The following is a 115343-nucleotide window of genomic DNA, read 5'->3' as shown; positions in this document are numbered from 1 at the left end:
GGCCGTACTATGGGAGCAGTTTCACTTTCGTCTGACCCTGAGTACAAACGAGGATTCGGACCATTGCTTCCTGGTATTAAATTAATTCCGTACGGTGATTTAGAAGCATTAAAAGCTGCAATTACACCAAATACAGCTGCTTTCTTAATCGAACCGATTCAAGGGGAAGCTGGAATTATTATTCCTCCTGCTGGTTTCATGAAAGCTGCACGTGAATTATGTCGTGAGAATAATGTGTTATTTATCGCAGACGAAATCCAAGCTGGTTTATGCCGTACTGGTAAAATGTTTGCATGTGAGTGGGAAGAAGTAGACCCAGACATGTATATTTTAGGAAAAGCATTAGGTGGTGGAGTATTCCCAATCTCATGTATCGTTGCAAATAAAGAAATTTTAAGTGTATTTAACCCTGGCTCTCATGGATCTACATTTGGTGGTAACCCTATGGCATGCGCTGTTTCTTTAGCAGCTTTAGATGTCCTAGTGGATGAAAAATTAGCTGATCGTTCTCTTGAATTAGGTAATTATTTTATGGATGCATTGAGAGATATTAAACATCCTTCTATTAAAGACGTTCGTGGTCGCGGTTTATTTATCGGAATGGAATTAACAGTTGAAGCACGTTCATTCTGTGAGGAGTTAAAAGAACTAGGATTATTATGTAAAGAAACTCATGATACAGTAATTCGTTTTGCTCCACCTCTAATCATTTCAAAAGAAGAGTTAGATTGGGCTATCGAAAGAATTCAAAAAGTATTCAATAAATAATAATTCTTAGACAAATTTCAACAATTCTATGTTACAATTATTCCGAAGAAATAATATTAAATTAAAGAGGCGAAAAATTAAAATGGCTGAAAATTTAAACCTGTTCACATCAACCCAGGCTGTCATTAAAGAGGCTCTGAACAAACTTGGTTATGACGAAGCAATGTATGACTTATTAAAAGAACCACTACGTATGTTAGAAGTTCGAATTCCTGTACGTATGGATGACAACACAGTGAAAGTATTTACTGGATACCGTTCACAACATAATGATGCTGTTGGACCTACAAAAGGAGGAGTTCGTTTTCATCCGGGTGTAACACCAGATGAAATGAAAGCCCTATCTATGTGGATGACTTTAAAAGCTGGTATTGTTGATCTTCCTTATGGTGGAGGTAAAGGTGGAGTTGTTTGTGATCCACGTGAGATGTCAATGGGAGAAATCGAACGTCTAAGCCGTGGATATGTACGTGCAGTTGGACAAATCGTTGGACCGACAAAAGATATCCCTGCTCCAGACGTATTTACAAATGCTCAAATCATGGCATGGATGATGGATGAATATAGCCGTATGGACCAATTCAATTCACCTGGCTTCATCACTGGGAAACCACTTGTACTTGGTGGTTCGCAAGGTCGTGACCGTGCAACTGCTCAGGGTGTTACTATTGTTATCAATGAAGCAGCGAAAAGACGCAACATTGACATGCAAGGTGCACGTGTTGTAATCCAAGGTTTTGGTAATGCAGGTAGCTTCCTAGCTAAGTTTTTGAGTGATCAAGGTGCAAAGGTAATTGCTATTTCTGATGCATACGGAGCTTTACATGATCCAAATGGTTTAGACATTGACTATCTATTAGATCGTCGTGATAGCTTTGGAACCGTAACAACTCTGTTTGAAAATACGATTTCTAACCAAGAGTTATTAGAATTAGATTGTGATATTTTAGTTCCTGCTGCTATTGAAAACCAAATTACTGCAGAGAACGCTCATAATATTAAAGCTAATATCGTAGTAGAGGCAGCAAATGGGCCAACTACAACTGAAGGTACTAAAATTCTTTATGATAGAGGAATTCTATTAGTCCCTGACGTTTTAGCTAGTGCTGGTGGAGTAACTGTTTCTTACTTTGAGTGGGTTCAGAATAACCAAGGTTACTACTGGACTGAAGATGAAGTAGACGAAAAACTAGTAAAGAAAATGGTTGAAGCATTCCAAAACATTTACGAAGTTGCAACGACTCGTAATATTGATATGCGTTTAGCTGCTTATATGGTTGGAGTACGTAAAACTGCAGAAGCATCCCGTTTCCGTGGTTGGGTTTAAACATAATAGTAAGGTGATCCGCTTGTATTTTACAAGCGGTTTTTTTATTATTAAGAAAGTATGGAAAAAGGAGGATGTTAGATGAACGCTTTTTCATTTTATAACCCTGTGAAATTGATTTTTGGTAAAAATCAAATAAGCAAGCTTAAAGTGGAGTTATCTCCCTACGGAAAGAAAGTTCTTGTTGTTTACGGTGGAGGTAGTATAAAGAAAAATGGATTATACGACCAGGTAATGGTCGAATTAAAAGAAGCAGGTATGGAAATATTTGAATTAGCGGGTGTGGAACCAAATCCTAGATTGGCAACTGCAAAACGGGGTGCTGATATTTGTAAAAAGGAAGGTATTGATGTAATACTCGCAGTTGGTGGGGGCTCAGTGATAGATTGTACTAAGCTTATTGCTGCTGCGGCTAAATATGACGGAGATCCTTGGGATTTTGTTACACGCAAAGCGATTCCACAAGAAGCACTGCCTTTTGGTACAATATTAACTCTTGCAGCAACTGGTTCAGAGATGAATTCTGGGTCTGTTATTACTAATGAAGATACATTAGAAAAGTATGGCTGGGGAAGCCCTTTAGTTTATCCTAAATTTTCTATTTTAGATCCTGTAAACACGTTCACAGTTCCTCTTGATCAAACAGTTTACGGAATAGTAGATATGATGTCCCATATGTTTGAGCAATACTACAACAACGCAACAAATACTCCTGTTCAAGACGAAATGATAGAAGGAACTCTACGTTCAGTTATAGAAGTAGGGCCAAAACTTATCAATGACCTTACAAACTATGAGTATAGGGAAACTATATTGTTTGCAGGCACAATAGGTTTAAATGGCTTCTTGCAAATGGGTTATAACGGTGACTGGGCAAGTCATAATCTAGAACATGCAATCTCAGCTGTTTATGATATTCCACATGGCGGTGGATTGGCTATCGTTTTTCCTAGATGGATGCGTCATAACGTAAAAGTAAATCCACAACGTTTTGCTAAGCTTGCAACAAATGTTTTTAAAGTGAATCCTGAAGGTAAATCTGTAGAAGAAGTAGCATTTGAAGGAATCGATCGCTTAGAGGAATTTTGGAATTCTTTAAACGCGCCATCTACATTAGCTGATTATAATATAGATGATAGCAAAATTGACCTTATGGTTGAAAAAGCAATGGTTTATGGTGAGTATGGTAATTTCCAAAAGCTTAATGCAGAAGACACTAAAACAATTTTAACAGCTTGTCTTTAAAAGTATGAATCCAAAAACCACATGACAACTCGTCATGTGGTTTTTTGTTACTATTTGTAAATGCTCTCCAAACTTTAATCACGTGTTTTTAAAACAGTACGTTCATCCTTATGTTGAGTCCATGTTCTGATTCCATCGTCCTCATCAAATGAGATTGTAATATCCGTTACTCCTTGTTGAGTTAATATCAATTCTTTTATAGTGTCGCTAATATCGTCTACCTCTGCAAATGTATATTTAGGATCTATCTCTATAATTATTTCAACATGGAGATATTCACCTTCTTTAATAACCTCAAGCTTTTGTATATCTTTTACATGTTCATTTTCAGATACTATATGAGCAATATGAACAAGCATTTGCTCATCGGTTTCCCCTAGTGCACCTCTAGCGTTATCTAGGAATACTTTTCCTACTACATAGAACATCATTATACCGATCATAATAGATGCAATACCTTCTGCTTGTAAGAATCCAGTGAAGTGGGAAATTAGCACAGCCACAAATGCTAAGATACCTCCTGATGTTGCAACTAAATCCTCCATAAAAACAAGCTTTGTTGCAGGTTTAGCTCTGCTTAAGTTAGCAAAACTTGTTGTTAGTGGCGAAAGGAGTGTACCTTTTACACCTACTTCGTGCAATATTTCTTTCCCTGCTTTGTAAAGAACTACAAACTCTAACACAATGGCAATTGCAAGTACGCTGAGGGTTATTGCTACACCTGTAGATTCGGTTGGATGTTGAATATGATGCCAACCCTCAATAATAGTCTCATAAGATAATATTCCAACAATAATTACAGCGCCTAAACAAACTAGGTTTACTAAACGTCCAAAACCATTTGGAAATCTTGGCGTGGGTGCTTTTTTAGACAATGATGAACCGATGTAAACAAAGAATTGGTTTGCTGCATCTCCAATGGAGTGCATCATTTCCGCAAACATTGCTACATTTCCAGTAAAGAAAAATGCCCCACCTTTTAATAAAGCAATAATAGTATTTACAATTGCTGCTAATAAAGAAGGCTTGTTCCCATCTTTTAATAACTTGAATAATTCTCCCATATGATAGCTCCTTTTAAATCGATTCTACGTCTACCGTTTCAATAAATTTTTGTTTTTTTATTGTTGCGTAGAATTCAGCCGTATTTTTATTAGTAATTATGGACAATCGCATATCCATTTCATGTTTAACAGTATTATTGTCTAAAGTAACGTCTTTAATGCGGATGCTTTCTATATAAACACCGCTTCCTTGCAAAAAGTCATATACTTTAGGAATACTTTCTGGATTTCCTACTAAAACTGTTAGTGATAACTCCTTCGATCTTAATCGTTTTGGACCAATTTTAGTAAGAAGGGGTGGTATCAATTCAATACCCACTATTACAATAATTACACTAATAGCCGATTCAACATAAAATCCTGCACCAACAGCTATTCCAATTCCCCCGGCTCCCCATATCATTGCGGCAGTAGTTAAGCCAGTTATACTATCATTGCCTTTGCGCAATATAACCCCTGCTCCGAGAAAACCTATACCACTTACTATTTGTGCTGCTAAACGCAAAGGATCCATCGTAATATTTATTGTGTCATTGGGAATGGCTTTATAAGCTGCTTCAATGGATATGTAGGTTAGAAGACAGCTAAATGTAGCGATTACTATACTCGTCTTTAAACCAATCGGTTTCTTTTTTAGTTCCCTCTCTATACCAATGATTAAACTTAATAATGCAGCAAAAATTAATTTAAATATAATTTCATTATAATTACTAAGGTGGTTTAGCCATTCCATCAATAATTCCCCCCTTGATTTCATTATAGAGTTTGAGGATTTTTATGTACTTTCTACTATTAACTGCTATTATTTTGGAAAGGATATATTGGTAGATTTCTTGTTTCTTTATTATAAGTATAGAATGAGTTAAAATAAAGCGCTGTAGTTCTTCGGTATATGATTCAGCCCTCAATTCATTTTATTGATTCAGGAGTTTTCTATTACTCAAACTAATATTTATTAAAGTATAGAATATATTCATATTTTAGTTAGACAAGTTATAGAAGAGCTATAAGTAGGGAAAAACCCGTAATTAATTACAATGAGTAATCTAGTTTTGATATATGTAGAGGGGCAGGAGTGCAATAGTTTATAAGTTATTTAAGGTTTTTTTATAAAAAGGGTTGCTTTTTATTTCTATACGATGTATATTAATACTTGTCCTTCGGAACGAGATACAAACAACTTGAAAAACTCCAAAAAAATGTTTGACATCAAATCTGAAATAAGTTATACTAATAAAGTCGCTAAAACGACTTGAACAATATGAACATTGAAAACTGAACATGCAAAACGTTAAGACATACAGCTTATCAACTAACTTAGTTAGTATGATAGCAAAACAATTTTGACATCATTTAATGATGATGCCAGCAAAACAAAATGAGCTTTTGAACTAGTTCTATTTGTTGGGTTTCGAGATGCAAGTAGTTCAAGGAAACAAGTGAGTGAAAGAGGGAGCGTACTAACGTACGTGACCGACTGAACGAACGAAGTTGACGAAGAAATGCGCCGCATATCGAAAGCCAACTATTATGGAGAGTTTGATCCTGGCTCAGGACGAACGCTGGCGGCATGCCTAATACATGCAAGTCGAGCGAATGATGAAGAAGCTTGCTTCTTCTGATTTAGCGGCGGACGGGTGAGTAACACGTGGGCAACCTGCCCTGTAGATTGGGATAACTCCGGGAAACCGGGGCTAATACCGAATAATCCATTTCCTCACATGGGGAGATGTTAAAAGACGGCATCTCGCTGTCACTACAGGATGGGCCCGCGGCGCATTAGCTAGTTGGTGAGGTAACGGCTCACCAAGGCGACGATGCGTAGCCGACCTGAGAGGGTGATCGGCCACACTGGGACTGAGACACGGCCCAGACTCCTACGGGAGGCAGCAGTAGGGAATCTTCCACAATGGACGAAAGTCTGATGGAGCAATGCCGCGTGAGTGAAGAAGGTTTTCGGATCGTAAAACTCTGTTGTGAGGGAAGAACAAGTACGAGAGTAACTGCTCGTACCTTGACGGTACCTCATTAGAAAGCCACGGCTAACTACGTGCCAGCAGCCGCGGTAATACGTAGGTGGCAAGCGTTGTCCGGAATTATTGGGCGTAAAGCGCGCGCAGGCGGTCCTTTAAGTCTGATGTGAAATCCCACGGCTCAACCGTGGAAGGTCATTGGAAACTGGGGGACTTGAGTACAGAAGAGGAAAGCGGAATTCCAAGTGTAGCGGTGAAATGCGTAGAGATTTGGAGGAACACCAGTGGCGAAGGCGGCTTTCTGGTCTGTAACTGACGCTGAGGCGCGAAAGCGTGGGGAGCAAACAGGATTAGATACCCTGGTAGTCCACGCCGTAAACGATGAGTGCTAAGTGTTAGGGGGTTTCCGCCCCTTAGTGCTGCAGCTAACGCATTAAGCACTCCGCCTGGGGAGTACGGTCGCAAGACTGAAACTCAAAGGAATTGACGGGGGCCCGCACAAGCGGTGGAGCATGTGGTTTAATTCGAAGCAACGCGAAGAACCTTACCAGGTCTTGACATCCCGCTGACCGGCCTAGAGATAGGCTTTTCCCTTCGGGGACAGCGGTGACAGGTGGTGCATGGTTGTCGTCAGCTCGTGTCGTGAGATGTTGGGTTAAGTCCCGCAACGAGCGCAACCCTTGATCTTAGTTGCCAGCATTCAGTTGGGCACTCTAAGGTGACTGCCGGTGATAAACCGGAGGAAGGTGGGGATGACGTCAAATCATCATGCCCCTTATGACCTGGGCTACACACGTGCTACAATGGACGGTACAGAGGGTCGCAACCCCGCGAGGGTGAGCAAATCCCATAAAACCGTTCTCAGTTCGGATTGTAGGCTGCAACTCGCCTACATGAAGCCGGAATCGCTAGTAATCGTGGATCAGCATGCCACGGTGAATACGTTCCCGGGCCTTGTACACACCGCCCGTCACACCACGAGAGTTTGTAACACCCGAAGTCGGTGGGGTAACCCTTACGGGAGCCAGCCGCCGAAGGTGGGACAGATGATTGGGGTGAAGTCGTAACAAGGTAGCCGTATCGGAAGGTGCGGCTGGATCACCTCCTTTCTAAGGATAATATCGGAATACGAATCTTTATTCGTATCTTAACGTTTTGCAGTTCAGTTTTGAATGTTCATTTTTATATGAAGATTCAACTCTTGCTCCTGCGATTACTCGTCGCAAAGTGAGCAAACCTTTGTTCTTTGAAAACTGGATAAAACGACATTGAAACAATAAACAACAAGAAATTCTGTTGTGATTATTTACGTAATCACAACGTGTAAGACTTTTTAACTTTTAGGTTAAGTTAATAAGGGCGCACGGTGAATGCCTTGGCACTAGGAGTCGACGAAGGACGGCACTAACACCGATATGCTTCGGGGAGCTGTAAGTGAGCTTTGATCCGGAGATTTCCGAATGGGGAAACCCACTGTTCGTAATGGAGCAGTACATTTGCGTGAATACATAGCGCATCTGAGACACACCCAGGGAACTGAAACATCTAAGTACCTGGAGGAAGAGAAAGAAAAATCGATTCCCTGAGTAGCGGCGAGCGAAACGGGAATAGCCCAAACCAAGAGGCTTGCCTCTTGGGGTTGTAGGACACTCTACATAGAGTTACAAAGGAATGAGTTAGACGAAGCGATCTGGAAAGGTCCGCAGGATAGGGTAAAAGCCCCGTAGTCCAAAATTCATTCTCTCTTGAGTGTATCCTGAGTACGGCGGAACACGTGAAATTCCGTCGGAATCCGGGAGGACCATCTCCCAAGGCTAAATACTACCTAGTGACCGATAGTGAACCAGTACCGTGAGGGAAAGGTGAAAAGCACCCCGGAAGGGGAGTGAAATAGATCCTGAAACCGTGTGCCTACAAGTAGTTAGAGCCCGTTAATGGGTGATAGCGTGCCTTTTGTAGAATGAACCGGCGAGTTACGATTACATGCAAGGTTAAGTTGAGAAGACGGAGCCGCAGCGAAAGCGAGTCTGAATAGGGCGAATGAGTATGTGGTCGTAGACCCGAAACCAGGTGATCTACCCATGTCCAGGATGAAGGTAAGGTAACACTTACTGGAGGTCCGAACCCACGCACGTTGAAAAGTGCGGGGATGAGGTGTGGGTAGCGGAGAAATTCCAATCGAACCTGGAGATAGCTGGTTCTCTCCGAAATAGCTTTAGGGCTAGCCTCAAACGTTAGAATCTTGGAGGTAGAGCACTGTTTGGACTAGGGGCCCATCCCGGGTTACCGAATTCAGACAAACTCCGAATGCCAATGATTTATGTTTGGGAGTCAGACTGCGAGTGATAAGATCCGTAGTCAAGAGGGAAACAGCCCAGACCACCAGCTAAGGTCCCAAAGTATTTGTTAAGTGGAAAAGGATGTGGCGTTGCTTAGACAACCAGGATGTTGGCTTAGAAGCAGCCATCATTTAAAGAGTGCGTAATAGCTCACTGGTCGAGTGACGCTGCGCCGAAAATGTATCGGGGCTAAACAAATCACCGAAGCTGTGGATTGATACCTTTGGTATCAGTGGTAGGAGAGCGTTCTAAGGGCGTTGAAGTCAGACCGGAAGGACTGGTGGAGCGCTTAGAAGTGAGAATGCCGGTATGAGTAGCGAAAGACGGGTGAGAATCCCGTCCACCGTATGACTAAGGTTTCCTGAGGAAGGCTCGTCCGCTCAGGGTTAGTCGGGACCTAAGCCGAGGCCGATAGGCGTAGGCGATGGATAACAGGTTGATATTCCTGTACCACCAAACCACCGTTTGAGTAATGGGGGGACGCAGAAGGATAGGGTAAGCATGCTGTTGGTTATGCATGTCCAAGCAGTAAGGTGTGAATGTAGGCAAATCCGCATTCTATAACATTGAGCTGTGATGGCGAGGACGTATGTCCGGAGTTCCTGATTTCACACTGCCAAGAAAAGCCTCTAGCGAGGTGATAGGTGCCCGTACCGCAAACCGACACAGGTAGTCGAGGAGAGAATCCTAAGGTGAGCGAGAGAACTCTCGTTAAGGAACTCGGCAAAATGACCCCGTAACTTCGGGAGAAGGGGTGCTCTTTTGGGTGCATAGCCTAGAAGAGCCGCAGTGAATAGGCCCAGGCGACTGTTTAGCAAAAACACAGGTCTCTGCAAAACCGTAAGGTGAAGTATAGGGGCTGACGCCTGCCCGGTGCTGGAAGGTTAAGAGGAGTGCTTAGCGCAAGCGAAGGTGCGAATTGAAGCCCCAGTAAACGGCGGCCGTAACTATAACGGTCCTAAGGTAGCGAAATTCCTTGTCGGGTAAGTTCCGACCCGCACGAAAGGCGTAACGATCTGGGCACTGTCTCAACGAGAGACTCGGTGAAATTATAGTACCTGTGAAGATGCAGGTTACCCGCGACAGGACGGAAAGACCCCGTGGAGCTTTACTATAGCTTGATATTGAATTTTGGTGCAACTTGTACAGGATAGGCAGGAGCCTTAGAGCCCGGAGCGCCAGCTTCGGAGGAGGCGTCGGTGGGATACTGCCCTGGTTGTATTGAAATTCTAACCCATACCCGTAACCCGGGTAGGAGACAGTGTCAGGCGGGTAGTTTGACTGGGGCGGTCGCCTCCTAAAGTGTAACGGAGGCGCCCAAAGGTTCCCTCAGAATGGTTGGAAATCATTCGAAGAGTGTAAAGGCAGAAGGGAGCTTGACTGCGAGACCTACAAGTCGAGCAGGGTCGAAAGACGGGCTTAGTGATCCGGTGGTTCCGCATGGAAGGGCCATCGCTCAACGGATAAAAGCTACCCCGGGGATAACAGGCTTATCTCCCCCAAGAGTCCACATCGACGGGGAGGTTTGGCACCTCGATGTCGGCTCATCGCATCCTGGGGCTGTAGTCGGTCCCAAGGGTTGGGCTGTTCGCCCATTAAAGCGGTACGCGAGCTGGGTTCAGAACGTCGTGAGACAGTTCGGTCCCTATCCGTCGTGGGCGTAGGAAATTTGAGAGGAGCTGTCCTTAGTACGAGAGGACCGGGATGGACACACCGCTGGTGTACCAGTTGTTCTGCCAAGAGCATCGCTGGGTAGCTATGTGTGGACGGGATAAGTGCTGAAAGCATCTAAGCACGAAGCCCCCCTCAAGATGAGATTTCCCATTACGCAAGTAAGTAAGATCCCTCAAAGACGATGAGGTAGATAGGTTCGGGGTGGAAGCGTGGCGACACGTGCAGCTGACGAATACTAATCGATCGAGGACTTAACCAAATTTTGTTTAACGTAACAATGTCGTTTATCCAGTTTTGAAAGAATAAATTTTTTATTAAATAACCCTTGAAAAATTCTACAGAGTTGTTATAATAAAGCATGTCTTTCAAAAGTATTCAAGTCTAGTGATGATGGCGAAGAGGTCACACCCGTTCCCATACCGAACACGGAAGTTAAGCTCTTCAGCGCCGATGGTAGTTGGGGGTCTCCCCCTGTGAGAGTAGGACGTCGCTGGGCTTGCAATAAATACATAATTTACCCAGGAGGATTAGCTCAGCTGGGAGAGCATCTGCCTTACAAGCAGAGGGTCGGCGGTTCGAGCCCGTCATCCTCCACCATATATTTACTCCTGCCGGAGTAGCTCAACTGGTAGAGCAACTGACTTGTAATCAGTAGGTTGAGGGTTCAAGTCCTTTCTCCGGCACCATTTTTAGAGCCATTAGCTCAGTTGGTAGAGCATCTGACTTTTAATCAGAGGGTCGTAGGTTCGAATCCTACATGGCTCATCACTTTATAGTGAATAATGTATGCGGGTGTGGCGGAACTGGCAGACGCACTAGACTTAGGATCTAGCGCCGCAAGGCGTGGGGGTTCGACTCCCTTCACCCGCACCATTTAATTTAATAACCGAGCGGAAGTAGTTCAGTGGTAGAACACCACCTTGCCAAGGTGGGGGTCGCGAGTTCGAACCTCGTCTTCCGCTCCAAAGATTCACTAAAGTGCCGGGGTGGCGGAACTGGCAGACGCACAGGACTTAAAATCCTGCGGTAGGTGACTACCGTACCGGTTCGATTCCGGTCCTCGGCACCACTTTTATGAAAAACATATGCGCTCGTAGCTCAATTGGATAGAGCACTTGACTACGAATCAAGAGGTTGCAGGTTCGAGTCCTGCCGAGCGCACCATATTTGACGGGAAGTAGCTCAGCTTGGTAGAGCACTTGGTTTGGGACCAAGGGGTCGCAGGTTCGAATCCTGTCTTCCCGACCAGTTATTATTTTCGGGGCCTTAGCTCAGCTGGGAGAGCGCCTGCCTTGCACGCAGGAGGTCAGCGGTTCGATCCCGCTAGGCTCCACCATTTTAAAAAAAGTTGAAATCTTGGCGGTGTAGCTCAGTTGGCTAGAGCACTCGGTTCATACCCGAAAGGTCGTGGGTTCGACTCCCTCTGCCGCCATCTTAAGGACCTTTAGCTCAGTTGGTTAGAGCAGACGGCTCATAACCGTCCGGTCGCAGGTTCGAGTCCTGCAAGGTCCACCATCAATATCTTGGAGGAATACCCAAGTCTGGCTGAAGGGATCGGTCTTGAAAACCGACAGGCGGGTCATACCGCGCGGGGGTTCGAATCCCTCTTCCTCCTCCATTTTAATCTAATTGATGCAGGTGTAAGCCGAAGAATGTGTCTCACTATTTTTAAGCAATGTACCATCGATTTTGTAAATATATAACGTCGCGGGGTGGAGCAGTGGTAGCTCGTCGGGCTCATAACCCGAAGGTCGCAGGTTCAAATCCTGTCCCCGCAACCAAATGGTCCCGTGGTGTAGCGGTTAACATGCCTGCCTGTCACGCAGGAGATCGCCGGTTCGATCCCGGTCGGGACCGCCATTTATATATGAATGTTAATACATATCAATTGGAAATTTGGCTTGAATAATTAGCTTAATTTAAAATTGAAGAGGCTCAGTAGCTCAGTCGGTAGAGCAAAGGACTGAAAATCCTTGTGTCGGCGGTTCGATTCCGTCCTGAGCCACCATTTAATGCGGGTGTAGTTTAGTGGTAAAACCTCAGCCTTCCAAGCTGATGATGAGAGTTCGATTCTCTTCACCCGCTCCAAAATAATGGGCCTATAGCTCAGCTGGTTAGAGCGCACGCCTGATAAGCGTGAGGTCGATGGTTCGAGTCCATTTAGGCCCACCATTATTCCGAAGTAGCTCAGTGGTAGAGCAATCGACTGTTAATCGATCGGTCGTAGGTTCGAGTCCTACCTTCGGAGCCATATATGGGGAAGTACTCAAGTGGCTGAAGAGGCGCCCCTGCTAAGGGTGTAGGTCGGGCAACCGGCGCGAGGGTTCAAATCCCTCCTTCTCCGCCATATATTGGCCCCTTGGTCAAGCGGTTAAGACACCGCCCTTTCACGGCGGTAACACGGGTTCGAATCCCGTAGGGGTCATACTCAAAAAAAGGTAACCAATCATTGGTTACCTTTTTTTATTTTTAACTTTTATTTTATTCCTTTCTCTTTTTCTATGTCGATGTATGGAACGGTCATTCAATAGAATGCATACAACATAATGACCAGTGATAACGCATAAATAATGAACCCTAGGTTATATATAGAGTGAATTTAAAATATGATATCATTTCTATTGAAGGGAGAGGTTATAGTTGTTTCAAAAATTTAGTAAAGTTATGCTCATACTTGTACTAGCGTTAGGCTTCACAAGCTTAGGTCACATGCAAGCAGACGCAGCTACAAACAAAGTTATGTGGGGAAAAACAGAGTTAAAACAAGGGCAAATAGGTAAAGTAACAATTCTTGCAGACACGAATTTAGTTAAAGTTGGCTCCAATGGATCACTTAATAAAGTACGCACACTAAAAAAAGGTGATGAATATAGAGTCTATACGTATAAGGGAACAAATGGTGGCTTATATGGAGTAGGGGCAAGTAGTTTCATACAAAAAGGTTCTAAAGTGAAATATGAAACTCCATCTAAAAGTAAGCTAGCTTTGCTTAATAAAGAAGTAATAGGTGGGCTAACACCAAAAGCAGGGATGAAGCTTGTTTATTCTCCTAGCTTTACTGAAAATACACAAAATGAATTTACTGTTAGTGATTCCTATAATTCTGAATACGATATGACGGAAGCTTTTTTAAAGAAGAAAGGTGATATCCTAAATAATTTTACTTATATTGAACGTAAAGATCGTTTAATATTTGGGGTAAGTCATACAGATTGGGCCATACTTGATCTCGCTTTTCCATTGATTGAAGGAAAAACAACGAGAGAATATTATCTAACAGAGGACAACAATCAAGCTTTTTATAATGTATTTGTGGAAAGTACTACTAGTACGGTTAAAGTAAAAGCCGGAACATTCCAAAACGTGGTAGTTGTTCGTACAAACTATGGCTACACGTTCTATATCGCACCCGGAATCGGAATTATCAAGCTTGTCGATAAAAAAGGTGTACTTAAAGCAGAGTTATTATCATATAAATAAGAAAAAAACCAGAGTGCTAGCTTTTTAATAGCATTCTGGTTTTTTAAAATATTATACATAATAGCCAATCAATAGACCTAAGCCTAAAAGGAATACAAAAATCGTATTCGTAAGTGCGGTGTCTTTCATAGCAGGCGCAACCTGAACTGGATTTTCTGTTTGTTTAAATAGTTTTATCGCATGTATAGGTTTTTTCATACTTAACAAAACCAATAAACTCCATGGAGTGATTATTTGCAAAACAACTAAAGCAATAATCCAAAGATAAGACAAAATAAAATAAGAAGCTAAAATAGTAATGGCGTTCTTCCTACCAACTAATATAGCCATCGTTTTTCGTCCACCTATGGTGTCTTCGACTAAATCGCGAATATTATTAGAAAGCATTATTGCAGCAACTAACAGGGCACTTGGTACAGATAACCAAACAGCAAATAGTGGTACTGAACCAACTTGAATATATACTGCAATTAAAACAATGAGCATTCCCATGAACAATCCACTGAATAACTCTCCAAATGGAGTACTAGAAATAGGGTAAGGTCCACCAGTATAGAAGTATCCAACGGCCATAGAAATTGCACCAACTACTAATAATAGCCAAGAGCTTTCATAACAAATATAAATTCCTAAAATAGCTGCTATTAAATATAGTAATAGAGCTAGTTGCATAACGGTTTTGGGTTTTACACCATTACGTACTATTGCTCCTCCTATACCAACCGATTCCTCACTATCAAGTCCTCGTACAAAATCATAATACTCGTTAAACATATTTGTAGCAGCTTGTATTAGAAGACAAGCTAATAACATAGCAATAAATAATAGCCAGTCAATATTTGCCTCGTATAGGGCAATCATTGTACCTAAAAAAACAGGTGCAAATGAAGCAGTAAGAGTATGTGGCCTTGTTAATTTCCACCAAACACGCCAACCTTTGTCTGCTTGAAATTCATGTGACATAATTTTTCTCTCCTTTAAAAGAATCCAATCTCAATTTTAGCATAAATTTATGGCTAAATGTGTGCTGAAATGTGTAGAAAGATGTATGATTAAGGGTAGAGTAATTTAATTAACCTAGATAAAAGAGTAGTTATTAAACGGAGGTCATATTTATGCCGAAAACCACCGGTACCATTGATACAAAATACCGTTTTTATACGGAAACAATAGAAGTCTCAAGATTGTCTGCCCAGGCATTCTTTGAAGCAGGGGATGAATTATATAGAGGGAAACGTTATTTTTGGCAAAACAAAGAGAAGACGTTAACTTTAGTAGGATTGGGACATGCTCATATTATTGCAAATAATTTAGAAGATAATAGATACAAGGATATTGATGCGAAGTGGAAGAAACTATGTCAGTCTTCATTAAAGGAAAAGGCAGATGTATCTCCAATTCTATTTGGTGGATTTTCATTTGATCCTAAAAACAAGGTTTCATCGGAATGGGATACGTTCCCTTCTGCCTTCTTTGTCGTATCTAAATTTCAGTTAGTTATTCAGCATGACCAAGCATTCGTTAATATTCATTATATAACGGATGAAGTGAAAAGCATGGAACCTTTTGAACAACTACGTATAGAAAGAGATGCGTTAATACACACTGCTCAGGTAAAAGAGTTAAAGGTACATGCTAAACCAACACTAATCAAACGAGAAGATCGCTTGAAAGATGAATATTTGCACGCTGTAGAGGATGTAACGAAGAGAATCCGAGAAGATGAGATACAAAAAGTAGTAATTGCCCGATCTCTAAAACTAACATTTAACGATACTTTTTCTCCTGCAACGGCAATATATAATGCATCGATGGAGCAACCAGAAAGTTATTTATTTGGTTTAGAGAATGATGAAAAAATCTTCTTTGGCGCAACTCCTGAGCGACTTGTAAAAGTGGAGAATAATAAAGCTCAATCTGCAGGGCTTGCGGGTTCCATTAGAAGAGGGAAGAATTCTCTCGAGGACAAAGAGTTAGGAGATTCATTATTAACAGATCCCAAAAACTTAGGTGAGCATAAATATGTTGTAGAAATGATTAAGAAGGTATTTATGCAATATTGTGAGGATATTAAAGTACCAACTAGACCAAAGCTTATGAAGATTAGAGATATCCAACATCTATATTCTCCAATTGAAGGAGACCTTAAAAAGGAGTCTTCATTATTTGAATTAGTACAAGCTTTACACCCAACACCAGCATTAGGAGGAGAGCCTCGTCAGGATGCGATTAAAATTATTCGTGAATCCGAACAGATGAATCGTGGATATTATGCTGCTCCAATCGGTTGGATAAATGCTGAAGGAGACGGGGAGTTCGCAGTTGGGATACGTTCTGCTTTAGTGGAAAATGAACATGCCTACTTATATGCAGGTGGCGGAATTGTTGCTGAATCATCCTCTTTAGAAGAATTTGAAGAAACACGAGTGAAGTTCCGTCCGATGCTTCGAACTCTTGGAGGAAACATGAATGACTAACATCGAGTATTTAACTTCTTATGTAAATCACTTAGTAGAAACGATTAAACAGGCAGGAGTTCAGGATATAGTAATGTGTCCTGGCTCAAGGTCTACTCCACTTGCGTATGCATTTGCTAAACATGAAGGATTTCAATTTTATCGACAAATAGATGAGCGCTCGGCTGGTTACTTTGCGCTTGGTATTGCGAAAGCTAAAAAAAATCCTGTTGTTCTTTTATGTACTTCAGGAACAGCAGCAGCAAATTTTTTCCCAGCGATAGTGGAAGCATATTACGCACGTGTACCTTTGTTGGTCATTACAGCTGATCGGCCTCATGAACTCAGAGAGGTAGGAGCTCCACAAGCAATCGATCAACTTCATTTGTACGGAAAGCATGTGAAGTGGAGTGTAGATTTCCCACTACCCGAACAAAATGAAGAGAGCCTTGCTTTTGTAGAGCGTCATATTCAGCGCGCAGTGTCTACATCTAGAGTTTTTCCGATGGGACCAGTCCATATAAATGTACCATTCCGTGAACCGTTATTACTTGATATGGAACAAACAACATCAAATGTGAACATGCAAGTTTCGGAAATAGGAAAGTTAGTGCCAAGTGCAGAGTTTCTAGAATGGTATAAAGATATACTACAAAATGAGGAGAGAGGATTATTTATAGTAGGAGATTCACTTCAAACTACTGATGGTTTTTGGGAATTTGCAAAACAAGTACGGTGGCCAGTTCTAGTGGACCCTTTATCTAATTTACGGGCATCCATACCTGACGAATGTATGGATTTATGTATAGATCAATATGATGCAATTCTAAAAAATGATGCTTTTAAAAAAGTGGCTGTTCCTAATGTAGTCGTTCGTTTTGGGGCACAGCCTGTTTCCAAGCCATTAATGCTGTTTTTAAAGTCTTGTAAGCCTTCAGTATTTATCGTTGTAGATGAAAGTCCTATTTTTCGTGATTCACTTCATATCGCTACACATCATGTTCAGGTTGAGGCAGGGGCGTTATGGATAAAAACACTTGAAAAAGCTTCCTCTAAATATGCCGATTCCTGGTCTCAAGCAAATGAAATTGCTACTAATCATGTGAACAGCTATATTCAAAATGAAACAGATGAAGGTGCATTGGCAGGCATGTTGTTTGAAACACTACAAGATAATTCCTATTTATTTGCTAGTAGCAGTATGCCAATACGAGACCTTGATACTTTTTTCAATAAAACGTCCAAAGATATTCAGCTCTATGCAAACAGAGGAACTAATGGAATCGACGGAGTAGTTTCTACAGCAATCGGAGCTCAAGCAGCTTTAAATCGTCCAGGGTATTTGCTAATAGGGGACTTAGCGTTCTTACATGATTTGAATGGTTTGATTGTGACTCGATTCCACCGTACCGATATGACAATTATCGTTATGAATAATGATGGCGGTGGTATTTTCTCTTATTTACCTCAGTCTACAGAAACCAATTATTTTGAGCATTTATTTGGTACTCCGACAGGATTAGAGTTTTCACATATAGCAGCTATGTATAATGCACAATACTCTGCCGTTCATTCGAAGGAAGATTTTAAAGCAGCCCTTACTGGGGAGAAGTTAAAGGATATTCGTATTATTGAGGTATTTACGAATAGACAAGTTAATACAGAAACACATCGCAAATTATGGGATGAAATTTCGAAGGAGCTGGACTCGGTTTGGAAAGTACAACTGTAAATGTCCGTGGGATTGATATCCATTTCAACAGATATAATAATGGGGCTAAGGAAAGAATAGTGTTATTGCATGGTTTTACAGGTTCTACAAATACATGGAATGAAGTAATTTCTTTTCTACCCAATACATTTGATATTTTAACCATTGATCTTATCGGTCACGGAGTAACTTCGAAGCCTATGAATTCAACCCGTTACGCTGTAGAGGAGCAGATAGCAGACTTACATGCATTGTTTCATCAGCTTAAGTGGAGTAACTTTACGCTAGTTGGTTATTCAATGGGTGGTCGATTAGCTCTATCCTATGCAAGCCGATATCCTGTTGATAGGTTAATCCTTGAAAGTAGTTCCCCTGGTATTACTGAGATAGAACAACGTTTAAATAGAAAACAATCAGATGAGCTCCTTGCTGATCGAATATTGAATAAAGGGCTCACATCCTTTGTGCATTTTTGGGAAGGGATTCCTTTATTTCATACTCAACGCCAATTGTCTTTGGAGACACAGCAGCAGATACGAGAGGAACGACTTGCGGGTTCTGAAATTGGCCTAGCTAATAGCTTACGTGGATTTGGTACAGGGGTGCAACCTTCCTATTGGCACAAGCTCGAAGAAATTAACACACCGACATTTTTGTTAACAGGAGAGCTAGATGAAAAATTTAGCAAGCTTGCGAAAAAGATGAAAAAATACCTTCCAGATGTTGCACATATAGAAATAAGAGATGTAGGACATGCAATTCATGTGGAAAATCCTGAATTGTTTGCTACAATAGTAAAGGATATTATTTTAAAGGAGGATGTAAAATGACTCGCGAATGGACAACATTACATACATATGAAGACATTAAGTATGAGTTCTACAACGGGATTGCTAAGGTAACAATTAACCGTCCGGAGGTGCGTAACGCATTTCGCCCTAAAACAGTAATGGAAATGATAGATGCATTTTCTCGTGCTCGTGACGATCAAAATGTAGGTGTCATTATTTTAACTGGTGAAGGTGAGCATGCATTCTGTTCAGGTGGAGACCAAAAAGTACGTGGCCATGGTGGATATGTAGGAGAAGATGAAATTCCACGTTTAAACGTACTAGATTTACAACGTCTTATACGTGTAATCCCTAAACCAGTAGTAGCAATGGTAGCTGGTTATGCAATTGGAGGCGGACATGTTTTACATGTAGTATGTGATTTAACAATTGCTGCTGATAATGCGAGATTTGGACAAACTGGACCTAAGGTTGGATCGTTTGATGCCGGCTACGGTTCTGGTTATTTAGCACGTATTATCGGACATAAAAAAGCGCGTGAAATTTGGTACTTATGCCGTCAATATGATGCACAGCAAGCACTTGATATGGGATTAGTCAATACGGTAGTTCCATACGCGCAATTAGAGGATGAAACTGTTCAATGGTGTGAGGAAATGCTAGAAATGAGTCCAACAGCACTACGTTTCTTAAAAGCTGCGATGAATGCAGATACGGATGGTTTAGCAGGTCTTCAACAATTAGCAGGTGACGCAACTCTGCTTTACTATACAACGGATGAGGCAAAAGAAGGCCGCGATTCTTTTAAAGAAAAACGCAAACCAGATTTTGGTCAATTCCCACGTTTTCCGTGATGCATAGCATCCTGCAAGTAAAAAGCTGTCCTTTATAGGATGGCTTTTTTACATAGGAAATCGACATATGTAAATTATAATAAAAGGAGTACAAAATGTTTCCTAATTTACTATTAAAACGTGCCCATTTAACACCAGATCGCATTGCGTTACGCTTTATGGGAGAGGTGTGGACATTCGGGCAACTTTATAACGAAGCAAATGAATTTGCAGAGAGACTTCATGCTAAAGGAATTCAACCTGGCATGAGAATAGCTATTTTATCAAGCTCTAATGCAGAACTAGTAATTGCCATACATGGTTGCCTTCAACTTAGCTGTGAATTAGTTATGCTAAATGAACGTTTAAGTGAAGTAGAATTAAATTATCAGCTCCATGATAGTAAACCAGATATTTTACTTTTAGATAATCATGAAAGAATAATTAGCTATAGTCAAAGGTTTTCATTTAATGATATTTATAGTCATAAAAGAAAAGCTTATCCTATAGACAGGGATTGGCCTAAAGAACGAACTATTTCCATTATGTATACATCAGGTACTACAGGAAGACCAAAAGGAGTACGCCAATCGCTAGAAAATCATGTGATGAATGCAACTGGTTCAGCACTCCATTTAGGTATTCATCCAGACGATTGCTGGCTATGTATAGTACCATTGTTTCATATAAGTGGATTTTCTATTCTTATGCGATCTGTGTTATATGGAATGAAGGTAAGTCTACATACTAAATTTGATCCAGAAAAAGTAGTAGATGAAATATTAGATGGAGCAGCTACTAGAATGTCTTTAGTTTCGGTTATGCTTCAACGCATTGTATCCGTTCTAGAAAATAGAAATCAGCATTTTCCTGATTCATTTCAATCGATGTTAGTTGGTGGGGGTCCCGTTCCTTTATCTTATTTAGAACGAGCGATTGAACGAAATATTCCAGTACTGCAAACGTATGGAATGACCGAAACCTCCTCACAAACGACGACCTTATCGAGTGAGGATGCTATTCGTAAACTAGGATCAGCCGGAAAGCCACTTTTCTTTGCAGATGTTCGCATAGATGGGGAAGAAAAAATGGGAGAAATTTGTATTAAGGGACCCCATGTGACAACAGGATATATTGGAGCAGCTGAGTCCAAAAAACCACTAATAGACAGCTGGCTTCATACCGGAGATATTGGTTATTTGGATGAGGAAGGATATTTGTTCGTTGTTGATCGACGCTCAGATTTAATCATATCTGGTGGTGAAAATATTTATCCGGCAGAATTGGAGCAAGCTCTAGTAAAACATCCATCAGTTGTTGAAGCAGGGGTTACAGGTCGACAGGATGACAAATGGGGACATGTTCCAATAGCATTTGTTGTAGTAACCGAGCAAGTTACAATAGATGAGTTAAAGAATTTTATGGAGACTCAGATTGCATCATACAAGCTTCCAAAGGAATATCACTTTATAGATGCGCTGCCTCGCAATGGGGCAAATAAATTAGTGAGAAGAGAATTATTAAAGTTAATATGATAGTAAATATATACCATGAATACTGGGTTCATTGGACTTGAAAGATTGACTAATACTACTGATTTCCTTTTCAGGTAGATGCTTTTCATGGGGTGAGAGATGAGCTATCACCGTCGCTAGCGTGGTCTCACTCATCCCACTGGAGTCGCGACCTGTAACGAAGATCAATATATCCAACTATAAGATTCTGAATTAGAGAAGCTATAATTTAATGATAATTGTGTAATGTAGATGATTTATATATAAGTGGAATTTTAAAGAAATAGTAAGTATATACTCAATAAAGTAGCAAGATAGCGAACGAAATTGCATCTTCGTGAGCTTCTTCTATGTATAGGGAAGTAGCTTTTCACTAGTTATCCAAAAACGTATTTGCCTGTTTCTAGAAGTTGTAGAAGGGCGATGGACAGGCAAACGCGAAAAAATTACCGAAAAAAAGGGATGCTTGTTGGTTGTGAAGGAAGTCACATCCAACAAGCATCCTTAAAAAATTCACCCGGTAATCAATAAAGCATTACGTCTGTCCAAAGCACTTCGAAAACGATAGTAACAAGTATTGCTCAAAAGGAACGGTTATTGATTTATATGCTTTTTACACTATTAGTTCAAAACGGTTTTCAATGTCTCTAAGTTTTTGTTCATCAATGTAAAATAATTTTCTTTGTTATTGATATCTTCTTTTGATAATACTCCTAAGTTGTGTAGAACCAAGCTTTCTGCGCCAATTTCCTTTTGAATCACTTCTGTTAGTTTGGATGAAACATTTTGCTCAAATAAAATATAGTTTATATTTTTTTCTTCTGCCAAATCGATTAACTTAGTCAGTTCTTTTTGGGATGGTTCATCTTGTGAATTCAGTCCAGCCACTGCTAATTGTTCTAAACCGTATGTGTTCGCTATATAACCAAATGCAGCGTGAGATACAAAGAAGGTTTTATTTGCTGCTGTATGAGCCATTTCTTCAAAATCTGCATCTAGTTTCTGAAGTTCATTAACAAGTTCCTCATAGTTTTTTTCAAAAGTCTCTTGATGTTCAGGTGAAATTTCCACTAAAGAGTCCTTAATAGAAAGTGCAAGGCTTTGACTAATTTTAGGTGAGATCCAAACATGTGGATCTATATCCCCATGATCATGTCCTTCATGGCTGCCATGCTCTTCAGCCGCTACATCCTCATCATCGTGATCATGTGCTTCCTCAGTAGTAGCTTCCTCGTGCTCGTGATCATGTGCTTCCTCAGTAGTAGCTTCCTCGTGCTCGTGATCGTGTGCTTCCTCAGTAGTAGCTTCCTCGTGCTCGTGATCATGTGCTTCCTCAGTAGTAGCTTCTTCGTGCTCGTGATCGTGTGCTTCCTCAGTAGTAGCTTCCTCGTGCTCGTGATCATGTGCTTCTTCAGTAGTAGCTTCTTCATGAACGTGATGTGATTCTTCAAGTTGTTCATCTGATACTGCATCCACAGTAGCTACCATTTTCACATGTTCCTCTGCTAAAGTCTTCTTAGCATTATCGACAAAACCTTCTAAGCCAAGTCCTATGTAAAAAAACAAGTCAGCATCTGCAAGTGCCATCATATCCTTTTGGGTTGGTTCAAATGTATGTTCATTTGCTCCTGCTGGGTAAATAGATGAGACGTTTACAGATTCTCCTCCAATACGTTCAGCAAAGTATTGTAGTGGATACACCGTTGTATATATTTGTACTTGCTGATCTTTAGTTGCAACATTCTCTTCATTGTTTCCACAAGCTGCAAGTAACAATAAAAGAAAAAGAATACTTCCTAAACAAATTCGTTTCAATTTATTCACTCTCCTAAATAGTAATGATTACGTTTTGAAAAAAGATAACTTCATTAGATTACAGCACTTTCGAAAAAAATGCAAGAAAAAATAGCCTTTGTATTATTATTTTTTCAAAGGCCATTCATCAGGAACGGGATCAATGCCACCTTCATGAAAGGGATGGCATTTAGATATTCTTTTTACAGTTAAAATACTTCCTTTAATTGCCCCGTGTTTTTGAACTGCTTCTACTCCGTAATGGGAGCATGTTGGATAGAAACGGCAACTAGGTGGGGAAAGTGGTGAGATAAACTTTTGATAAAAGCGAAAAATAGATATAATTATATGCTTCATGGATTATTCAGCATCCTTAGGTTTTGGATCAATTTTCGAAGGCTTGTCATTCATAGCTAGCTTGTACAAAAAAGAAAAGCCAAAAATACTTAGTATTATTGCTGCACCCAATATCCAAAATACCATTATTGCTCACTCCAATTAACTTATCGTTATGTTTATTGTATGAAAATTAGAGGTATATTGAAAGAGAAAGCAACTAAAATTAAAGGGAGAGTGACAAATTTATGTCAGCAGCACTTAATAAAGAATTAAATAAACAAGTAGCAACATGGTCGGTTATGTACACTAAATTACATAATTTCCATTGGTATGTAAAGGGACCGTCATTTTTTACTTTACATGCCAAATTCGAAGAGTTATATAACGAAGCTACACTTAATATGGATGAAATTGCAGAGCGTTTATTAACACTAGGTGGCAAACCAGCGGCAACATTAACAGAACACTTGGAGTTATCAGTAGTAAAAGAAGCATCCAGCAAAGAAACAGCTGACCAGATGGTACAATCTGTTGTAGATGACTTTGATAAAATTATGAAATCTCTTAAAAAAGGGATGGAAGAAGCTGCAAAAGATGAAGATGATATGACGGAAGATGTACTAAACGCAATTTACCAAAAAACAGAAAAACATCAATGGATGTTAAATGCATTTTTAGGAGATACCAATTCGACCAAAAAATAATATTCGCTTCATAATAATCTAGGTTAACCGATATAAAGAATGTTATGAAGGAGGAATCTCTGTGGACATAAACTCCATTATGTCATCTAATTTACTTCAGTTGCAACAAACTGTTCAAATGAGTGTTTTGCAAAATGCTATGAACATGGAAACTGTTGCTGCGGTAAAATTGTTAGAAGACATGCCTCAAACAGCTGCTCCACATCCTTATAAAGGGTCGGCTGTAGATATTCAAGGGTAATAAGAACAGCGGTAGCGCCTAGCGTTAGCCCTAAAAGTATTAAAAGAGTGACAGTAGGGGTTTCATTGTCTTGGTCTGTCCATTCTAAAACGACTCGAGGGGCTAGGCGTTAGAGCTTAGACAGAAGCTGATTAAAAGGTATATTATTTATAACCCAAATACATGCGCTATTTGTGCATGTTTTTTTATTTTTTGCTCAAACTCTTATAAAAGGATGTGTGAAAATGACCTTGTACAAAGTGTATATCTCCGTAAAAAGTCAGCAAGTATATGCTTATCCCGATGAATCTCAGTGGGAATTTGAAGTAACTGCAACTAGGAATGAAATAAAAGTATTTGAAAGACTTTTTTATCAATTGAAAAATGTGCAAAGCAGAAATTTTCTACGAGCACATGAACCAATGTCTGTAAAGCCGTATCATGTGGACGGAGAAAATGATCAATATGATAGAAGGCTAAAAAAAGTGTATGCATGGATTCATGAATTCACTTCGGAAGAGAGTAAACGATTTATAGAACAGCTACCTTATTTTCAAAGAAGAATGGAGGTTCAACTATGAGCAAGAATTTAAATAGAAAAGGTAATGAAAACCCTGTAACTTATCGAAATGTTAGCTCACTTCTCAATCAGTCTCCACAAGATAAATCAAAGCAGAATATTGCACAAAATAGAGAAGAAGGTAATGAAGATTACAAAATGGGACCTCCCAAAGAATAGTTATGATTGGTTCTTCGTGAGCTTTCTTTATGAATAGGAGATTAGCATTTGTCTGGTTATCCAAAAACGCAATAACCTGTTTCAAAAAGTTGTGGTAGGGCTACGGACGTACAAACACCATGAGATTACCGCTTTTTGGTTGTAGAGTCCGTCACAACCAACCAGCATCTCTAAAAATTCACAAGGTAATAAATATTCCAACAAGACCTGCTCAAAACGATAGGAACAGGTTTTGAATGTAAGGAACCAGGTGTCTAGTTGCCTGGTTTTTCTTATGTATATGGTAATATTTAAAGAAAACAAGGGGGAATCAGAAAATGTTTTCTTTCGAAGATTTAAATGGATTTCAAGTACAGCTATCCTTTCAGCAAGGAAGCTTTTCTATTGAATCTAAGCATGTATTAGTTTTAGCAAAGCATAATGGAAAATGGTTGTTAACGAAGCATCCAAAAAGAGGATTGGAGTTTCCGGGTGGTAAATTAGAGAAAGGAGAAACTTTAGTTGAAGCAGCGATTAGAGAAACAAAAGAAGAAACAAATGTACATATAGTAAATCTAGAATGGCTAGCTGAATATATGGTATTAGATAATATCCCTTTTTGTAAAACTGTTTATATAGCAAAAGTTGGGTATATTAATATGGAGCAGACAAGCTTTGAGACAGAAGGAGCTTTCTGGTTATCCTCAGAAGAACTTACTCGTAGTGAATATTTAAGCTTCCATATGAAAGATGATGGAATGAAAGCCATTTTAAAGAAGGTGAAAGAAATTGAAAATAAATGGAACGATTGAAAAGGTTCTCACTTATCCATCTCCAAACCCTAATATCATAATGAGCGAAATTACATATTGGTCCTGTGGTCTTCGAGTAAAAGGAATGTTAGCAGTACCAAAAAAGCCAGGAAACTATGATGGAATTTTATATTGTCGAGGTGGCATGCAAAGTATCGGTATGGTTCGACCTGCACGAATTGCACAAATCGCCTCTGAGGGATTTGTAATATTTGCGCCATATTATCGAGGTAATCGTGGTGGTGAAGGAAGGGATGAATTTGCTGGAGAGGATCGCTGGGATGCTGTTTACGGAGTAGAAGTATTAAAGCGATATTGCATTCCAGGGCGGATTCACTTATTTGCATTTTCTCGGGGTGGTATCATGGGCTTATGGATTGCTATTCTACGCAATGATATTACATCCTTAGTTACATGGGCTGGTGTTTCTGATATTTATTTAACATATGAAGAAAGACTAGATATGAGAAAAATGATGAAACGTGTAATCGGAGGTACTCCTACTAAATTCCCATTAGGATATGAGCAGCGAGATGTATTACCTCGTATAGAGGAGACGAACGTGCCCACTCTTATAATACATGGTGAACGAGATAATAATGTATCTTTTGAGCATGCAAAGGTTTTAGAGCAAGCATTAATAGGGAATAGTATACCAGTTGAAACCTGGTATTATCCAGAATTCACACATTTTTTTCCAAGCAAAATAAATAGACGTGTAGTAAAAGATGCATGTCAATGGATGAAAAATCAGAGAGGGGTTTAAAAATGGGCAATGTTGTAGTAACAACTGAGGCAATGAGTGTAGAAGGGAAATCTTCGTTTCCTGTAGATACTAGTTTTTGGGAGGATTTGTGGGATCAATACACAAATGAATTCGAAGAAGTGGTGATCCATTGTTGGATGGAGGAACTAGACATTTTAGAAGAATTAAACTCTCGAGCAGTTTCCGTTCAAACGGAAGGACTAATGAAAGTGTTTACTATTAATCTCACGGATGAAAATAGGCTCTATTTTAGAAATTATTCGGTTGATCCAAAAGGTGGTTTAAAGTGGTTTACGATGTTCTTCCAACAGGATGGAGTTGAACAAATGGAAGTAGGTCACTATGGTTCAGAAATTATTCTATATAAGGTCAATGAAGAGGAAGCAGAGAAGTTTGTAGAAATATTTCCGAAAATAGCTGATAGTGAATATCATGCGACTAATGGTGACTAATGCTAATTATAGGTTACAATTATCTATCTAGAACAATTCCGGTTGAGAGTCAATTCCCCGGTAGTTAACGTAAGTTTATATGTAAGTGGAAAACAGAAACTTTATTGTTTCTGATTTTTTTGTTATAAGTGAGTCAATTTCATAATTAGTTGTTTTATTTAAAAATACAAATACTTAATATCGTAATATTTATTCGTTTTTTTAAAGCGATCCCGTTGATTGGAGTGGCAGGCGACGACTCCAGTGGGAACAGCGCGAGCTGAAAGCCCCGCAGGAAAGAAAATGGTCGAACTTTGTTTGACCAATGTCTTTGCGACGAGTAACCGCAGGCATATGTTTTCGTAGTGACGCTGAGATTGAAGCCATGCCCGCGGAAAGCGTCCGCCTAAAGAGTAAATCAGCTTTGTTCGGATTTAACTATATAATTTTCTTTATTAAATTGATTCAAGTAACAATTAATTTTATAAGGTGAAAATAATGAAGTCGATGAATATCTATGATAAGAAGAGATGCTTTTAAAAAGTGGACTAGATCAGTTCAAAAAATGAATCTTTTTAGTTTGGAAATCCGTATTAGAATTAATTAATCAGAAAAATCTTAAAGTTCTAATAGGGGGTAAGTTTAATGAATAAAGTTTATATTATTGCAGTTACAGTAGCTATTGAAACACTTTCACTTTGGTTAGTTTCACTTTTCTTTGGATGGAGTTTCATAGATACGATATTTTTAGGGGGACTTGCTATATTTGGGTGTGTTTGGTTATTTCAATTAAATAACAATCAAACAAATAACGAATATAATGCTTTTGCAAAAGGACAGAATGGTCTAGACACCGGGGTTATAACGCCATTTCGATTTAAGATGACCCCTATTACCTTGGGGCTTCTGGCTTTTATAGCGGGTAGTTTTTTGGTGACGGTTGTTAAATATTATCCTTATTTTTTAAATTAACAAATTTTAGTAAATGTAAAATACTCAAAATAAAGAGCCCAAAATTTTCATTTTGGGCTCTTTTATATTTTAAATTTATTAAGCTAATGGTCCGCCTTTAACGGAAATATCTTCAGATACTGTACCAAACTTTTTAAAGTTTTCACGGAATGACTGAGCTAGCTCAGCTGCTTTTTGATCATATGCAGCTTTATCTGCCCAAGCATTACGAGGTATAAGTACCTCGGAAGGAACACCTTCCACTTGCATAGGAATAGCTAAGCCGAATACTGTATCTGTTTCTGTATCAGCATTGTTTAGCTTGCCATCAATTGCAGCACGAACCATAGTACGAGTGTATGAAAGCTTCATGCGGTTACCTACACCGTATTCTCCACCAGTCCAACCAGTGTTTACTAAGAATACTTGTGCACCGTGCTCGTCAATTTTCTTACCAAGCATTTCTGCATATACCGTTGCATGTAATGGTAAGAATGGTGAACCGAAGCAAGTAGAGAATACTGGTTGTGGCGATGTAACTCCACGTTCAGTTCCAGCAAGTTTAGAAGTAAATCCACTTAAGAAGTGGTACATTGCTTGTTCTTTTGTAAGTTTACTGATTGGAGGCAATACGCCAAATGCATCAGCGGTTAAGAAAATAATTGTATTTGGGTGACCAGCAACAGAAGGCTCTACAATATTTTCGATATATTGAATTGGATAAGCAGCACGAGTATTTTCTGTTAATGAATTATCAGCATAGTTAGCAACGCGTGTTTCCGCATCTACCACTACGTTTTCTAATACAGTTCCAAATGAAATGGCATCCCAAATTTGAGGTTCATTTTCACGAGTTAGGTCGATACATTTTGCATAACAACCACCCTCAATATTAAATACGCCATTATCAGACCAGCCGTGCTCGTCATCACCGATTAATTTACGGCCAGCATCTGCAGAAAGGGTAGTTTTACCTGTACCTGATAAACCAAAGAATAATGCAACGTCTCCGTCATCTCCAACATTTGCAGAGCAGTGCATTGGTAAGATGTCTTGTTCTGGGAGCAAATAGTTCATAATAGAGAATATTGATTTTTTCATCTCACCAGCATATTCAGTACCACCGATTAACACAGTGCGTTTTTCCATGGATACAATGATAAACGTTTCTGTACGGGTACCATCTACAGCAGGATCCGCTTTGAAATTAGGAGCAGAAAGAATAGTGAAGTCTGTTGTATGTGTAGTAAGATCTTCCTGTGTTGGACGGATAAATAACTGATGAGCGAAAAGATTATGCCAAGCGTATTCGTTAATTACTTGAATACCTAGACGTGATTCTTTATCTGCCCCTGCATATCCTTTAAACTCGAAGATTTCGTCTTGTTTGTTTAAGAAGTTAATCATTTTTTTATATAGAGCATCAAAAACGTCAGAAGAAATTGGTTGGTTTACTGAGCCCCAATCGATTTTGTCTTTTGAAATAGCTTCATCTACTATATACTTATCTTGTGGGGAGCGGCCAGTATATTTCCCTGTTTCGGCTTTTACTGCACCAGTAGAAGTTAAAACAGCTTCTCCTCTTGTTGTAGCTTTTTCCACAAGTTGTGGCACTGACAATTGGCTGCTAACGTTATTTCCTGCTAACAATTCTTTCAGTTCACTCACAGTATCGATTGAATTCATCTTGAATATACCATCCTTTTTTTATATTTCCTCTAAAAAAGAGGAAGTTTTTCTAGATATGTGAAATAGTATAACACATTAAAGTAATTAGTCTATACTAATGAAGCTAATATTTTTCTTTTGTGAATAAAATGCAAACAAAAAAATAGTTGACTTCTGCTACTTATTTACGTATGATGATGAATTGAACGGATACTCTTATCCCGAGCTGGTGGAGGGGTCAGGCCCTATGAAACCCGGCAACCTGTAATTGTTTTATTATTACAAAGGTGCCAAACCTGAGACAAGGTGAAATTCCTTGATTTGATAAGAGTGAAAGGTGCTTATGATATTAATACCTTTCCTCATGTGTATTTACGTGAGTGAGAGGTTTTTTTATTTAACATCGCCCTTTATCCTTGTGTGCCAAGTCCGAAACGGCTTCAAGTTAACTTCAATTCACAGCAATTACATTTACTCTTATGTGATGAAAATGCATGAAACATTTTGAATGGCTTGACATGGGAATGAGTACCGTATCAATTCTTGAGAGAAATCTCGCGGGATATAGGAGGAATAATCTATGACGCAACGTCGATTATTTACATCAGAATCAGTAACAGAGGGCCATCCAGATAAAATCTGTGATCAAATCTCTGATGCAATTCTAGATGCAATTTTAGCAGAAGACCCAAATGCTCGTGTAGCTTGCGAAACGAGTGTGACGACAGGACTAGTATTAGTTGCTGGAGAAATTACTACATCTACATACGTAGATATCCCTAAAGTAGTTCGTTCTACTATTAAAGAAATTGGCTATACACGTGCTAAGTATGGCTTTGATGCAGAAACTTCTGCTGTGCTTACTTCAATTGACGAACAATCAGCTGATATCGCGCAAGGTGTGGACCAAGCTTTAGAAGCAAGAGAAGGCTCTATGAGTGATTCTGACATTGATGCAATTGGAGCAGGAGACCAAGGTTTAATGTTCGGCTATGCTTGTAATGAAACACCAGAGCTTATGCCGCTACCTATTAGTTTAGCGCATAAACTATCTCACCGATTAGCATCAGTTCGTAAAGACGAAACTTTAGACTATCTTCGTCCAGACGGAAAAACTCAAGTAACAGTAGAATATGACGAAAACAATAATCCTGTTCATATCGATACTATTGTTATTTCAACACAACATCATCCAGAAATAACTTTAGAACAAATTCAAAAAGATATTAAAGAAGTAGTAATTAATCCAATTGTTCCTACAAATTTAATAGATGAAAATACAAAATACTTTATCAATCCGACTGGACGCTTTGTAATTGGTGGACCACAGGGTGATGCTGGCTTAACAGGACGTAAAATTATTGTAGATACTTACGGTGGTTATGCTCGTCATGGTGGGGGAGCATTCTCTGGTAAAGATCCAACAAAAGTTGACCGTTCTGCTGCTTACGCTGCACGTTATGTTGCTAAAAACATTGTTGCTGCTGGCCTTGCAGATCGTTGTGAAGTACAACTTGCTTATGCAATTGGTGTAGCTAAACCAGTTTCAATTGCTGTAGAAACTTTTGGTACTGGAAAGGTAGAGGAAGTTGAATTAGTTTCATATATTCGTGAACTATTTGATCTTCGTCCAGCAGGAATTATTAAAATGCTAGATCTTCGCCGTCCAATATACAAACAAACAGCTGCATATGGTCACTTTGGTCGTACAGACATTGATGTTCCATGGGAGAAAACAGATAAAGCTGCAGCGTTAAAAGAAAAGGCTGGATTATAAGTAGTATGAACAAAAAAGGCTTTCCTATAATGGAAAGCCTTTTTTCATACAAATAATAACTTTCCAATAATACAGCTGATTTTCGTTTCAGGAGGAATTGAACAGCATATATAGTTTTCTTTTACCAGAAAGATCATTAACAAATTTTATTTTTGAAGGGATTTATAGTATTGACCTTTTTCTACATATTCCCGGATAATTCTTTGTACATCAGCTTTATCGTCTTCATTTAGCTCACGCACCACTTTTGCTGGGCTGCCTAATGCTAATGAATTTGGAGGTATTTTTTTGCCAGGCGGTACGAGACTTCCAGCTCCGATAAATGCACCATCTCCAATTTCAGCACCATCTAAAATAATCGATCCCATTCCTATTAAAGCTCCTTTACGTATAGTACAACTATGTAAAGTCACCTGGTGTCCGATAGTTACTTCATCTTCAATAATAAGTGGCTTATTTGGACTCTGATGTAAACAGCTTAAATCTTGTATACTTACTTTACTTCCAATAATAGTAGGAGCAACATCCCCTCTAATTACCGTATTAAACCAAATTGTAGTCTCTGGACCGATTGTCACATCACCTGTTATTGTGACATAATCAGCTATAAAAGCAGAGTCGTCAATAGTCGGTGTTTTACCTTTATATGGATAAATCATTTCGCATACACTCCTTTTGAAATTAGATTATAATTAATCGTATCAGACATAAAGATTGAAAGAAACCTAATACCATGAAATTGCAAGGAAAGAAAAGAGGTTTGTTTATATGTGGAAATGGGAAACAGAAGGAAAGCCTAAAGCAGTAATAGTTATTGTTCATAGTGCTTATGAGCATCACAGAAGATATGCTTGGTTAATTGAAAAGTTAAGAAGTTCTAACTATCATATTGTAATGGGTGACCTGCCAGGTCATGGAGAATTAAAGAAATCAAAAACTATTCATGATGAATCCTTTGAACAGTATAAGAACTACATTAAACAAGCGTTGCAAGTTGCAGTTACGTATGATCTTCCAATATTTTTAATGGGACATGGCTTTGGAGCCACTTTACTTATAAAAGTTTTGCGTAAACTAGATATTGAATACGCTGGCGTAATACTAACATCTCCATGGTTACAGCTTCAAAAGCTCCCTTCGAAATGGACCAACACACTAGCAAAGTTATCAGTACCACAGAAAATCAATCATGATATTCACTTAAATGAATTAACGAGAAATTATGAAGTGTTCCAACAATTCGCATCAGATCCCACCTATAGAACCTTCATTTCGACAGAATGGTACAAGGAACTCCAAGCACTAATAAAATCTGTGAATCAATTGAACATCTCCATACCAAATAAACCGATTCTTGTTATGACTGGAGAGCGGGATAAGATTACAGATACAAATGCTGCAGCTAGTTGGTTAAGAAAACAAGAACTTTCTGAATATCAATTCAAAGAATGGAAAAATTGCTTCCATGATCTCTACCAAGAACCGGAGCGTGAAGAAATCTTTACATATTCTCAGTCATTTATCAATAATGTACTCACAGACATTGGCTATATTGTTTGAAATTAAAACCCTATCTACTAACTATAGATGGGGTTTTTGTTTTTTGGAGCTTAACAAAAGAATGAGTATATACTAAAAGTTGACATAACACCTTTTGGTTATATATAATATAACACCTAAGGGTTACATAACGAAGTTGAAAAAGGAGTTTTTTTCATGAAAGAAAATTTACCTGATATTAAGCAAACAGTTTTAGTAGAGGCACCAATACAAAAAGTATGGAATTATGTTTCAACTGCGGAAGGAATCTCTGCTTGGTTTATGCCAAATGATTTTCAAGCTATGGAAGGATACGAGTTTACTATACAGTCGCCATTTGGACCATCACCATGTAAGGTGCTTGAGATTGACGAACCACATAAACTATCATTTCAATGGGACACAGATGGTTGGTTTGTTACATTTCTATTGAAAGAGATTGGTACTCAAACTGAATTCACATTGATTCATGGTGGTTGGAAAGATGGAGAAGCTCTAGTTCCAAAAGCTAAAATGTCCGGTGCAGCTGTCCGTGGCACGATGGAACAAGGTTGGGTTGGAATTGTACAAAACAAATTTAAGCAAGTTGTTGAAGTTTAATGGAAGAAGTTGTTAAAAAGGTGGATGTTTTTCAAGCGATTGCTGATCCGACAAGAAGAGATGTCCTTAGACTCTTAGCAAACAAAGAGAGGTCTATTGCCGAAATTTCTTCCCATTACGATATGAGCAGAACAGCGATTGTTAAACATCTTAATGTATTAGCTGATGCAGGTTTAGTGAATGGTCAAAAGTCAGGTAGAGAAAAAGTGTATCATTTACAACCGGAGCCATTGACGGAAGTAAAGCAGTGGCTAGACTACTATGAACAATTCTGGAATAACAAGCTTTATAGATTAAAGTTCCTAGTAGAAAATGAAGAGTAGAAATTTAATAGTTAAAATAACCCCGTCAGCGCTACTGATGGGGTTATTTTAACTTGGTCAGAGAAGTTCCTTAACTTCTAAAAGAGCAGTGGTAATTTTCAGTATGTTTAGTTCAGGGGAGCCAGAGTCCTATTTAATTCTATTTCGGGCTCTAATAGGTGCCATAAATTTTTGATATCCCCCCCAAAAAAAGTACATTGGTATTTAAATTAGTTGTAAATAAAAGAGCTTTATTATATAATATTAGTGTAATATATAACTAGTACACGAATACACTATGCTGATGGAGATAACAAAAAAAGGAGATGAAAAATTGAAAGGGTTGTTGTTGAGGGAATGGACTCTTTATAAGTCATGGCTTTTCGGTTCAGCAGTATTTAGTATTGGAGTTATTTTAATTCTTCCAATACTATTGCAAAGGTATTTAATAACAGAGGCAGCCATTCAAGAGATAAGGATGGTTTTAATGTTTTTAATGCTTAGTTTTAGTGTTGTTAATCACTTTGCTCAGTTTAATAAATCATTAAATACCGACAATGGAAAAAAAGATATGTGGCTACATAATCCTCATTCTATGCATACATTGATTGGTGCCAAATTATTATTTAGCTTAGGTATTTATTTTGTTAGTAATATATTCATCACTACAGCAGGGATATATTTCATGTCAGATGTAATTTTAGGTAGCTTCGCGCAATTTCTTATTCTACAGCTTCTAATATTAGTTGTTATGCTATTTGTCGGTATCTCCGTAAGTATTATATGGTTATTCTTCTGGACAATTTATTTGGAAGGCAAATATTGGATCGGAAAATTATCACTTATTGCTACAGTAGTAATATTCTTTTTAATAGCTAGTTTATTACCGAAACTATTTAGTTTTCTTTCACTTAATAAGGTACTGAACCAAGGTGAAATATCTTTAAAATTCATAGAAGGTTATTTACCTACTATTGCATTAAGCAATTTTATCTTTGATATGGGTTCTATTTATATTGTAGAGGAATTATTTAGCTGGATAATCTTTGTTTTGTTATTTTGGAGTGTTTGTAAGTGGTTGGAGAGGGTGGTTACGAGATGACGCAGGATTTCACTCGTGATAAGCCTATTTATAGTCAACTAGTTGACCTAATTTGTGGAGATATCTTAAAAGGAAACTTACAACCAGGAGGCAAAATGCAATCAGTTCGAGAATATTCATTGGAGGTTGGTGTTAATGTCAACACTGTACAACGTGTATATAGGGAGCTTGAATCGATGGGGCTGACAGATACAAAGCGTGGTCAAGGAACATTCATCACAACAGACAAAGCACGTATTTCGCAGTTACGTGAGGATATGAAAATCGAATTGATCAATCAGTTTCTTCAATCTATTTCAGCATTTGGATTTTCAAAGGAAGAGATTGTACAAAGTTTGCTGAGAAAGGATGGGACTAAATGATTCACTTACAAAATGTCTCATTTAATTATCAGAGGCAGGAGGTTATCCAGGATTTAACACTGACGTTTCCTATTGGACAGATAATAGGTATAGCTGGAGAAAATGGGAGTGGTAAGTCAACGCTGTTGAAAATGATAGCGGGTATACAAAGACCTCGAAAAGGAACTATTACAATTCATAAAGCGTCATTGTCTAGATTAAATGCAGTGGACGTTGCGTATTTACCTGATATGGATTTGTTTTATAGCTTTTATACAGCGAAGGAACTTTTCGCATTCTACGCATCTCAATTCCCTGATTTCTCTGTAGAAAAGTCAATGGAAGTAGCGGAATATTTAGAGGTTAATGTAAATGTGAAGTTGAAAAAGCTTTCAAAAGGCAATCGTGGTCGAGCGAAGATGGCAGCCACCCTTGGTAGAAATACTCCTTACTATGTGATGGATGAACCTTTTTCTGGTTTAGATCCAATTGTACGTGAGTCGTTAATAAAGGGGCTCATTCGGTATACGAATGTAGAGACGCAATCGATTATTTTATCGACCCACGAATTACATGAAGTCGAACCAATACTTGATCAGCTAATAGTTTTAAAAGATGGGAAAGTAATTGCCCAGGATGAATTAGAAGCAATCCGCTTTAACACAAATCAGGATGCAGTGAGCTGGATGAAAAATGTAACGAAAGAGAAGGTGACAGTAAATGAGTAAGCCAATTGTTCAATTAAAGAATATTACCAAAATTATCAGAGGAAAAACACTTATCGATAATATGTCCCTAGAGTTATTTCCTGGTCAAATAACTGGATTTTTAGGGCCAAATGGTGCCGGTAAAACTACTACTATCCGTTTAATGACAGGTCTAATGCATCTTACAAGTGGGACTATTACTATTGAAGGTGCATCTATTGCAGATGATTATGAAAAGGCAATTGCTAATGTAGGGGTTATCGTTGAAAATCCGGAAATGTATAAGTATATGTCTGGCTATAAGAACTTGCTTCATTTTTCCAGAATGCATAATGGTGTAACAAAGGCAAGGATAGATGAGGTGATTAACCAGGTAGGGTTAACTAAGCGAATCCATGAAAAGGTGTCGACATATTCCTTGGGTATGCGTCAACGATTGGGATTAGCTCAAGCATTGCTACATGATCCGAAGTTTTTAATATTAGATGAACCAACGAATGGTTTGGATCCAGCTGGAATTCGTGAGTTCCGGACGTATCTTCGCAAAATAGCACAGGAGAATAATGTTTCTATTTTTGTCTCTAGTCATCTTCTATCAGAAATAGAGTTAATGTGTGACCGTGTTGTTGTTATTCAAAATGGTAAGCTGATTGATGAACGGATGATTCAAAGTGATGAAAAGACACGTATGCAACTTAAGGCAGAGCCATCTGGAGTAGTAGAAAACTATCTGAGTTCAAATGGCTATGTATTTACATTGCACGAAGGAGTATTTTTACTTGATTTGAAAGAAGAGAAGGTACCAGTACTGATCAACGAACTTGTTGCCCAACAGGTTCAAATTTTCGCTATTTCAGCAGTGCATGAAACGCTTGAAGAACAGTTCCTTCAAATGACAGGAGGCGGTCAAATTGTTTAGTTTGATACAAAATGAATGGATGAAGTTATGGCATAAAAAAGGTACATGGGCCATTTTAGGTATTCTGCTATTAGTAATTATTGGTGTTGGTGTGTTGGATAAGGTGACTATGGAGGAAGTAGATACTTCCAATTGGAAACAGGAACAACAAGTTCAAATTGATGATGCTAATGCGCAGCTTAAAACTCCTGACTTAGATGAATGGTCTATTCAGATGTATGAGGAGCAGAAGGCGATGGCACAGTATCGCTTAGATAATAATGCAGCACCTCAAGTGAATCAAAGTATGGAAGGAAATATGGCATTTGGTGCTTCAATCATGGTGCTAATTACATTGTTAACTGTTATTCCGGGAGCATCCATTGTCTCGCAGGAATTTACAGATGGTACTATTAAGATGCTTTTAACACGACCGGTTTCCCGTTTCAAAATATTAACCTCTAAACTAATAACGATTTTCCTATTCGGTCTCTCATTAATAGTATTAACGATTATTCTCACTACAGCAATTGGATTTATCTTATTTGGAACTGCTACTGGAATTGATTTGACTATTGTTGATGGTGTTGTACAGCAAACAAACACGATATCGGATGTATTCTTAACGTATGTGTACTCCCTAGGGGATTTCACTATGTCTATACTTTTTGCATTCTTTATTGGAACGGTATTTAGTTCACCTTCCATTGCTATAGCTTTATCCATGCTATTTTTAATGATGGGACCAATGATTATACTACTCTTACAAAAGTATATACCTGTGGAATATATCTGGTTAACACATTCAGACTTAACACAGCATCTTACAAAAGAATTTTTTGTTGAAGAAACTACTCTCTCCATGTCTCTAACAGTTCTTGTGATTTATGCCATAGTATTTTTGGCATTAAGCTTTATGACTTTTATAAAAAGAGATGTGAAAGCATAAGTAGGCATTTTATGTTATAATTTGTTGGTTGAAATAGAGAATAGAGTTAGGAGATTTGACATGCAAAACCAACATATAATTCGTAACATCATCGTAGAAACACCTTCAAAACCTGGTAATTTTGCTAAAGTTGCAACTGCAATTGGTATGGCAGAAGGCGACATTGGCGACATTACCACACTTAAAAGTGGAGCGTTAACAACTATTCGAGACATTACAATCACTTGTAAATCGAAAAATCAATTGGATCAAGTGATTTCCAATATTGAGGCGATTGATAATGGTGTGAAAATTCATGCCGTTACTGATGATGTATTAAAGGCGCATGAAGGCGGTAAAATTGCTATGAAGAGCAGACTAGATGTTCGCTCATTACGCGATCTTCAACGTATTTATACACCAGGTGTTGCATCTGTTTGTATGGATATTTTACATAATCCTGAAAAAGCTAACTATTTTACTTCCATTGGTACATCTGTAGCTATCGTAACTGATGGAACGGCTATTTTAGGTCTTGGTAACATTGGACCTGTTGCAGGGATGCCTGTAATGGAAGGAAAAGCAGTGTTGTTAGATCAATTTGTAGGATTAAGTGGAATTCCAATTTTATTAAATACAAGTGATCCTGATGAAATTGTTGAGACAGTCAAGCATATTCATAAAGGATTCGGAGCGATATTACTAGAGGATATCGGATCTCCTCATTGCTTCGAAATTGAAGAAAGACTGAAAGCAGAATTACCAATTCCGGTTATGCATGATGACCAGCACGGTACAGCAGTTGTAGCATTAGCTGCTATATTATCCGCTTGTAAAGCTACAAATGTGGATATTAAAAAAGCAAAAATTGGTCAAATCGGATTGGGTGCAGCAGGTCTAGCTATTTGTCGTATGTTAATGGCATATGGCGTGGAAGAAGTTTATGGTTTAGATCGTCAAGAGGCTGCTCAAGAGCGTTTGCATAATTATGGCGGTCAAACTTTAGAATCATTGGAAGCAGTAATGGAAAAATGTGATATTATTGTTGCTACAACGGGAGTTTCTGGTCTTATTAAAGCTGAAATGGTTCGTAAAGGACAAATAATATTAGCATTGTCTAACCCAAACCCAGAGATTCTACCATCTGAGGCAATCGCAGCAGGTGCAGCTTTTGCAGCTGATGGACGTTCCGTAAACAATGTTATCGGGTTCCCAGGTATCTTCAAGGGTGCTTTAGATGCAGGAGCAAAAGAGATTACATATCCTATGTTAATCGCTGCGTCTTTAGCAATTGTTAATCACACTAAACCGGGCGAACTCATCCCTAATCCATTGGATCCAACATTGCATCACATAGTAGCTAGAGCAGTAGAAGAATCTGCCAATCAAGGAATTCAGTAGTTAAGAAAAGAACAAGCGCCCTTTAAGGTCAAAACCTGTTTTTATCTTTTTCGAAGGGCTTAAACAGGCTTGGTGCTTACTATTACCGGGTTATTTTTTGAGAGATGCTGGTCGTGACTGAGGTCACGACTAGCATCTCTTTTTTCGGTAATTTACTTGATTTACAGCAGTATTATATACTTCGTAAATAAAAAGAAGATTTCGGTCAAGATGCCGAAATCTTCTTTTTGAATTTGTCTTCATAATTAGTAGCTTCTATTAATGCTTTTTCTTCCGTAGGAATTCGAACGGAAAGCATTGCAAGATTTAAAAGGGTAAAGGCAATACCTGTAAAATATGCTTGAAACATAAATGGTAATAATAATATCTCTAAACAAACAACTACATAGTTTGGATGCCTCATTAAGGTATAAGGGCCGCTTTTAACGACATTTGCATCAGGTAAAATGATGATTTTAGTATTCCAAAATGAACCTAAAGACGCTAAACACCAAACACGCAATAATTGAACAAATATAAAGAGTAAGAGAAAGAGAGGGAATAAAGGTGAAATCGCGCGATCAAAAATAAATACTTCTACAATAAGACTTATAAAAAAACAAACATGCATCGTTACCATATAGGGATAGTGAGATGCACCAACTTCATAAGCGCCTTGCGCAAGCATCCTTTTTTCATTGTGTTTAGCGATAGCTACCTCGATAAGTCTCTGAATAATCACTAGTGAGATAAGAACGAAGAACAACAAACTAATCCCTCCAATTTAATAAAATAGCTTCTCCACAAAATCCAGGACCTAATGCTACTAGTAATCCTAATTCTTCGTTTTTATGTTGTACCTTCATAAACTCCTCCAATACAAAAAGTACAGTAGGGGAGGACATATTCCCATGATTTTTTAGTACATCTCGTGAAATATGTGTATGTTCTTCCGTTAATTCCAAAGTTTCTTCATAGGCTTTTAATACTTTTTTTCCTCCTGGATGAGCAACAAAGTTTGCTAATTGCTTTTTGTCCACATGCTGTTCACCTAAGAATTCATCTACAAACGGTCCTAACCAAGTAGAAATAATAGAAGGAATACTCTTGGAAAATACAACATGCAATCCATTGTTTTTGATATCCCACCCCATCACATCTTCTGAATCTGGCATCCACTTAGAAGCTGTTGAGATTATGTGGGGAACAGATTTTGTTGTTGCTAGGTTTACATCATCTCCACAAACTAATGCACATGCAGCCCCATCAGCAAATAACGATGCACCGATTAAATTACTCTTCGAAAAGTCATTTGGTTGAAAGGTCAAACTACAGAGTTCTACACAAACTACTAATACTTTTGAGGTTGGATGTGCCTTGCAATAATCGTAGGCTCTACTAATCCCAGATGCACCTCCGGCACAGCCTAACCCCCATAATGGAATACGTTTTGTCCGATCAGAAAAAGGTAAATGATTCATCACCCTCGCATCTATACTTGGAGTGGAAATTCCGGTACTACTAACAAATATTATTGCATCAATCTCACTAGGATGCAGGGGAGATTCTAAAAAAAAATGGCTATTTAAACATTGTTGGATTACTTCGACACTATATTGTGTAGCCAACTCAATATATAAATTATTACGTTCTTCAAAGCTATGTTCACTTTGGTGCCATTCTAAAGGGATACAAAAATGGCGAGTTTGTATATCTCCATTTTCAAACACTTTTAATAATCTATTTAATTGAGGGATTTTATCTTGAAATAGCTCTTTTGTTAGTTTTTCAATGTTTGATTGTTCTAAAGAATATGGAGGGGTATATGTACTTATGGAAGCGATTTTCGGCATAGTGTCACTCCTTTTTAAAAAGAAAGTATATAAAATGTCCTGTGAAGAATGGATTAACGGGCTAAAGAACGGATAATCCTATGATTTCCGTTACATGTGGACGCTTTCCACGGGCGAGGTCGAGCCTTCTCATATGTTACCTGAAGGGGCTCGACTTTTCTCGCTTATCCCGCTGGAGTCGCTACATTCCACTGCAATTAACTAGTGTGTTGTCTTCTATTTTAAGATTTGGTAAAACTTATCTCATAGATGATAGGATTGGTCCAATTTTATTTTGCGAACACACTATTTGTGATTGCTTTTGAATTAGAAATGCTGTTATTCAAGTGATGGATGCAGGCAGTAAAAACTCTTTGTACTAGAGTTCAGTTCAACATTACCTTAATGATGAAATAGTAAGTACTATTGACTTTATTTATCCGTTTACTTCAAGTTGATATGAGTGTTTTTTTCCAGTTTTTCTTATACTTATATTTCCCTTATTCATACTAAATATACAGTTATTTTTGCTCTTTCATCTTTTCGATAGCGATGATGAAGGGCGGGTCATTTTGTTGGTTAAGAAACTGATAGCTTAATACGTGGACAAAGGATTGTGATAAATTCTGCACATAATGGAGAATTGAATCCTTTTCTTCTTTACCACCTTGATGTCCATGGTAAACTACTAAAACTATTATTCCACCAACTTTAAGTAATTGAAGTAATGATTCAATTGCCCGCTGAGTGGAATCTCCTCTAGTAATAATTTCATGATCACTTCCAGGCAAGTAACCCAAGTTAAATATCGCAGCTGAAACTTCCTGCTGGATATAAAAATGTAAATTCTCATGCCCATCTAGAATTATAGTTGCTTTGTCTAACTTGTTTGCCTCTTCTAATCTTTTGGTAGTTGCTACGATAGCTTCCTCTTGAACGTCAAATGCATACACATGGCCGTGCTCTCCAACAAGCTCTGTTAAAAACAACGTATCATGTCCATTTCCTGCTGTTGCATCTACAACTATATCTCCTGGTTCAACTGTGGACATTATCAATTGTTTTGCGAAAGGTAAGATTCGTTTTAGTTTCATCTTGAAACACCACTGTTTTCATAATATTTTCCTTGGTAACTCTCTCTTGAAGCAAGCTCTGCATCTATTCCATTTAATACATCCCATTTGTTGACGCTCCACATTGGTCCTATCATTAACTCTATTGGACCATCTCCCGTTATTCGCTGCACGACCATCTCAGGGGGTAAAACTTCTAGTTGATCTGCTACAAGCTGGATATAAGAATCACGGTCCATGAACTCAAGCATTCCTTTTTCATACTGTTTAACCATAGGTGTTCCTTTTAATAAATGAAGTAAATGTATTTTTATCCCCTGGACATCAAGCTTGGCCACTTCTCTTGCGGTTTCCATCATCATTTCCCGGTTTTCTAAAGGTAGACCATTTATAATATGCGTACATATAGGGATTCCATGCTTTCTTAATTTGGTTACCCCTTCTATATAGGAAGGAAAATCGTGAGCACGGTTCACCAAATTGGCAGTTCGCTCGTGAATAGTTTGAAGTCCAAGCTCTATCCATAAAAATGTTCGTTTGTTAAGCTCCGCCAAATATTCAACCACATCATCAGGTAAACAATCGGGTCTTGTCGCAATAGAAAGTCCTATAACTCCTTCTAAAGCCAGTGCTGCTTCAAATTTCTCTTTCAAAACAGGAAGGGGGGCATGCGTATTCGTATAAGCTTGGAAATATGCTATGTATTTTCCGTTTTTCCATTTTTCATGCATATTTGTTTTGATTTTTTCGAACTGGACTGGAATGGGGTCTACTTTATCGCCAGCAAAGTCTCCGCTTCCGGCTACACTACAAAAAGTACAACCGCCAAATGCTACTGTCCCATCTCTGTTAGGACAATCAAAACCAGCATCTAAAGCTACTTTAAAAATTTTCATACCGAATATATCTCGTAAATAACGATTCCATGTAAAATATCGTTTCCCATCAGAAGGGAATGGAAATTTATTATCGTTCATATAATTCACTCCTTAACAGGATTATTTTAACACGACTTTGTAAAGTTTTGTCTAATCTTCTTGAAGTGCCATTTGAAAAGGAATACAATATTCTGAGTGCAATAGAAATGAGGTGTTTAAATTGCCAAAAGCAGTGTGGTTTTTAATAATCGGAATGTTTATCAATACAATGGGAAATTCTTTTTTATGGCCGTTACATACAATATATATGCATGAGCATCTAGGTCAAACGCTCACAATGGCGGGATTCGTGCTTATGATTAATGCGGGAACAGGAGTTATTGGTAATTTACTTGGAGGTTATTTGTTTGACAGAATTGGTGGATATAAATCCATTATGTTCGGAATTATATTATCAATGGCATCACTATTGATGTTAACTTTTTGGCATGGATGGCCAGAATACATATGGTTCGTAGCTATTCTAGGTTTTAGTGGTGGAATAATATTCCCAAGCATGTATGCTTTAGTAGGAAGCGTCTGGCCAGAAGGCGGAAGAAAAGCTTTTAATGCAATTTATCTGGCTCAAAACCTAGGGGTGGCTATTGGTCCTGCCGTTGCAGGCTTAGTTGCTGATCATAATATCAATAATATCTTTCTAGCAAATCTATTAACCTATGTACTATTTCTAATTGTTGCAGGAGTTTATTACCGTAAAATGTCAGTGGCTCCAAATGTAAATGCTTCTGTATTGAAAAATACTAAAAAAATTAAACAAAAAGCACCATTTTATGCAATGATGATTGTATCAATTGGTTACATGCTTACGTGGATAGCTTATGTACAATGGACTTCCACCATTTCTACACATGTGTTGGATTTAGGTATTACTTTAAAAGAATATAGCTTGCTGTGGACGATAAATGGTGCTCTGATACTAGTAACTCAGCCACTTATTAAGCCAATTATTAACAGGCTAGAGCATCGAATAAAAACACAGATGATCATTGGTATAGTAATATTCATGGCTTCCTTTGTTGTTGTCTCTTACGCTGAAGATTACACAATGTTTATCGTTGCAATGGTTGTCCTAACACTTGGAGAGGTATTCATCTGGCCAGCTGTACCGACGTTAGCTGGGCAGTTAGCACCGAAAGGAAGAGAAGGATTTTATCAGGGTATTGTGAACAGTATGGCTACGATAGGAAGAATGATTGGTCCATTTGCTGGAGGTATTTTAGTTGATGTTTATGGAATCCAGGCCATGTTCTTTGTATTTACTTTACTTATAGCATTAGCGATAGTTCCTACCCTTCTATATGATCGACCGCTTAAGAAAGTAGAGCTTGAGAAGGATGTGATTTGATTTTGGACAATTTTCAAAAAAACTTACCAACTTCTGTTCTTGCTGAAATTTTAGAAAATGCTTTTCAATGGTTTGTTGTGGTAGATGCAGATTCGAAAATTCTATATATTAATGAAGATTATTGTCGTTTTCTTGAAGTAAAGAGAGAGGAAGCTATAGGTAAACCTGTAGCTGACATTATTGAAAACACGAAAATGCATGAGGTGATTAAATCAGGGATTCCTGATAATGCCTCCCCGCATTATATAAAAGGAACATATATGCTTGCCAATCGTGTACCTCTTTTTGTTGATGGTAAGATTGTAGGAGCTTTCGGTAGTGTCATCTTTCGAGATATGTCCGATTGGAAAAAGCTAAGTTCTCATGTTCAGACTACAATGGAAAGAATTCAGTTGAATCTAGAGGATAATAGTTATAGTGAGTATAGGTTAGGAGACATAAAAGGAAGTTCTCCAGCCATACGGAAGACAAAGGAAACAATTGAAATAATAGCTCCTAGTGATCTTCCGGTATTAATCGAGGGGGAAAGTGGAACAGGGAAGGATATGTTTGCACACAGTATTCATCAGCTATCCGAACGTTCAGACTTTCCATTTGTAAAAGTAAATTGTGCAGCAATTCCTGCAGATTTATTGGAGAAAGAGTTGTTTGGTGTATATAATCCGCTTACTGGTTTAGTGCAAAATGGACGAGTTAAACAAGCCGATAATGGAACTCTATATATAGATGAAATTAGTACACTCCCTCTTACACTCCAAGCAAAACTGTTAAGGGCTATGCAGGATGAAGAAATTTTGCCACTGAATTCGGAGAACAGTGAAAAAGTAAATGTTCGTATAGTTGCTTCATCCAATATATCCCTCTCTCAATTAATAGAGGAAAAGAAATTCCGTGAAGATTTGTTTTATCGTTTACAAGCAATTACCTTAAGAATTCCCCCTCTAAGAGAAAGAATGGAAGACTTCGTAGATTTACTCAACTATTTTCTGCAAAAGTTTATGCTCAAGGCTGGGCGAAGACATGTCACGTTAGCAACAAAAACGAGAGAGATACTCCAATCCTATCACTGGCCAGGGAATGTAAGAGAATTACAAAACATACTGCAGGCTGCAGTTTATTTGGCTGAAAACGATATTATTTTACCATCAGCACTTCCTGCTCAGGTGAAGCTTAGGAATGTACCATCTTTCCAAACTACTGGAACACTCGAAGACATTTTAGCAGCAGTAGAAAAGAAAGTTCTTCAATCATACCTAGAAGAAGAATCCGATAAAATACAAATTGCAAAACAACTTGGTCTAAGCAGATCCACATTATATGAAAAAATCAAAAAACACAACTTATGAACTAAATCCGATTTTTTGGACATCAATCCAAAAAATCGGATTTTCTATTTTTTGAATTAAACCGTTGTTTATTAGTTTTAATATTATAATAATCCGAAATGTCGGATTATTATCTTTTGAAATGCAAAGGGTACCGTCACAAACTCTATTGATTGAAAATTTCGATTATGATTTAATTACCTATGAAAGCGCTTTTATTTAAGAATTGAAGTTTGATAGATTATTCAATAAAGCCGATTCAACTGCAGAGAAACGGCGGAAGATTTAACTATAAAAATTAAGGGGGATTTGTTTATGGATGGTAGTATTCTAATGAGTATGATTGGTTTAATAGGGGGACTTGCGTTATTAATCGGTCTAACTTTGAAAGGTGTAAATATTATTATAGTTGGTCCAGTATCTGCATTATTCGTGGCATTAATGAGCGGTATGCCACTATTTCCACAATTAGTGGAAGATGGTGTACCAAACTTTGTGACAAATTATATGCAAGGATTTACAGGATTTATCATGTCATGGTATTTAATGTTTTTATTAGGTGCTGTATTTGGAAAGGTTATGGAGGATAGCGGTGCTGCAGATGCAGTTGCAAAAATGATAGTGGACAAATTAGGGATGAAATTTGCTGTTTTAGCTATTGTTATTGCATGTGCTATCTTGACATACGGGGGAGTAAGTTTGTTTGTTGTAGCTTTTGCTGTGTATCCAATGGCTATATCTTTGTTTAAACAAGCTGATTTGCCACGTCGCTTTATACCTGCAACACTTGCTTTAGGTTCCGTAACATTTACCATGACTTCCGCTGGATCTCCGGAAATTCAAAACTGGATTCCGATGGATTATCTAGAGACAACACCTTATGCAGGTGCAGAAGTAAGTATTATCGTAGCAGCCTTTATGGCGGTATTTGGTTACTGGTGGCTGAAGAAAATTATTTCGAAAGCCGTAAAGAATGGTGAACGCTTTGAAGATAGAAAAACAGATCCTACTTTTGATACATCTCGTGCATTACCAAATCCGTTTCTAGCATTTATCCCACTAATAGTAGTATTAGTTATTTCTTATATTTTCCACGATGAACTAAAGCAATCGGCACTAATCTTGGCGTTACTTGGTGGAATTATTGCAACATTTATTGTGAGTTGGAAATACTTTAAAAGTCCATGGGAAGCAGTTTCTGCTGGAACCATAGGGGCTATAATAGCAATTGGAAATACAGCTGCTGTAGTCGGTTTCGGAGGTGTAGCAAAAGCTGTTCCTGCTTTTGGTGTAGCAGTGGATGCTATGGCTAGTATACCGGGATCTCCATTGATAGGTGCTGGTGTCGCGGTATCGGTGATCGCAGGTATGACCGGATCTGCTTCTGGTGGTCAAACTATTGCATTGCCATTATTAGCTCCGGGTTACATTGAAGCAGGGGTCAATCAAGAAGCTTTGCATCGAGTTGTAGCAATATCATCAGGGGCACTTGATTCCCTACCACATAATGGTTATGTGGTAACGACAATTCAATCGATCTGTGGTGAAAAACATAGTGCAGCCTATTGGGCTGTAGCTGCAACAACAGTTGTAACACCATTAATAGGATTAGCAATTGCGATAATTCTTTTTTCTATTGGATTAGGTATTTGATTATATTAAGCGAATCTTATGGTAAGTTGGGGGTAATATAAGTGGTTAAAGATAGAGTTCTTCTTATTACTGGAGCAGCACAGGGCATAGGCTTTGAGATTGCTCAGGAATTTTATAAAGCTGGTGCGAAAGTTGTTTTAACTGATATAAATGAAGAGAAGGTAAAGGATGCTGCCATAGATTTAGGAAATGAAGTACTTGGTATTAAATGTGACGTGACAAAAGAGGAAGACATAGTCAATTCTATAAATGCTACTATTAAAGAATTTGGAAGGATTGATATCCTTATAAATAACGCAGGTATGCAGCATGTTTCAATGCTAGAAGATTTTCCGACAGAACGTTTTGAGCTATTGATAAAAATAATGCTAACCGCTCCGTTTATTGCAACTAAACACGTTCTTCCGCATATGCGGGAGAACGGATTCGGGAGAATTATTAATATGGCCTCTATAAATGGTTTAGTTGGTTTTGCTGGTAAAGCAGCTTATAACTCAGCCAAACACGGCGTAATTGGTCTTACAAAAGTTGCAGCTCTTGAGACAGCGGCAGATGGAATCACAGTGAATGCCGTATGCCCAGGATATGTGGACACACCGCTTGTACGGAACCAATTTAAGGATTTAGCGAAAGTACGAAATGTTCCAGTTGAAGCCGTTTTAGAGGAAGTATTATATCCTTTAGTTCCACAAAAACGATTGTTAGACGTAAAAGAGATAGCTGATTTAACTATGTTTTTAGCAAGTGAAGCTGCAAAAGGTATGACTGGGCAAGCAGTTGTTTTAGACGGTGGTTACACGAGTCAATAATTATAATTATTGACTTTAAGCGATTGTTTTTTAAATGTCCGATTTAATAATCGCTGTGTTTTATTAAATATCACTAGATAGGGAGAAAGAATTCATCTATTCAAATATTCAGGAATATAGTTTGCTAAGTTATCGGATATTTGAGAAAATAATAATGTGTCAAGCTTACTTGAAAGGGGATTGGAAGCATGAAACCTATTTACAATTCAGCTAAAGAGGCTGTTGCAGGGGTGCAAGATGGAATGACTCTAATGGTTGGAGGATTTGGACTTGTCGGAATTCCGGAACAGCTAATATTAGCGTTAGTTGAAAAAGGTGTGAAGGACTTAACGGTTATCTCCAACAATTGTGGTGTGGATGAGTGGGGTCTAGGGCTGCTACTTAAAAATAAACAGATAAAGAAAATGATAGGTTCATATGTTGGGGAAAATAAAGAGTTTGAAAGACAGGTAATATCTGGTGAGATTGAGGTGGAATTGACACCACAAGGAACGTTGGCAGAAAAAATTCGCGCTGGTGGTGCTGGAATTCCTGCTTTTTATACTCCTGCAGGTGTAGGAACCATTGTAGCGGAAGGAAAGGAAGTACGTGTATACGACGGTAAGGAATATGTATTAGAAGAAGCACTTCGAGCTGATTATGCTTTCATACGGGCAGCTAAGGCAGATAAATTTGGGAATCTTATTTATAATATGACAGCGCAAAACTTCAATCCAATGATGGCAGCAGCAGGTAAAATTACCATAGCAGAAGTGGAAGAGATTGTGGAAACAGGCGACCTAAATCCTGCCCAAATACATACACCGAGTATTTATGTTCAAGGTCTGTTCCAAGCAAAACAGGAAAAAAGAATCGAGCGTTTAACGACACGTTCTTAAGGAGGAGTTTCGATTGAATACACGTGAAAAAATTGCAAGAAGAGCAGAAAAGGAAATCGAAAATGGAAACTACGTTAATCTAGGAATTGGGATTCCGACTTTAGTAGCGAATTTCATCTCTCCAGATAAAACTGTCGTTTTACAATCTGAAAATGGTTTGCTTGGCATAGGTCCATATCCAACTGAGCAAGAAGTAGACCCAGATCTTATAAATGCCGGTAAGGAAACAGTGACTACTATTCCAGGTTCTGCTTTTTTTAATAGTGCAGAGTCATTTGCGATGATACGTGGAGGACATGTCGATGTAGCCATTTTAGGAGCGATGGAGGTTTCTGAAAAAGGAGATCTTGCAAACTGGATGATTCCAGGGAAGATGATAAAAGGCATGGGCGGAGCAATGGACTTAGTGCATGGTGCTAAGAAAATTATTGTCATTATGGACCATTGTGCAAAAGACGGTTCTGCTAAAATTAAAAAACAATGTGAATTACCTTTAACAGGTAAAGCAGTTGTGAATAAAATAATAACAGAACGGGCAATGATAGAGGTAACCGAGGACGGACTTGAATTGAAGGAAGTTTTCGAGGGTTATTCTGTTCAAGATATTATCGACGCTACAGAAGCGGAGCTTATTATTAAAGATGTTAGAGAAAATGTAGCGATTTAAATTAAAACAGCGAAAGTATTGCTGATTTAAGTCAACCCTCTGGACGCCAATTATCACAAAGAGTAATTGATTAAAGTGTAGCTTGTATTTTAATACAGAATCCATTATCATAAAAACTAATAGAAGTTGACTGAGATAAGGAATAGTAGATAAATATCGTTTCTTTAGAGAGCTAGCGATTGGTGTAAGTTAGCGTTACGAATTATTGAACTCGCCTTTGAGTCAGAATAAGTGAACGATTAGTAGCTTATTCCGTTTTCCGCGTTAAGGAATCAAGTTGAGTGAAGTTTTCACTAATTTGGGTGGTACCGCGTGAGTATATCTCTCGTCCCTTAGTTTTTTAAGGGGCGAGTTTTTTTATGTCTAGCTTTAGCGCCTAGCCCCTCAAGTTGCTTCAGGGTTTCAAGAAAAGGCAGAGGATGCCTGTCCGTGAAACCTTTCCAGCACTTGTCGAGACTTGCATAGGCGCTAACGCTTTTCTAAATTTAAGGAGGAGTTACGATGAGCTTTAATCATGAAGCGATTGAAAAAAAGTGGCAAAAGTATTGGCAAGAAAATAAAACCTATAAAATGACAGATGATCCATCCAAACCAAAATTTTATGCATTGGATATGTTCCCTTATCCTTCAGGAGTTGGCCTACATGTAGGGCATCCACTTGGGTATATTGCAACGGATATATTAAGTGCGTTTAAACGTAAGCAAGGCTATAACGTTCTTCACCCAATGGGTTGGGACGCTTTTGGTCTTCCAGCAGAGCAATATGCAATTGATACTGGGAATGATCCCGCAGAATTTACTGCGAAGAATATTGCTACATTTAAACGTCAAATGACCGATTTAGGATTTTCATTTGACTGGGATAGAGAAGTCAATACGACGGATCCTTCTTATTATAAATGGACACAATGGATTTTCATTCAACTGTACAAAAAAGGCCTAGCATATGTAGATGAAGTGCCAGTAAACTGGTGCCCAGCATTAGGTACTGTTTTGGCTAATGAAGAAGTAATCGATGGTGTATCCGAGCGTGGGGGACATCCAGTAGAACGCCGTCCGATGCGTCAATGGGTGCTTCGTATAACTGCTTATGCAGACAGACTTTTAGAGGATTTAGATGATCTTGACTGGCCGGATAGCTTGAAAGAAATGCAACGTAATTGGATTGGGCGTTCAGAAGGTGCAGAGCTTACATTTGAGGTAGCTGAAACTAACGAATCATTCCGAGCATTTACAACTAGACCAGACACTATTTTTGGTGCAACGTATGCAGTATTAGCACCTGAGCATAAGCTTGTGGATGTCATCACAACTGCTGACCAATCAGAAGCAGTGCAAGCTTATAAAGATCAAGTGAAACTAAAAAGTGACTTAGAACGTACAGATTTAGCAAAACATAAAACAGGTGTATTTACAGGTGCTTATGCGGTTAACCCTGTAAGTGGGGAGAAAATGCCGATTTGGATTGCAGATTATGTGTTAGCTACCTATGGAACAGGTGCAATTATGGCAGTTCCTGCACATGATGAGCGCGACTATGAGTTTGCGAAACAATTTGACTTGCCAATAGTGGAAGTAGTTTCTGGTGGAGACATCGAAAAAGAAGCTTACACAGCAGATGGTACACTTGTTAACTCAGAGTTCTTGAATGGCTTAAATAAACAAGAAGCAATAGCAAAAGCAATTCAATGGTTTGAAGCGAATGGTAAAGGTGAGAAGAAAATTACGTATCGTCTACGTGATTGGTTATTCAGCCGTCAACGATATTGGGGCGAGCCAATTCCAATTATCCATTGGGAGGATGGTACTTCGACACCTGTAGATGAGTCTGAATTACCATTAATGCTTCCGGTAACAACAGATATTAAACCGAGTGGAACAGGTGAATCACCATTAGCTAATATTACCGAATGGGTAAATGTTGTAGATCCAGTAACAGGTAAAAAAGGTCGTCGTGAGACTAATACTATGCCACAGTGGGCGGGTAGCTGTTGGTATTACCTTCGTTATATTGATCCAAATAATAACGAGGCACTTGTCGATCCAGAACTAGCGAAACGTTGGCTTCCAGTTGACATTTATGTAGGTGGCGCAGAGCATGCAGTACTTCATTTATTGTACGCACGTTTCTGGCATAAGTTTCTTTATGATATTGGTGTTGTTACTACGAAAGAGCCATTCCAAAAACTATTTAATCAAGGAATGATTCTTGGTGAAGGTAATGAGAAAATGTCTAAATCAAAAGGGAATGTAGTAAACCCTGATGATATTGTAAAAAGTCATGGTGCCGATTCACTTCGTCTATACGAAATGTTCATGGGTCCACTGGACTCTTCGAAGCCATGGTCAACAAACGGTTTAGATGGATCAAGAAGATTCCTTGATCGTATATGGCGTTTACTTGTCGATGAAGAAGGTAAGTTGAGTTCTAAAGTTACGGACATTTCTTCTGATAATATGGAAAAAGCGTATCACCAAACTGTTAAAAAAGTAACTGAAGACTTTGAAGCAATGCATTATAATACTGCCATTTCGCAAATGATGGTATTTATCAATGAAGGCTATAAAGCAGAGCAAATTTCTAAAGAGTATGTAGAAGGATTTGTGAAGCTTATTTCTCCAATCGTTCCACATATTGCGGAAGAGCTTTGGAGCATTCTTGGACATGATGATACAATCGTTTATGAATCTTGGCCAACTTTCGACGAATCTAAGTTGGTAGACAATGAAGTAGAAATTCCTGTTCAAATTAAAGGAAAAGTCCGTGCGAAATTACATGTTGCTAAAGATGCGACAAAAGAAGAGCTGGAAGCATTAGCTCTTGCTTCTGAACAAGTGCAACAATGGTTGGAAGGTCAAGAAGTGAAGAAAATAATTGCGATCCCAGGTAAAATGGTCAATATCGTAATCTAATGTAGATTTTAAAAGAAGTTATAATAAGAATAACTAAAACATCTCACCTCTATAAGTTTCTTAGAGGTGAGATGTTTTTTCGATTATCCAAATTACACTGTGAATTTTTTGGGAAAAATATCCGTTTAGCAAGTAAAAAGCGTTAGAGCGCAAGTAAATATAGACAAAGAGCAAGTAAACCCTTTACGATCACAAGTAAGCTACAGGTAGAAGCAAGTAAACAAAAGGTGAAAGCAAGTAAACATATAAAAGGATCAAAACGATCGAAAAGACAAGAAAGCATATGTAACTTGAGTGCACAAAGTCAGTCTTTCTGGTACTTTGAATGCTCAAGAACCAATTTGATCAGTTCTTGTAAATTTGAAGTCATTATACTTTTGCTTCCATATAATTTAAACTAATCTAAAACCTGTTCTATTTTTGGGAACTCTGGATTCTCCAAGAGGTCTTTGCCCACATGCATGAGATACAAATAAAGGTTTCCGTCAGGAACGATCGTTCCTTTTAATAGCTGACCAGTCTCCTTTGAATAGAAATAGCGATCGTTATTGTCTTCACTAGAAGAAGTAATAAATTTATATCCATCATAATCATCAAATAATTTGTCAAAGTAAATTTTATCTACTTTCATCAATAGTATGCTATCTAATTTGTCTTGATAAAAATAGAATCTCACAATACCATCATAATCCAATATGAAGTCTGCACCACTACCATCCTCATGATCATCTATTGTATAATTTTCACCTAAGGCTTTAATTACTTTTGATTGTGAGTCACCTAGCGTTACCCCATGAAGATAGAGTAAATCTTGATTTTCGGAGAATGTAGGTTTAGTTATATCTAGCATTCCGTTTGCTGATTGTTGTTCATTTTTCATAAATATTTCGGAGAAGACAAAGAGCATTACACTTACTGCTAAAAAAGTGGATAGAACAACATATAGCCATTTACGTTTTGGATTTCTCTGGTTATTTTCTATCTCGTTTATTACGTTTTGTATAACTCGTTGTTTACTCGCAGTTAAATCTTTCACTTTAGAAGGTATATAGTTATTCATTTAAAAGCACCTCCCATTCTATTCCTTTCAGTTTTCCCCTTAATAAATCTTTGCTACGCCTTAATCTGGTTTTTACAGTACCTTCTGGAACAGATAAAATATGTGAAACCTCAGCAATAGTCATTTCGTTGAAATAAAAATAAATCAGAACTTCTCGCTGCTTTAGGGGCAATTCTAGTATTGCTTCTCCAATTATTGCTCGCTCGTCTTTTTTTACTAATTCGTCTTTATTCCTTGTGTTGGCTGATGGAAATATTTTGTTTTGTAGTTGTACTTTTTTATATGTCCAACTCTTTAAATAATCTTTGCTTTTATTGACAGTCATTGTTGTTAAAAATGCCTTTAACTCTCCACGTTCTTCATACCCGTTCTCATTATGGTAAAATTTTATGAATACTTCTTGTACGATATCCTCCGCTGCTTGGAGATCTTTCACATAGTAATAAGCCAAACGTATTAAGGGTTCTGTATAATGAAGCATTAATTCTTTTAGATTATTAATATTAAACAAAACAACCACTCCTCCGTTATACATTAAACGATTCCCAGACCTTCAAAGTTTGGATTTATCTAAAATTTTTACAGTTTTAAGGAACTATATCCTTTCATGTATTTAATCATGTCTTGAAAGACCTCAAAAATGATATGATAGAAATAGATATGGAATTGTAATTTACTATAAGCCTTATAATAATAAGAGGGGAGTTTAAGAAATGAATAACTTTATTAAAAGAGTGGGGACTACATACATTCCTGTTGTAGATCCAGAGAAATCATCGAAGTGGTATCAGGAAATGCTAGGCGCAGTTGAGAACTTTAGAAATGATGATAAAGCAATCTTAGAATTTGCTGATCAAAGCTTTTTTCTTGTTAAGGCTCAAGTAGGGGAACGATCTAGTTTTTTTGATAGTTATCAACAGGAACATTTTACAATGACTTTTGAAGTGGATGGTATAGAGCAATTATCAGAATTTCATGAATTTCTTAAGAAAAAGGAAGTAAATGTCGGGGAAATTGAGGATCGGGGCCATCCAGGTAACAATTTTGTTTTCCGCGATCTAGATGGAAATGTGTTCGATGTATGGAGTGAATTGAGTCCTACTTTCAAAGTGAAATATGATTAGAAAGATATAGTGGTGTTTGAGCGATTATGGAAATTTTTTATAGAAGGAAGTGCTAAACGATGAATTTGGAAATGGTAATGCAGGAGCTTGAAGCACTTGGTAAGGATAGAACTAAAAAAATGTATATATCTAATGGTGCGCATGAACCGCTATTTGGTGTTGCTACAGGCGCTATGAAGCCAATCGTAAAGAAAATAAAAATAAATCAACATTTAGCTGAAGAGTTATATGCTACCGGGAACTATGATGCAATGTACTTTGCTGGAATTATTGCAGACCCTAAAGCTATGACTGAGTCGGATTATAATCGTTGGATGGATTCGGCATATTTTTATATGCTATCCGATTATGTAGTCGCTGTAACTTTATCAGAGTCAGATATTGCCCAAGAAGTTGCAGATAAATGGATTCAAAGTGGAGAAGAACTGAGAATGTCTGCGGGTTGGAGTTGTTACTGTTGGCTTCTAGGAAACCGTAAAGACGTGGAATTCTCAGAAAGCAAGATCTTAGATATGCTTGGCATGGTAAAAAGTAGCATTCAGGAATCACCTGAACGAGCGAAATCTTCTATGAATAATTTTTTGTACACAGTGGGGACTTCTTATTTGCCTCTACACGAAAAAGCTCTTGAGACCGCAAAGGAGATAGGTATAGTAGAACTCAAGAAAGAAGATAAAAAAAGTAGTTTCCTAAATGCTTATGAAAACATACAAAAAGAAGTCGATAGAGGAAGAATTGGCTTTAAGCGCAGGCATGTAAGATGTTAAAAAAGTGATTTAGAAAGTATAAAAAGCATTCTACAATGGATGCTTTCAGCTTGGACCACCACGAAGACTCCTGTGGGAACAACTTGAGCAGAAGCCCCCGCAGGAAAGACATTGGTCGAACTTTGTTTGACCAATGTCTTTGCGAAGAGTAATGGCAGGAGCATATGTTTTCGCAGTGACGAGGAGGCTGAAGCCAAGCCCACGGAAAGCGAAGTGGTGGTCCTTGCCGATTTTAGTATATAACTCTATGCTCCAAAAATTACAGTTTGTCTACAGTCTGAAAGCATTCCACAATGAATGCTTTTTATTTTTATCAATTTTTGGTGTTGTACAAGAATTCAGAAGTATTTGTATTGATCTGTGCACTAGAATCGGTACAAAATTTGTCGGCAAATATGTCTCAGTTCCTTATACAAAAACTTTTCTTTATTATTTTTGTTGCAAATACAACGATATTAAGTTAAATTTAATTTATGTTTTTTGTTGCAGTTGCAACAAAGTGGATAGGAGGCTTATAGTATGAAGGATATTTTACGAGAAATTGGAATGATTGCTAGAGCGCTAGATTCTATAAGCAATATAGAATTTAAAGAATATCATCTTACAAAAGGACAGTATTTATACCTTGTGAGAATATGTGAAAATCCAGGGATAATTCAAGAAAAGTTAGCTGAAATGATAAAAGTAGACCGAACCACAGCTTCTCGTGCTATAGGAAAACTTGAAATCAATGGCTTTATTGAAAAGAGAGATGATCAACATAACCAAAAAATAAAAAAACTATATCCCACAGAGAAAGGTGAAAATATTTATCCTTTCATAATAAAGGAAAATGATTATTCAAATATGAAAGCATTAGTTGGATTTTCCGAAAGCGAAACAGAAATCATTAGTACTCTTCTCAAGAGAGTTAGAAAAAATATAGAAATAGATTGGGAATATGTAAAAAAGGGAAACAAGAGAAATTATTAATAATTTTAAGGAGTGACAAATTTAAAGTGATAAAAACAAAACAGTGTAGCCTTGGAGATCTACATATACTTCAAAAAATTAGTTGTGAAACATTTAACGATACATTTGAGCATCAGAATTCGCCGGAAAATATGAATGCCTATATGGGAAGAGCATTTAACTTAAAACAACTTGAGAAAGAATTAACCAATATATCTTCTAAATTCTTTTTTGTTTATTTTGAGAACGAAGTTGCTGGATATTTAAAAGTCAATATCAATGATGCTCAATCTGAAGAAATGGGTGATGAATCACTAGAGATAGAGAGGATTTATATAAAGAAAAAATATCAGAAACATGGACTTGGAAAATATCTTCTAAACAAATCACTGGATATTGCTCTTGAGTGTCATAAAAAGAAAGTCTGGTTAGGTGTTTGGGAAAAAAATGGAAATGCTATTGATTTTTATATAAAAATGGGATTTGTTCAAACTGTAGCCCACTCTTTTTATATGGGTGATGAAGAGCAAATAGACTTTATAATGGTCAAAACACTTATATAATTATTTTCGAAAGGGTGATTATTATGTATACTCCGAAATACTTTAAGGTCACAAATGTTGAGGGAATTTGGAATTTTGTTCAAGAGAATTCTTTTGGAACGCTTATCACCACAGTGCAAGAGAAACCGATTGCCACTCATTTGCCAATGCAGATAATTAAAGAAGGAGATGATTATTATATAACTGGGCATATGGCTTATGGTAACCCTCAATGGAGAACGTTAGAAATCTGTGAAAATATATTGGTTATGTTCCAAGGACCACACGCTTATATTTCTTCTTCTTGGTATGAAAAAGAAAATGTCCCAACATGGAATTATCAAGCTGTTCATGTATATGGTAAAGCGAGCATCTTAAGCGAAGAAGAGTTAAAGCAGGATCTAACAAAGTTGCTTCAAAAATACGAAAAGCACCGTAAAAATCCAGTGTTGTGGGAAGGGCTATCACCACAGTTATTAAACAAAGAACTAAAAGGTATTGTTGGATTTAAGATCAAAGTACAAGAAATTCAAGCAGCATATAAACTTAGTCAAAATCGTAATGAAGAAGACTATCATAATATCATTAATAAACTTTATGAAGAAAAGGATTTGAATTCTCATAAAATGGCAGAAGTGATGAATAGGAAGTTAAGAAATGAAAAATAAGGATTATGTTCCTTTTAAAAGAAGTATCTTTTCATTTGGTATCCAAATACGCACTTTCCTGGTTATAGCAGGATGACGGACAGACAAACCCTATTAGATTACTGATAAAAAAAGAGGCTGATCAGACGTTAGTCACGATCAACCTCTCTAAAAATTATTCTATAAAAAATAGGACAACAAACTGCCAGAGCCTAATGAAGACGATAGAAACAGGTTTCGAACTTAAAGGGGAGGCCTTCCTTTTATCCGGTTTTTCTTAAGGTTTTTATTTCCTAGATTAAATTTCCCAAGAAGTCCAAATGGTCCTATTTTCCATAAGTGAGGATGAACCCTACACTTATGGAACTTAAGCGTTATTTATCTCATTTTTCGTTGCTTATTTCAAGACTTCGATAAATGACTGCATCATTCGACTACCTTGCTTTGTTCCAATGGATTCTGGATGAAATTGAAGTCCATAAAGAGGGTAAATGACATGTTTGATAGCCATTATTTCATTGTCATCTTCTGCTCGAGCAATTACTTCCAATTGGTTTGTTAAAGACTTTTCTTCAATTACAAGAGAATGATATCGCATGACCGAAATTGGTTCATTAAAAGACTCGAACAAAGCATGATTTTTATACGAAAGGGTGGATATTTTTCCGTGCATAATTGTTTTTGCTTGCACTATTTTTGCTCCGAAAGCTGCCCCAATCGACTGATGCCCAAGACAAATACCTAAAATGGGGTACTGTTTGTATAGCTTCCGAATTATTTCGATAGAAATACCTGCTTCAGCAGGAGTACCTGGACCGGGAGAGATAATAATTGCCATCGGATTCAGTTCAACTATCTCACTTATAGTAATGGCATCATTGCGAATGACTTTAACCTCTTTGCCAAGCATACTAATTTGCTGGTATAAATTATAGGTGAAGGAATCGTAGTTATCGATTAATAAAATCATCGTTGAACCTCCAAAAGAGCCTTTGCTTTATTAATCGTTTCCTCGTATTCACTTTTTGGAATAGAATCATAGACAATACCTGCTCCAGCTTGGACATGGGCGTGATGGTCCTTAACTACCATAGTTCGAATGGCGAGCGCTAAATCCATGTTACCAGTAACCGAAATATAGCCAACCGCTCCCGCGTAAACACCACGTTTCATAGGCTCTAAATAATTGATAATTTGCATAGCTCTAATTTTCGGTGCTCCAGATACAGTACCTGCTGGTAGACAAGTTGTTAATACATCTAGAACATGAGAATCTTTTTTTAATCTGCCTGTCACTTCGGATACAATATGCATGACATATTTATAGTACTCAACTTTCATATATTTCTCGACTTGAACTGTTCCGACTTCAGCAATCCGACCGATATCATTGCGACCTAGATCAACGAGCATCCGATGCTCTGCAACTTCTTTTTCATCTGTTAATAACTCATTTGTTATGAGAGCATCTTCCTCAACGGTTTTTCCGCGGTGTTTCGTCCCAGCAATAGGGTTCGTTGTCACTAATCCATCTTTCACTTTTACTAAGCTCTCAGGAGATGTTCCTAAAATGATATAAGTTTCAAAATCCATATAAAACATATAAGGAGATGGATTGGAAGTGCGAAGCTGTCGATACAATGAGAAAGGGTCTCCATTAAGAGGAGTAGTAAAGCGCTGAGATAATACTACTTGAAAAATGTCACCCTTAATAATGTGATTTTTCGCTTTTTCCACCATCTCCGTAAATTCCTTTTCTTGCATCTGCGGCTTAAAAGAGAGCTTTGGCTCCATACTTTCAGGAATTAGTGGTCCCTGCTGAAGCTCAGAGAAAATCTTTTCAATGGCATTAGTCATTGCATTTTCAGATCGTCCATTTTTGAATAGATCAATGGCCGCAATAGTAACAGTTTGTTTCAAATGATCGAAAATAATAAAGGTATCATAAAACATGACATGTACATCTGGCATTTCTAGATCGTCGTTTAATAGAACTCCAATTTTCTCAGAGTAGAATGCAGTTTCATAGCTAAAATACCCAATAGCTCCCCCAAAGAAAGTAAATGGATAAGAATCTCGATGTATTGGCAATATCTTTTTAAGCTTTTCTATTACAGATTTTTGTTCTTCTTCTATTTTTCCATTTTCATAGGACAATGAATATCCATGCTGGTTACCTGTTAATTCCCTGATGGGATCCACTGCGATAAAGGAATATCTTCCACTTTCCTCATGCTTTGCGGAGGATTCAAATAACATTTTTTTCTTTCCAAGCAATGAATGATAAATGGAAATAGGAGTCATCATGTCCCCTTGAATTTCTTTCATTTGGTAGCGTCTCGTCTCAACTGTCATAACTTTTCTCTCCTTTTCTCAACTAATCTCAGCTCAACTAAACACAAAAAGGCCCTCCATCAAAGGACGGAGAGCCGTGGTGCCACCTTTATTGATCACTATTGTAATCCACTTATTGCAACCAAACAGTTGCTAGTCCTATAACGTAGACGAACGCCAAAACCTACTGAAACTAATTGTTCAGCCTTGGAGCTAAGAAGCCCATTCACTTTATAGCTTGCACTGACTTGCACCACCGTCAGCTCTCTGAAGCAATTCATAAAGCTACTATTCTTCCTCATCGCTTGTTATAGTCTATTGTATTATAAGTTATTTTAAAATTCAATCGATTTTGCGGCACTCATCCCGGCAATTTTTCCGGTAACAAGTGCAGAGGTGATATTGTAGCCACCTGTGTAGCCATGGATATCCAATATTTCACCACAAAAATATAGTCCTGCTTTTTTCTTTGAAGCCATAGTTTTAGGTTCTATTTCTTTAATGGAGACACCTCCACCAGTAACAAAAGCTTTTTCTAAAGGTTGTGTACCGTACACAAAGACAATAAATTGTTTTAACTCATGAGCAAGTGCACGAATCTTTTCGTGTGCAAGATTTTGGCCATCTTCACTCTCTTGAATAGCGGTGCGCTGTAGTAAAAATAAAAGCCATCGTTCAGGTACAATACCTTTCCAAACATTTTTCACTGCTTTTTTTGGATCTTCTTTAATAGCGGACAGCAACATTTGGAAAGTTTCTTCCTCATTTTGTTCCGGAAGACTGTCAATTCGAACTGCAACAGGCTGTCCGCCATTTTTCTTTTGTTCCTTTACAACGAATTGACTGCATCTTAAGACTGCAGGGCCACTTAAGCCAAAATGGGTAAATAACATATCCATTTCGTGTGTGATAATTGCTTTTCCTTTTTTATTTAACACTGAAACACCCGCACCACGAAGCGCTAGACCTTGAAGTTCTTTTGACTTGATAAAAGCCTCATTGGACAATAAAGGTACCTCTGTTGGATATAAGTCCGTCACAGTATGTCCAGCTTTTTCGGCCCATGGATAACCGTCCCCGGTTGATCCGGTTTGAGGAACTGCTTTACCCCCGACCGCTACTACGATTGCATTAGAAGTAATTTCTTCACCTGAAGCAAGTCTTACGCCAATTACTTTTTCATCATTCATCAATAACTTAGAAACTACTGAATTTAATTTAATTTCTACCTGTAATCTTTTTAATTCATCTAAAAGAGCATTTACAACATCCATAGCTTTATTGGACACTGGGAACATTCTACCGTGATCTTCTTCTTTTAAGGGCACTCCAAGATTTTCAAAAAAATCAATGATATCTTCATTATTAAAAACAGAAAACGGGCTGAATAAGAATCGACCATTTCCAGGGATATTTTTTACGATTTCTTCCTGAGGTAGCCTATTAGTAACATTACAACGACCGCCACCAGATATAGCAAGCTTTTTCCCAAGCTTATTTCCTTTTTCAATAAGAAGCACTTTCCTTTTTTCTGCACCAGCTGCCGCAGCAGCCATTAATCCTGAGGGACCCCCGCCAATTACAATAACGTCATACATAATAAATTCACACTTTCGGTTTTTTCTTTATTATACATGATTGTGGTTTTGTTTAGACAGTTGTAAACTGTAAGATAGACATTTTAACTTCATTAAGCTAATGTTTTTTGCGACGAGTTAGCTCAGGAGCGGAAGTATCCCACTTCTATAAGAGGTGCGGTGAATATAAATATGTATTCAACTAAGTGGTGTCTACAAAGCCCTGCTTAATAAGGTTAAGGCCTCTGGCGGATGCTGCAGATTCTCAAGCAAGGTCGAGATAAATCTGGGAGCACTGTTTTCTGCGACGAGCTTGTGCAGGAGTATATTCGTCGAGGCGAATATGATAAGATTGGACGGGTTCGATGGCATCAAATTTATTGAAAGGGACAATGATCCTAACGGTCGGTCTCTTATTATCAAGAATACTAGGTGTTCTTTATGTAATACCTTTTTATCAAATAGTAGGAGAAGAGTATATAGCGCTTTATCAATATGCCTATACACCATACTCTATCATGCTGGCAATTGCAGTTTCTGGAGTTCCAGTTGCAGTTTCAAAATTTGTATCTAAATATAACGCTCTAGGAGACTACGCTACTGGTAGAAAGCTAGTAAAATCGAGCATGCTACTTATGGCAGTAACAGGATTCTTAGGCTTTTTAATTCTTTTTTTCCTTGCTGATCCTATAGCTCATCTAATTATTAAAGATGATGAGGCAGTGTTTTCAGTAGGTGATGTAGCTTCTGTGATTAAATTTGTGAGTTTTGCTGTAATTGTAGTTCCACTAATGAGCTTAGTAAGAGGTTTTTTCCAAGGCTATCAACATATGACACCTACTGCAGTTTCTCAATTGTGGGAACAAATTGTTCGAATACTTTTTGTACTAGTCGGTGGCTTTTTTGTTGTTTACATATTTAAGGGTACTGAGAAAACGGCGGTTTCGTTTGCAGTATTTGCAGCATTTTTAGGGGCAATTGCAAGCTTGGTCGTGTTATTTTGGTATTGGAAAAAACTTAAGCCAGAATTTAATAATCTGCTCACGGGCTCGGGTAAACCAAGTTCAGATATTTCTTTATCGAATATTTATAAAGAAATGCTGATTTATACAGTACCTTTTGCACTTGTGGGAGTAATAAATCCTTTATTTCAATTTATCGATATGATTACATTTAATAACGCAATGTCTACGATTGGAATAGGTGGTGATGTATCTAATACTTTGTTAGGTATGTTGAATTTTAGTACTCACAAGCTTGTAATGATTCCAGTTATGCTAGCAACAGGTTTTAGTATGACGTTGATTCCCTTGATTACTAGCTATTACGCCAAACAAGACTTTGTGCAGGTTCGTAAATCATTGGACCAGTCTTTTCAAATTTTATTGTTTTTGACGGTTCCTGCAGCAATGGGGATTTCCGTATTAGCAGATGAATTTTACTTTGTGTTTTATGAGGAGAGTGAAAGAGGGGCCGCAGTGCTTGCGCATTATGCACCAGTTGCTATTTTGTTTGCATTATATCCAGTAACAACTTCTATACTTCAAGGAATTGATCGACAAAAGCTAATTATTTTAAATTTACTACTTGGAATTCTAACAAAGCTAGTGCTCAATACGCCACTTATTAAAGTGTTTGAAACAGATGGAGCTATTATGGCAACTGCATGTGGATATATGGTCGCGATTGGGTTAAATCTATTTGCTATACACAAAACTTTACATTACAGATCGACTATGGTCATTCGTAGGGTAATGCTAATCTTAATAGTGAACCTAGCCATGTTGACTCTTGTGTTTTTATCAAAATGGACACTAGGACAGCTAATGACGATTGATACTAAGCTAGAAGGGCTGTTATCAATTATTGTTTGTGCAGGTATAGGAGCTGCTTTTTATGCGTTTGTTACTTTACGATTGGGACTTGCTCAAAAACTATTTGGTGATAGACTCACCCGTTTTACGAAAAAAATTGGTTTCTAGGAGAATTAAATGCGATTAGATAAATTTCTATCTCATATGGGATATGGTACGAGAAAAGAAGTAAAAATATTGGTCAAATCGAAAGCTATTCAAGTAAATGAAGCTGTTGTTAAAGACAGCTCCATGCATGTAAATGAATTTAAGGATAAAGTAACAGTTTACGGAGAAGTAGTTGAATATAGGGAGTTCATCTATTTAATGATGAATAAACCACCTGGAGTAGTCTCTGCGACAGAAGATTCTAGGGATCAAACAGTTATTGATCTTTTAGATGATGATGTTCGTCATTTTGAACCATATCCGGTGGGAAGATTAGATAAGGATACAGTTGGACTTCTTTTATTGACAAATGACGGAGCTTTAACACATCGACTTCTATCCCCAAATAAGGATGTACCAAAAGTGTATTATGCCAAAGTGGAAGGTGTAGTAGACGAATCGGATATTATGGCCTTTTCCAATGGTGTAATATTGGATGATGGCTATCATACAAAGCCAGGCATATTAAATATCTTAAAGAGTGGTCCTACTTCGGAAATAGAATTATCTATTACGGAAGGGAAATTCCATCAAGTGAAAAGAATGTTTGAATCGGTGGGAAAAAAAGTAGTTTATTTAAAAAGGTTATCAATGGGGATGTTACTATTAGATAGCTCTCTTGAAGAAGGAACGTATAGAGAATTGACTGAAGAAGAATTAGAACAAATACAGCAAAAGAATGACCTCGCTTAACTATTGAGCTTGGTCATTCTTTTCATATTGTTACTATCTAAGATGTCAATTTAACTCGTTTGTTCGTCGTGGTCCATTTGCCTCTTGTCGGACTAATGACTAAGTCATTAAAAGCAAGCACATTCAAATCTCGTTGAATCGTGCGAGGAGTGATGCCAAATTCATCGACTAAGTCTTGTGTTGTAACTGTTCCGTTATCTCGGATGAACATATACATGTCTTTAATTCGAATTAACATCCGATCAGTAGTTGGTTTCAAAAGTAACCACTCCTTCATCATGATATCTCTTGGCTAGACTAGCGGACGACTTGGGTGAAAAGCAACTGAGTAATTGCAATTTACAGCCCCTTTACTAAATTGTAGTCAAAATATTTACTTTCTGACAATTCCATTATAGTAGATTTCTATTGAAATTTCTATAGAAATTATGATATTTACAAATAATTCACATTTCTTTTTAGTTTTGGAACAGGCTATTAAAACATTAAAATCAGCGTTATCTAAGTATTTTAAGAGCACCAAATACTGTCTAGGAATAAAAAGGATGATATTTTCCTTTCGCAAATAAAACCCTTTTGGAAGTAAGTAAAAAATATTGAGAGCAATTAGACTAGCGTGTAAAGAAACAAAATTCCAAATTAAAGTAAATAATTGATAAGCCAAAGTAATAAATCCTCTTCAGGACGTTGATCAAAGTTTAAAACAGGCCATTAATTACCTTCTTTTTTTGTGTCTTAAGCTATAAAAAGTGTAAAATGGAATATAAGTATTATTTAGGAGGAAGCAAATATGAACTGGTTAGAACTAGCAGAATCGAAAAAAGCAGATATCATAGCAGAATTGCAAAGATTAATACAAATTCCAAGTGTGATGGATGAAAAAGCTGGTAATGATGAAATGCCTTTTGGTCCTAAACCATTAGAAGCTCTTTTACACATGTTGAACGAGGGTGATCAAGAAGGATTTGTAACTAAGAATGTTGATAACGTAGCTGGACATATTGAAATGGGTATTGGAGAGGATATTTTAGGAATCCTTTGTCATGTAGATGTTGTCCCAGAGGGTAAAAACTGGACATATCCAGCATTTGAAGGTGTAGTGGCTAATGGTAAAGTGTATGGTCGCGGTGCTATAGACGATAAAGGGCCAACGATAGCTGCCTGGATGGCGATGAAACTAGTGAAAGAAGCTGGGATTGAACTTTCAAAAAAAGTACGTCTCATTATTGGAACAGACGAAGAAAGTGGATTCCGATGTATGGATAGATATTTTGAAAAAGAGGCAATGCCCGAAATGGGGTTCGCTCCAGATGCAGATTTCCCGATTATTAATGCAGAAAAAGGAATCGCAAGTTTAATTTTTACTCAAACTGGCTCAGCTGAGACAGAAACGATTCAATTTTTCCAAGCAGGAAAACGTACAAATATGGTACCAGATGAAGCATTTGCAGTATTGTTTGGTGGCCTACATATGATAAAAGAAAAATTCCAAGAGTTTGCAGCTGAACATAATGTAGAAGGAGAAGTCACACAAGAAGGTCCTATGGTTAAAGTACTTGTCTATGGTAAATCAGCTCACGCAATGGAACCGGACGATGGCGTTAATGCGGGGGTTGTATTAGCGAAATTCTTGCAAAATATTAATTTGACTCCTCATTCTAAAGCATTCGTTAACTTTTTAGTGAATTCATTTGGGGAAGATAGTAGAGGACATTCACTGGCACTCAATTTTACAGATGAAATTTCAGGGGAAACGACTTTAAATCCAGGGGTCATTCACTATGCGCCTGCACAGGGATCTTGTACACAAGTGAGTATGCGTTATTCTGTCAGCTATCCCTTCGATGAACAATTAAGTGCGTGTAGAGATGCACTTGATGGTACAGGTATTACATTGGATCTGGGTACTAATTCTAAGCCGCATTATGTCGATAAAGAAGATATACTTATTAAATCATTACAGAAAGTATACGAAAGACATACTGGAGAAAAAGCAGAGCTATTATCTATCGGTGGTGGCACATATGCGAGGGTACTAGAAAAAGGGGTAGCGTTTGGTATGGTTTTCCCTGGTAGAAAAGATGTAGCGCATCAAGTGGATGAATATGTAGATATCGAGGATTTAGTTAAAGCAACTGCTATTTATGCAGATGCTATAGTTGAGCTTGCAGGAATTTCAAATTCGGAGGGGAAATGAGTATGGTAAAAATATTATGGAATGATCAATTTGTAAATGAAGAAGATGTGAAAATTGGATTCGAAGATCGTGGATATCAATTTGGAGATGGAATTTATGAAGTGATTAAAATATATAACGGAGATATGTTCACTGCTACAGAACATATTGATCGCTTATATGCGAGTGCTGATAAAATTCAACTAGTAATTCCATATACAAAAGATGTCATGCACAAAATGTTATATGATTTAATCGAAATGAATGAGCTTAAAGATGGGCAGATTTATCTTCAAGTTACACGCGGTACTAGCATGCGTCAACATAATTTCCCTGTACCGGCGGTTGAATCTGTATTAACAGCGTATACAAAGGAGACTGTACGTCCTCTTTCGCAATTAGAAAATGGAGTGAAAGCTTGTTTTGTGGAAGATGTTCGCTGGCTTCGCTGTGATATTAAATCGTTAAATTTATTAGGAAATGTTCTTGCGAAACAGGAAGCGATTAGTAAAGATTGCTATGAGGCGGTATTACATCGTGGAGAAACGATTACAGAAGGTTCATCGTCTAATATGTACGGCATTAAAGATGGAGTTTTATACACCCATCCGGTTAGCAATTTAATACTTAATGGTATTACTCGCCAAGTTATTTTAAGTTGCTGTGAAGAAATAGGGTTATCGGTAGTTGAAGAGGCATTCACAAAATCACTAGCACTAGAAATGGATGAAATGATTATGTCTTCTACGAATGCGGAAGTAATGCCAGTAATTTCAATTGACGGTCAATTAATTGGCAACGGCAAACGTGGCGAATGGACTGAAAAAATTCAAGTGGCTTTTGAAAAAAGAATTCCTTCGTCCGTTAAAATATGAACAAACATTATTTTATCGCTATAAAGATTCCTGAGCCGGTTGCAACTGCAATTATTCGGGAACGTGATAAAACAAATTTACTACAGACACATAAAGTACTACCCGTAGTTGAGGATCTTCATATAACGCTCTATTATTTAGGTGAAGTTGAGGAAAATACATTAGAACAAATAATTGATTCTCTTCGCCTGTTAGAGTGGGATTCATTTGAACTGAAAACACGTGGTGTGGCACATTTTGGAAACAAATCCACTCCACGCGTTGTGTATACTGCGATAGAAAAAAGTAATCCTTTGCAATTCTTACAGCAACAAATTGTACAACTTTTAGCGGATTTTATTGAAGTACAGAAAAAAAACGAATTTACTGCCCATATTACAATTGCAAAAAAATGGGGTTCTAAAGAATCGCTAAATTTATCAGAATTTGCACTACCTGATTTAGCCTTTGAAGTTCAAAGTTTCTCTATTTTTACGATTAATACGAATCGTTCTCCGCGTTATGAAGAAATAAGTATAGTTAAGTGGAGGAGGGGTGGAAATGGCACAACTAGTTAAACTGCAAGATTATATCTCGCGTTATGAAATTGATTTAAAAAGGTACCCAACTCAATTTGTGCGATTAAAGAAACAACAGTGGGATCGAACAAAGGAAGAGTGGGAACGAGGATCTTTTAATTCTGATTGGATCGAAAAAGAACAGGAAGTTGTTGTAGAATACGAGAAAAAGTCACTTTTCTCTATTCTTTTTCCAAAGCATAAAAAAGAAATAGTAGAAGATATAGAATGGCAAAATGATGAATTGACTCAAGGGATACCAATACCAGAAGAATCTACTACGTTACTTTTTGAACCAAAGCTAGTATATAAACCTCAAACAAAAGAAGAGTTAAAGCGGATGTATTTGGATCAGTTATTTCATTTTCAATTAAAATGGGCAAGCTCCACTTTACGTGAAAAGTCTTATGTTGATCCAAAGTATATGCGTGATTCCATGTTGAGGGATTTAACTCAGAAACTACCAGATAATTATTTTTTATTTTATTATCCTATTTTAAAGCTTAAGAAAGCACCAATTGAGTTAGATATTATACTTATACTTCCTACTGAAGTTGTATGCATTGTAGTTCTTGAGGACAAAACTTCCGATGCGTTTATAGGAAGTGGGGATCGGTTCTGGCTAAAGAAAAGTGGAAAAGAAGAGAAAAAAATATTAAATCCAACGATTAATCTAAATCGAATGGAATCTATATTAGGGCAGATCTTCCAAAAGCAAGAAGTAGAGTTACCGATAAAAAAAGTAATTCTTTCAAGAAATGGCTATATTGATTATCCTGGAAACTCGTATCAAACCGAATTTATCGATACTAGAAAATTTCCAGAATGGTTTTTATCATTGAAATCTTCCCATTCTCCGATGAAGCATATGCAATTTAAAGCAGCACAAGCAATATTGGACCTAGTACAAACCACTTCGTATTCAAGATCTAGCTCTGATTTAGGTAGTGCGGAACAAAATGAGTAATATAGTTTTTATCGTAAATGAGCATGCAGGGAATGGGTTAGGTAAAAAGGTGTGGAGAAAATGGAAAAAGGCTATCGATTTTCCCCACACCGTATTTATAACAGAAAGAAAAGGTCACGCAACTGAAATTGCAAAGAATTGTGCAGAATCTATGAATGATTTGCTAATTGTTGGTGTTGGCGGTGATGGAACTATCCATGAAATTATCGTTGGCGTATTGAGTTTTGAACATGTTCGAATTGGTATAATTGCTGCAGGTAGTGGGAATGACTTTAGCCGAACTTTCTCCGTTTTTCATACTCCAAAGGACATTCAGGAGTTTGTATTTAGAAAGCTTCCTACAAAAATGGATATTGGTACCGTACAAACTTCTGATACAACCTACCAATTTGTTAACAATGCAGGTTTTGGATTTGATGCAAAAGTGGCTTATCTTGCTAATTATTCTGTGTGGAAAAGCAGGCTAAACCTATTGCGACTCGGTAAACTTGCATACATAATATATCTCATTAAAGAATTATTTACATTTAAAAAATTTTCTTTTACCTTACATAATAAAGATGAAGTTCTCCGATTTGATGATGTGTGGTTTTTTGTTGTTTGCAATCAGCCGTATTTTGGAGGTGGAATGAAAATTTCACCAACGTCTATACCCAATGATCAATTACTTGAAATGACGGTTGTAAACAAATTATCAAGATGGAAATTATTATTTATTTTTGGTACAGTATTCTTTGGAAAACATACTAAATTTAATGAAGTTACACAGTTTCAAGCATCAGATTTTAATATGGAGATCCATGATGAGGTGTTTGGTCATGTAGATGGTGAGTTTACTTGTGTAACCGATAAAGATACAGTTTATACATGTTCAGTACTAGCTAACGCGTGGAATATAGCAAACCGTTAAAGAAAAAGGAGTTTTAAAAATGAGGTTAAGAAATAAACCATGGGCAGAGGATTTTATCAATGCTCATCCAGAAATAGTCATACCAAACCCAGAAGAAATCAAAGGGAAATGGAATGTAGAGTTTAAGAATGATTATCCATTACACATCGAAGTAGGTTCAGGAAAAGGACAATTTATAACAGGAATGGCTAAGCAAAATCCAGAAATCAATTACATTGGTATCGAGCTATATGATAGTGTAATTGTGTCTGCATTGGAAAATGCCATTGCTGCACAGCCATTACCGAATTTACGATTATTGAAAGTTAACGGTTCAGATCTTGCGAAGTATTTTGAAAAAAATGACGTAGACCGTGTCTATCTTAATTTCTCAGATCCATGGCCAAAAACTAGACATGCTAAACGGCGCTTAACGCATGCAGAGTTTTTAGAGTTATACAAATCTATTTTGGTTGACCATGCTGAAATTCATTTCAAAACTGATAACCGAGGTCTATTTGAATATTCCTTAACTAGTATGTCAGCCTTTGGAATGCTTATCAAAGATGTTTCACTAGATTTACATGTTAATATGCCTGAGGATAATATTATGACAGAATATGAAGAAAAGTTTTCCGCAAAAGGACAACCGATATACCGTGTGGAAGCAAAATACGTATAACTTCATTCAGCAAATGAATGATTCAACTCAGTTGGGGTCCAAAATCCCTGCTGAATAAAGTTAAAGCCTCCGGTAGATGCCACAGAGAAATTTATCGAGCTCGATAAAATCTGTGCGCACTGTTTTCTGCGATGAGCTTGCGTTGGAGCATTTCCTGCGGAGCTGCCGAGGCATATTTGATTAGGGGGTCAGAGGATGGACACGTTTAAATTTCATGAAATGTCATTCACATGGTTAAAGGGAGGAACAACTTTTATGGACGGGGGTGCCATGTTTGGAGTTGTTCCAAAACCATTATGGGAAAAGAAATATCCTGTCAATGAGAAAAATCAAATTGAACTACCTTCAGATCCACTACTAGTCCAATATAAAGGGCAGAATATTTTACTGGAATCAGGTCTTGGTTACCGAAAAATGACTGAGAAACAATTACGAAACTATGGTGTTACGGATCAATCTCAAGTGGAAGATAATCTTGTAGAATTAGGATTATTACCTGAAGACATCCATCTTATCATGATGACTCATCTCCATTTTGATCACGCTTGTGGCCTGACAAAATGGGGAGGAGACCAAATAGTATCTACATTTCCAAATGCCAAAATATATGTTTCTGATGTTGAATGGAATGAGATGAAAAATCCCAATATTCGTTCTAAAAATACGTACTGGAAAGAAAACTGGGAGGCAATTGAGAGTCAAGTTATACCATTCACTAATTCTTTCGAGGTAATAGAAGGTATCGAAATGATTCATACTGGAGGTCATAGTGACGGACATAGTATTGTTGTATTTAAGCAAGCAGAAGATACTATCATACATATGGCAGATCTAATGCCCACACATGCACACCAAAACCCACTATGGGTGCTTGCATACGATGATTATCCAATGACATCTATATATGCAAAAGAAAAATGGGTCAAACAAGCACTTCAACATAATTACTGGTTCAGCTTCTACCATGATGCTTTCTATCGAATGATCAAATGGTCTGAAGATGGAAAAGAAATAATGGATATAGTGGAGAGAAGTCGGTAAATAAAAAACGAGCAGTGACATTTAGTCATAGCTCGTTTTTTATTTTTGTGAATAATTAGCCAATCAAAAGTTCGAATGGATTAGAAAAAGAAGTGGATAAATTTACCTTTTTGCAAGTAAATCACCTTGGAGTGCAAGTAAACACACGATGACCACAAGTAACTTATAAAGGAAAGCAAGGAAATTTCTCGTTAGAGCAAGTATTTGGCGGTTTTACGCAAGTAAATAGCCTTAGAGATATAGATTTAATCAGAGAGAGTTTTTCTAATTAGCTAAATTGCAAGGATGTTTTAACTGCAATTTTCAAACGACACAAAAAATGGTTTATCATGATGAACCACTCTTTTCCAAAGCTTAGATTTTCACTAAGTCCACAACGGATCCTGTTTTTGCATCTGCAGCAAACTCAAATTGCTCAAGTTCACCGTTTTTTACACGAGAAATTCCACCTTTATAAACTTCCATCCTAATAGCTGCTTTTTGAAATTTCTCAGGCGTCATATATATCCATGATCCATCAATTGGACCCTCTTGTTTAAAAGAATTTTTAATTTCGTTTAATACTAACTCTGCTGAACGATTGAAATCCATCTTATTTGTAGCTTTGCTGGCAATAACACCAATAACAATTCCAGTTCCAAGGCCCATCATATAATCCTTTAATTTCATTAGTATTCCTCCCTAACCTATTTTTTTTAGTGTATCATACATCTTCGTTACGATTAAATTTTTCGGTTTACGAAGTTTTATTGTAGTAAACCAAACAATATTTTATTACAATAGAAGGTGAAGATAATTATCTATATAGCTTTAGGAGGCTTTTTTATATGAATGAAGAAACGCGCTCACTATTTAAAACGTTGACAGAACTACCAGGAGCTCCTGGAAACGAATATGCTGTTCGTGCATTTATGCGCAACGAACTAACTAAATATTCAGATGAAATTGTACAAGATAATTTAGGGGGGATATTCGGGCTAAAAAAAGGGGATGAAAATGGTCCGAAAATTTTAGTTGCAGGTCATATGGATGAAGTCGGATTCATGGTATCTGGTATCACTGATAATGGAATGATTCGTTTTCAACCATTAGGTGGTTGGTGGAGCCAGGTTTTACTTGCACAACGGGTAGAAGTTGTCACTAAAAATCAAACGATTCCTGGTGTAATTGGTTCTATTCCTCCACACTTGTTAAGTGATGAGCTTCGAAACAAACCGATGGATATAAAAAATATGCTGATTGATGTTGGAGCAGATGATAAAGAGGATGCTCTACGAATGGGTATTAAACCGGGGGACCAAATCTTGCCTGTTTGTCCTTTTACACCAATGGCAAATGATAAAAAAATTATGGCAAAGGCTTGGGACAATCGTTATGGCTGTGGATTAGCAATTGAACTTTTAAAAGAAGTACAAAACGAGCAATTACCGAATATGCTTTATTCTGGTGCAAATGTTATGGAAGAAGTTGGTCTTAGAGGTGCACAAGCATCAGCAAATATGATAAACCCAGACTTATTCTTTGCCCTAGATGCAAGTCCTGCTAATGATGCTTCTGGTAACAAGAATGAATTTGGACAGCTAGGAAAAGGAACACTTCTTCGAATTTTCGACCGTACAATGGTGACTCACCGTGGTATGCGTGAATTCGTCTTAGATACTGCAGAAACAAATAAAATTCCATATCAGTATTTCATCTCACAGGGTGGTACAGATGCTGGACGTGTTCATACATCAAATGAAGGTATTCCAAGTGCTGTAATTGGTATTTGCTCTCGCTATATTCATACTTCGGCATCTATTATTCATACAGATGATTACGCTGCAGCAAAAGAACTTATTGTTAAACTAGTTAAAACATGCGATCGTACAACTTTAGAGACAATTAAAGCGAACGTATAAAAAAGGATGCCTCTTGAGGCATCTTTTTCTCTAGAAAGAAGGGTTAATGTATGAAAATATTAATAGGTACAAATAATAGAGCTAAAACAAAAGCTGTTAAATCGATTTCTAGTATTTATTATCCAAATGCTATATTTGAGAATATAGAAGTTCCATCTCTAGTTTCCGATCAACCGATGAGTCAAGAAGAGACTAGGCAAGGTGCTATTAACCGAGCTAAGCATCTGATGGTAGGTTCTGATGCATTGTTTGGGATCGGTTTAGAAGGTGGTGTTCAAGAAATAGATGGCCAGCTGTACATTTGTAATTGGGGGGCACTGGTGACGCAAAACGGAGATGTTTTTACGGCAACTGGAGCCGGTATTCCATTGCCTAACGAAATAGCGGAACAATTACTGGCTGGTGCGGAACTTGGACCTGTAATGGACGTCTTTACTAATAAGAACGAGATACGGCATGATGAGGGAGCAGTTGGTGTATTTTCAAATGGACTTGTTAATAGAAGTGCTATGTTTGAGCATATAATGTTATTATTGATTGGGCAATTTGAATTTTCCTATAAGCCCTTGTAGTTGAAATCGTACGTGATCACCGTTAAAATATATAGCAGTTATGCACTGAATGGAGGAAAGAGAATGACTCGAAAATGGATGCGATTATTTATCGCGTCAATAGCTGTCATTTTATTAGCTGGATGTTCTTCTTTAGAGGAACAAACTGCAGATGGACTTGAAAATGCAAAAGTAGCATTTCAGGGTGATGCAGAAAAACCAAATGAAAAAGTGAACGAAATGAATATATTTATACCTAGTGGTTTTTCAATAGAGGAAGAATCGGATGAGACGAATATAATTCTTTCGAAAGGAAAAGATTCATTTATTCTCTTCATTAATCCGAATGAATTACCGAGCAGTAAACTATACTATGATTTGATGTCGTCAGATAATAATCTAAAGGTTTTAGAAGAAAAAACATTTGAGCAAAACGGACGTTTTGGATTTGCTGCGGTTATTGAAAACAGTGAAGAAAAGTATGAGCTTATAACTAGTATTGGTGGTATTAAGCTAACAACTATTTCAGAGCAACAAGATATTGCAAATAATTTAGAGAAAATGATGTTAATTGTTCGCTCAATTCCAACAAACTAGAGGAGTGGTACATATGCAAAATCTAGCTTCAGTAAATCAATTCAGAGAACTAAAGCAACAAGGAAAAGTCGTATTTAAATTTACAGCTGACTGGTGTCCAGATTGTCATTTCATCGATCCTTTCATGGGAGAGATTGAGGAGAAATTTGGGGATATTACTTTTATTTCTGTAGACCGTGATCAGTTCATCGATTTATGTATCGAGCTTGATATATTTGGTATTCCTAGTTTCCTAGCATATGAAAATGGCGAAGAAAAAGGTCGATTTGTTAGTAAAGACCGTAAAACTAGAGAGGAAATTGAATCATTTCTTCAATCGATTTAATCCATCAAACGGTTCACCTAGTGGACCGTTTTGTTTATGAAAGGAAAAGATAATAGATGAAAGCACTTGAACTTGTAAGACTATTAAAAACTCAGCTTTCCGAAGATATATACACTTATGATTATAATAGAGAAACAAATAAGCTTAGATTGACTCATAAAGCAACAGGGAAAGGAATTGAAATTTCAATCCCTCCAATTTTAGCCAAATATGAAACGAAAAAAGAAGTGGCGATTAATGAAGTCGTATATACGATAAACGAGACTTTTCAAGCAATGGAAAAAGAAATGGCGGGAGAAATAGATCCATCATTATCTGTATATCCAGTTATTCGATCAACTTCTTTCCCACTTAAGTCTAATGAAGGTAATCGTTTTATCATAAAAGATCATACAGCAGAAACACGTATTTACTATGCAGTCGATCTAGGAAGCACTTACCGGTTACTAGATGAAAAAATGTTAGCAGATTGGAAAGTAAGGGAGACGGAAGTCCGTGAACGAGCACTCTTCCAAGTTAGGAATTTAGAGAACCGCTTTAAAACCGACGAGGTTGCAGGTAATATTTTTTATTTCTTTAATAACAACGATGGATATGATGCAAGCCGTATACTGAACGAATCGCTATTAAAGGACATGAAAAAGAAAATAACTGGTGATATGACTATTTCTTTACCCCATCAAGATGTTATGATAATTGGTGATATTAGAAATGAAACAGGTTACGATGTTCTGGCGCAGATGACGATGCATTTCTTCACCGTAGGAACTGTGCCTATTACTTCATTATCTTTCATCTACGAAAATGGAGATTTAGAACCAATATTTATCATGGCGAAAAATCGAGTATCAAAGGAGAACGAAAACGAATGAATATTTTTTACAACAAACCTGGAGTTGGGGATGTCTTATTAATCCAATTAACACCTGAAAAAACAGAAAAAGTTATTACGGAAACCAAAGGTGATGTTACACAAGTAATAGATGTGAAAACTAACGAAGTATTGGCTATAAATATATTTGAATTTAGTAAATACAAAGTATTGGATCTACAAGGTAACGTTCCTTTAACCACAGAAATAGTAGAAACTATCCAACAAATATTAGAGAAAAACGATGTTTCTTTTACACTAGAAGTAGACCTATCTCCAAAGTTTGTAGTCGGTCACGTGGACTCATTAGAACAGCATCCAAATGCCGATAAGTTAAAAGTATGCCAAGTAAATGTTGGGGAATCGACTTTACAAATCGTATGCGGCGCTCCTAATGTAGAAGCGGGACAAAAAGTAGTAGTAGCTAAAGTGGGTGCAGTAATGCCATCAGGAATGGTTATTAAAGACGCTGAACTTAGAGGCATTGCATCAAGTGGAATGTTATGTTCCGCACGAGAATTGGCAATTCCAGATGCACCAGAAGTAAAAGGAATTCTTATCCTAGACGAGCAAAAAGAAGTTGGAAGTGAATTTTTAGTTTAATGAATGAAAAGCATGCCTCATCGGTGTGCTTTTTTTGTTTATGAATAGAACAATATATAATGTGCAGGAAAAACTGAGTTCTTGAATAATAAACAAATTATAATACCATTACAATTTTCGCGGTCGTTCGTCAACGTCCTCGCTTCTCTGATGGGTTTTCACTTAAAGCTAATCCCTCTACGTCGCTTTGCGTTCCAATCATCAATTCTATGAATATGCAGGGGCATCTAAAGACACTATTCTTTGCAGTTGCTCTATTCGATTCTACATATTTAATCTGTGAATAAGTAAAGTAATTTGGTTGAATTACCCAATGCGCAAGTAAAAGGTAATAGTCCGCCAGTAAATAAAGATTTTGGACAAGTAAATCCTCCACGAACGCAAGTATTCAGCAGACGGGAGCAAGTAATCAATTGGTGAGAGCAAGTAAAGAAAAATCTAGATCAAATCATTCATTAAATATAAAGATATTAATGCTTCTTGAGTATATAAAATCAGTGTTTCTGGTATTTATCGTATAAATTAGCGTTAGAGCGATCGAAATTGCATCTTTGTGCCGCCTGTTCTATAAACTGGAAGATCTTTTAGCCAGTTTTTCTCTCGGAAAAGTACATGTCGGTTACAAATGTTCGTATGTAATTAACTTGTGGAACGGTATATTTATCCATATATATTGAATTCCCAATACATAAGTGGCATTTTTCAATTGGTTAAATACCTAAAACACATGATTTTTTTCCCATTCTATCTTATAAATACAGACGAAACCTATTATTATTGGTAGAATAAGAGGTATCTTTTAGAAAGAGTGATGAATTTGAATTGGTTAAAAAAATTATTTGCATCAGATGAAATAGAAGTTGAAGAGGAATATGAACAGCAGCAACAATACCAACAACACAATGTACATTCTACAACGAAGAAAGCTCCTTTTCGTTTTCCGTTAATTTCAGATGAAGAAAAAAATGGAGCATTATCTGGTTATCCAAAGGAAGAAAAAATAGTTGAAACATATAAAGAGGAACCTTACTTCAAGGAACCCGAATATAAACCATTACATGAACAAAACTTATGGCAGCAACGTGCACAGCCTACTGTCATACATCGTGCAGAGAAGAAAAAAGTGGAAGAAGTTCCAGCTATAAATCGAAAGAAAAGAGCATTCACACCTACCGAAGTTCCTTCACCGATTTATGGGTTCTCTAAAGCAGTAATAGAAAATAAAGAAAAAGAACAAGAGATTATAGAAGAAACAGAACCAAAAAACGAAGCAGTAATTTCGGAAATACTAAATAAACCAGAACCTATAAGTCCAGAACCAGAAGTGATTGCTGCAGAAGAATTAGTATATGTAACTGAACTAGAAGAAAATATCCAGGTTGATGTAGTAGAAGAGGATGTACCAGTCACCGAGTTAGTAGAAGGTGTACAAGCTGAAGTAGCTGTAACGGAAGCATTAGAAAAAAATGAAACTGTTCCTAATACGGAGTATTTAGAAACTGAAAAACCTTTAAAAGAAAACATTAGACCTTTTAATGTTCTAATGTTGAAATCAGATAAAAGTAAAATGAATAGAATAGATACTATGAACAAAATATCCCCTGTAGCTAATAAAGCGGTTACTACAACAGCGTCAACAATTCCGCGAGAACAAAAACAAGTAATGAATCAGGAATTAAAGTCAATAATAGTAGAAGAGCAAGAAGAGGTCCAAACTAATTATGTAAGACCTTCTTTTAGTCATTTACTTCCTCCTGAAATGAATGTGGAGGATAGAGAATGGATGGAGGAGCAGGCATTTACATTAGTTGATGCGCTATCTCATTTTCAAGTTGCGGGTGAAATTGTTCAAATGGTACAGGGACCAGCAGTCACACAGTTTGAAATCACGGTTGGTCAGGGAACAAAAGTAAGTAAAATACGTAACTTAGCAGACGATCTCAAACTTGCATTAGCAGCAAAAGATATTCGTATTCAAGCTCCAATTCCAGGGAAGAGCTCTATTGGAATTGAAATACCAAACAGGAATTCTCGTGCAGTTCGTTTATCTGAAGTTATAAATACAGATATATTTTTACATTCAGAGTCCCCGTTAGAAGCAGCCTTGGGATTGGATTTAACAGGTAAACCAGTCACTCTGGATTTACGTAAAATGCCTCATGGACTTATTGCAGGAGCAACAGGGTCTGGGAAATCTGTATTTATTAACTCATTATTAGTAAGTCTGTTGTATAAAGCAACGCCAGATGAAGTAAAATTATTACTAATCGATCCTAAAATGGTGGAGCTCGCACCGTTCAATCACATTCCACATCTTGTCAGTCCAGTGATTACGGATGTAAAAGCCGCAACTGCTGCGTTAAAATGGGCAGTGGAAGAAATGGAACGACGCTATCAATTGTTTGCACATATTGGGGTACGAGATATTACTAGATATAATACACTTGCGACAGAAAAGCGACAGTTTGCACAAAAGCTCCCATATATCGTCATTGTTATAGATGAGCTTGCAGATTTAATGATGATGGCACCAACGGAAGTAGAAGATGCTATTTGCCGAATTGCACAAAAAGCAAGAGCATGTGGGATACATTTAGTATTAGCTACACAACGTCCTTCTGTAGACGTTATTACTGGGTTGATCAAAGCTAATATACCTACTCGAATTGCATTCTCTGTATCATCACAAATCGATTCGCGTACAATTTTAGACCAGCAAGGTGCGGAACGTTTACTTGGAAAAGGAGATATGCTTTATCAAGGGAATGGCATGTCTAGCCCAGTACGTATCCAGGGAACCTATGTCTCTGATGATGAAATTGAGAGTGTTATTGAATATGCTAGAAGTCAAGGCAATCCTGACTATATGTTTGAACAAGAGGAACTTCTACAAAAAGAAATCACTTCAGAGCAAGATGATTTATTCGAAGAGGCTTGTCGTTTTATCGTAGAACAAGGTACTGCTTCCACTTCGTTATTACAACGTAAGTTTCACCTTGGATATAACCGAGCAGCACGCTTGATAGATGCTATGTATGAGAATGGATATATTACAGAGCAAAAAGGAAGTAAAGCAAGAGATGTATTGTTAACGAGTGATACTTTAGATGAAATTTTTAGTTAATAATGTTATCTCGAATAAGATTTCCACTTCAAGGTATGTCAATTTACAAAGTGAAAGTAAGAGTCCAACTGACTATAAAAGTCCGATATAGAGCATAAACAAAATGCACCACACCGTGCGGTTTCTTCAATGTTTATTGCATACAGCGTATAACGGGTCAACAGAATGTTGGTCACTTAGGGTATTGACAGGACGCGGCGTTTTTTGCTTAATTTCAATCAGTGGGGTTAAAGAACACCCCACTAACAGAAGTTTCACTTTTTTAAAGGTTTATACGAATAAGTGGTATAATAATGAATACGTCTAAATAGGCGCATGTAGTATTTAATGTATATAAGTGGGGCTAATCCCAGGAGGTTTCTACGTATGACAAAGTACCATTTTACAGGCATTAAGGGGTCTGGAATGAGTCCATTAGCGCAAATCTTACACGATACAGGCTATGAAGTTCAAGGTTCTGATATTGAAAAGTATTTTTTTACTGAAAAACCATTACATGATCGAAATATAGAAATATTATTATTCGATGAATCGAATATTAAAGAGGGTATGACTATTATTGCTGGAAATGCGTTTCCCGATAGCCATCCCGAACTAGTCAAAGCTAGAGAGCTTGGCTTAGAGATAATTCGCTATCATGACTTCTTAGGGAATTATATGAGTCAGTTTACCTCTGTAGCAGTTACAGGAGCTCATGGAAAAACATCTACTACTGGTTTGTTATCTCATGTATTGAGTGGATACGAACCTACATCCTTTTTAATCGGGGATGGAACCGGAAAAGGTATGTTAAATGCCTCTAACTTTGTGTTCGAGGCTTGTGAATATCGCCGTCATTTTTTAGCGTACAATCCGGACTATGCAATAATGACCAATGTTGATTTTGATCATCCAGATTATTTCCATGATATTGATGACGTATTCCAGGCATTTCAGTCAATGGCGATGCAGGTGAAAAAAGGAATTTTTGCTTGTGGGGACGACAAATACTTACAACAGATAAAATCGGAAGTTCCTGTCGTTTATTATGGTTTTGGAGAACATAATGATTTTGCTGCACGCAATATCGAAATTACACCAAAAGGTACATCTTTTGATGTATTTGTACGCAACGAATTTTATGATCGCTTCTCCATTCCGTTGTTCGGTGACCACACTATATTAAATGCTCTAGCAGTTATCTCTCTTTGCCATTATGAAGGAGTTCCTGCAGATACTATCCAAAAAGGTTTAGAAACCTTTGAAGGGGTCAAAAGAAGGTTTACGGAGACGATAGTTGGTAATGATATTATCATTGATGATTATGCTCATCATCCTACAGAAATAAAAGCAACTATTCAATCTGCTAGACAAAAGTATCCAACTCATCAAATAATTGCGATTTTCCAACCACATACTTTTACAAGAACTCAAAAGTTTTTACAAGAATTCAGTGAGGCATTGAGTTTGGCGGATCGGGTCTATTTATGTGATATTTTTGGATCTGCGAGAGAGAATGTAGGGAATTTAACAATTTCAACCCTAGGAGATATTATCGAAGGAAGCCATATTCTAACAGAAGAAAATGTTGAGGATTTGCAGACAAAGGAGCATTCAGTTTTCTTATTTATGGGAGCTGGAGACGTTCAAAAATATCAACATGCTTTTGAAGCAAAGTTAAATAAATAATAAAAAAGCTTAATCTATTTGGATTAAGCTTTTTTTTGAAGGATATTTAAAAGAAAAGTAGTATAGTATAGGTAGGAAGTTTAATTTGATTTGATTAGGGTAAAATTGTATTAAGACATATAAGTTTTTAGGAGGATGTACAATGGAAAATCTTTTATACATAGCCGCTATTATAGCAGCGGTTGCATTTCTAATACTTTGTATTAGTTTAGCAATGACATTATTTTCAGTTAAGAAAACACTTAATAATGTAGCGGGCACATTAGATGGTTTAGAAACAAATCTACAAAATATGACAAAGGAAACAGCTGAACTTCTTCAAAAAACAAATGATTTAGCAGAAGATATACAAGCTAAATCGGAGAAGTTAAATACAGTAGTCGATGCAGTTAAAAATGTAGGAACTTCTGTAAATGGATTTAATCATTCTATTCAACGTTTAACAACTTCCGTAACCTCTGAAGTTGAGAAAAATGAAGAAAAAATTGCCCAGGTTGTCCAATGGAGTAACGTTCTATTAGGTGTTCGCGACAAATGGAGAGAACGTAAAGCGTTAGAACGTGCTGGATATTATACTTATGAAAACGACAACCATAAACCACTATAATCGGAGGGATTTACATGACAAATCAAAAACAAACTAAACCTAATTACAATGAAGCAACTTATAATCATGAATATTATGCAAACCAATCATCTTATAATCAGCAAGGTCAATCGCATTATCCACCGGTACCATATTACAACAGTGATTCACGAGAGGATATTTACCGTGAAGAAGAAGTAAATGGTAAAGATTTTATCATCGGTGTGTTAATAGGTGGTATTATTGGTGCAACCACTGCATTATTACTAGCACCAAAAACAGGAACAGAGCTTCGTGGAAACCTTTCTACACAGGCTAGTCAGCTTAAAGAAAAGACGATGGACTTTTCAACAACTGCAAAAGAAAAAACAACTCAACTTTCTAAGCAAATTCAAGAGCAATCTGGACAATTAGTTGATAAAGTAAAAGCCATTAAACCAACTGCCTCTTCACCACTAGATGACGGTACCGCTTCGTCTGAAGGAGAAGAACCAATGGAATTTATGGAAACAATATCTCATACAACAGAGGAATTAACGGAACAAGAAGAAAATGCAACAGCAATTGCAGAGGCTATCAAAGAAGCGGTTGCTGAAGAAAAAAAGTAATTCAATAGAAAATAAAAAGGCATTGCGTAAGCAGTGCTTTTTTGTTTTCTAAAAATTAAAGAGGTAATTTCCTTCATAATATAGAATTTATGTATGAGACAATCATCATTATAGGGGGGAAGTTATGGGATATATTGAGGATTTACGAAAAAGTGTCGGCAATCATCCTTTAATCTTAGTGGGAGTTGCAGTTGCAGTAATGAATGAAAGAGGAGAATTGCTGTTACAAAAGCGTAGTGATGGTATATGGGGTGTTCCCGGAGGATTTATGGAATTAGGAGAATCTACAGAAGAGACTGGTAGAAGAGAGGTTTTGGAAGAAACTGGAATAGAGATTGGTAAACTTGAATTGGTGGGTGTTTTTTCTGGGAAACAGTATTTTGTTAAATTACCAAATGGAGATGAATTCTACCCCATTACAATCGCTTACGTTACTAAAGAAATTAGTGGTGGTGTTCTTAAGGCTGATGGTCAAGAGACAATAGAGGCTAAGTTTTTTACCATAAATGAGTTACCAGAGGGACTTAATCCTCTTATTAAAAATCTTCTCAGGAAATACCTTTCTTTATAAAGTAGTCAGGCAGAAGGCAACGGCACAAGTAAAATACTTTCACGAAAAAATGCTTTTTGCATAAAATAGAGTGAAAATGATATTAATTTACTGGGGGGTTATTGAATTGAACAAAAACATTTTTAATTTTGAACAAGATAATTCGGACCTCCAATCAGACAGTCAAGCAGCTAAAATCGCTGTCATTGCAGGAGCGATAAGTACGTTTGGCGATGCACTTGCCACTTTGTTTGCGATTCTTGCTATAGAAGAAGAACGACAAGAAAAAAATGGTTCTAGTGATAATAGAAATTTACAGAAACAGATTGATAATCTAACTTATGAAATCCAAAAAATAAAAAACCAGATAAGTAATCAGAATCGATACTATCTATAGTAGTAATCCAATTTGTTTTAACCTTTTGGTAGTACGCTGATTGGATATTATACAGTACTAGGGAATTTCACAGCGCTTACATACTTCAATTATTGCATGTATAAGTATGTAAGCACAAAATGTATTCTTACAAAGTAGACCAATCATCTGATTTTACATAGTATTCAAATAATAAAAGAAAGTTTATTGAAAGTATAGTAAAATTTGTTTATAAGGTTCAATCGAAATCACGAATTCTTTTACTAAGATAGGAGACTAATTATGAGAGCCATTATATTTGATTTTGATGGGACATTGGCTAATACTTTGCCCATTTGTTTTTGTGCTTTTAAAAATGTGTTTACAGAATATGATAATAAGGATCTTAGCTCTGAAGAAATAAAGGATATGTTTGGTCCATCCGAAACAGGTATTATTAGAAACAATTTATCGAATCCTAAAAAGGAAATGGCAATCGAATATTATTATGAAAAGTATTCTGAACATCATAAAAGTTTAGTAGAGGTTGATCCTGAAATTTTAGAGTTGTTAAGGTACTTGAAAGAGATGGATATAAAAATAGGGATTTTTACTGGCAAGGCAAAAAGAAGCTTAGATATCTCTTTAAAAGCATTAGAAATGGATGGTATGTTTGACGTTATAATAACAGGTGATGATGTTACAAATCCGAAGCCTGATTCAGAGGGATTACTAAAGGCTTTATCTCTATTAGAAGTTAATAATTCGGATGCAATATATATTGGAGATAGTGATGCAGATGTGATTGCGGGAGTACAAGCTAATGTATTTACAATTGGTGTGCAATGGTTACCAGAGTACCAAACAGCTACATTTAAGGAAACACCAAATTTACTTATAAAAAGTGTAAAGGAATTTAAAAGTTTCTTCAAGGTAGTGACCAATGAGTAAAAAGTGGTTAGAGTGGGCAAAAAGAATACAAGCATTATCCCAGTCTGGATTAGCCTTTTCTAAAGATGTTTACGATTTAGAACGGTATGAAGAATTACGTAATATTAGTATAGAGATAATGGCAGAACATACGGCACTAGAAATGGATAAAATTAGAGATATATTTGCTAATGAAACTGGTTATCAAACTCCAAAAGTCGATGTTCGTGGCGTGGTTTTTAAAAGTAATGAGATTTTAATGGTCAAAGAAAATATAGATGATAAATGGGCTTTGCCAGGTGGCTTTTGTGACATAGGACTGTCCCCCTCTGAGAATGTTGTAAAGGAAATAAAAGAGGAATCTGGCTTTGATGTTGTACCTATCAGGTTAATTGCTCTATTGGATAAAAATAAACATCCACATCCACCAGAAGCTTATCACTATTATAAGATATTTATATTGTGTGAAATTATTGGAGGAAAACCTACTATAGGTATTGAAACGAATAATATTAAGTTTTTTTCCGAAGATAATTTACCGCAGCTTTCTACAAATAGGAATACGGAGTCTCAAATAAAAAAACTCTTTGAATTTTTGAGGAACCCTGAAAAAGAAACGATATTCGATTAAAGTAAGGAGCGAGTATATATGAAAGTGAGGTTGATTTAATGAAAAGATATTTAGGCTTGATTTCGTTGTTGTTGATCATTTCTTTTATCTTTTTAGGTTTTATTGTCCCTCAAGTATTGCATCCCTTACCTGAGTCATTGGATATTTGGCTGTTGTTACTATTATTATTTGGGTCATTTTTCGCTGCACTTTTTAGTGTGAAAGGGCGTTTAAAAACAATCACATTACTTATTTCTTCACTTGGTATGTTAGGTTTATTGGTCTTAACTATTTTCGCAATTGGTATGATATTGTTTGGTAATTTTGGTACATAGACAACAGAGTAAAAGGGGGAAATATGGATATAATATTTCATGAAATAGCTAATTGGATTACAACAAAGGACAAAAGAGTCACGATTGGAATCTCTGGTCATGGTGCATCTGGAAAGTCAACGTTTTCTAATAATCTTATAAAGATTTTGGGGCAGGACTGTGTGAATTATATCAATACAGATCCTTATATTATCAGTTCTAATCTTAGAAAGTACGCTTTTATCGATTATGAATATAAGAGCCAACATTATCATGATAAAATTACAGCTTGTCATCCTGCCGCTCATAATATATTGGCTTTGGAGAGAGATATTCATATGATGAGGGATGGTTTAGACGTTTATACAATAGGTACGAGTTACTCAAAGAGCACATTACTTTCTTCGCAAAACAAGATTAATATTGTAGAAGGCATGAGCGTCGCATTTACTAATCCTGATCTGTATGATTTAAAAGTGTACTTATATACGGATGGGGAAACCGAATTAATGAGAAGGAGTATACGTGATGTTTCTGAAAGAGGAACAGATATAAATTATTTAAGAAAATCTCATGAGATGCGGAGAATTCAATATGAATTATTCATGCATCCTTATCATAATAACTTTGATATAGTTTTAAAAAATTCCAATGAAGAGTATATCCTTGAAAAAGATTGTTTCAATTTATTTGAGAAGTAAGCTGTATTGGCGTGTTGGAAGTGGGGTACCAGTCAGGGAAAGCATATTTAATACGAGGAGAGAAATCATTGCAAAATACATTTCATCATTTAGCTAGGGGAATCTGTATAAAAGATAATAAAGTTCTACTTGCACAAGCGACTGGATATACAAATACATTCTTACCTGGTGGACACATTGAATTCGGTGAAAGTGCAAAGGATGCTTTAAGTAGAGAGATAGAGGAAGAATTAGGTATAACATCTAGAATAGGTAGACTGCTTGGATTAGTAGAACATAAATGGGAGAAAAAAGGTATATTAAATTGTGAAATAAATCAAGTATTTGAGGTCGAAAGCGATGAAATTGTAGCAAATATCAACCCGAAGTCAATTGAATCTCATCTTAATTTCTTTTGGTGTAATGCCGATGAGTTGAGTATTAAAAACTTACAACCTTATCCGCTTAGTAATCTAATAAAAAAATATATGAACGGAAATAAGGAAATCTGGTGGGAAAGTACATTAAACGCAGAAATTGATGAATCAAATAGGAGCTAATATTTCCTTTTTCGTTAAATGTAATAAAAATCAATAAAAGGGTCCAACTCATGAATTAGGGGCTGTTTTGTGTGATTAATTTATAAATGGTATTTTATTGAATTTATTTTCTAATTACTTGATGCATTAAAAAATGAATGTCTACGTGATATCACGTAGACATTCATTTTTTTAAAAGGTCGATTTTGTTGATTGGAGCGGAAGGCGGCGACTCTAGCGGGAATAGCATGCGTTGAAAGCCCCGTAGGAAAGACATTGGTCGAACTTTATTTGACCAATGTCTTTGCGACGAGTAACCGCAGGAGCATATGTTTTCGCAGTGACGAGGAGATTGAAGCCATGCCCGCGGAAAGCGTCCGCCTGGAGCAGAAATCAACGTTTTTAAGATTTCACTAATGAATATGCTTTTATGAAAATAATTCTATTACTCTTTATATTAATTCATCCAAACACAATCTCCAATTGATCTCCGCCGAATATTTCTTCATCGAATCGTGAAGGCTGTCCGTTTTTTAATATTTGGAATGAACCAGCTTGTGTAGGCATATTCCATTCTGTAAAACGAAAAACATCTTGAAAAATCCAAGGTGTACTATTTACTTCTTGCCATTTAATGTTTGATTCATTAGGAATAATATCATTGGAAGTCAATTGTACGTTGTCCTTATGGACAATTGCACATTCTTTCGAAAGTTCCACCGGATTGTTTTGGAACACAACATTTATTTGATCAACTAATTTCCTATCAAGCTGATTTGTAAGTTGTTCTAACGTTGGAGAACCAGAGGTTTCCAGTTGTATAATATCATTCTCTTGAACAGGATAGGATAGTTTTGCCGGACTCCCATTTAGGAATAATCTTGCTGAAAGTGTCGGGATAAAATGGTTTTTATTATTTATCGTAACTGTATAAGGTTGAAGCTGAGTCAAGAAATTTTCTTTATGAATAGCATACATAACTTGTTCTATTGTTTGCGGAGTCTCTACGGTAATTTTGTCATTCTCTTGCAACACAGTGTCTAAAGATACCTTTTGACCATTTAGTTTAACTGTCGGTTCTACTATATACATAACCCCTTGGAATGTAATAGATTTAATAGTCGCATCGTCCAATAGATCTCGCACTGTGGCAAATCCTTCTTTACCATCAATTCCCTCTAACAATTCAACTTTATCATTATTTTGAATTAATGATTTTGTATTAGCTTCAATACCATTTAGTTGGATAACAGCTGGTTTTCCATGCTCTCCTGGAATATGAATGATTTGACCATTCACTTCAACGGTTAAAGCTGCTCCAGGTTTTCCGTAGAGTTTACGAGCAGAAATATTAGCTGCTAGAAATGCATCGGCAATAGTCATTTCTTTTAGTTCAAATAAACGAACAATTTGATTGTTTACTTGCACGGACATGTATTGAATAGGTGCCCGTTTTGCAGCAATAGCAATACCGATAGGGGTTACCAACTCAGGAGTAATTGGGATATGCTCAGCCTTTGTTAAGTTTTGAATCGCATCTATACCACGGACCGCTACCCGATTGGCAGGTAAATTTAGCTTCTCAGCTAAAATACTTGGAAGGTTTGGTGTCAAGCTTCCTCCACCGACTAGCATAACTGCCTTCGTAGGTTTGCTATTATTCAGCCGAAGAATTTCACTAGAGATAGAACTAGCTAAAATATCTACTGCAGGCTTAAGCGCCTCAATAACTTCTACTTTCGGGATATCCTGCTGGAAGCCTAAGATATCTTGAATTTGGATAGTATCCTCCGTATTAATCCTTCTTTTTGCTTCTTCGGCTAATGGGAAGTCTAATAAGTAATGATCACTCAAAGCTTCAGTAATTTCATCACCAGCTGTTGCTACCATTCCGTAGGCGACTACAGTTCCTAAATCTGTGATAGCAATATCGGAAGTTCCAGCTCCAATATCCACTAATGCTACGTTTAATCTTCGCATTGAAGGGGGAATCAACACATTAATCGCAGCAATTGGTTCAAGTGTTAATGCTTCCATCTCTAAGTTAGCACGTTTTAATGCCGAAAGAAGAGATTCTACTACAACACGTGGTAGAAAAGTAGCAATAACTTCTATAGAAGCTTCGTTTCCTTGTTGATCAACTAAACTACCTATTTCTTCCCCATCTAATCTATAATAGACAACACTGTATCCAACACAATAATAATGATTAGTATGCTTGTCTGTATCATTTTGAATTAAATTGCTTTGTGCTTTTTGCACTGCTGATAGCTCAAGCCGATTCATATCATCTTCTGAAAAAATAGGTCTATTTTTAATATCCATTATTACTTCTGCCTGCTCTGTTTTCAGTGCTCTTCCAGCAGCAGCCACACTAACTTTTTCAAGTTTTCCATGCTTTTGTTCTAGCTTTTCTTTAACGGATTGAATTATCTCAGCCACTTTTAGTACATTATGTATTTGACCGTCGACCATAGCGCGTTCTTTATGTTCTTCTACTAAAATATCAACTACATGAAAAGAATCCCCATGTTCTTCTAAAATGATGCCTACTACAGATCTTGTACCAATATCTAATGCAAATAATTTAGATGTCAATTTACCACGTCCTTTTTTAGACAAACACTTTAGCGAGTTGAATCGCTAAAATAAAATGCGTGACATTTTCTCATGCATTGATTATAATATGTCTTATATCTAAAAATGTATCATAATTTTCTGTCGTTATAAAGTACCGATGGAAAGAAGAGAGGAGAATTATCTATGAGTCATGTAGATTTAGACGCTTTACGCGCACGTGTTGATGAGATTAACGTAGAAATTTTACAGTTAATCAACGAAAGAACTGGTGTTATTCAAGAGATTGGTAAAGTAAAAGAAAAACAAGGTGTTAATAGATATGATCCTCTTCGCGAAAGACATATGTTAGACCACTTGAAAGAAAATAACGCTGGACCACTTCCACAATCAACGGTTGAGCATATTTTTAAAGAAATTTTCAAAACTGCTTTGGAATTACAAGTGGATGACCAAAAGAAAGCCCTTCTTGTTTCTCGTAAAAGAAAACCAGAAGACACAATAGTTAATATTAATGGGGAACAAATTGGTACAGGAACACCTTCATTTGTATTTGGTCCTTGTTCAGTTGAATCCTATACTCAAGTAGCAGAGGTAGCAGCAGCTATCCAGTCTAAAGGGTTAAAACTAATTCGAGGTGGAGCATATAAGCCACGTACCTCTCCTTATGATTTCCAAGGACTAGGATTAGAAGGTCTAAAAATATTGAAGAAAATTTCAAAAGAATTTGGTTTGTCTACAGTTTCTGAGATTGTAACGCCAAGTCACTTAGATGAAGCACTAGATTATATTGATGTAGTACAAATAGGTGCTCGGAACATGCAAAACTTTGAATTACTAAAAGCAGTTGGATCTATCAATAAACCAGTCCTTTTAAAACGAGGAATGGCTGCTACATTAGATGAATTCATCCATGCAGCAGAGTACATTATGTCGCAGGGGAACGACCAAATTATCCTATGTGAACGTGGTATTCGTACGTATGAACGAGCAACTCGAAACACATTAGATATTTCAGCTGTCCCAATTCTAAAACAAGAAACACATTTACCGGTATTTGTAGATGTAACGCATTCAACTGGACGCCGTGATATTCTACTGCCCGCTGCAAAAGCTGCAATTGCAATTGGAGCAGATGGAGTGATGGCAGAAGTACATCCAGATCCAGCTGTAGCGCTATCGGATGCTGCACAACAAATGAACTTGCAGCAATTTGATGAATTTTATGATTCTGTACAAAAATTCTTGAAAAATCACGAGATTCATGCCTAGTTAGTGAAAAAATTCACAAAACCGACTCTTATTTTAGGGTCGGTTTTACTATTTGATTGAAAGTTAGAAGGGTTATCAAGTATTATTGATATATATGTATTTTTAGTATGTAAAAAAGTGAAGGAGGGATATATGTTGACTATTACAATTTACGATGTTGCCAGAGAGGCAAACGTATCAATGGCAACTGTTTCACGTGTTGTGAATGGAAATCAGAATGTGAAGCCGGCTACACGTCAAAAAGTATTGGCGGTAATTGAACGATTGGATTATCGACCGAATGCTGTTGCACGGGGGTTAGCAAGTAAAAAAACAAAAACGGTCGGCGTTATCATTCCAGATATTTCGAATGTATTTTATGCAGAGCTTGTTCGTGGTATAGAAGATATTGCAACAATGTATCGTTACAACATCATATTAACCAATTCAGATCAACAAGAAGATAAAGAAGTCCAATTATTATCAACACTACTTAGTAAGCAAGTAGATGGGGTAGTTATGATGAGTGATGAAATATCCCCTGAAATGTTACATGAAATGAAAAGAGCAAGCGTTCCTATTGTATTAGCTGGAACAGTGGAAACATCTAATTCGTTTCCTTCTGTAAATATTGAATATCATGACGCAGCAGTGGATGCAGTTAATCGTTTGATTAAAAATGGTCATACTCGAATTGCATTTGTATCTGGATCCATTGATAGCACGATAACTAGGCTATACAACTTATCAGGTTATGAAAAAGCGTTAAATGATGCTGGTATCGAAGTTGACGCAGATCTAATTGTTGGAGTCAATAATACATACGACGATGGACTTGTTGCTTGGGAGCAGTTACGTGAGTTAAAGGATCCTCCGACAGCCTTTTTTGCTGGTAATGATGAAATTGCTATTGGCTTGATACATGGAGCTCAAGATAATGGTTTACGTGTACCAGAAGATATCGAAGTTATAAGCTTTGAAAACTCAAAATTAACAAGAATGGTTAGACCTCAACTAACGAGTGTCGTACTACCTTTATATGATATTGGAGCAGTTTCTATGAGATTGTTGACTAAACATATGAATAAAGAGAACATTGAAGAAGACACAGTAATTCTTCCATATTGGATTGAAGAAAGAAAATCAGTTAAGTAATCAAACGTATGAAGCTATATATAATATAGGGTCGTGACAATAGTCACGACCCTATATTTTTTGAAAAAATAAAAAAATGTCCTGTGAATACTGAGTTCACATAACTTAAGAGAACGAATAGACCTATGATTTTCGTTTCATGAGTAAAATCGAAGAAGGGCGACTGACAGGAAACTGTCATAGAATTACCGAAAAAAATTGAGTATTGGTTATGACAATTGTCACAAACAATACTCACAAAAAATTCATTCGGTAATCCTCTAGCAGAATGTCTCTCGAAAGTCTTTGGAAAGCGATAGAAACAGGTAGACCTTATAACATATGTGCTTTTTTATTTGGCTTAATGGTGTTTTGTAAATGATTGCTGATTCCGCAACTGGTAAAGTGCTTTATCAAGCATCTGTTTATTCTTTTCTGTAATTTCTACTTTACGGGGAATAGGTTCGTAAAGTGGCTCCGGGTCTAACCAAGTAGGGATGAGTGGGATAGGTGACTCTATAGACCATTTATCTAACCAGTTCTTTGGTAACTCACCTACTGGAAGTTGAATGTCATTCATCACCATCCATACATAGGACCATGCACGCGGTACTACTCTCCATATATCATAACCCCCACCACCAACTGCAATCCACTTACCATCGCAAAATTCATGGGCAAGCTCATGAGCTAGTTTCGGAATCTCTTGATAGATTTTCATCGTACCATATAGATGGGTAAGTGGATCAAAATAATGGGCATCAGCACCATTTTGGCTTAGAATAACATCAGGTTTAAAGGCTTCCACAATTTCTCGAAAGCTTGTCCGATAAATTTCTAAGAAGGAATCATCTTCCGTAAAAGCATCTATTGGAAAATTAAAGGAGGTACCATAACCTTCTCCAGATCCTCTTTCGGTTATATTCCCAGTACCTGGGAATAAATATCTTCCTGTTTCATGAATAGAAATGGTACACACATTAGGATCATCGTAAAAACTCCATTGAACTCCATCGCCGTGGTGGGCATCTGTATCTATGTAAAGTACACGTGCATTATACTTTTCTTGCATATACTTAATAGCAACAGAGCTATCATTATATACACAAAAACCAGATGCACGTCCTCTGAAACCGTGATGAAGACCGCCACCTAAATTCACTGCATGAGAAGATTTCCCTTCCATCACATAGTCAACTGCGGTCAAAGTGCCTCCGACTAGAGTTGCACTTGCTTCATGCATATCTGGAAAGATAGGGGTATCCTCCGTGCCAATACCATAACTTTCATATTTAGTGCTATCTGCGTTTTCCTTGCTCGCTTCTTTTACTATCTTAATATAGTTTGCATCATGTACGAGAAGTAGTTCCTCGTCTGTAGCCATCCTAGGAGGGACTATTTCAGATAAAGATAAAGCATTAATTTCTTTTAGTAGATCAACAGTTAATGTTAATCTTTTTTGATTGAATGGATGAGTATCCGAAAACTTGTAGCCTAGCTGGTCCTCGGAAAAGACAAATACAGCATTTTTCATAGCCCTAGTCCCGGATGATTTGGCCATAGAACCTCGTATCCCTCGTCTCGAATAGCTTCAATAAGTACAAGAGGGTTTATAGTCTTTACACGGAGCACTAAGATTTTATAATCACTTTTATCTTTATCAGGATAAACTAACACACTTAACACATTAACTTTTTGATCGTGAAAAACTTTTGAAACGCCGAATAGAACTCCAGGCTTGTTAGGAACACGAATTTCAATTTGAGATCCTGGCTGATGAACACCTGTTAGTTCGATAAATTTGTAGAGCAAATCGGATTCGGTGATCATTCCTACAAGTTTTCCATGTGATACTATTGGTAAACAACCAATTCGATTATCATAAAATATACTGGCTGTTTCCTCTACAAAATCTAGAGGATGACCCGTTATCGGATTTTTGGTCATAATTTCTTCTAATTTTCTATTATATATTTCTGGATCTGATACATTTTGTAGTGTAGAAGGAGTTGCTTCTTTTAAATCTCGATCTGTCACGACTCCAAGTACTTGTCGTTTGTCATTAATAATTGGTAAATGACGTATTTTTTTCTCTTTGAGTAATTGTAATGCATCATTTATCGTGTGTCCTGGTGTTAAACTGGGGACGGATGTATTCATAATTTGTTCAACTAGCATGTTAAATTAACTCCTTTTGTTAGAAAGTTAGTCATTGATTAATACATAAAGCGATTCATAAAACGTAATTGGTCAAATTGCTGGATGGATTCAGTGTCTACTCTGCTACCAATCTTGGCCATTAAACAATTGGCAGGGTGGGAGCTAATCTCAGGATCGTCTGTTGCAAAATACTCAAGTCCACCTGCTTGCATCATCTTTTCCATGACTTTTCTGTATTCCCAAACGTTTAAACCGGTGCCTTTTAAATCCCAGTGCCAGTAATACTCTGTCGTAATCGTAATATAATCTTCCATTGCATTATCCATCATCGATACACGGAGGAGTGTTTTTCCAACTCCAGTGCCCCTGAATTTTGGTATTACCTCTATTGCGCCTAACTCTATCAAATTTTCCATATTCCCTTGCGACCATCTCTCTAAAGGGTCTGGGTGCAAGTATGTACAATACCCTACAATTGTCTCTTGATCTCGCACAATAATTATTCTGCCTTCAGGCAACTTAGCAATTTCAATAATTGCTTTATGCTGCTGTGAGGGTGCACGAAAAGCAACTAAATCCTCGTGGAATTGTAACCTGGCAATTTCCTCGGAAGGAATAGGACCTTCAATAACGACAGTGCCATGTATTGTTTCTTTTTGCACTGCATTATACGTCTTAGAATGAATCACGGATGCACCACCTTATAACATAATTGTAATTGTATTTATTATACATGATTTTAATTAGAGAAAGCGATTAGCTCTATTATTTTAGTTAAACATTCTAAAGAGTAAAAATATTAGCAAAAATGCGAAAAAGTATTGTAGAATGAAATAGTATAGTTATAGAAAGGGTGAATAGGATGAAGATTGAAACATTACAAGTTGTTCAAGGGGATTTCCAGTTAAGTAATTATGATGAAACTGCAAAAAACTTTAAATGGGAAGATGCAGAAAAAGAATTCTCGTGGTATAAAACTGGAAAAGTGAATATGGCGTATGAAGCAATTGATCGTCATGCAGAAACTGATAAGAAGGATAAAGTAGCACTTCATTATCAAGATGCAGAGCGTAAAGAATCTTATACATTCGGTGAAATGAAAAAATGGACGGATAAAGCTGCTAACGTATATGTAAACCATTCGAATTTGTCAAAAGGGGATCGTCTCTTTATTTTCATGCCAAGATCGCCTGAGCTATATTTTGCTCTGCTTGGTGCTACAAAATTAGGCTTAATAGTGGGTCCCCTTTTTGAAGCGTTCATGGAAGGTGCTGTTTACGATCGTTTATTGGATAGTGAAGCAAAAGCAATTGTCACAACACCAGAATTATTAAATAGAATTCCGTTGGATAAATTACCTAATCTAGAGACAGTCTTTATAGTAGGAGAAAATGTAGAGGAATCCGATAAGTTTATCGATTTCAAAACAGCATTACATAATGCCTCAGAATCCTTTGAAATTAGGTGGGTTGATAAAGAGGATGGTCTAATCTTACATTATACATCTGGTTCTACAGGTAAACCGAAAGGTATTTTACATGCTCACTATGCAATGGTGCAGCATTACCAATCGATGAAATGGGTTATGGATATTAGAGAAGACGATATCTATTGGTGTACAGCAGATCCAGGCTGGGTGACTGGAACATCTTATGGAATATTTGGTCCTTGGCTAACAGGGACTACATCACTTATTCTAGGGGGTAGATTCTCACCAGATGCTTGGTATAATGCCATAGAGGAATACGGAGTTACTGTTTGGTACAGTGCCCCAACGGCATTCCGTATGCTGATGGGCGCAGGAGATGCCATTGTCCAACAACATAATCTATCGTCACTTCGTCATGTGTTATCGGTTGGGGAACCCTTAAACCCAGAGGTGATCAAATGGGGAATGCAAGTGTTTAATAAACGTATCCATGATACATGGTGGATGACCGAAACTGGTGCACAGATGATTTGTAACTATGGCTGCTTACCTATTAAACCAGGGTCCATGGGTAAACCATTACCTGGAATTGAAGCAGCTATAATAGATAATCAAGGTGCTGTGGTACCGCCTTATACAATGGGAAATCTAGCACTTAAAAAGGGTTGGCCATCTATGATGCGCCAGGTGTGGAACAACAAAGAGAAATTCGAGTCTTATTTTATAAATGATGAATGGTACTTCTCAGGAGATTCAGCATACATGGATGAGGAAGGTTATTTTTGGTTCCAAGGTCGAGTGGATGACGTAATTATGACTTCAGGCGAACGTGTTGGACCATTTGAAGTGGAAAGCAAATTACTGGAACATCCAGCTATTCTAGAAGCAGGAGTTATAGGAAAACCAGATCCTGTTCGAGGTGAAATCATTAAAGCATTTGTTGCATTAAACGAAGGATATGAACCATCTGACGAACTTATAACAGATATTCAGCAATTTGTAAAAAAAGGCCTTGCAGCACATGCAGCACCTAGAGAAATCGAATTCAAAGATAAACTTCCAAAAACAAGAAGTGGTAAAATCATGCGCCGCGTATTAAAAGCTTGGGAGTTAAAGCTGCCAACAGGCGATTTATCTACCATGGAAGATTAATGGTCTAGGTGAATTAAAGAATTACGAAATATAAAAGTACAAAAGCATTGCGTTTAGCAATGCTTTTTGTACTTGATATAGGTAAGGAGGATAAGTTGGTGTATGGATTAGACAGAATGTTTTGGTTTGATTTATTTATCTTGCTAGTTATTGTCATATTACTTTTAACTTTATTTAATATTGTTATGAGAAAATGGCTAAAGGTAGAGAAAAAAGATTTTTTTCATATAACCATATGAATGCAAAACATAAAAAAATTGATTCTACGATAAGAATTGTATTTTTAGTTAGCATGATTCTTGGGTTATTTATTAATGTTAAGAGAGATCCGTTGGAAGGGTTTTGGTTTTTGGAAACCTGGTTCTTAATGATTATTTTTATAGTTGTGTCTGAAACATTTAGGGCCTGATGGAATGGATGCTTGCAGTAAACAAAAAAAATTATATATTTACCATCAGTCAGTTAGTATTTGGTGTTATTTTGTTACTAACAGTTGTTAAGACTAATTTTCTTGGATTGATGTAAAAAAGATAGGAGAGAAATCCAAGTAACATAAAAAACCATCTATCAGACTTATGATAGACGGTCATTAAAGAACTACAATTATAAAAATTATTGTATTTCGGATGGAAAATCGTCACGAATTGACTCCATGTATTATTTAATCCTGGTTAAACCACAGCTCATCTTTGTTATCAATCTCACCATTGTAATTAATGAGAATTTCATCTCCTGCTTTAATATTTGTGTAAGCATAGAAGTCAAATGTGTGATTTTCAAAATTAATCTCATACATTGCATTCGGTTCATAGGAATGGTTAAACAACATTCCATAGCCAAGAAGGATAGCAGAATGATTTATTCCATATTCAAAAGCGTAATCTCCAAGTATAGTTTGCTCAATGTATTGATGCTGGTCGTTTGGATATGCAATGACAGGTGCTTCATGGAAAAGCTCTCCTTTTTTTATATCACATGTAGCAAATACCCCTCTATTGAATTCTCCATCACTTAATGGAGATGTTTTTACCTCAATCATGTTTATTCGCCTACTCACTTTTAAAATATTCTTTCTAACTGTAACATTAATTTGAACATTATGCTCCTTTTATTTTGGTGTAACATCATTGCGTAATAATAGTTGGCCATTTAATGGAACAAGAAAGACCTGGCAAAAAGACGCCAGTTCCTCATAGAACAGAAAACTAGATATGCCGTTGGTTTACACTACGAGCGGATGCTTTCCGTGGGCATGGCTTCAGCCGCTTCACTCAGTCCAGGGTCTTCAGCTCGTGCTGTTCCCATTGAAGTTGCCGCCCTACGATCCTATCAACAATGGTCATTTTAAAAAACAGATAATTGAAAACAGTATCTGCTTATTAAACAAGGATTACATTATAAAAACGTCAGGATGAAGTTAATGCAATTATTTAGGAAATCTTATCATCTAAGCTATTTGCTTTGCCCAATCACCTAGTGGTGTAATACTCATTAAATTGATTGTAGTGGAATGTGGCGACTCCAGCGGGATATCCAAGAAAGTCGTGACCCCCAAGAGCGTAGCGAACGAGGAGGCTCGGTTTCGCTGGCGGAAAGCGTCCACATGAAACGGCAATCAGTAGGATTATTCATCTTTTATTGTTCCATCAACCCAGTATTCCTGGAAATTTTTTATACTTTCTTATTCCTCAAAAAGAGCCCAATTCTAAATCGAATTAGGGCTCTTCTATGTTTCATTTATACTATTATTACACGCCCTCATCAGGAGAAGTCGGTTCTTCCTCTACGGGAGGGGTAACAGGTTCTTCTTCAATAGGTGGTGTAACTGGATCTACAACAGGAGGTGTAACTGGATCCTCCTCATTCTCTTCAGGTGTTGTAGGAGGTATTACTTGTTCAGGTGGTTCTGCAGCTTCTATGGAAACTATATTAGATGCTCCAGATTCTAATCCAGTAATATCGACAGCAACAGCAATAAATTGACCAGCTCGATTAACAGAAAAACTATTTTCTGCTGCCTCTTTGGTAGAAGAAAGTAGTACTCTTTGTCCATTTACGACTTCATACACTCGATATCCCACAACATCCCCAGAAGTAGACTTAGACCATGTCATAGTACCACTAGTCATTGTAGCAGTGACAGCAGCTGGTGGGCTTCCGTCAGCATTAAATACTTCCTCCGAAACAACATTCCCTCCAAAGGCCGATTTTGTAGGGAATAACTTAGAAGCGTTGCCTCCAAATTTACCAAGCATACGCTTGATAAAGTCTTCGTTTACTCCGTAGCCACCACTTACAACAAATTCGCTTGGTGTGTTATCAAGCGCACGATATCTGTTTCCGTTAATCTCAACGTAAGATGAAGAGATTAAACTATCATCTTTTGCAGTTGGTAATAAGACAGCCGCGTTAAATAAATCAGACTTTACTAAACCTGCTTGAGAACATGCATCTGAGACCGCTAATCCCGAAATTCCACAGAATGATCTAGTAACGACTCCCTCAGGTGCCGTAAAGTTAGCAGAGGCATCTACTAATTCAGGATTCACATCATACATGGCATTCATCATATTAGACCAGAACATATTGATACGCACACTAGGGTGATTGTAGCGATTATTCATATAATATAATGTTTGTGTATCATCTCCATAACCTAACCAAACTCCTAAAGAAATATTTGGGTTATAGCCTACTAGCCATGAATCATTATGATTTTGTGTTGTACCCGTTTTTGCTCCGAAATCAGATTGAAATTTCAATCTAGAGTTTGCTAATTTTGCAGTCCCCTCGGACAATACATCTCTTAACATATCGGTAATAATATATGAAGTAGCGCTACTAAACACGGGTACAGCTTCCACTTCATGCTGATAAATTACATTGCCGTCTACATCTTCTATTTTTTCAATCATATATGCATCGATAAATTGACCATTGTTTCCAAACGTACCAAAGGCATTTGTATTTTCCTCGAGTGTTGCACCATTTGTCATTCCACCAATAGAAAGGGCGTGATTGGCATACTCTGTTTCTTCAATACTCTCAAAGCCCATTTTTGTTAAAAATTCAGTAGGTTTACGATCCATTATTAAATCGTATAAACGAATAGTTGATAAGTTTTGGGATGTTGTCAGAGCATCCCTAGCAGAAATAATACCTAGCTCCTGTGTAGTTGTATAGTTAGATGGTGATTTTGCCCAAGTGGTACTACTTAAATTGTCCAACTTCACGTCTACTAAAGGACTACCTGCACCTATTATCCCATATTCTATTGCTGGAGCATATACTAATAAGGGTTTAATCGTAGAACCAATTGGTCTGATACCTTGTGTAGAGTAGTTTACTTTATCAAGTTTATGATCTCTTCCTCCTAAGAAAGAAAGAATCTTCCCTGTTCCATTTTCTATTAACATCCCGCCAACTTGAACAGGGAAGTCTTTTACAATGGTCTCACCGGAATCTGGATCTTTCACTTCTTTTTGGAAAGTATGTCCATAAAACTCGAATTCATCTCTCACTTTTAACATAGCCTCATACATGTCTTTATTAATAGTGGTGTGAATGCGATAACCATCTGTGCTAATAGAACGTTGTGCTAAAATATCGTATTTTTCATATAGTTTTTTCTCTTTATCTAATCTAGCAGGATCAATTGAGTCTGCCTCAGCAAATTTATCTCTTAATATATCTTTAACCCTATTTTCAATTTCGTAAGTCAACCAAGGGTATTTATCCTCTGCAACAATTTCTGGCTGTCTAAAATCTTTTGTAATATCATAGCTTACCGCATTATTGTATTCTTCATCTGTAATATAACCAGTTTCATTCATACGGAATAACACAGTTTTCATCCGTTCAATACCAAGTTGTAGGGCTTCTCCTTCTTTAAGTTCACCGCCTTGTCGAAATGGTGTATATGCAAATGGAGCTTGTGGAATACCCGCTATGTATGCCGCTTGGGGTAAAGTAAGATCTTTTGCTTTTAAATTGAATATTCCATTTGCCGCTGTTTCTATCCCTGCAATGTTTCTCCCATTAGAGTTCCGTCCATAAGGGATAATATTTAAATATGATTCTAGTATTTCATCTTTGTTCATAAAGTGTTCTAAACGCATAGCTAATAGGATCTCTTTAGCTTTACGTTCGTAAGAAACTTCGTTTGTTAAAATTTGATTTTTGATCAATTGTTGGGTTAGTGTTGATCCACCAGTTTGTGTATCTGAGTTAGATACATCTTGAAGTAATCCGCGGAATATTGCTTTTGGTACAATGCCATTATGTACTTCAAAATACTCATCCTCAGTAGCAAGTACTGCATCAATTACATGAGGAGATACCTCTGATAACTTTGTTTCTGTTCGTTCCAAATCAGTACGTAATTTACCTAAATATACATCCCCGTCAAAATAGACTTCTGAAGTCTCATCATAATTGAATACAGCACTTCGCATTTCTTCCTTATCACGAAGAGGTTCTTCTTTTACTAATGAGGCAAAATATCCAGCGCCGACAGATACGCCGAATACTCCCATTGTCAGGATTCCGACCATGAGAAGTAAACATAGATTCCATAAAACACCGGAAGATATTCTTAATCCCTTAGCCCATTTCGTGGACTCCCATACATCAAATTTATCTTTATAATTCTGTATTTTTTCTAGCCATTTCTTCATTCAGTTCTCGCCCCCTAAATCTTGAATTATTATACCATACGCACATATTGTTAGACATAGTTATTGACATCCAATGTAAATTAGGTAAAATAGGTATATATTTTAACGAAGAAAAGTCCGAAGTAGTATTTATGCATACTGTGAAGAGAGCTAGCGGTTGGTGAGAGCTAGTCAGTGTATAACAACGAATTACAGGCTTGGAGTTAAACGTACTCACAACGATACGGTGATTGAGGCGGAGGGAGTAATTCCTTCAAGCTGGGTGGTACCGCGCTATCGATTAAGCGTCCCTGCATGATTATATATCATGTAGGGACTTTTTTATTTTAAGGAGGAGATTAAATGGTGAACTTATTAGATGATTTAGCTTGGAGAGGTCTTTTATATCAGCAAACAGATGCGGAAGGTATGGAACAGCTTCTAAATAAGGAAAAAATCTCATTGTACTGTGGGGTGGATCCGACTGCTGACAGTATGCATATTGGCCATATCGTACCATTGTTAACATTAAGACGGTTCCAAATGCATGGACATAAACCAATTCTTTTAGTTGGTGGAGCAACAGGGATGATTGGAGATCCTTCAGGTCGTTCAGAAGAGCGTCAATTACAAACGACAGAGCAGATTGATTTGAATGTCCAGGGGATAAAAAAACAAATGGAGCAAATTTTTGATTTTCAATCCGAAAACGGCGCACAAATGGTAAATAACCGTGATTGGATTGGCTCCATGAATGTAATTGAATTTCTAAGAGACTTTGGAAAATTAATTAACATCAACTATATGCTTGGAAAAGATTCTATTGCTTCTCGCTTAGATACAGGACTGTCTTTTACGGAATTTGCATATACGCTTATTCAAGGGATTGATTTTAATCATTTATATGACCATTTTGGATGTCGAGTTCAAGTGGGTGGATCCGACCAATGGGGAAATATTACTACTGGTTTAGAGGTCATTCGTAAAACACATGATGATAATACGAAGGCCTATGGTATTACTATTCCTTTAGTAACAAAAGCTGATGGAACAAAGTTTGGTAAATCTGCATCAGGTTCGATCTGGTTGGATGCCAAAAAGACATCTCCATACGAATTTTATCAGTTCTGGATTAATACAGCAGACTCAGATGTTATTAAATATTTGAAAATCTTTACTTTCTTAGAGCGTGTAGAAATTGAGTCCTTAGAAGTAACGGTAGAAAATGAGCCGCACTTAAGAAAAGCACAAATTACGCTAGCTGAAGAAATGACTCGCTTAATCCATGGACAAGATGCATTGGACCAAGCCATTCGAATTTCCCAGGCATTATTTAGCGGTGATTTGAAGGCTTTGACTGCAAAGGAAATGAAAGATGCTTTTAAAGATGTACCTTCAGTTGAGATGTCTAAAGAGGAAAAAACTATTGTAGACTTCATAGTTGAGGCTGCAGTCTCCCCATCTAAACGTCAGGCACGAGAAGATGTAACCAATGGTGCTATTTCTATTAATGGAGAAAAAATCACAGATGTTGCATACGTAGTAGATGGAGCAGATCGATTAGAAGATGAGTTTATGATTATGCGCAGAGGTAAGAAAAACTATAAAATGATTAAGTTTGTATAAGATAAAAGCTACTTCCCAATACTCTAAAGGGGAGTAGCTTTTTAAAATGATTAAAAGCCGCCACGCTCATCTATGTGATGATTATTCTGGCCATCTTTTACTTGAAGTTGTTTCTTTTCATGCTCATTTAATTTTTGATATTCCAGATAATTTTCGCCTGTAACATTATCTTTTTTCTTCTTATTGGGTGAACTAAACGATTTAACTTTTTTCATACAAAGACCCTCCTATTTCTTAAAAGTTCCTCGTTAGTATTGACCAGTTTTGTTTAAATAGTCACAAATTTAATAAGAAGATGAAAAAAGAAATCATTACTAGTTAAAAAAGAACTTAAAATAGTATAAAATAATAATAAGGACAAATATGTTTGCTTATAAAACATAATTTTTTATTATTGGATTGAGGGGACGTTCGCAGTGAGTGCAAAGAGGTATATATTACATCATTTTGATGATTTTTTTGTTGTTCTATTTGAAAAGGACAATAAAGCAAATAAACTAGTCATCCTAAAAGATAAATTTACGGTAGATGCTAAAGAGGGAGATTTATTAGAGGTAGAAGTCAACCAAGATAAATCAGGTTACAATTTTAAGATGCTAGAAGAAGAAGCAGATAATACAAAACAAAGATTATTAGACTTAATAGAGAATATGAAAAAAAGTTAAGAATTAAAATAAATTCAGTTTTGGAAGCGCAAATATTTGGGGTAATAGGAAGTCGACCATAACAGCCTTAAGTTGTAAAGAGAGAATAACCTCTAAAACAATTTAAAGCTGTTTTTCTATTGTTATAAACAAACTAACGATATTGTGGAGAATGAGATCTTGGATTTGAAAATATTAGTTAAGGTAAAAGCATGTAATTGGAAAACTGGTAAATAATTTTAATAAAATGACAGATAATACTAAAGGGCTATTGATAAAATTGCTATACAATTTAGGTGATTAAAAGGCAATAGGCAAAACAGGTTCATTAATTTCGACATGGCGAGATGAAGATATTCAGATTTATTAGGGGCTTAATGAAGTTTTATATTGACCATCTTGAATATCATCCTGTAAATACGAAATTAGTTATTTCTGTGGAGGTTTAAAGGTCTCGAGTTAAACAAAAAAGCCCCGAAAACTTGTGTTACCAAGTTTTCGAAGGCTTTTAATAAAGCAATAATATTAACGAGAGTAGAACTCAGTAATATTAAAAACCTTTGTTATATCAGGGGTTTAAGCGTGTTTACGAGCGACTAGCCCCAAATTTAGCCCCATTAGCTTCTAAGCTTTTACTAAACAATGCAACAGATTCTGTTTCTAATTCCTTCAATACATGTCCATATATTTCAAAAATCATTTGAGGTGTATTTCCCAGACGTTCTGCTATCACCTTCACATTAACTCCACGATTTAATAAAATTGTACAATGTGTATGTCTTAATCCGTGTGTAGTTATTTGAGGAAGAGAAGTATTTTTTAATATTCTTCTTACAGCGTATAAAATACTGTTATCTGTGATAGGTTGACCAGTTTGAAATGATGTAAACACAAAAGCATCTTCTCTTATTTTATATCCAAACGAAAGCATAGCTTCTTTACACCATTTTTTGTATGCCTTCAATTGAATTACTAGGACGTCATCGATTAATATAGTTCTATAACTATTCTTTGTTTTGGGGGTCCGTATACCTTTATTATCACGGGTTCTCTCTATTGTTATGGTTTTATTGTCAAAATTTATGTTTTTCCATTGCAAGCCCAATGCTTCTCCTCTACGAATACCTGTATACGAGATGGTTAAGAGACATGAATAGTTCGTGATATTTTCTAGATGCTTAGCAGCATCTAGAAAAAGAACCAATTCTGAAGGTGAAAGGAAATTTTCGTTTTCTACTTGAATATCACTGGTAGAGGAAAGCGTGATTTTTGTAAACCTATTTCGTAACAAAATTTCATCCTCAACAGCTGCATTGATAGCGATTTTGAATAAGCTATGAAATAATTCAACGGTACTAGGTTTATATTTCTTTTCCAATACATTTAGGTATTCCCTAGTGTATGTGGACCTGTCTAATTTTTGTAATTTATGGTGGCCAAGTAGTGGTTTCATTTGTAGGCGTATAGCCATTTCTCTTTGTTTACAAGAGGTGACTTTCCATCTATTTTTATTCATTTCATACCAAATGTCTAACCATTCTCCAACGGTTAATTGATCATGCTCCACTTGCCTGATTTCACCACGTAATGTTGCAGCCTTTACCTCCATAAGTGATTTAAGGGCTTCTCTTTCCGTTTTAAATCCACTTTTCTTTTTCTCTTTTCGTTTACCAGTATTGTCATAATATTTATGGCGATACATCCACACTTTTTCTTCGTTCACATTGAAATAATAATAGATCTCAGGTTCTTTACTGGATTTGTGTAACTTCAACTTTTACCATTCCTTCCATAGCTTGGCGGCGTAATGTACAGGAATAGGTAAGTTATGACTGTTATTGCTTATTATTTGTAATATCCACTTTCATTTCATCGTTTCTATAAGAAATTTGTTCATTGACTCTTACAATTTCATTGATTTTTTGAGTTATTTTTTCTTTGTCTACTTTATTAAGCTTTATTCCATTGTAATTAACAAGATCACTAAGTGAAAGTAAGTTTTCTATAGAGTAAAAATTTTCAAGAGCTTTATTTTCAGGTATTTTTTGTAATAAACCTTTTTCGTTTTTAGTTTTCACTTTTTCCACCGCAGAAATTTCAAATACTACAGTATATTTTAAATCGAATTCATTTTTTTTATCTGAAAAATTTGAATCCAAAACATTATATTCAATGGTACTTAAATCCCTCCTTGCCATTTTTTTAATAAAATCATTTGTAATATTTCTATTATTTTGTTCTATTAGAATTACTTCTTTAACTTGTTTATTTAATGATTCGATTAATTGGGGATCTAATTTATTATTTGCTGCTAAATTCATATTAGTAAATAGTTGGTCCGCCAGTTGTTCGCTTAATTGGGAATTTTCCTCAATTGAATTAATGAGTTCGTTATATATTCCTATAGCCGGTGTTCTGTCAATATAACCTGCTTTTTCAAGCAATTGCTCATAATCCACATTCAGAGTTTCCGAAACTTTTTTTAATACTTCGGGAGTAGGGTGACGAGGTTTTTGGCTTCTTGGATCATAACCTTTTTCAAGGGTGCTTAAATATGTGTGGCTTAAGCCTGTAATTCTTTCCATTTCTCTCAAAGAACGTTTTCCTCGGAGCTGTTTTAAATACTCTCCAAACTCATTCATAGAATGTCACACCTTTATAATATAATAAATATTTTCTTTTATTGTAAACCATGCATTGCATTTTAGCTAGTTTTAGCTTATATTTAATAAAAAGGAGGTGGTATTCATGATTAGCAACTCGCTAAAAGAGGCTAGATTAAAGCGGGGTATATCAATTTCAGAACTTGCTAGAAGAACTAAGCTAAGCAGGATGACTATTGCAAATATAGAAAACAAAAGAGTAGTTCCAAATTTAGAATCTGCAATTTTTATCTCACGAGAGCTAGACGAACACCTTGATGATATTTTTTTTGAAATCAATGTAAACCATGCATTGCAGTGAGGGAGGAGCCCTAAAATGATCCCAGCAAGTGTCCAAGTTCAAATTGACGAAAAAGCATTCAAGGAGTATATCGAGAATCAACTAAATCTGCAAGTTCACGAGAGTATTTTTATGATAGACATTGAAAAATTAACAGTGATTACTTCAATGTCTAAACGTTTCTTAGAAGATGAAATTCTATCGGACCCACGTATGCGAAATATTGAGAGAAGAAAATCACGAAAAAGATGGTGGTTCTATAAAGAGTCATTGGAAGTAATAAAAGAAATTGTAGATGAATGGTAAAACAAATAATGCTTGGCGGCATGATGCACAGGAGAAATAGTCTGAATCGTTTAAACTTTGAAATACCGTTAAAGATTACCTTACTACGTTTTCGAGTACGGAAAGTCTTATTCATTAGCTTAATGTCAAAGGGTTTAGGTGAGTATCAATGGATACAACCACTTAAAATCATGCTAACGCTTAAACGCAAAATACTTTTTATAAAAGTATGCGTCAAGTTCTGTCGTGCTAGGTGCGACCAAGTCCTACTTAGGTAGGTGGTGTAATGAATGATTTTAGGAAGATGTAATTATCCGTTTATGTCGTCATTTACACTTTATAAATATGAAATGGCTAATAAGGTTAATGGTGGTAATGTAGTAAAAAAGTCTGCTACTTGTGACTACTTCGCTTCTTATGAAGAAACAAACCGAAAGGATTTGAAAAAATGAGTAAAACAAATTTATCTGAAAATATGAAAGTGGACAATCCCGTTCTGCGTGCTGCAACAGCTTATGCGGAACTACTATCATGGTCAGTGTTTCCGGTTCATTCGGTAGTAAACGGAGAATGTACTTGCGGTAAACAATGTTCAGCGCCTGGCAAGCATCCAAGAACGTGGGATGGTCTGAAATCGGCTACTACAGACCTAAGCATCATAAATAAGTGGTTTACCCTCCATCCAGATAGCAATATCGGGGTTGTGACAGGTCGAGTTAGTGGTTTTTTTGCAGTCGATGTGGATGGTAAGGAAGGCGACGAGTCACTGGAACGATTGACTAGCCATTTTGGGGTATTGCCGGATACGGTCCAGGCCATAACAGGAAGCGGTGGCTCACACTATTTATTTAACTATCAGGAGGGCATTGGGAGTAAAACGAAATTATTTCCCTCGATTGATATTCGGGGCGATGGTGGATATATCGTAGTTAGTCCATCAAACCATCTCAGTGGAAATCAATATCAATGGGAACTTTCAAGCAGACCGATTGAAACCGAAATAGCAGAATCACCGCAATGGTTATTGGATGCGGTTATAACGCCACAAGGCACGCCACAAGTTAAAGTGGATTCAAATTATTGGCAGAACCTTATTAGTGGGGTGAATGATGGAGGACGGAATGACGCAACTACACAATTAGCAGGGCATCTGTTCCGCAGATATGTAGATCCTTTCATCATCATGGAAATAATGGCTTTATGGAACAGTGAACGCAACAATCCTCCACTAGATCAATCGGAGTTAGATACAATTGTTAACTCAATAGCGGGTAAGGAATACAAACGAAGGGAGGGAAAGGATAAATGGATAACATTGAAAGATTAATTAATCAACAAAGCGAACAAAAAAAAGAGGCCGTTCCGCAATGGGAACAGCCTATACCATTCGATAGTGGAACGCTTCCAGTGTTTGATACCAGCGTCTTTCCTGAATGGCTTAGTGAATATATATTAGCAGTTGCAGAAACCACTCAAACTCCAGTAGATGCATCATGCTTTGCAGCTATATCGATTATATCAACTATATCACAAACTAAGGCAATTTTGCAGATTAATAGTGATTGGAAGGAATCTTTAAATACTTATACTTTATTGGCCTTGCCACCAGGCTCAAGAAAAAGTGGAGTCTTTAAAGCATTTCAAGAACCAATTACACTTTTTGAAAGAGATGAAAATGAAAGATTAAAATTCGAGATAAGCACCCAAGCAGCTGGTAAAAAAGCGAAGGAAGCTAGATTGAGGAAACTTGAAAAAGACTATGCGAGTGACAATAAAGAGGAAACTCTTAAAAGTATTGAGCTACTTCAATATGAAATAGAATCAACTGAAATAATCCAGCCGCCCAGATTAAGCACAAATGACGTAACAGTTGAGAAGTTAGGTCTATTAATGAGCGAGAATAAAGAAGCTATGTCCATTCTATCAGCAGAGGGTGCTGGTGCTTTGAATAGCATAGCTGGTAGATATGATGGGAACTCGGTGGATGCTTCAATGAACTTATATCTGGAAGCGTATTCTGGGGATTCGGTAACAATAGATAGGATGGCTCGGGACTCGATATATTTGGACAATCCTAAATTAACAATAGGGTTATTCGTTCAGCCCGAATCTATGAGGGATCTTCCAAAGAAATTTCAAGACAGAGGACTACTTCAAAGATTTTTCTTCTCTTTCCCACAGTCCTGGGTAGGTTATAGAGATATTGAAACAGAAACCATTCCAGAAGAGCACAGAACTAAATATAGAAGCAATTTAAAACAGTTGCTAGAGTTTGATCCACCAAAAGCAATTGTATTGACGCTTTCAGAAACAGCCAAAAGGTTAGAGGTGGAGAATCGTACAGAAATCGAAGTCATGCTTCGTGATGATGGCGAGTTAGGTGGAATCATGACTGAATGGGGTTCTAAGTTGGGCGGTGGAATCAATCGGATTGCTGGTCTATTACACATAGCGAAGCACATAGACCATATATCCACCGCAACAACAGTAGTCAGTGAGGAAACATATCTCGCAGCTAAAAGTCTAAGGGATTACTTTATAGCGCATACAAAAGAAGCGTATGGAGTGATGAAGTCTACAGACGGCGAAAAGAATGCCATGTATATATTGAAACGGATCTCGGACAAGTTTGAGGGTATTGAATTATTTAGTTATCGGGAATTACAACAATCAGTAAGAAGAAAGTTTCAAGTGAAAGAATTGAACGAAGTATTGAATCAACTTGAAGAAATGAATTACTTAAAAGTGGGATTTGATAAAAAGAAGAAAGTAATCATAATAAACCCATCATTTCTAAACACCGAGAAAAGCGTACACACCGTACTCAATGCACCCGAAAGTCGTAAGGGTAAAGGTTTTGAGAAGAGTTCGGGTGAAAACTCAAGTGTACTCAATGCACTTGACACAGACTCAACAAGTACGGAATCTAAAAAGGATGAGTGCAACATGAGTACGGTGGGGACAAGTGAGAACGATGAGGAGCACACTACAAACATAGATGGAAGTGAGGACGAGGGTTTCATGAGTACAGTGAGTACACTTTCCCGAGTTATAACAATCAATGAAGATGGTTCGGGTCTTCTATGATTGAACTGCTTTTAAAATGTGAGCGTGAAGGTAATTCTTTATCACTTGAGGGCGATGGAATACGAGTTGAAAACATGGCAAAGCTTCCTGCTAACTTGAAGAATGAAATAATTGCCAACAAAGACGAACTAATCAAAGGGTTGAATAGGGATCTTCTTGCAATAGAGAACGGCATACTAATTGGTATATCTGGAATGCTGTATACCTTTACGGTTAGCCCCTTTACCTTCGCTTATATCGAATACCTTGACGGTGAATGGATTGCTACCAGAGAAACGTACAAGCGAGGTGTGAAAACTGCAACAAGTCATAAAGTCATCGCAAAGGGAAATACATTCGAGTATGTTTTTAATGAGTTTGTCGGTTATAAAAACTTTATTACAAGAAACAAGAAGTGAACAGGGGAAAGTATCTAGAAAGAGTCTACTAGCTCTGATCGGCTTTAAGGTTCCAACAACATGAAACCATTTTTCATTTATCACCAATTGTGAGTAATCATCTATAAAGGTAATTCTGTTAAGGTAAAGGAAGCATATTAAGAAGGAGCGATGACACATGGGGAAAAAATCACTAACTGTCTCGCAGGATGTTTTAAAAACCGGGGAGAATAAGGTTGGTCGCAAACCTCTTTACACTGAATGGTTAAGTGAAGAAGGTTTGGCACAAATAACAAAATGGGCAGAAGAGGGATTAATTAACAAACAGCTTGCAAGCAAAATAGGGATAAACGTGGCGACATTGTATGAATGGCAGGATCGTTTTCCCGACTTTGCCGATGCCATTAAGAAGGGAAAGAAAGTAATTGATGACCAAGTAGAGAATTCTTTATTGAAGAGAGCGCTAGGGTACCGATATGAAGAGGAAACATGGGGGAAGAACCATTTAGGTGAAATGGTATTAATAAAACGTGTTGTTAAGTTGCAAGCGCCAGACGTCACATCACAAATCTTTTGGCTGAAGAATCGTCAACCGGAAAGATGGAGAGAAAGAGTGGAAATTAAAAATGAGCATGAGGGCATTAAAGTGGAAATGGGAGCTCTAGAAAAGTGGAGTAATTAATAACACTCCCCAGTTATTTGATAGACTGTTCTATTCAGTAATACATGAGATCCATTAATAGATAAAAATGTGTTTATTATGTTAACTTGGTACTCTAGTTGAATAAGAACACAATAAAAGGACCTCTGTTCCCGGTCCTTTTTATTATTTTAGTGGACTACATCCTACAACTATTAAACTAATAATACTTTTGTATACTACTAGTAGTTCTACGTGTAGATCGTGTTTTCTTGAGATAGAGGCTTTTTATTTTTTTATGTAAGAAATCGTCGTTGGCTGGAGTACTTTTTATTATGTTAGATACCTCTTTCTGTTCAATGAGATGTCCTTGATTGGACAATGTAGCTGTTGTTTTAGCAATACTACCGTGTATTGCATAAATTTTAATAACCTCTTGTGTAAAATTTTTTGGTTGGTATTCTTCAATGAGTCTGACATAGTATTGCAGCTCGAGTAAGTCTTTTTTTGCTTGTTCTAATGTCTTAAACGTTTTCACAACAATAGCTCCTTTCATTCTCTAATTCAATATAAAATAATGGTAATTAAATGTCAATATAATAACAGAAAATTCATACTATTTAAATTTTCCCGTTACTTAATAAACGTACGTTTTTATGATAAGGAGAATGGGGAATTAACTAATAGGAAAATTAATATTAATTAGGTAGTTTAGTGTGGAAAAAAGTTGGTCTATACGTTGTCCCAATTTTTTGATATATTTGCGTATGGGGTGATGAAGATTGGAAGAAACTAGAGCTTTTCATAGACTGTCACATATTACAGATGAATTAGATCAAGCAGCAAGAACAATTCGTTTATCCAAAGACGATAAAATTAATAATGTAAAAAAGTGGTGGATTCTGTGGTTTATCCTTCCCTTTTTGTCAATGGGGAATTTAAAGGGATTAACAAAACTAAAGACATTGAATCTTTCCCCAGGGCTACCTATGTATATTGGTGGCACGCTATATTTTATTTTGTTGAAAGCTACAAGTTTAGGCTATCTTGAATTAGCAATTTGGATATTCGGATTCGCATATACGATTTCTTTCTTTTTTTTGGCTCCAAGGGCGATGTGTGACTTCAAAAGTGGATATTTTCGTTTTGATGCTTATGTATTATTTCGTAGTCAGGAATACGAGCTGTTAAAATCCGCAATCGCACAGGATGAGGAATTTTATTTCGCTTCAATACCGAATGAACTACATAAAATTATACAAGAAAACCAGCATTATAAGCATATTTATGAAAGAATTGATGCATTTGTTAACCAAGAAAAACGAGACCTTGAAATAAGGCTAGAACAAGCAATTGCGGTTTCTAAGGCTGAAAAAAAGGAATACAAGCATGCTTTACTTGAATTTGATAATGAAGTAGGTTCGTTAGTTAATGAGACTTATGAACTTCATTTAACGCTCAAGTACCTTATTGAGTTTATGAAAAACACGAATACAGCATTATATCGTATGCACAATAACTGTTTTTCTATTGCTGATTTGGTTAATATGGTTGGAACCGGAATTACGATTTATGAACTTGTCGAGCAGGACGAGAGCGAAAAGTTTCTTCAAAAAATTTACGATGAAGGAACAACAGGGATTAGCCCTAAATCAATTAAAATGGACCAATCATACGCTGCTGTTGAAGTTGTACGAAAAGGGAAATACGAAGAGCATATCATTGATGAACCGAGCGAAGGAAGGTTTGTAGTTTCACGATTATTCAAAATGGGGTATAATAAATTATGGGTTATAAACTTTCATCCAGATTCCTCACAGGAAAAAGCTTTGTTGCTGACCATTCCAAACGAAGAATTAAATACTCGTGAGATTATGAGAGTCATTCACTCAATGTGTTTATTAATGCAGGAAAATGACCATAAAAAGAAGGGAGATTCTTAATATGCTCAACAAAACGTTTAGATCTAAATTAATTGAAAATGCACGTGCTCAAGCACATTCATCTAATAGTGAAAAGGGATCATCATCAATAGAAGCTTCCATTACAGTTAGATTGTTGGAAGAGAAACAAGAGCAAATTGAACAAGATGTTGAGAAATTGCGTAGAAAACATGCAAAAGTTCTTAGTCTAAGTCATTAAAAAGCCCCTTGATTAAATTCAAGGAGCTTTTATTTTTTTTCATCTAATTTGGTATTATATCTCTCCGGGATCCATTTTTTTCTCAGCTCATTTTGTCTTTGCCTATACTTCTCATGTTTCTCTTCAACAAGCTGATCCATTGACTTCAAAGAAGCTTCTTTACTGCGGGCAATCAGTTTTTTTACATCCATCCTTTTACTTCCTTCAATTATGATATTTTAACCTAAGGCTACAAGAGTTCCTATTCATTTTACAGTATGGACAACAAACCTGTATTTTCTATCATATGATATGAAACCAATCTCAATGAGGTCATAAACATGTCTTTTCGGTGAAATATACACTGATTTCAGAAAGCAAATGTATAAAAGTGTTAAGAAATAGACCATTAATAATTCATTCGAAATGTATTCCATATCCCAACGAATATTTGTCTAAAAGTTTGTATATAAATATTAGTACATAACATTGATAACAATTAGACAGGGGAGTGGAATTGTGGGTGAAAAAGTTGGATATGGTCGTGTTTCTAGTGAAGGTCAAGAGTTAACAACGCAAATTGAAACTTTAAAAGAAGCGGGATGTGTAAAGTTATTCGTTGAGAAAGTAACTGGTACAAGCACAAAGAATCGTATCAAGTTAAAAGAATTACTTGAATACGTTCGTGAAGGGGATACAGTGCTAGTCACGAAAATTGATCGATTGGCTCGAAGCATTATCGACTTAAATAATATTGTTACAGAATTAAACGAGAAAGGTGTTAGTGTTGTTTTCCTTCGAGACAACATAACGTTTGGAGCAGGTAAAGACAACACAAGCCTAAACAAATTGATGTTCAACATCTTGGGGAGCTTTGCACAATTTGAGCGTGATATTATTGTTGAAAGAACGAGTGAAGGTAGAAAACGTGCAAAGGCAGCAGGGAAACATATGGGCCGTATTGGACAACCGGAAAAGAAAGTACAACAGGCATTAAATTTGATGGCTACAAGGGAAGCAAACGGTATGTCTGTTGCTGACATTGTGAAGCTTACAGGAGTACCGAAGCCAACGATCTATTTGAAGATGAAAGAACAAATGGAGAAGTGATTTTGATCAAAAATCGGGGTAGCGAGACAAATTTTGTAAAAGGCACTTATATGTTAAAGAAAACAAGAGTTTTTTCGAAATCCTAATATTATAACCGGGTAAAACATGATAAAACCAAACATTTTGAAGCTATCCAATAAATACTTTCCATACATCACAATGAACAGATTATGAGCTCTGAAGCCCAGATAAAGTGGCAGCCATTGTAAAGTATGAATAGTTTAGTTTACAGGAAAGGAAGGGACGTTATTTGAAAGTCTTTTCCCGAAGCTTTAAACTTTAACAATAAAAATTCGAAAATTGTTTTGGTTCTAGTCATCATTTTAGAATTTAACCGATATTAATAAGGTTGAATCTAAAAGATGAAGTAGGGGGCATAATATTCTAATGAAACGAGAATATAAATATGAAACATTGTATAGACGAGCGCTAGAAAGAGAAGAAGGAATAAATATTATTGGTTGCCCAGATGAAGACATCCGCTTGATTAAGAAAATGCTTATAAAGAATTTTCCCAACGAAGCCGTAGACATTATTGAACAGCTAAATTCTAAAGGTAAATTACCACCTTATCAGGTTAAATATCCTATGTAGGAACAATATGAAGCAGGGCGTTTTTTTAAAGCCGATACTGTTGGTTTTATAAAAGGCTTTTTTATTGGGAAAGTATCTTATAGAAAATCCAGTAAAGAATATTTCTTCAATGAATATACTAAACTAGAAGAACTTTACAATAATATACAAAACAATCCTTATGGAGATCGCCGTGTGTACACCTATTTTCGTCTATATAGTGTTGTAAAGCTCGATAACGGTAAGACGTCTGGTGAAAAACAAGTCGATGTATTTGATCCCCTTGAAATGACCATGCAGCGATTATTTGGTCATTTAACTTAATCAATCATCTTTCAGACATTGTCAAGTCAAAAACCATCTTTAACTTTTACAGCTCCTGGATCTAAATTTTAGAAAGGAAAAGGATGATTTATAGTGAAGTGATATGACAACACCTGCTTTGCTATGCAAACTCAACTAACGAGTGTTTTAGTGAAAGTTATTGGAGCTGCTTAGGTAGCTCTTTTTTTGAAAGGGTAAGTGTTAATAGACTTAAAATGCTCAATTCTTATAAAAACATTAGACGACCAACCATTAATTTATAGGTAGTCTAGGTAGTCGTTTTTGTTTATAGAGAGTTTAATAGTCCTTTGTAATTATTCTTCGGTGAATTCACATCACTAGAAACAGCATAAGCATCCATAAAGGTTGCATCGTAAGGAACTAACAATCGTTTCAACGTTTCTTTTGTTTGTAGTTCTGGATTTAACCAAACCTTTTCGTCTTCATGTCTTAAAATTACGGGCATACGGTCATGTATGTCAGATACTAAGGAATTAGCTTCTGTCGTAAGAATCGTACAAGAGTGAATGTTTTCCCCATTTGGTGCTACCCATTTTTCCCATAACCCTGCAACTCCAAACACTTCATCTGATTTCATCTTTATTCGCATAGGTACTTTACCTGTAGGTGTGACTTTCCATTCATAAAATGAATCCATAGCGATTACACAGCGTCGTCGAGCAAATGCTTGCCGAAAACTAGGTTTTTCATCTACTGTCTCCGAGCGTGCGTTGATCATTTTGTATCTTATTTTTTCATCTTTTGCCCAACCGGGTATTAAATTATCAACACTAAATATTAAATAATATTTAAACAAGTGCATATTAATCCTTATATATATGACTATATCGATACATATGTTGATTAGGAAGGAATAATGGAGCTTTAAAATAAAGTCTGTTCACTTATAAAAAAGTTCGATAATGCAAAAGGATTCATCAAAGTTTGATTATTA

At 36.9% G+C, this 115343-nt stretch carries 115 protein-coding genes, 20 tRNA genes, 3 rRNA genes, 1 riboswitch and 3 other annotated features (1 of these 142 running past the window's edge); of the genes, 107 read left to right on the top strand and 31 right to left on the bottom strand.

The window, feature by feature from the left end; translation table 11 throughout:
- The 3 genes from MKY29_RS15005 to MKY29_RS14995 form a co-directional block, all read left to right on the top strand.
- A protein-coding gene (locus MKY29_RS15005; RefSeq protein WP_093494879.1) for an ornithine--oxo-acid transaminase crosses the window boundary here: on the top strand, positions 1 to 768 show its 3' portion. It extends 426 nt beyond the left edge of the window; the window shows 768 of its 1194 coding nt (coding positions 427-1194); the start codon falls outside the window, past its left edge; the stop codon is at positions 766 to 768.
- Between the two features lie 82 nt (positions 769 to 850).
- Positions 851 to 2095, top strand: coding sequence for a Glu/Leu/Phe/Val family dehydrogenase (locus MKY29_RS15000; protein WP_093494878.1), 1245 nt, complete (start codon positions 851 to 853; stop codon positions 2093 to 2095).
- Positions 2096 to 2176: 81 nt separating this feature from the next.
- Complete coding sequence (locus MKY29_RS14995) at positions 2177 to 3340, top strand: iron-containing alcohol dehydrogenase (RefSeq protein ID WP_093494877.1); 1164 nt, start codon at positions 2177 to 2179, stop codon at positions 3338 to 3340.
- A gap of 74 nt (positions 3341 to 3414) precedes the next feature.
- Here the strand turns inward: MKY29_RS14995 and MKY29_RS14990 are convergent, their stop codons facing one another.
- Both MKY29_RS14990 and MKY29_RS14985 read right to left on the bottom strand, forming a co-directional pair.
- Complete coding sequence (locus MKY29_RS14990) at positions 3415 to 4404, bottom strand: cation diffusion facilitator family transporter (RefSeq protein WP_090567227.1); 990 nt, start codon at positions 4402 to 4404, stop codon at positions 3415 to 3417.
- A gap of 13 nt (positions 4405 to 4417) precedes the next feature.
- Entirely contained in the window at positions 4418 to 5137 is a 720-nt protein-coding gene (locus MKY29_RS14985) for an MgtC/SapB family protein (RefSeq protein WP_241599527.1), read from the bottom strand.
- Between the two features lie 794 nt (positions 5138 to 5931).
- Between MKY29_RS14985 and MKY29_RS14980 the strand changes: the two genes are divergently transcribed.
- From MKY29_RS14980 to MKY29_RS14865, 24 genes are all read left to right on the top strand, one after another.
- Positions 5932 to 7486 (top strand): 16S ribosomal RNA (locus tag MKY29_RS14980).
- Positions 7487 to 7720: 234 nt separating this feature from the next.
- Positions 7721 to 10649, top strand: a 23S ribosomal RNA gene (locus tag MKY29_RS14975).
- Between the two features lie 121 nt (positions 10650 to 10770).
- A 5S ribosomal RNA gene (rrf, locus tag MKY29_RS14970) occupies positions 10771 to 10886 on the top strand.
- The 16S, 23S and 5S rRNA genes sit together here with 20 tRNA genes alongside, the layout of an rRNA operon.
- A 25-nt stretch (positions 10887 to 10911) precedes the next feature.
- Positions 10912 to 10987: transfer RNA gene (locus MKY29_RS14965), tRNA-Val, on the top strand.
- Positions 10988 to 11000: 13 nt separating this feature from the next.
- Positions 11001 to 11076 (top strand) — tRNA-Thr (locus MKY29_RS14960).
- Between the two features lie 6 nt (positions 11077 to 11082).
- Positions 11083 to 11155: transfer RNA gene (locus tag MKY29_RS14955), tRNA-Lys, on the top strand.
- Positions 11156 to 11178: 23 nt separating this feature from the next.
- Positions 11179 to 11263, top strand: a tRNA-Leu gene (locus tag MKY29_RS14950).
- 17 nt (positions 11264 to 11280) lie between these two features.
- Positions 11281 to 11355: transfer RNA gene (locus tag MKY29_RS14945), tRNA-Gly, on the top strand.
- Positions 11356 to 11370: 15 nt separating this feature from the next.
- A tRNA-Leu gene (locus MKY29_RS14940) sits at positions 11371 to 11459 on the top strand.
- An 18-nt stretch (positions 11460 to 11477) separates the two neighbouring features.
- Positions 11478 to 11554 (top strand) — tRNA-Arg (locus MKY29_RS14935).
- 7 nt (positions 11555 to 11561) lie between these two features.
- Positions 11562 to 11638, top strand: a tRNA-Pro gene (locus MKY29_RS14930).
- A 12-nt stretch (positions 11639 to 11650) separates the two neighbouring features.
- Positions 11651 to 11726 (top strand) — tRNA-Ala (locus MKY29_RS14925).
- Positions 11727 to 11748: 22 nt separating this feature from the next.
- Positions 11749 to 11822, top strand: a tRNA-Met gene (locus MKY29_RS14920).
- Positions 11823 to 11828: 6 nt separating this feature from the next.
- Positions 11829 to 11905, top strand: a tRNA-Ile gene (locus MKY29_RS14915).
- Between the two features lie 10 nt (positions 11906 to 11915).
- Positions 11916 to 12008: transfer RNA gene (locus tag MKY29_RS14910), tRNA-Ser, on the top strand.
- 88 nt (positions 12009 to 12096) lie between these two features.
- Positions 12097 to 12171, top strand: a tRNA-Met gene (locus tag MKY29_RS14905).
- 3 nt (positions 12172 to 12174) lie between these two features.
- A tRNA-Asp gene (locus MKY29_RS14900) sits at positions 12175 to 12250 on the top strand.
- A gap of 72 nt (positions 12251 to 12322) precedes the next feature.
- Positions 12323 to 12398 (top strand) — tRNA-Phe (locus tag MKY29_RS14895).
- Between the two features lie 6 nt (positions 12399 to 12404).
- Positions 12405 to 12478, top strand: a tRNA-Gly gene (locus MKY29_RS14890).
- A 7-nt stretch (positions 12479 to 12485) separates the two neighbouring features.
- Positions 12486 to 12562 (top strand) — tRNA-Ile (locus MKY29_RS14885).
- A 4-nt stretch (positions 12563 to 12566) separates the two neighbouring features.
- Positions 12567 to 12641, top strand: a tRNA-Asn gene (locus MKY29_RS14880).
- A gap of 5 nt (positions 12642 to 12646) precedes the next feature.
- A tRNA-Ser gene (locus MKY29_RS14875) sits at positions 12647 to 12737 on the top strand.
- Positions 12738 to 12743: 6 nt separating this feature from the next.
- Positions 12744 to 12815: transfer RNA gene (locus MKY29_RS14870), tRNA-Glu, on the top strand.
- 215 nt (positions 12816 to 13030) lie between these two features.
- Positions 13031 to 13870 (top strand): hypothetical protein, encoded by an 840-nt coding sequence (locus MKY29_RS14865; RefSeq protein ID WP_093496162.1) that lies wholly within the window; start codon positions 13031 to 13033, stop codon positions 13868 to 13870.
- Positions 13871 to 13921: 51 nt separating this feature from the next.
- Here MKY29_RS14865 and MKY29_RS14860 read toward each other — a convergent pair whose 3' ends face one another.
- Positions 13922 to 14833 (bottom strand): 1,4-dihydroxy-2-naphthoate polyprenyltransferase, encoded by a 912-nt coding sequence (locus tag MKY29_RS14860; RefSeq protein WP_093496163.1) that lies wholly within the window; start codon positions 14831 to 14833, stop codon positions 13922 to 13924.
- Positions 14834 to 14985: 152 nt separating this feature from the next.
- Here MKY29_RS14860 and MKY29_RS14855 point away from each other — a divergent pair, with 152 nt between their 5' ends.
- The 5 genes from MKY29_RS14855 to MKY29_RS14835 all read left to right on the top strand — a co-directional run bounded on the left by MKY29_RS14855 (position 14986) and on the right by MKY29_RS14835 (position 21196).
- On the top strand, positions 14986 to 16347 hold the full coding sequence (locus MKY29_RS14855; protein WP_340880181.1) for an isochorismate synthase: 1362 nt from the start codon (positions 14986 to 14988) through the stop codon (positions 16345 to 16347).
- Positions 16340 to 18058: a 2-succinyl-5-enolpyruvyl-6-hydroxy-3-cyclohexene-1-carboxylic-acid synthase gene (gene menD / locus MKY29_RS14850; RefSeq protein WP_340880180.1), complete on the top strand. Its 1719-nt coding sequence runs from the start codon at positions 16340 to 16342 to the stop codon at positions 18056 to 18058. Before MKY29_RS14855 ends, menD begins: the two co-directional genes overlap by 8 nt.
- Positions 18040 to 18867: a 2-succinyl-6-hydroxy-2,4-cyclohexadiene-1-carboxylate synthase gene (gene menH / locus MKY29_RS14845; protein WP_340880179.1), complete on the top strand. Its 828-nt coding sequence runs from the start codon at positions 18040 to 18042 to the stop codon at positions 18865 to 18867. Before menD ends, menH begins: the two co-directional genes overlap by 19 nt.
- Positions 18864 to 19682, top strand: a complete 819-nt coding sequence (menB, locus tag MKY29_RS14840; RefSeq protein WP_090564459.1) for a 1,4-dihydroxy-2-naphthoyl-CoA synthase — start codon at positions 18864 to 18866, stop codon at positions 19680 to 19682. Before menH ends, menB begins: the two co-directional genes overlap by 4 nt.
- Before the next feature lie 95 nt (positions 19683 to 19777).
- Positions 19778 to 21196 carry an o-succinylbenzoate--CoA ligase gene (locus tag MKY29_RS14835; protein ID WP_340880178.1) on the top strand — a complete coding sequence of 473 codons (1419 nt, stop codon included), beginning with the start codon at positions 19778 to 19780 and terminating at the stop codon, positions 21194 to 21196.
- A gap of 600 nt (positions 21197 to 21796) precedes the next feature.
- Here the strand turns inward: MKY29_RS14835 and MKY29_RS14830 are convergent.
- The 3 genes from MKY29_RS14830 to MKY29_RS14820 all read right to left on the bottom strand — a co-directional run bounded on the left by MKY29_RS14830 (position 21797) and on the right by MKY29_RS14820 (position 23452).
- On the bottom strand, positions 21797 to 22999 hold the full coding sequence (locus tag MKY29_RS14830; RefSeq protein ID WP_445677879.1) for a metal ABC transporter solute-binding protein, Zn/Mn family: 1203 nt from the start codon (positions 22997 to 22999) through the stop codon (positions 21797 to 21799).
- Positions 23000 to 23095: 96 nt separating this feature from the next.
- Positions 23096 to 23326, bottom strand: a complete 231-nt coding sequence (gene yidD / locus MKY29_RS14825) for a membrane protein insertion efficiency factor YidD (protein WP_093496169.1) — start codon at positions 23324 to 23326, stop codon at positions 23096 to 23098.
- A 3-nt stretch (positions 23327 to 23329) separates the two neighbouring features.
- Positions 23330 to 23452, bottom strand: coding sequence for a hypothetical protein (locus tag MKY29_RS14820; protein WP_269915822.1), 123 nt, complete (start codon positions 23450 to 23452; stop codon positions 23330 to 23332).
- A 101-nt stretch (positions 23453 to 23553) separates the two neighbouring features.
- On the opposite strand from MKY29_RS14820, the gene MKY29_RS14815 reads away from it, so the two are divergent.
- The 8 genes from MKY29_RS14815 (at position 23554) to MKY29_RS14780 (ending at position 27931) form a co-directional block, all read left to right on the top strand.
- Positions 23554 to 24012, top strand: a complete 459-nt coding sequence (locus MKY29_RS14815; protein ID WP_093496170.1) for a Dps family protein — start codon at positions 23554 to 23556, stop codon at positions 24010 to 24012.
- Between the two features lie 61 nt (positions 24013 to 24073).
- Positions 24074 to 24253: a putative motility protein gene (locus MKY29_RS14810; protein ID WP_090564450.1), complete on the top strand. Its 180-nt coding sequence runs from the start codon at positions 24074 to 24076 to the stop codon at positions 24251 to 24253.
- 224 nt (positions 24254 to 24477) lie between these two features.
- A complete protein-coding gene (locus tag MKY29_RS14805; protein ID WP_090564448.1) occupies positions 24478 to 24813 on the top strand; it encodes a hypothetical protein in 336 nt (111 codons plus the stop codon).
- On the top strand, positions 24810 to 24971 hold the full coding sequence (locus tag MKY29_RS14800) for a hypothetical protein (RefSeq protein WP_241597118.1): 162 nt from the start codon (positions 24810 to 24812) through the stop codon (positions 24969 to 24971). Before MKY29_RS14805 ends, MKY29_RS14800 begins: the two co-directional genes overlap by 4 nt.
- Positions 24972 to 25288: 317 nt before the next feature.
- Positions 25289 to 25762: an NUDIX domain-containing protein gene (locus MKY29_RS14795; RefSeq protein WP_340880175.1), complete on the top strand. Its 474-nt coding sequence runs from the start codon at positions 25289 to 25291 to the stop codon at positions 25760 to 25762.
- Positions 25740 to 26528, top strand: coding sequence for an alpha/beta hydrolase family protein (locus tag MKY29_RS14790; RefSeq protein ID WP_340880174.1), 789 nt, complete (start codon positions 25740 to 25742; stop codon positions 26526 to 26528). Before MKY29_RS14795 ends, MKY29_RS14790 begins: the two co-directional genes overlap by 23 nt.
- Positions 26529 to 26530: 2 nt before the next feature.
- On the top strand, positions 26531 to 26980 hold the full coding sequence (locus tag MKY29_RS14785) for a hypothetical protein (RefSeq protein ID WP_090564444.1): 450 nt from the start codon (positions 26531 to 26533) through the stop codon (positions 26978 to 26980).
- A 624-nt stretch (positions 26981 to 27604) separates the two neighbouring features.
- Positions 27605 to 27931 carry a hypothetical protein gene (locus MKY29_RS14780; protein ID WP_241597109.1) on the top strand — a complete coding sequence of 109 codons (327 nt, stop codon included), beginning with the start codon at positions 27605 to 27607 and terminating at the stop codon, positions 27929 to 27931.
- A gap of 78 nt (positions 27932 to 28009) precedes the next feature.
- Here the strand turns inward: MKY29_RS14780 and pckA are convergent, their stop codons facing one another.
- Positions 28010 to 29596, bottom strand: coding sequence for a phosphoenolpyruvate carboxykinase (ATP) (gene pckA, locus MKY29_RS14775; RefSeq protein ID WP_340880172.1), 1587 nt, complete (start codon positions 29594 to 29596; stop codon positions 28010 to 28012).
- A 195-nt stretch (positions 29597 to 29791) separates the two neighbouring features.
- A riboswitch (SAM riboswitch) is annotated at positions 29792 to 29909 on the top strand.
- Positions 29910 to 30158: 249 nt separating this feature from the next.
- Here pckA and metK point away from each other — a divergent pair.
- Positions 30159 to 31355, top strand: coding sequence for a methionine adenosyltransferase (gene metK / locus MKY29_RS14770; RefSeq protein WP_340880171.1), 1197 nt, complete (start codon positions 30159 to 30161; stop codon positions 31353 to 31355).
- A gap of 146 nt (positions 31356 to 31501) precedes the next feature.
- Here metK and MKY29_RS14765 read toward each other — a convergent pair whose 3' ends face one another.
- The gene (locus tag MKY29_RS14765; protein ID WP_090564436.1) at positions 31502 to 32014 is read right to left on the bottom strand and encodes a gamma carbonic anhydrase; all 513 of its coding nucleotides are present in this window, start codon (positions 32012 to 32014) and stop codon (positions 31502 to 31504) included.
- A gap of 109 nt (positions 32015 to 32123) precedes the next feature.
- On the opposite strand from MKY29_RS14765, the gene MKY29_RS14760 reads away from it, so the two are divergent.
- The 9 genes from MKY29_RS14760 to MKY29_RS14720 all read left to right on the top strand — a co-directional run bounded on the left by MKY29_RS14760 (position 32124) and on the right by MKY29_RS14720 (position 39173).
- On the top strand, positions 32124 to 32915 hold the full coding sequence (locus MKY29_RS14760) for an alpha/beta hydrolase (protein ID WP_093496175.1): 792 nt from the start codon (positions 32124 to 32126) through the stop codon (positions 32913 to 32915).
- Positions 32916 to 33071: 156 nt separating this feature from the next.
- Positions 33072 to 33494 (top strand): SRPBCC family protein, encoded by a 423-nt coding sequence (locus MKY29_RS14755; RefSeq protein WP_340880170.1) that lies wholly within the window; start codon positions 33072 to 33074, stop codon positions 33492 to 33494.
- Positions 33494 to 33817 (top strand): ArsR/SmtB family transcription factor, encoded by a 324-nt coding sequence (locus MKY29_RS14750; protein WP_340880169.1) that lies wholly within the window; start codon positions 33494 to 33496, stop codon positions 33815 to 33817. Before MKY29_RS14755 ends, MKY29_RS14750 begins: the two co-directional genes overlap by 1 nt.
- Before the next feature lie 283 nt (positions 33818 to 34100).
- Positions 34101 to 34898, top strand: a complete 798-nt coding sequence (locus MKY29_RS14745) for a hypothetical protein (RefSeq protein ID WP_340880168.1) — start codon at positions 34101 to 34103, stop codon at positions 34896 to 34898.
- The gene (locus MKY29_RS14740) at positions 34895 to 35260 is read left to right on the top strand and encodes a GntR family transcriptional regulator (RefSeq protein ID WP_340880167.1); all 366 of its coding nucleotides are present in this window, start codon (positions 34895 to 34897) and stop codon (positions 35258 to 35260) included. The genes MKY29_RS14745 and MKY29_RS14740 overlap by 4 nt, the downstream gene beginning before the upstream one ends.
- A complete protein-coding gene (locus tag MKY29_RS14735) occupies positions 35257 to 35967 on the top strand; it encodes an ABC transporter ATP-binding protein (RefSeq protein WP_340880166.1) in 711 nt (236 codons plus the stop codon). The genes MKY29_RS14740 and MKY29_RS14735 overlap by 4 nt, the downstream gene beginning before the upstream one ends.
- A complete protein-coding gene (locus tag MKY29_RS14730; RefSeq protein WP_093496179.1) occupies positions 35960 to 36865 on the top strand; it encodes an ABC transporter ATP-binding protein in 906 nt (301 codons plus the stop codon). The genes MKY29_RS14735 and MKY29_RS14730 overlap by 8 nt, the downstream gene beginning before the upstream one ends.
- Positions 36858 to 37793, top strand: coding sequence for an ABC transporter permease (locus MKY29_RS14725; protein WP_093496180.1), 936 nt, complete (start codon positions 36858 to 36860; stop codon positions 37791 to 37793). Before MKY29_RS14730 ends, MKY29_RS14725 begins: the two co-directional genes overlap by 8 nt.
- 60 nt (positions 37794 to 37853) lie before the next feature.
- Positions 37854 to 39173, top strand: coding sequence for an NAD-dependent malic enzyme (locus MKY29_RS14720; RefSeq protein WP_093496181.1), 1320 nt, complete (start codon positions 37854 to 37856; stop codon positions 39171 to 39173).
- 205 nt (positions 39174 to 39378) lie between these two features.
- On the opposite strand, the gene MKY29_RS14715 is transcribed toward MKY29_RS14720, so the two are convergent.
- The 4 genes from MKY29_RS14715 to MKY29_RS14700 all read right to left on the bottom strand — a co-directional run bounded on the left by MKY29_RS14715 (position 39379) and on the right by MKY29_RS14700 (position 43034).
- Positions 39379 to 39921 carry an isoprenylcysteine carboxyl methyltransferase family protein gene (locus tag MKY29_RS14715; RefSeq protein ID WP_090564420.1) on the bottom strand — a complete coding sequence of 181 codons (543 nt, stop codon included), beginning with the start codon at positions 39919 to 39921 and terminating at the stop codon, positions 39379 to 39381.
- Position 39922: 1 nt separating this feature from the next.
- Entirely contained in the window at positions 39923 to 41005 is a 1083-nt protein-coding gene (locus MKY29_RS14710) for a type III polyketide synthase (protein ID WP_340880165.1), read from the bottom strand.
- 500 nt (positions 41006 to 41505) lie between these two features.
- Complete coding sequence (locus tag MKY29_RS14705) at positions 41506 to 42078, bottom strand: class I SAM-dependent methyltransferase (RefSeq protein ID WP_090564416.1); 573 nt, start codon at positions 42076 to 42078, stop codon at positions 41506 to 41508.
- Complete coding sequence (locus tag MKY29_RS14700) at positions 42075 to 43034, bottom strand: TIGR01212 family radical SAM protein (RefSeq protein ID WP_090564414.1); 960 nt, start codon at positions 43032 to 43034, stop codon at positions 42075 to 42077. The genes MKY29_RS14705 and MKY29_RS14700 overlap by 4 nt, the downstream gene beginning before the upstream one ends.
- 121 nt (positions 43035 to 43155) lie before the next feature.
- Between MKY29_RS14700 and MKY29_RS14695 the strand changes: the two genes are divergently transcribed.
- The 7 genes from MKY29_RS14695 to leuS all read left to right on the top strand — a co-directional run bounded on the left by MKY29_RS14695 (position 43156) and on the right by leuS (position 52585).
- Positions 43156 to 44340, top strand: a complete 1185-nt coding sequence (locus MKY29_RS14695) for an MDR family MFS transporter (RefSeq protein ID WP_093496183.1) — start codon at positions 43156 to 43158, stop codon at positions 44338 to 44340.
- A 2-nt stretch (positions 44341 to 44342) separates the two neighbouring features.
- Positions 44343 to 45686: a sigma-54 interaction domain-containing protein gene (locus MKY29_RS14690; RefSeq protein WP_090564515.1), complete on the top strand. Its 1344-nt coding sequence runs from the start codon at positions 44343 to 44345 to the stop codon at positions 45684 to 45686.
- Between the two features lie 294 nt (positions 45687 to 45980).
- Positions 45981 to 47318 (top strand): GntP family permease, encoded by a 1338-nt coding sequence (locus MKY29_RS14685; protein ID WP_090564410.1) that lies wholly within the window; start codon positions 45981 to 45983, stop codon positions 47316 to 47318.
- Between the two features lie 41 nt (positions 47319 to 47359).
- Complete coding sequence (locus MKY29_RS14680) at positions 47360 to 48127, top strand: 3-hydroxybutyrate dehydrogenase (RefSeq protein WP_340880164.1); 768 nt, start codon at positions 47360 to 47362, stop codon at positions 48125 to 48127.
- Between the two features lie 188 nt (positions 48128 to 48315).
- A complete protein-coding gene (locus MKY29_RS14675) occupies positions 48316 to 49005 on the top strand; it encodes a CoA transferase subunit A (protein WP_340880163.1) in 690 nt (229 codons plus the stop codon).
- A gap of 13 nt (positions 49006 to 49018) precedes the next feature.
- Complete coding sequence (locus MKY29_RS14670) at positions 49019 to 49672, top strand: 3-oxoacid CoA-transferase subunit B (RefSeq protein WP_090564405.1); 654 nt, start codon at positions 49019 to 49021, stop codon at positions 49670 to 49672.
- Between the two features lie 123 nt (positions 49673 to 49795).
- Positions 49796 to 50008, top strand: a binding site (T-box leader).
- 165 nt (positions 50009 to 50173) lie between these two features.
- A complete protein-coding gene (leuS, locus tag MKY29_RS14665) occupies positions 50174 to 52585 on the top strand; it encodes a leucine--tRNA ligase (protein WP_340880162.1) in 2412 nt (803 codons plus the stop codon).
- A 397-nt stretch (positions 52586 to 52982) separates the two neighbouring features.
- Here leuS and MKY29_RS14660 read toward each other — a convergent pair whose 3' ends face one another.
- Together MKY29_RS14660 and MKY29_RS14655 are read right to left on the bottom strand one after the other, a co-directional pair.
- Positions 52983 to 53645, bottom strand: coding sequence for a hypothetical protein (locus tag MKY29_RS14660; protein WP_340880161.1), 663 nt, complete (start codon positions 53643 to 53645; stop codon positions 52983 to 52985).
- Complete coding sequence (locus MKY29_RS14655; RefSeq protein ID WP_241597174.1) at positions 53638 to 54165, bottom strand: sigma-70 family RNA polymerase sigma factor; 528 nt, start codon at positions 54163 to 54165, stop codon at positions 53638 to 53640. The genes MKY29_RS14660 and MKY29_RS14655 overlap by 8 nt, the downstream gene beginning before the upstream one ends.
- Before the next feature lie 193 nt (positions 54166 to 54358).
- Here MKY29_RS14655 and MKY29_RS14650 point away from each other — a divergent pair, with 193 nt between their 5' ends.
- From MKY29_RS14650 to MKY29_RS14630, 5 genes are all read left to right on the top strand, one after another.
- Positions 54359 to 54769, top strand: a complete 411-nt coding sequence (locus MKY29_RS14650; protein WP_340880160.1) for a VOC family protein — start codon at positions 54359 to 54361, stop codon at positions 54767 to 54769.
- A 59-nt stretch (positions 54770 to 54828) separates the two neighbouring features.
- The gene (locus MKY29_RS14645) at positions 54829 to 55536 is read left to right on the top strand and encodes a DNA alkylation repair protein (RefSeq protein ID WP_340880159.1); all 708 of its coding nucleotides are present in this window, start codon (positions 54829 to 54831) and stop codon (positions 55534 to 55536) included.
- A gap of 519 nt (positions 55537 to 56055) precedes the next feature.
- Positions 56056 to 56508, top strand: a complete 453-nt coding sequence (locus tag MKY29_RS14640; protein ID WP_241597066.1) for a MarR family winged helix-turn-helix transcriptional regulator — start codon at positions 56056 to 56058, stop codon at positions 56506 to 56508.
- A gap of 26 nt (positions 56509 to 56534) precedes the next feature.
- Entirely contained in the window at positions 56535 to 57050 is a 516-nt protein-coding gene (locus MKY29_RS14635; protein WP_340880158.1) for a GNAT family N-acetyltransferase, read from the top strand.
- A 23-nt stretch (positions 57051 to 57073) separates the two neighbouring features.
- A complete protein-coding gene (locus tag MKY29_RS14630) occupies positions 57074 to 57697 on the top strand; it encodes an FMN-binding negative transcriptional regulator (RefSeq protein WP_340880157.1) in 624 nt (207 codons plus the stop codon).
- A gap of 376 nt (positions 57698 to 58073) precedes the next feature.
- Here the strand turns inward: MKY29_RS14630 and MKY29_RS14625 are convergent, their stop codons facing one another.
- The 3 genes from MKY29_RS14625 to MKY29_RS14615 form a co-directional block, all read right to left on the bottom strand.
- Entirely contained in the window at positions 58074 to 58646 is a 573-nt protein-coding gene (locus MKY29_RS14625; RefSeq protein WP_241597041.1) for an anthranilate synthase component II, read from the bottom strand.
- Positions 58643 to 60031, bottom strand: a complete 1389-nt coding sequence (gene trpE, locus MKY29_RS14620) for an anthranilate synthase component I (protein ID WP_340880156.1) — start codon at positions 60029 to 60031, stop codon at positions 58643 to 58645. The genes MKY29_RS14625 and trpE overlap by 4 nt, the downstream gene beginning before the upstream one ends.
- A 59-nt stretch (positions 60032 to 60090) precedes the next feature.
- Positions 60091 to 60321, bottom strand: a binding site (T-box leader).
- 24 nt (positions 60322 to 60345) lie between these two features.
- Positions 60346 to 61608 (bottom strand): BaiN/RdsA family NAD(P)/FAD-dependent oxidoreductase, encoded by a 1263-nt coding sequence (locus tag MKY29_RS14615; protein WP_340880155.1) that lies wholly within the window; start codon positions 61606 to 61608, stop codon positions 60346 to 60348.
- 344 nt (positions 61609 to 61952) lie between these two features.
- Between MKY29_RS14615 and MKY29_RS14610 the strand changes: the two genes are divergently transcribed.
- Both MKY29_RS14610 and MKY29_RS14605 read left to right on the top strand, forming a co-directional pair.
- A complete protein-coding gene (locus tag MKY29_RS14610) occupies positions 61953 to 63569 on the top strand; it encodes a putative polysaccharide biosynthesis protein (RefSeq protein WP_340880154.1) in 1617 nt (538 codons plus the stop codon).
- Between the two features lie 9 nt (positions 63570 to 63578).
- Entirely contained in the window at positions 63579 to 64301 is a 723-nt protein-coding gene (locus MKY29_RS14605) for a pseudouridine synthase (protein WP_340880153.1), read from the top strand.
- 37 nt (positions 64302 to 64338) lie between these two features.
- Here MKY29_RS14605 and MKY29_RS14600 read toward each other — a convergent pair whose 3' ends face one another.
- The gene (locus tag MKY29_RS14600; RefSeq protein WP_090564512.1) at positions 64339 to 64560 is read right to left on the bottom strand and encodes a DeoR family transcriptional regulator; all 222 of its coding nucleotides are present in this window, start codon (positions 64558 to 64560) and stop codon (positions 64339 to 64341) included.
- Between the two features lie 531 nt (positions 64561 to 65091).
- Here MKY29_RS14600 and pepV point away from each other — a divergent pair.
- The 7 genes from pepV (at position 65092) to MKY29_RS14565 (ending at position 71488) form a co-directional block, all read left to right on the top strand.
- Positions 65092 to 66498 carry a dipeptidase PepV gene (gene pepV / locus MKY29_RS14595; protein WP_093496199.1) on the top strand — a complete coding sequence of 469 codons (1407 nt, stop codon included), beginning with the start codon at positions 65092 to 65094 and terminating at the stop codon, positions 66496 to 66498.
- A 2-nt stretch (positions 66499 to 66500) separates the two neighbouring features.
- The gene (dat, locus tag MKY29_RS14590; protein WP_093496200.1) at positions 66501 to 67352 is read left to right on the top strand and encodes a D-amino-acid transaminase; all 852 of its coding nucleotides are present in this window, start codon (positions 66501 to 66503) and stop codon (positions 67350 to 67352) included.
- Positions 67349 to 67909, top strand: coding sequence for an RNA 2',3'-cyclic phosphodiesterase (gene thpR, locus MKY29_RS14585; protein WP_340880152.1), 561 nt, complete (start codon positions 67349 to 67351; stop codon positions 67907 to 67909). Before dat ends, thpR begins: the two co-directional genes overlap by 4 nt.
- The gene (locus MKY29_RS14580; protein ID WP_093496202.1) at positions 67893 to 68876 is read left to right on the top strand and encodes a nuclease-related domain-containing protein; all 984 of its coding nucleotides are present in this window, start codon (positions 67893 to 67895) and stop codon (positions 68874 to 68876) included. Before thpR ends, MKY29_RS14580 begins: the two co-directional genes overlap by 17 nt.
- The gene (locus MKY29_RS14575; RefSeq protein ID WP_093496203.1) at positions 68869 to 69786 is read left to right on the top strand and encodes a diacylglycerol/lipid kinase family protein; all 918 of its coding nucleotides are present in this window, start codon (positions 68869 to 68871) and stop codon (positions 69784 to 69786) included. Before MKY29_RS14580 ends, MKY29_RS14575 begins: the two co-directional genes overlap by 8 nt.
- Positions 69787 to 69805: 19 nt before the next feature.
- Positions 69806 to 70447 (top strand): tRNA (guanosine(46)-N7)-methyltransferase TrmB, encoded by a 642-nt coding sequence (gene trmB / locus MKY29_RS14570; protein WP_093496204.1) that lies wholly within the window; start codon positions 69806 to 69808, stop codon positions 70445 to 70447.
- 195 nt (positions 70448 to 70642) lie between these two features.
- Entirely contained in the window at positions 70643 to 71488 is an 846-nt protein-coding gene (locus tag MKY29_RS14565) for a YtnP family quorum-quenching lactonase (protein WP_093496205.1), read from the top strand.
- A 354-nt stretch (positions 71489 to 71842) separates the two neighbouring features.
- Here the strand turns inward: MKY29_RS14565 and MKY29_RS14560 are convergent, their stop codons facing one another.
- On the bottom strand, positions 71843 to 72157 hold the full coding sequence (locus tag MKY29_RS14560; RefSeq protein WP_241597007.1) for a hypothetical protein: 315 nt from the start codon (positions 72155 to 72157) through the stop codon (positions 71843 to 71845).
- A 158-nt stretch (positions 72158 to 72315) separates the two neighbouring features.
- Here MKY29_RS14560 and MKY29_RS14555 point away from each other — a divergent pair, with 158 nt between their 5' ends.
- The 17 genes from MKY29_RS14555 (at position 72316) to MKY29_RS14475 (ending at position 86321) form a co-directional block, all read left to right on the top strand.
- Positions 72316 to 73389 carry a M42 family metallopeptidase gene (locus MKY29_RS14555; RefSeq protein WP_093496207.1) on the top strand — a complete coding sequence of 358 codons (1074 nt, stop codon included), beginning with the start codon at positions 72316 to 72318 and terminating at the stop codon, positions 73387 to 73389.
- A 50-nt stretch (positions 73390 to 73439) separates the two neighbouring features.
- Positions 73440 to 73961: a DUF84 family protein gene (locus tag MKY29_RS14550; protein ID WP_093496208.1), complete on the top strand. Its 522-nt coding sequence runs from the start codon at positions 73440 to 73442 to the stop codon at positions 73959 to 73961.
- A 63-nt stretch (positions 73962 to 74024) separates the two neighbouring features.
- Positions 74025 to 74537, top strand: a complete 513-nt coding sequence (locus tag MKY29_RS14545) for a hypothetical protein (RefSeq protein WP_090564355.1) — start codon at positions 74025 to 74027, stop codon at positions 74535 to 74537.
- A gap of 13 nt (positions 74538 to 74550) precedes the next feature.
- Positions 74551 to 74862: a thioredoxin family protein gene (locus MKY29_RS14540; protein WP_093496209.1), complete on the top strand. Its 312-nt coding sequence runs from the start codon at positions 74551 to 74553 to the stop codon at positions 74860 to 74862.
- Positions 74863 to 74918: 56 nt separating this feature from the next.
- On the top strand, positions 74919 to 75734 hold the full coding sequence (locus tag MKY29_RS14535; RefSeq protein WP_093496210.1) for a DUF1444 family protein: 816 nt from the start codon (positions 74919 to 74921) through the stop codon (positions 75732 to 75734).
- Positions 75731 to 76336, top strand: a complete 606-nt coding sequence (gene ytpR / locus MKY29_RS14530; RefSeq protein ID WP_093496211.1) for a YtpR family tRNA-binding protein — start codon at positions 75731 to 75733, stop codon at positions 76334 to 76336. Before MKY29_RS14535 ends, ytpR begins: the two co-directional genes overlap by 4 nt.
- Positions 76337 to 77153: 817 nt before the next feature.
- Positions 77154 to 79460 (top strand): DNA translocase FtsK, encoded by a 2307-nt coding sequence (locus MKY29_RS14525; protein ID WP_418939825.1) that lies wholly within the window; start codon positions 77154 to 77156, stop codon positions 79458 to 79460.
- A gap of 366 nt (positions 79461 to 79826) precedes the next feature.
- Complete coding sequence (gene murC, locus MKY29_RS14520) at positions 79827 to 81128, top strand: UDP-N-acetylmuramate--L-alanine ligase (protein WP_093496212.1); 1302 nt, start codon at positions 79827 to 79829, stop codon at positions 81126 to 81128.
- Positions 81129 to 81270: 142 nt separating this feature from the next.
- Positions 81271 to 81735 carry a DUF948 domain-containing protein gene (locus tag MKY29_RS14515; protein WP_340880151.1) on the top strand — a complete coding sequence of 155 codons (465 nt, stop codon included), beginning with the start codon at positions 81271 to 81273 and terminating at the stop codon, positions 81733 to 81735.
- A 14-nt stretch (positions 81736 to 81749) separates the two neighbouring features.
- Entirely contained in the window at positions 81750 to 82322 is a 573-nt protein-coding gene (locus tag MKY29_RS14510; protein ID WP_090564338.1) for a YtxH domain-containing protein, read from the top strand.
- Positions 82323 to 82446: 124 nt separating this feature from the next.
- Positions 82447 to 82893, top strand: coding sequence for an NUDIX hydrolase (locus MKY29_RS14505; RefSeq protein ID WP_093496213.1), 447 nt, complete (start codon positions 82447 to 82449; stop codon positions 82891 to 82893).
- A gap of 106 nt (positions 82894 to 82999) precedes the next feature.
- Complete coding sequence (locus MKY29_RS14500) at positions 83000 to 83269, top strand: hypothetical protein (RefSeq protein ID WP_340880150.1); 270 nt, start codon at positions 83000 to 83002, stop codon at positions 83267 to 83269.
- Positions 83270 to 83527: 258 nt separating this feature from the next.
- Entirely contained in the window at positions 83528 to 84178 is a 651-nt protein-coding gene (locus tag MKY29_RS14495) for an HAD family hydrolase (protein ID WP_418939827.1), read from the top strand.
- Positions 84171 to 84788: an NUDIX hydrolase gene (locus MKY29_RS14490; RefSeq protein WP_093496214.1), complete on the top strand. Its 618-nt coding sequence runs from the start codon at positions 84171 to 84173 to the stop codon at positions 84786 to 84788. The genes MKY29_RS14495 and MKY29_RS14490 overlap by 8 nt, the downstream gene beginning before the upstream one ends.
- A 38-nt stretch (positions 84789 to 84826) precedes the next feature.
- Positions 84827 to 85102, top strand: a complete 276-nt coding sequence (locus MKY29_RS14485) for a histidine kinase (RefSeq protein ID WP_093496215.1) — start codon at positions 84827 to 84829, stop codon at positions 85100 to 85102.
- A gap of 23 nt (positions 85103 to 85125) precedes the next feature.
- Positions 85126 to 85782 (top strand): uridine kinase family protein, encoded by a 657-nt coding sequence (locus tag MKY29_RS14480; RefSeq protein WP_093496216.1) that lies wholly within the window; start codon positions 85126 to 85128, stop codon positions 85780 to 85782.
- 68 nt (positions 85783 to 85850) lie between these two features.
- Positions 85851 to 86321, top strand: coding sequence for an NUDIX domain-containing protein (locus tag MKY29_RS14475; RefSeq protein WP_269915823.1), 471 nt, complete (start codon positions 85851 to 85853; stop codon positions 86319 to 86321).
- A 441-nt stretch (positions 86322 to 86762) separates the two neighbouring features.
- Here MKY29_RS14475 and MKY29_RS14470 read toward each other — a convergent pair whose 3' ends face one another.
- Positions 86763 to 88898, bottom strand: a complete 2136-nt coding sequence (locus tag MKY29_RS14470; protein ID WP_093496218.1) for a cell division protein FtsA — start codon at positions 88896 to 88898, stop codon at positions 86763 to 86765.
- Between the two features lie 165 nt (positions 88899 to 89063).
- On the opposite strand from MKY29_RS14470, the gene MKY29_RS14465 reads away from it, so the two are divergent.
- Both MKY29_RS14465 and ccpA read left to right on the top strand, forming a co-directional pair.
- The gene (locus tag MKY29_RS14465) at positions 89064 to 90149 is read left to right on the top strand and encodes a bifunctional 3-deoxy-7-phosphoheptulonate synthase/chorismate mutase (RefSeq protein WP_093496219.1); all 1086 of its coding nucleotides are present in this window, start codon (positions 89064 to 89066) and stop codon (positions 90147 to 90149) included.
- A 135-nt stretch (positions 90150 to 90284) separates the two neighbouring features.
- Positions 90285 to 91283: a catabolite control protein A gene (gene ccpA, locus MKY29_RS14460; RefSeq protein WP_093496227.1), complete on the top strand. Its 999-nt coding sequence runs from the start codon at positions 90285 to 90287 to the stop codon at positions 91281 to 91283.
- 340 nt (positions 91284 to 91623) lie between these two features.
- Here ccpA and MKY29_RS14455 read toward each other — a convergent pair whose 3' ends face one another.
- The 3 genes from MKY29_RS14455 to MKY29_RS14445 are packed head-to-tail and all read right to left on the bottom strand — an operon-like array spanning position 91624 to position 94111.
- Positions 91624 to 92796 carry an acetoin utilization protein AcuC gene (locus MKY29_RS14455; protein WP_093496220.1) on the bottom strand — a complete coding sequence of 391 codons (1173 nt, stop codon included), beginning with the start codon at positions 92794 to 92796 and terminating at the stop codon, positions 91624 to 91626.
- Positions 92793 to 93440: an acetoin utilization AcuB family protein gene (locus MKY29_RS14450; protein WP_093496221.1), complete on the bottom strand. Its 648-nt coding sequence runs from the start codon at positions 93438 to 93440 to the stop codon at positions 92793 to 92795. Before MKY29_RS14450 ends, MKY29_RS14455 begins: the two co-directional genes overlap by 4 nt.
- Positions 93441 to 93478: 38 nt before the next feature.
- The gene (locus MKY29_RS14445; protein WP_093496222.1) at positions 93479 to 94111 is read right to left on the bottom strand and encodes a GNAT family N-acetyltransferase; all 633 of its coding nucleotides are present in this window, start codon (positions 94109 to 94111) and stop codon (positions 93479 to 93481) included.
- A gap of 173 nt (positions 94112 to 94284) precedes the next feature.
- Between MKY29_RS14445 and acsA the strand changes: the two genes are divergently transcribed.
- The 3 genes from acsA (at position 94285) to MKY29_RS14430 (ending at position 96412) form a co-directional block, all read left to right on the top strand.
- Positions 94285 to 96003, top strand: coding sequence for an acetate--CoA ligase (gene acsA / locus MKY29_RS14440; RefSeq protein ID WP_093496223.1), 1719 nt, complete (start codon positions 94285 to 94287; stop codon positions 96001 to 96003).
- Between the two features lie 98 nt (positions 96004 to 96101).
- Positions 96102 to 96242, top strand: coding sequence for a hypothetical protein (locus MKY29_RS14435; RefSeq protein WP_336285892.1), 141 nt, complete (start codon positions 96102 to 96104; stop codon positions 96240 to 96242).
- On the top strand, positions 96197 to 96412 hold the full coding sequence (locus MKY29_RS14430) for a DUF4181 domain-containing protein (RefSeq protein ID WP_340880149.1): 216 nt from the start codon (positions 96197 to 96199) through the stop codon (positions 96410 to 96412). Before MKY29_RS14435 ends, MKY29_RS14430 begins: the two co-directional genes overlap by 46 nt.
- Positions 96413 to 96664: 252 nt before the next feature.
- On the opposite strand, the gene MKY29_RS14425 is transcribed toward MKY29_RS14430, so the two are convergent.
- The gene (locus MKY29_RS14425) at positions 96665 to 97042 is read right to left on the bottom strand and encodes an SET domain-containing protein (RefSeq protein ID WP_090564311.1); all 378 of its coding nucleotides are present in this window, start codon (positions 97040 to 97042) and stop codon (positions 96665 to 96667) included.
- 709 nt (positions 97043 to 97751) lie between these two features.
- Positions 97752 to 100679, bottom strand: coding sequence for a transglycosylase domain-containing protein (locus tag MKY29_RS14420; RefSeq protein WP_093496224.1), 2928 nt, complete (start codon positions 100677 to 100679; stop codon positions 97752 to 97754).
- 99 nt (positions 100680 to 100778) lie between these two features.
- Positions 100779 to 100974: a binding site (T-box leader), on the top strand.
- A 47-nt stretch (positions 100975 to 101021) separates the two neighbouring features.
- On the opposite strand from MKY29_RS14420, the gene tyrS reads away from it, so the two are divergent.
- Positions 101022 to 102284, top strand: coding sequence for a tyrosine--tRNA ligase (gene tyrS / locus MKY29_RS14415; protein WP_093496225.1), 1263 nt, complete (start codon positions 101022 to 101024; stop codon positions 102282 to 102284).
- A gap of 50 nt (positions 102285 to 102334) precedes the next feature.
- Here the strand turns inward: tyrS and MKY29_RS14410 are convergent, their stop codons facing one another.
- Positions 102335 to 102499, bottom strand: a complete 165-nt coding sequence (locus tag MKY29_RS14410; RefSeq protein WP_241596939.1) for a hypothetical protein — start codon at positions 102497 to 102499, stop codon at positions 102335 to 102337.
- 201 nt (positions 102500 to 102700) lie between these two features.
- Here MKY29_RS14410 and MKY29_RS14405 point away from each other — a divergent pair, with 201 nt between their 5' ends.
- Entirely contained in the window at positions 102701 to 102949 is a 249-nt protein-coding gene (locus MKY29_RS14405; RefSeq protein WP_241596937.1) for a hypothetical protein, read from the top strand.
- A 565-nt stretch (positions 102950 to 103514) separates the two neighbouring features.
- On the opposite strand, the gene MKY29_RS14400 is transcribed toward MKY29_RS14405, so the two are convergent.
- Together MKY29_RS14400 and MKY29_RS14395 are read right to left on the bottom strand one after the other, a co-directional pair.
- The gene (locus MKY29_RS14400) at positions 103515 to 104702 is read right to left on the bottom strand and encodes a site-specific integrase (protein WP_340880148.1); all 1188 of its coding nucleotides are present in this window, start codon (positions 104700 to 104702) and stop codon (positions 103515 to 103517) included.
- Positions 104703 to 104763: 61 nt separating this feature from the next.
- Positions 104764 to 105570 (bottom strand): helix-turn-helix domain-containing protein, encoded by an 807-nt coding sequence (locus tag MKY29_RS14395; RefSeq protein WP_340880147.1) that lies wholly within the window; start codon positions 105568 to 105570, stop codon positions 104764 to 104766.
- 106 nt (positions 105571 to 105676) lie between these two features.
- Between MKY29_RS14395 and MKY29_RS14390 the strand changes: the two genes are divergently transcribed.
- The 7 genes from MKY29_RS14390 (at position 105677) to MKY29_RS14360 (ending at position 110302) form a co-directional block, all read left to right on the top strand.
- Positions 105677 to 105892, top strand: coding sequence for a helix-turn-helix transcriptional regulator (locus tag MKY29_RS14390; RefSeq protein WP_340880146.1), 216 nt, complete (start codon positions 105677 to 105679; stop codon positions 105890 to 105892).
- Between the two features lie 15 nt (positions 105893 to 105907).
- Positions 105908 to 106177: a hypothetical protein gene (locus MKY29_RS14385; protein WP_340880145.1), complete on the top strand. Its 270-nt coding sequence runs from the start codon at positions 105908 to 105910 to the stop codon at positions 106175 to 106177.
- Positions 106178 to 106446: 269 nt separating this feature from the next.
- Positions 106447 to 106608: a hypothetical protein gene (locus MKY29_RS14380; RefSeq protein WP_340880144.1), complete on the top strand. Its 162-nt coding sequence runs from the start codon at positions 106447 to 106449 to the stop codon at positions 106606 to 106608.
- 29 nt (positions 106609 to 106637) lie between these two features.
- Positions 106638 to 107483, top strand: a complete 846-nt coding sequence (locus MKY29_RS14375; protein ID WP_340880143.1) for a bifunctional DNA primase/polymerase — start codon at positions 106638 to 106640, stop codon at positions 107481 to 107483.
- Entirely contained in the window at positions 107462 to 109243 is a 1782-nt protein-coding gene (locus MKY29_RS14370; protein WP_340880142.1) for a YfjI family protein, read from the top strand. Before MKY29_RS14375 ends, MKY29_RS14370 begins: the two co-directional genes overlap by 22 nt.
- Positions 109240 to 109641, top strand: a complete 402-nt coding sequence (locus MKY29_RS14365; protein ID WP_340880141.1) for a hypothetical protein — start codon at positions 109240 to 109242, stop codon at positions 109639 to 109641. The genes MKY29_RS14370 and MKY29_RS14365 overlap by 4 nt, the downstream gene beginning before the upstream one ends.
- 157 nt (positions 109642 to 109798) lie before the next feature.
- On the top strand, positions 109799 to 110302 hold the full coding sequence (locus MKY29_RS14360) for a helix-turn-helix domain-containing protein (RefSeq protein WP_340880140.1): 504 nt from the start codon (positions 109799 to 109801) through the stop codon (positions 110300 to 110302).
- 178 nt (positions 110303 to 110480) lie between these two features.
- Here MKY29_RS14360 and MKY29_RS14355 read toward each other — a convergent pair whose 3' ends face one another.
- Positions 110481 to 110798: a hypothetical protein gene (locus tag MKY29_RS14355; RefSeq protein WP_340880139.1), complete on the bottom strand. Its 318-nt coding sequence runs from the start codon at positions 110796 to 110798 to the stop codon at positions 110481 to 110483.
- Positions 110799 to 111042: 244 nt separating this feature from the next.
- Here MKY29_RS14355 and MKY29_RS14350 point away from each other — a divergent pair, with 244 nt between their 5' ends.
- Together MKY29_RS14350 and MKY29_RS14345 are read left to right on the top strand one after the other, a co-directional pair.
- Entirely contained in the window at positions 111043 to 112203 is a 1161-nt protein-coding gene (locus MKY29_RS14350) for a hypothetical protein (protein WP_340880138.1), read from the top strand.
- A 1-nt stretch (position 112204) separates the two neighbouring features.
- Positions 112205 to 112402: a hypothetical protein gene (locus MKY29_RS14345; RefSeq protein WP_340880137.1), complete on the top strand. Its 198-nt coding sequence runs from the start codon at positions 112205 to 112207 to the stop codon at positions 112400 to 112402.
- A 29-nt stretch (positions 112403 to 112431) separates the two neighbouring features.
- Here the strand turns inward: MKY29_RS14345 and MKY29_RS14340 are convergent, their stop codons facing one another.
- A complete protein-coding gene (locus MKY29_RS14340) occupies positions 112432 to 112593 on the bottom strand; it encodes a hypothetical protein (protein WP_340880136.1) in 162 nt (53 codons plus the stop codon).
- 307 nt (positions 112594 to 112900) lie between these two features.
- Between MKY29_RS14340 and MKY29_RS14335 the strand changes: the two genes are divergently transcribed.
- From MKY29_RS14335 to MKY29_RS14325, 3 genes are all read left to right on the top strand, one after another.
- Complete coding sequence (locus MKY29_RS14335; protein WP_445677878.1) at positions 112901 to 113491, top strand: recombinase family protein; 591 nt, start codon at positions 112901 to 112903, stop codon at positions 113489 to 113491.
- Between the two features lie 387 nt (positions 113492 to 113878).
- Entirely contained in the window at positions 113879 to 114085 is a 207-nt protein-coding gene (locus MKY29_RS14330; RefSeq protein WP_340880135.1) for a hypothetical protein, read from the top strand.
- Positions 114086 to 114259: 174 nt separating this feature from the next.
- Positions 114260 to 114388: a hypothetical protein gene (locus tag MKY29_RS14325; protein WP_340880134.1), complete on the top strand. Its 129-nt coding sequence runs from the start codon at positions 114260 to 114262 to the stop codon at positions 114386 to 114388.
- 286 nt (positions 114389 to 114674) lie between these two features.
- On the opposite strand, the gene MKY29_RS14320 is transcribed toward MKY29_RS14325, so the two are convergent.
- Positions 114675 to 115205, bottom strand: a complete 531-nt coding sequence (locus MKY29_RS14320; protein WP_445677877.1) for an SOS response-associated peptidase — start codon at positions 115203 to 115205, stop codon at positions 114675 to 114677.
- Positions 115206 to 115343: the final 138 nt, after the last annotated feature.

The organism is Psychrobacillus sp. FSL K6-2365, from assembly GCF_038003165.1.
Classification (GTDB): Bacteria; Bacillota; Bacilli; order Bacillales_A; family Planococcaceae; genus Psychrobacillus; species Psychrobacillus psychrodurans.
This window is presented reverse-complemented; position numbering and strand designations above follow the sequence as displayed.

What these genes read in the sequence shown, in the direction of transcription:
- MKY29_RS15000 (WP_093494878.1), top strand. Translation starts at nt 851, where the DNA reads ATGGCTGAAAATTTAAACCTGTTCACATCAACCCAGGCTGTCATTAAA.
- MKY29_RS14995 (WP_093494877.1), top strand. Translation starts at nt 2,177, where the DNA reads ATGAACGCTTTTTCATTTTATAACCCTGTGAAATTGATTTTTGGTAAA.
- MKY29_RS14990 (WP_090567227.1), bottom strand. Translation starts at nt 4,404, where the DNA reads ATGGGAGAATTATTCAAGTTATTAAAAGATGGGAACAAGCCTTCTTTA.
- MKY29_RS14985 (WP_241599527.1), bottom strand. Translation starts at nt 5,137, where the DNA reads ATGGAATGGCTAAACCACCTTAGTAATTATAATGAAATTATATTTAAA.
- MKY29_RS14860 (WP_093496163.1), bottom strand. Translation starts at nt 14,833, where the DNA reads ATGTCACATGAATTTCAAGCAGACAAAGGTTGGCGTGTTTGGTGGAAA.
- MKY29_RS14855 (WP_340880181.1), top strand. Translation starts at nt 14,986, where the DNA reads ATGCCGAAAACCACCGGTACCATTGATACAAAATACCGTTTTTATACG.
- menD (WP_340880180.1), top strand. Translation starts at nt 16,340, where the DNA reads ATGACTAACATCGAGTATTTAACTTCTTATGTAAATCACTTAGTAGAA.
- menB (WP_090564459.1), top strand. Translation starts at nt 18,864, where the DNA reads ATGACTCGCGAATGGACAACATTACATACATATGAAGACATTAAGTAT.
- MKY29_RS14835 (WP_340880178.1), top strand. Translation starts at nt 19,778, where the DNA reads ATGTTTCCTAATTTACTATTAAAACGTGCCCATTTAACACCAGATCGC.
- yidD (WP_093496169.1), bottom strand. Translation starts at nt 23,326, where the DNA reads ATGAAGCATATAATTATATCTATTTTTCGCTTTTATCAAAAGTTTATC.
- MKY29_RS14820 (WP_269915822.1), bottom strand. Translation starts at nt 23,452, where the DNA reads ATGGTATTTTGGATATTGGGTGCAGCAATAATACTAAGTATTTTTGGC.
- MKY29_RS14815 (WP_093496170.1), top strand. Translation starts at nt 23,554, where the DNA reads ATGTCAGCAGCACTTAATAAAGAATTAAATAAACAAGTAGCAACATGG.
- MKY29_RS14805 (WP_090564448.1), top strand. Translation starts at nt 24,478, where the DNA reads ATGACCTTGTACAAAGTGTATATCTCCGTAAAAAGTCAGCAAGTATAT.
- MKY29_RS14800 (WP_241597118.1), top strand. Translation starts at nt 24,810, where the DNA reads ATGAGCAAGAATTTAAATAGAAAAGGTAATGAAAACCCTGTAACTTAT.
- MKY29_RS14795 (WP_340880175.1), top strand. Translation starts at nt 25,289, where the DNA reads ATGTTTTCTTTCGAAGATTTAAATGGATTTCAAGTACAGCTATCCTTT.
- MKY29_RS14785 (WP_090564444.1), top strand. Translation starts at nt 26,531, where the DNA reads ATGGGCAATGTTGTAGTAACAACTGAGGCAATGAGTGTAGAAGGGAAA.
- MKY29_RS14780 (WP_241597109.1), top strand. Translation starts at nt 27,605, where the DNA reads ATGAATAAAGTTTATATTATTGCAGTTACAGTAGCTATTGAAACACTT.
- pckA (WP_340880172.1), bottom strand. Translation starts at nt 29,596, where the DNA reads ATGAATTCAATCGATACTGTGAGTGAACTGAAAGAATTGTTAGCAGGA.
- metK (WP_340880171.1), top strand. Translation starts at nt 30,159, where the DNA reads ATGACGCAACGTCGATTATTTACATCAGAATCAGTAACAGAGGGCCAT.
- MKY29_RS14765 (WP_090564436.1), bottom strand. Translation starts at nt 32,014, where the DNA reads ATGATTTATCCATATAAAGGTAAAACACCGACTATTGACGACTCTGCT.
- MKY29_RS14760 (WP_093496175.1), top strand. Translation starts at nt 32,124, where the DNA reads ATGTGGAAATGGGAAACAGAAGGAAAGCCTAAAGCAGTAATAGTTATT.
- MKY29_RS14755 (WP_340880170.1), top strand. Translation starts at nt 33,072, where the DNA reads ATGAAAGAAAATTTACCTGATATTAAGCAAACAGTTTTAGTAGAGGCA.
- MKY29_RS14750 (WP_340880169.1), top strand. Translation starts at nt 33,494, where the DNA reads ATGGAAGAAGTTGTTAAAAAGGTGGATGTTTTTCAAGCGATTGCTGAT.
- MKY29_RS14745 (WP_340880168.1), top strand. Translation starts at nt 34,101, where the DNA reads ATGGAGATAACAAAAAAAGGAGATGAAAAATTGAAAGGGTTGTTGTTG.
- MKY29_RS14740 (WP_340880167.1), top strand. Translation starts at nt 34,895, where the DNA reads ATGACGCAGGATTTCACTCGTGATAAGCCTATTTATAGTCAACTAGTT.
- MKY29_RS14735 (WP_340880166.1), top strand. Translation starts at nt 35,257, where the DNA reads ATGATTCACTTACAAAATGTCTCATTTAATTATCAGAGGCAGGAGGTT.
- MKY29_RS14730 (WP_093496179.1), top strand. Translation starts at nt 35,960, where the DNA reads ATGAGTAAGCCAATTGTTCAATTAAAGAATATTACCAAAATTATCAGA.
- MKY29_RS14720 (WP_093496181.1), top strand. Translation starts at nt 37,854, where the DNA reads ATGCAAAACCAACATATAATTCGTAACATCATCGTAGAAACACCTTCA.
- MKY29_RS14710 (WP_340880165.1), bottom strand. Translation starts at nt 41,005, where the DNA reads ATGCCGAAAATCGCTTCCATAAGTACATATACCCCTCCATATTCTTTA.
- MKY29_RS14705 (WP_090564416.1), bottom strand. Translation starts at nt 42,078, where the DNA reads ATGAAACTAAAACGAATCTTACCTTTCGCAAAACAATTGATAATGTCC.
- MKY29_RS14700 (WP_090564414.1), bottom strand. Translation starts at nt 43,034, where the DNA reads ATGAACGATAATAAATTTCCATTCCCTTCTGATGGGAAACGATATTTT.
- MKY29_RS14685 (WP_090564410.1), top strand. Translation starts at nt 45,981, where the DNA reads ATGGATGGTAGTATTCTAATGAGTATGATTGGTTTAATAGGGGGACTT.
- MKY29_RS14675 (WP_340880163.1), top strand. Translation starts at nt 48,316, where the DNA reads ATGAAACCTATTTACAATTCAGCTAAAGAGGCTGTTGCAGGGGTGCAA.
- leuS (WP_340880162.1), top strand. Translation starts at nt 50,174, where the DNA reads ATGAGCTTTAATCATGAAGCGATTGAAAAAAAGTGGCAAAAGTATTGG.
- MKY29_RS14660 (WP_340880161.1), bottom strand. Translation starts at nt 53,645, where the DNA reads ATGAATAACTATATACCTTCTAAAGTGAAAGATTTAACTGCGAGTAAA.
- MKY29_RS14650 (WP_340880160.1), top strand. Translation starts at nt 54,359, where the DNA reads ATGAATAACTTTATTAAAAGAGTGGGGACTACATACATTCCTGTTGTA.
- MKY29_RS14645 (WP_340880159.1), top strand. Translation starts at nt 54,829, where the DNA reads ATGAATTTGGAAATGGTAATGCAGGAGCTTGAAGCACTTGGTAAGGAT.
- MKY29_RS14640 (WP_241597066.1), top strand. Translation starts at nt 56,056, where the DNA reads ATGAAGGATATTTTACGAGAAATTGGAATGATTGCTAGAGCGCTAGAT.
- MKY29_RS14630 (WP_340880157.1), top strand. Translation starts at nt 57,074, where the DNA reads ATGTATACTCCGAAATACTTTAAGGTCACAAATGTTGAGGGAATTTGG.
- MKY29_RS14625 (WP_241597041.1), bottom strand. Translation starts at nt 58,646, where the DNA reads ATGATTTTATTAATCGATAACTACGATTCCTTCACCTATAATTTATAC.
- trpE (WP_340880156.1), bottom strand. Translation starts at nt 60,031, where the DNA reads ATGACAGTTGAGACGAGACGCTACCAAATGAAAGAAATTCAAGGGGAC.
- MKY29_RS14615 (WP_340880155.1), bottom strand. Translation starts at nt 61,608, where the DNA reads ATGTATGACGTTATTGTAATTGGCGGGGGTCCCTCAGGATTAATGGCT.
- MKY29_RS14610 (WP_340880154.1), top strand. Translation starts at nt 61,953, where the DNA reads ATGGCATCAAATTTATTGAAAGGGACAATGATCCTAACGGTCGGTCTC.
- MKY29_RS14605 (WP_340880153.1), top strand. Translation starts at nt 63,579, where the DNA reads ATGCGATTAGATAAATTTCTATCTCATATGGGATATGGTACGAGAAAA.
- pepV (WP_093496199.1), top strand. Translation starts at nt 65,092, where the DNA reads ATGAACTGGTTAGAACTAGCAGAATCGAAAAAAGCAGATATCATAGCA.
- dat (WP_093496200.1), top strand. Translation starts at nt 66,501, where the DNA reads ATGGTAAAAATATTATGGAATGATCAATTTGTAAATGAAGAAGATGTG.
- thpR (WP_340880152.1), top strand. Translation starts at nt 67,349, where the DNA reads ATGAACAAACATTATTTTATCGCTATAAAGATTCCTGAGCCGGTTGCA.
- MKY29_RS14580 (WP_093496202.1), top strand. Translation starts at nt 67,893, where the DNA reads ATGGCACAACTAGTTAAACTGCAAGATTATATCTCGCGTTATGAAATT.
- MKY29_RS14575 (WP_093496203.1), top strand. Translation starts at nt 68,869, where the DNA reads ATGAGTAATATAGTTTTTATCGTAAATGAGCATGCAGGGAATGGGTTA.
- trmB (WP_093496204.1), top strand. Translation starts at nt 69,806, where the DNA reads ATGAGGTTAAGAAATAAACCATGGGCAGAGGATTTTATCAATGCTCAT.
- MKY29_RS14565 (WP_093496205.1), top strand. Translation starts at nt 70,643, where the DNA reads ATGGACACGTTTAAATTTCATGAAATGTCATTCACATGGTTAAAGGGA.
- MKY29_RS14560 (WP_241597007.1), bottom strand. Translation starts at nt 72,157, where the DNA reads ATGAAATTAAAGGATTATATGATGGGCCTTGGAACTGGAATTGTTATT.
- MKY29_RS14555 (WP_093496207.1), top strand. Translation starts at nt 72,316, where the DNA reads ATGAATGAAGAAACGCGCTCACTATTTAAAACGTTGACAGAACTACCA.
- MKY29_RS14550 (WP_093496208.1), top strand. Translation starts at nt 73,440, where the DNA reads ATGAAAATATTAATAGGTACAAATAATAGAGCTAAAACAAAAGCTGTT.
- MKY29_RS14545 (WP_090564355.1), top strand. Translation starts at nt 74,025, where the DNA reads ATGACTCGAAAATGGATGCGATTATTTATCGCGTCAATAGCTGTCATT.
- MKY29_RS14540 (WP_093496209.1), top strand. Translation starts at nt 74,551, where the DNA reads ATGCAAAATCTAGCTTCAGTAAATCAATTCAGAGAACTAAAGCAACAA.
- MKY29_RS14535 (WP_093496210.1), top strand. Translation starts at nt 74,919, where the DNA reads ATGAAAGCACTTGAACTTGTAAGACTATTAAAAACTCAGCTTTCCGAA.
- ytpR (WP_093496211.1), top strand. Translation starts at nt 75,731, where the DNA reads ATGAATATTTTTTACAACAAACCTGGAGTTGGGGATGTCTTATTAATC.
- murC (WP_093496212.1), top strand. Translation starts at nt 79,827, where the DNA reads ATGACAAAGTACCATTTTACAGGCATTAAGGGGTCTGGAATGAGTCCA.
- MKY29_RS14515 (WP_340880151.1), top strand. Translation starts at nt 81,271, where the DNA reads ATGGAAAATCTTTTATACATAGCCGCTATTATAGCAGCGGTTGCATTT.
- MKY29_RS14510 (WP_090564338.1), top strand. Translation starts at nt 81,750, where the DNA reads ATGACAAATCAAAAACAAACTAAACCTAATTACAATGAAGCAACTTAT.
- MKY29_RS14505 (WP_093496213.1), top strand. Translation starts at nt 82,447, where the DNA reads ATGGGATATATTGAGGATTTACGAAAAAGTGTCGGCAATCATCCTTTA.
- MKY29_RS14490 (WP_093496214.1), top strand. Translation starts at nt 84,171, where the DNA reads ATGAGTAAAAAGTGGTTAGAGTGGGCAAAAAGAATACAAGCATTATCC.
- MKY29_RS14485 (WP_093496215.1), top strand. Translation starts at nt 84,827, where the DNA reads ATGAAAAGATATTTAGGCTTGATTTCGTTGTTGTTGATCATTTCTTTT.
- MKY29_RS14480 (WP_093496216.1), top strand. Translation starts at nt 85,126, where the DNA reads ATGGATATAATATTTCATGAAATAGCTAATTGGATTACAACAAAGGAC.
- MKY29_RS14465 (WP_093496219.1), top strand. Translation starts at nt 89,064, where the DNA reads ATGAGTCATGTAGATTTAGACGCTTTACGCGCACGTGTTGATGAGATT.
- MKY29_RS14455 (WP_093496220.1), bottom strand. Translation starts at nt 92,796, where the DNA reads ATGAAAAATGCTGTATTTGTCTTTTCCGAGGACCAGCTAGGCTACAAG.
- MKY29_RS14450 (WP_093496221.1), bottom strand. Translation starts at nt 93,440, where the DNA reads ATGCTAGTTGAACAAATTATGAATACATCCGTCCCCAGTTTAACACCA.
- acsA (WP_093496223.1), top strand. Translation starts at nt 94,285, where the DNA reads ATGAAGATTGAAACATTACAAGTTGTTCAAGGGGATTTCCAGTTAAGT.
- MKY29_RS14430 (WP_340880149.1), top strand. Translation starts at nt 96,197, where the DNA reads ATGGCTAAAGGTAGAGAAAAAAGATTTTTTTCATATAACCATATGAAT.
- MKY29_RS14425 (WP_090564311.1), bottom strand. Translation starts at nt 97,042, where the DNA reads ATGATTGAGGTAAAAACATCTCCATTAAGTGATGGAGAATTCAATAGA.
- MKY29_RS14420 (WP_093496224.1), bottom strand. Translation starts at nt 100,679, where the DNA reads ATGAAGAAATGGCTAGAAAAAATACAGAATTATAAAGATAAATTTGAT.
- tyrS (WP_093496225.1), top strand. Translation starts at nt 101,022, where the DNA reads ATGGTGAACTTATTAGATGATTTAGCTTGGAGAGGTCTTTTATATCAG.
- MKY29_RS14410 (WP_241596939.1), bottom strand. Translation starts at nt 102,499, where the DNA reads ATGAAAAAAGTTAAATCGTTTAGTTCACCCAATAAGAAGAAAAAAGAT.
- MKY29_RS14395 (WP_340880147.1), bottom strand. Translation starts at nt 105,570, where the DNA reads ATGAATGAGTTTGGAGAGTATTTAAAACAGCTCCGAGGAAAACGTTCT.
- MKY29_RS14390 (WP_340880146.1), top strand. Translation starts at nt 105,677, where the DNA reads ATGATTAGCAACTCGCTAAAAGAGGCTAGATTAAAGCGGGGTATATCA.
- MKY29_RS14385 (WP_340880145.1), top strand. Translation starts at nt 105,908, where the DNA reads ATGATCCCAGCAAGTGTCCAAGTTCAAATTGACGAAAAAGCATTCAAG.
- MKY29_RS14380 (WP_340880144.1), top strand. Translation starts at nt 106,447, where the DNA reads ATGATTTTAGGAAGATGTAATTATCCGTTTATGTCGTCATTTACACTT.
- MKY29_RS14370 (WP_340880142.1), top strand. Translation starts at nt 107,462, where the DNA reads ATGGATAACATTGAAAGATTAATTAATCAACAAAGCGAACAAAAAAAA.
- MKY29_RS14365 (WP_340880141.1), top strand. Translation starts at nt 109,240, where the DNA reads ATGATTGAACTGCTTTTAAAATGTGAGCGTGAAGGTAATTCTTTATCA.
- MKY29_RS14360 (WP_340880140.1), top strand. Translation starts at nt 109,799, where the DNA reads ATGGGGAAAAAATCACTAACTGTCTCGCAGGATGTTTTAAAAACCGGG.
- MKY29_RS14345 (WP_340880137.1), top strand. Translation starts at nt 112,205, where the DNA reads ATGCTCAACAAAACGTTTAGATCTAAATTAATTGAAAATGCACGTGCT.
- MKY29_RS14340 (WP_340880136.1), bottom strand. Translation starts at nt 112,593, where the DNA reads ATGGATGTAAAAAAACTGATTGCCCGCAGTAAAGAAGCTTCTTTGAAG.
- MKY29_RS14330 (WP_340880135.1), top strand. Translation starts at nt 113,879, where the DNA reads ATGAAACGAGAATATAAATATGAAACATTGTATAGACGAGCGCTAGAA.